Annotated in this window: 103 protein-coding genes, 1 tRNA gene, 1 other RNA gene, 1 pseudogene and 3 riboswitches (1 of these 109 running past the window's edge); of the genes and pseudogenes, 20 read left to right on the forward strand and 86 right to left on the reverse strand. The window is 42.7% G+C overall.

The annotated features are described in order from the left end of the window. A partial coding sequence (locus tag ACFVSH_RS00005; RefSeq protein WP_483878297.1) for a metal ABC transporter solute-binding protein, Zn/Mn family occupies nucleotides 1–193 on the reverse strand: 193 nt, incomplete at its 3' end. Between the two features lie 667 nt (nucleotides 194–860). Between ACFVSH_RS00005 and ACFVSH_RS00010 the strand changes: the two genes are divergently transcribed. Beyond that, complete coding sequence (locus tag ACFVSH_RS00010) at nucleotides 861–1,823, forward strand: LacI family DNA-binding transcriptional regulator (protein WP_387604067.1); 963 nt, start codon at nucleotides 861–863, stop codon at nucleotides 1,821–1,823. A gap of 255 nt (nucleotides 1,824–2,078) precedes the next feature. Then, a riboswitch (Lysine riboswitch) is annotated at nucleotides 2,079–2,264 on the forward strand. 95 nt (nucleotides 2,265–2,359) lie between these two features. After that, nucleotides 2,360–3,811, forward strand: coding sequence for an amino acid permease (locus ACFVSH_RS00015; RefSeq protein ID WP_387704262.1), 1,452 nt, complete (start codon nucleotides 2,360–2,362; stop codon nucleotides 3,809–3,811). Nucleotides 3,812–3,850: 39 nt separating this feature from the next. Here the strand turns inward: ACFVSH_RS00015 and ACFVSH_RS00020 are convergent, their stop codons facing one another. The 7 genes from ACFVSH_RS00020 to ACFVSH_RS00050 all read right to left on the reverse strand — a co-directional run bounded on the left by ACFVSH_RS00020 (nucleotide 3,851) and on the right by ACFVSH_RS00050 (nucleotide 10,936). Continuing rightward, nucleotides 3,851–5,530: a glycoside hydrolase family 13 protein gene (locus ACFVSH_RS00020; protein ID WP_387704264.1), complete on the reverse strand. Its 1,680-nt coding sequence runs from the start codon at nucleotides 5,528–5,530 to the stop codon at nucleotides 3,851–3,853. An 85-nt stretch (nucleotides 5,531–5,615) separates the two neighbouring features. Next, nucleotides 5,616–6,698 (reverse strand): Ger(x)C family spore germination protein, encoded by a 1,083-nt coding sequence (locus ACFVSH_RS00025; protein ID WP_387704266.1) that lies wholly within the window; start codon nucleotides 6,696–6,698, stop codon nucleotides 5,616–5,618. Further along, nucleotides 6,695–7,795: a GerAB/ArcD/ProY family transporter gene (locus ACFVSH_RS00030; RefSeq protein WP_387604075.1), complete on the reverse strand. Its 1,101-nt coding sequence runs from the start codon at nucleotides 7,793–7,795 to the stop codon at nucleotides 6,695–6,697. Before ACFVSH_RS00030 ends, ACFVSH_RS00025 begins: the two co-directional genes overlap by 4 nt. 23 nt (nucleotides 7,796–7,818) lie before the next feature. Next, nucleotides 7,819–9,330: a spore germination protein gene (locus ACFVSH_RS00035; RefSeq protein WP_387604077.1), complete on the reverse strand. Its 1,512-nt coding sequence runs from the start codon at nucleotides 9,328–9,330 to the stop codon at nucleotides 7,819–7,821. Nucleotides 9,331–9,490: 160 nt separating this feature from the next. Beyond that, entirely contained in the window at nucleotides 9,491–10,045 is a 555-nt protein-coding gene (locus ACFVSH_RS00040) for a YhcN/YlaJ family sporulation lipoprotein (protein ID WP_387704268.1), read from the reverse strand. 53 nt (nucleotides 10,046–10,098) lie between these two features. Next, nucleotides 10,099–10,419, reverse strand: a complete 321-nt coding sequence (gene sugE, locus ACFVSH_RS00045; RefSeq protein WP_260286250.1) for a quaternary ammonium compound efflux SMR transporter SugE — start codon at nucleotides 10,417–10,419, stop codon at nucleotides 10,099–10,101. A gap of 48 nt (nucleotides 10,420–10,467) precedes the next feature. Beyond that, nucleotides 10,468–10,566: riboswitch (guanidine-I (ykkC/yxkD leader) on the reverse strand. Nucleotides 10,567–10,606: 40 nt separating this feature from the next. Beyond that, complete coding sequence (locus tag ACFVSH_RS00050) at nucleotides 10,607–10,936, reverse strand: DUF948 domain-containing protein (RefSeq protein ID WP_098371506.1); 330 nt, start codon at nucleotides 10,934–10,936, stop codon at nucleotides 10,607–10,609. A 118-nt stretch (nucleotides 10,937–11,054) separates the two neighbouring features. Between ACFVSH_RS00050 and ACFVSH_RS00055 the strand changes: the two genes are divergently transcribed. Beyond that, on the forward strand, nucleotides 11,055–11,234 hold the full coding sequence (locus ACFVSH_RS00055; RefSeq protein ID WP_387604082.1) for a hypothetical protein: 180 nt from the start codon (nucleotides 11,055–11,057) through the stop codon (nucleotides 11,232–11,234). A gap of 475 nt (nucleotides 11,235–11,709) precedes the next feature. Further along, nucleotides 11,710–12,330, forward strand: coding sequence for an RraA family protein (locus ACFVSH_RS00060; protein ID WP_387604084.1), 621 nt, complete (start codon nucleotides 11,710–11,712; stop codon nucleotides 12,328–12,330). A 60-nt stretch (nucleotides 12,331–12,390) separates the two neighbouring features. Here ACFVSH_RS00060 and ltaS read toward each other — a convergent pair whose 3' ends face one another. The 5 genes from ltaS to ACFVSH_RS00085 all read right to left on the reverse strand — a co-directional run bounded on the left by ltaS (nucleotide 12,391) and on the right by ACFVSH_RS00085 (nucleotide 19,228). Continuing rightward, nucleotides 12,391–14,364, reverse strand: a complete 1,974-nt coding sequence (ltaS, locus tag ACFVSH_RS00065) for a lipoteichoic acid synthase (RefSeq protein WP_387704270.1) — start codon at nucleotides 14,362–14,364, stop codon at nucleotides 12,391–12,393. A gap of 1,066 nt (nucleotides 14,365–15,430) precedes the next feature. Beyond that, nucleotides 15,431–16,375, reverse strand: coding sequence for a siderophore ABC transporter substrate-binding protein (locus tag ACFVSH_RS00070; RefSeq protein WP_483878277.1), 945 nt, complete (start codon nucleotides 16,373–16,375; stop codon nucleotides 15,431–15,433). A 210-nt stretch (nucleotides 16,376–16,585) separates the two neighbouring features. Beyond that, complete coding sequence (locus ACFVSH_RS00075; protein WP_387604090.1) at nucleotides 16,586–17,344, reverse strand: iron ABC transporter ATP-binding protein; 759 nt, start codon at nucleotides 17,342–17,344, stop codon at nucleotides 16,586–16,588. Further along, the gene (locus ACFVSH_RS00080) at nucleotides 17,338–18,285 is read right to left on the reverse strand and encodes an iron chelate uptake ABC transporter family permease subunit (protein ID WP_387604092.1); all 948 of its coding nucleotides are present in this window, start codon (nucleotides 18,283–18,285) and stop codon (nucleotides 17,338–17,340) included. The genes ACFVSH_RS00075 and ACFVSH_RS00080 overlap by 7 nt, the downstream gene beginning before the upstream one ends. Further along, nucleotides 18,278–19,228, reverse strand: coding sequence for an ABC transporter permease (locus ACFVSH_RS00085; RefSeq protein WP_387604094.1), 951 nt, complete (start codon nucleotides 19,226–19,228; stop codon nucleotides 18,278–18,280). The genes ACFVSH_RS00080 and ACFVSH_RS00085 overlap by 8 nt, the downstream gene beginning before the upstream one ends. 265 nt (nucleotides 19,229–19,493) lie before the next feature. Between ACFVSH_RS00085 and ACFVSH_RS00090 the strand changes: the two genes are divergently transcribed. The 3 genes from ACFVSH_RS00090 to shc (ACFVSH_RS00100) all read left to right on the forward strand — a co-directional run bounded on the left by ACFVSH_RS00090 (nucleotide 19,494) and on the right by shc (ACFVSH_RS00100) (nucleotide 23,768). Further along, nucleotides 19,494–19,835, forward strand: coding sequence for a DUF1450 domain-containing protein (locus ACFVSH_RS00090; protein ID WP_387604096.1), 342 nt, complete (start codon nucleotides 19,494–19,496; stop codon nucleotides 19,833–19,835). A gap of 219 nt (nucleotides 19,836–20,054) precedes the next feature. Continuing rightward, nucleotides 20,055–21,704, forward strand: a complete 1,650-nt coding sequence (locus ACFVSH_RS00095) for a M14 family metallopeptidase (RefSeq protein WP_387704274.1) — start codon at nucleotides 20,055–20,057, stop codon at nucleotides 21,702–21,704. Between the two features lie 168 nt (nucleotides 21,705–21,872). Beyond that, entirely contained in the window at nucleotides 21,873–23,768 is a 1,896-nt protein-coding gene (gene shc, locus ACFVSH_RS00100) for a squalene--hopene cyclase (protein ID WP_387704276.1), read from the forward strand. Nucleotides 23,769–23,993: 225 nt separating this feature from the next. Here the strand turns inward: shc (ACFVSH_RS00100) and ACFVSH_RS00105 are convergent, their stop codons facing one another. The 16 genes and pseudogenes from ACFVSH_RS00105 to ACFVSH_RS00180 form a co-directional block, all read right to left on the reverse strand. Then, complete coding sequence (locus tag ACFVSH_RS00105) at nucleotides 23,994–24,476, reverse strand: tetratricopeptide repeat protein (protein WP_387704278.1); 483 nt, start codon at nucleotides 24,474–24,476, stop codon at nucleotides 23,994–23,996. Between the two features lie 251 nt (nucleotides 24,477–24,727). Beyond that, entirely contained in the window at nucleotides 24,728–25,276 is a 549-nt protein-coding gene (locus ACFVSH_RS00110; protein WP_387704280.1) for a PepSY domain-containing protein, read from the reverse strand. 65 nt (nucleotides 25,277–25,341) lie between these two features. Next, the gene (locus ACFVSH_RS00115) at nucleotides 25,342–26,697 is read right to left on the reverse strand and encodes a sensor histidine kinase (protein ID WP_387704282.1); all 1,356 of its coding nucleotides are present in this window, start codon (nucleotides 26,695–26,697) and stop codon (nucleotides 25,342–25,344) included. Next, nucleotides 26,694–27,389: a response regulator transcription factor gene (locus ACFVSH_RS00120; protein ID WP_387604108.1), complete on the reverse strand. Its 696-nt coding sequence runs from the start codon at nucleotides 27,387–27,389 to the stop codon at nucleotides 26,694–26,696. Before ACFVSH_RS00120 ends, ACFVSH_RS00115 begins: the two co-directional genes overlap by 4 nt. 136 nt (nucleotides 27,390–27,525) lie before the next feature. After that, nucleotides 27,526–28,047 (reverse strand): peptide-methionine (S)-S-oxide reductase MsrA, encoded by a 522-nt coding sequence (gene msrA / locus ACFVSH_RS00125; protein WP_387604110.1) that lies wholly within the window; start codon nucleotides 28,045–28,047, stop codon nucleotides 27,526–27,528. Between the two features lie 119 nt (nucleotides 28,048–28,166). After that, entirely contained in the window at nucleotides 28,167–28,775 is a 609-nt protein-coding gene (locus tag ACFVSH_RS00130) for a response regulator (protein WP_387604112.1), read from the reverse strand. Nucleotides 28,776–28,787: 12 nt separating this feature from the next. Next, complete coding sequence (locus ACFVSH_RS00135; RefSeq protein ID WP_387604114.1) at nucleotides 28,788–29,909, reverse strand: sensor histidine kinase; 1,122 nt, start codon at nucleotides 29,907–29,909, stop codon at nucleotides 28,788–28,790. A 260-nt stretch (nucleotides 29,910–30,169) separates the two neighbouring features. Next, nucleotides 30,170–30,877 (reverse strand): response regulator, encoded by a 708-nt coding sequence (locus tag ACFVSH_RS00140; RefSeq protein WP_260286267.1) that lies wholly within the window; start codon nucleotides 30,875–30,877, stop codon nucleotides 30,170–30,172. Continuing rightward, nucleotides 30,877–32,466, reverse strand: a complete 1,590-nt coding sequence (locus tag ACFVSH_RS00145) for an ATP-binding protein (protein ID WP_387604117.1) — start codon at nucleotides 32,464–32,466, stop codon at nucleotides 30,877–30,879. Before ACFVSH_RS00145 ends, ACFVSH_RS00140 begins: the two co-directional genes overlap by 1 nt. 79 nt (nucleotides 32,467–32,545) lie before the next feature. Further along, complete coding sequence (locus ACFVSH_RS00150; protein ID WP_387604119.1) at nucleotides 32,546–34,072, reverse strand: tripartite tricarboxylate transporter permease; 1,527 nt, start codon at nucleotides 34,070–34,072, stop codon at nucleotides 32,546–32,548. An 18-nt stretch (nucleotides 34,073–34,090) separates the two neighbouring features. After that, complete coding sequence (locus tag ACFVSH_RS00155; RefSeq protein ID WP_387604121.1) at nucleotides 34,091–34,546, reverse strand: tripartite tricarboxylate transporter TctB family protein; 456 nt, start codon at nucleotides 34,544–34,546, stop codon at nucleotides 34,091–34,093. A 56-nt stretch (nucleotides 34,547–34,602) separates the two neighbouring features. Next, nucleotides 34,603–35,625, reverse strand: a complete 1,023-nt coding sequence (locus ACFVSH_RS00160) for a Bug family tripartite tricarboxylate transporter substrate binding protein (RefSeq protein ID WP_387704285.1) — start codon at nucleotides 35,623–35,625, stop codon at nucleotides 34,603–34,605. Nucleotides 35,626–35,784: 159 nt separating this feature from the next. Further along, complete coding sequence (locus ACFVSH_RS00165) at nucleotides 35,785–36,711, reverse strand: AEC family transporter (protein WP_387704286.1); 927 nt, start codon at nucleotides 36,709–36,711, stop codon at nucleotides 35,785–35,787. 155 nt (nucleotides 36,712–36,866) lie between these two features. Next, a pseudogene (locus ACFVSH_RS00170) lies at nucleotides 36,867–37,732 on the reverse strand (LysR family transcriptional regulator). Nucleotides 37,733–37,877: 145 nt separating this feature from the next. Beyond that, a complete protein-coding gene (gene fdhD, locus ACFVSH_RS00175; protein ID WP_260286273.1) occupies nucleotides 37,878–38,675 on the reverse strand; it encodes a formate dehydrogenase accessory sulfurtransferase FdhD in 798 nt (265 codons plus the stop codon). A 55-nt stretch (nucleotides 38,676–38,730) separates the two neighbouring features. Next, on the reverse strand, nucleotides 38,731–39,093 hold the full coding sequence (locus ACFVSH_RS00180) for a Na-translocating system protein MpsC family protein (protein WP_076368224.1): 363 nt from the start codon (nucleotides 39,091–39,093) through the stop codon (nucleotides 38,731–38,733). A 333-nt stretch (nucleotides 39,094–39,426) separates the two neighbouring features. On the opposite strand from ACFVSH_RS00180, the gene fdhF reads away from it, so the two are divergent. Both fdhF and ACFVSH_RS00190 read left to right on the forward strand, forming a co-directional pair. Further along, a complete protein-coding gene (fdhF, locus tag ACFVSH_RS00185; protein ID WP_260286275.1) occupies nucleotides 39,427–42,366 on the forward strand; it encodes a formate dehydrogenase subunit alpha in 2,940 nt (979 codons plus the stop codon). An 18-nt stretch (nucleotides 42,367–42,384) separates the two neighbouring features. Next, the gene (locus ACFVSH_RS00190; protein WP_387604130.1) at nucleotides 42,385–42,861 is read left to right on the forward strand and encodes a helical membrane plugin domain-containing protein; all 477 of its coding nucleotides are present in this window, start codon (nucleotides 42,385–42,387) and stop codon (nucleotides 42,859–42,861) included. Nucleotides 42,862–42,980: 119 nt separating this feature from the next. Here ACFVSH_RS00190 and ACFVSH_RS00195 read toward each other — a convergent pair whose 3' ends face one another. The 4 genes from ACFVSH_RS00195 to shc (ACFVSH_RS00210) form a co-directional block, all read right to left on the reverse strand. Beyond that, a complete protein-coding gene (locus ACFVSH_RS00195; RefSeq protein ID WP_387704359.1) occupies nucleotides 42,981–43,166 on the reverse strand; it encodes a nuclease-related domain-containing protein in 186 nt (61 codons plus the stop codon). Nucleotides 43,167–43,722: 556 nt separating this feature from the next. Continuing rightward, nucleotides 43,723–44,625 carry a TIGR01777 family oxidoreductase gene (locus ACFVSH_RS00200; RefSeq protein WP_387604133.1) on the reverse strand — a complete coding sequence of 301 codons (903 nt, stop codon included), beginning with the start codon at nucleotides 44,623–44,625 and terminating at the stop codon, nucleotides 43,723–43,725. Between the two features lie 36 nt (nucleotides 44,626–44,661). Beyond that, nucleotides 44,662–45,207 (reverse strand): HXXEE domain-containing protein, encoded by a 546-nt coding sequence (locus ACFVSH_RS00205; protein ID WP_387604135.1) that lies wholly within the window; start codon nucleotides 45,205–45,207, stop codon nucleotides 44,662–44,664. Between the two features lie 101 nt (nucleotides 45,208–45,308). Then, complete coding sequence (gene shc, locus ACFVSH_RS00210) at nucleotides 45,309–47,177, reverse strand: squalene--hopene cyclase (protein WP_387604137.1); 1,869 nt, start codon at nucleotides 47,175–47,177, stop codon at nucleotides 45,309–45,311. A gap of 99 nt (nucleotides 47,178–47,276) precedes the next feature. On the opposite strand from shc (ACFVSH_RS00210), the gene ACFVSH_RS00215 reads away from it, so the two are divergent. After that, nucleotides 47,277–48,431, forward strand: a complete 1,155-nt coding sequence (locus ACFVSH_RS00215) for a DUF2515 family protein (protein ID WP_387704288.1) — start codon at nucleotides 47,277–47,279, stop codon at nucleotides 48,429–48,431. A 220-nt stretch (nucleotides 48,432–48,651) separates the two neighbouring features. Here ACFVSH_RS00215 and ssrA read toward each other — a convergent pair. The 5 genes from ssrA to secG form a co-directional block, all read right to left on the reverse strand. Continuing rightward, nucleotides 48,652–49,013: a transfer-messenger RNA gene (gene ssrA / locus ACFVSH_RS00220) on the reverse strand. Nucleotides 49,014–49,136: 123 nt separating this feature from the next. Next, the gene (gene smpB / locus ACFVSH_RS00225) at nucleotides 49,137–49,604 is read right to left on the reverse strand and encodes an SsrA-binding protein SmpB (RefSeq protein WP_387604141.1); all 468 of its coding nucleotides are present in this window, start codon (nucleotides 49,602–49,604) and stop codon (nucleotides 49,137–49,139) included. 66 nt (nucleotides 49,605–49,670) lie between these two features. Then, on the reverse strand, nucleotides 49,671–52,028 hold the full coding sequence (rnr, locus tag ACFVSH_RS00230; RefSeq protein ID WP_387704290.1) for a ribonuclease R: 2,358 nt from the start codon (nucleotides 52,026–52,028) through the stop codon (nucleotides 49,671–49,673). A gap of 33 nt (nucleotides 52,029–52,061) precedes the next feature. Further along, complete coding sequence (locus ACFVSH_RS00235; protein ID WP_387704292.1) at nucleotides 52,062–52,808, reverse strand: alpha/beta hydrolase; 747 nt, start codon at nucleotides 52,806–52,808, stop codon at nucleotides 52,062–52,064. A gap of 140 nt (nucleotides 52,809–52,948) precedes the next feature. Continuing rightward, nucleotides 52,949–53,182: a preprotein translocase subunit SecG gene (secG, locus tag ACFVSH_RS00240; RefSeq protein WP_057912046.1), complete on the reverse strand. Its 234-nt coding sequence runs from the start codon at nucleotides 53,180–53,182 to the stop codon at nucleotides 52,949–52,951. Nucleotides 53,183–53,357: 175 nt separating this feature from the next. On the opposite strand from secG, the gene ACFVSH_RS00245 reads away from it, so the two are divergent. Together ACFVSH_RS00245 and ACFVSH_RS00250 are read left to right on the forward strand one after the other, a co-directional pair. Next, nucleotides 53,358–53,900, forward strand: coding sequence for a hypothetical protein (locus tag ACFVSH_RS00245; RefSeq protein ID WP_387604147.1), 543 nt, complete (start codon nucleotides 53,358–53,360; stop codon nucleotides 53,898–53,900). A 55-nt stretch (nucleotides 53,901–53,955) separates the two neighbouring features. Beyond that, complete coding sequence (locus ACFVSH_RS00250; RefSeq protein ID WP_260286285.1) at nucleotides 53,956–54,780, forward strand: M15 family metallopeptidase; 825 nt, start codon at nucleotides 53,956–53,958, stop codon at nucleotides 54,778–54,780. A 219-nt stretch (nucleotides 54,781–54,999) separates the two neighbouring features. On the opposite strand, the gene eno is transcribed toward ACFVSH_RS00250, so the two are convergent. From eno to ACFVSH_RS00295, 9 genes are all read right to left on the reverse strand, one after another. Further along, complete coding sequence (eno, locus tag ACFVSH_RS00255; protein WP_063574712.1) at nucleotides 55,000–56,295, reverse strand: phosphopyruvate hydratase; 1,296 nt, start codon at nucleotides 56,293–56,295, stop codon at nucleotides 55,000–55,002. Nucleotides 56,296–56,325: 30 nt separating this feature from the next. Beyond that, nucleotides 56,326–57,861, reverse strand: coding sequence for a 2,3-bisphosphoglycerate-independent phosphoglycerate mutase (gpmI, locus tag ACFVSH_RS00260; RefSeq protein WP_349728748.1), 1,536 nt, complete (start codon nucleotides 57,859–57,861; stop codon nucleotides 56,326–56,328). After that, nucleotides 57,854–58,615 (reverse strand): triose-phosphate isomerase, encoded by a 762-nt coding sequence (gene tpiA, locus ACFVSH_RS00265; protein ID WP_106027029.1) that lies wholly within the window; start codon nucleotides 58,613–58,615, stop codon nucleotides 57,854–57,856. Before tpiA ends, gpmI begins: the two co-directional genes overlap by 8 nt. 46 nt (nucleotides 58,616–58,661) lie before the next feature. Then, entirely contained in the window at nucleotides 58,662–59,846 is a 1,185-nt protein-coding gene (locus ACFVSH_RS00270) for a phosphoglycerate kinase (protein ID WP_192207076.1), read from the reverse strand. A gap of 247 nt (nucleotides 59,847–60,093) precedes the next feature. Beyond that, on the reverse strand, nucleotides 60,094–61,101 hold the full coding sequence (gap, locus tag ACFVSH_RS00275) for a type I glyceraldehyde-3-phosphate dehydrogenase (RefSeq protein WP_076368241.1): 1,008 nt from the start codon (nucleotides 61,099–61,101) through the stop codon (nucleotides 60,094–60,096). A 32-nt stretch (nucleotides 61,102–61,133) separates the two neighbouring features. Continuing rightward, a complete protein-coding gene (locus tag ACFVSH_RS00280) occupies nucleotides 61,134–62,168 on the reverse strand; it encodes a sugar-binding transcriptional regulator (RefSeq protein WP_387704294.1) in 1,035 nt (344 codons plus the stop codon). A 139-nt stretch (nucleotides 62,169–62,307) separates the two neighbouring features. Further along, complete coding sequence (locus ACFVSH_RS00285; RefSeq protein ID WP_387704296.1) at nucleotides 62,308–62,559, reverse strand: glutaredoxin family protein; 252 nt, start codon at nucleotides 62,557–62,559, stop codon at nucleotides 62,308–62,310. A gap of 5 nt (nucleotides 62,560–62,564) precedes the next feature. Continuing rightward, nucleotides 62,565–63,902 carry an RNA polymerase factor sigma-54 gene (rpoN, locus tag ACFVSH_RS00290; RefSeq protein WP_311202557.1) on the reverse strand — a complete coding sequence of 446 codons (1,338 nt, stop codon included), beginning with the start codon at nucleotides 63,900–63,902 and terminating at the stop codon, nucleotides 62,565–62,567. A gap of 316 nt (nucleotides 63,903–64,218) precedes the next feature. Continuing rightward, nucleotides 64,219–64,290: transfer RNA gene (locus ACFVSH_RS00295), tRNA-Arg, on the reverse strand. A 289-nt stretch (nucleotides 64,291–64,579) separates the two neighbouring features. Between ACFVSH_RS00295 and clpP the strand changes: the two genes are divergently transcribed. Then, nucleotides 64,580–65,188: an ATP-dependent Clp endopeptidase proteolytic subunit ClpP gene (clpP, locus tag ACFVSH_RS00300; protein ID WP_063233960.1), complete on the forward strand. Its 609-nt coding sequence runs from the start codon at nucleotides 64,580–64,582 to the stop codon at nucleotides 65,186–65,188. A 96-nt stretch (nucleotides 65,189–65,284) separates the two neighbouring features. Here the strand turns inward: clpP and ACFVSH_RS00305 are convergent, their stop codons facing one another. The 15 genes from ACFVSH_RS00305 to ACFVSH_RS00375 form a co-directional block, all read right to left on the reverse strand. Next, nucleotides 65,285–65,542, reverse strand: coding sequence for an HPr family phosphocarrier protein (locus ACFVSH_RS00305; protein WP_048688029.1), 258 nt, complete (start codon nucleotides 65,540–65,542; stop codon nucleotides 65,285–65,287). Nucleotides 65,543–65,562: 20 nt separating this feature from the next. Further along, nucleotides 65,563–66,516, reverse strand: a complete 954-nt coding sequence (whiA, locus tag ACFVSH_RS00310; RefSeq protein WP_387601062.1) for a DNA-binding protein WhiA — start codon at nucleotides 66,514–66,516, stop codon at nucleotides 65,563–65,565. Between the two features lie 67 nt (nucleotides 66,517–66,583). Next, nucleotides 66,584–67,570 (reverse strand): gluconeogenesis factor YvcK family protein, encoded by a 987-nt coding sequence (locus ACFVSH_RS00315; protein ID WP_387704298.1) that lies wholly within the window; start codon nucleotides 67,568–67,570, stop codon nucleotides 66,584–66,586. Next, complete coding sequence (gene rapZ / locus ACFVSH_RS00320; RefSeq protein WP_141992821.1) at nucleotides 67,560–68,459, reverse strand: RNase adapter RapZ; 900 nt, start codon at nucleotides 68,457–68,459, stop codon at nucleotides 67,560–67,562. The genes ACFVSH_RS00315 and rapZ overlap by 11 nt, the downstream gene beginning before the upstream one ends. A gap of 42 nt (nucleotides 68,460–68,501) precedes the next feature. Next, nucleotides 68,502–68,960 (reverse strand): NUDIX hydrolase, encoded by a 459-nt coding sequence (locus ACFVSH_RS00325; RefSeq protein WP_063233957.1) that lies wholly within the window; start codon nucleotides 68,958–68,960, stop codon nucleotides 68,502–68,504. A 540-nt stretch (nucleotides 68,961–69,500) separates the two neighbouring features. Then, nucleotides 69,501–70,448: a thioredoxin-disulfide reductase gene (gene trxB / locus ACFVSH_RS00330; protein WP_387704300.1), complete on the reverse strand. Its 948-nt coding sequence runs from the start codon at nucleotides 70,446–70,448 to the stop codon at nucleotides 69,501–69,503. Between the two features lie 104 nt (nucleotides 70,449–70,552). After that, a complete protein-coding gene (locus ACFVSH_RS00335) occupies nucleotides 70,553–72,055 on the reverse strand; it encodes a tetratricopeptide repeat protein (RefSeq protein WP_387601069.1) in 1,503 nt (500 codons plus the stop codon). A 448-nt stretch (nucleotides 72,056–72,503) separates the two neighbouring features. Beyond that, nucleotides 72,504–73,160 carry a bifunctional phosphoribosyl-AMP cyclohydrolase/phosphoribosyl-ATP diphosphatase HisIE gene (gene hisIE / locus ACFVSH_RS00340; protein ID WP_387601072.1) on the reverse strand — a complete coding sequence of 219 codons (657 nt, stop codon included), beginning with the start codon at nucleotides 73,158–73,160 and terminating at the stop codon, nucleotides 72,504–72,506. Next, on the reverse strand, nucleotides 73,157–73,915 hold the full coding sequence (gene hisF, locus ACFVSH_RS00345; RefSeq protein WP_387704302.1) for an imidazole glycerol phosphate synthase subunit HisF: 759 nt from the start codon (nucleotides 73,913–73,915) through the stop codon (nucleotides 73,157–73,159). The genes hisIE and hisF overlap by 4 nt, the downstream gene beginning before the upstream one ends. After that, on the reverse strand, nucleotides 73,916–74,650 hold the full coding sequence (gene hisA / locus ACFVSH_RS00350; protein WP_260286296.1) for a 1-(5-phosphoribosyl)-5-[(5-phosphoribosylamino)methylideneamino]imidazole-4-carboxamide isomerase: 735 nt from the start codon (nucleotides 74,648–74,650) through the stop codon (nucleotides 73,916–73,918). Beyond that, the gene (gene hisH, locus ACFVSH_RS00355) at nucleotides 74,647–75,279 is read right to left on the reverse strand and encodes an imidazole glycerol phosphate synthase subunit HisH (protein ID WP_387704304.1); all 633 of its coding nucleotides are present in this window, start codon (nucleotides 75,277–75,279) and stop codon (nucleotides 74,647–74,649) included. Before hisH ends, hisA begins: the two co-directional genes overlap by 4 nt. Beyond that, entirely contained in the window at nucleotides 75,280–75,867 is a 588-nt protein-coding gene (gene hisB, locus ACFVSH_RS00360) for an imidazoleglycerol-phosphate dehydratase HisB (protein WP_063233950.1), read from the reverse strand. A gap of 78 nt (nucleotides 75,868–75,945) precedes the next feature. After that, nucleotides 75,946–77,232, reverse strand: coding sequence for a histidinol dehydrogenase (hisD, locus tag ACFVSH_RS00365; protein WP_387704306.1), 1,287 nt, complete (start codon nucleotides 77,230–77,232; stop codon nucleotides 75,946–75,948). Between the two features lie 26 nt (nucleotides 77,233–77,258). Further along, entirely contained in the window at nucleotides 77,259–77,888 is a 630-nt protein-coding gene (hisG, locus tag ACFVSH_RS00370) for an ATP phosphoribosyltransferase (RefSeq protein WP_034311625.1), read from the reverse strand. Further along, a complete protein-coding gene (locus tag ACFVSH_RS00375; protein WP_387601084.1) occupies nucleotides 77,881–79,065 on the reverse strand; it encodes an ATP phosphoribosyltransferase regulatory subunit in 1,185 nt (394 codons plus the stop codon). Before ACFVSH_RS00375 ends, hisG begins: the two co-directional genes overlap by 8 nt. Before the next feature lie 492 nt (nucleotides 79,066–79,557). Here ACFVSH_RS00375 and ACFVSH_RS00380 point away from each other — a divergent pair, with 492 nt between their 5' ends. From ACFVSH_RS00380 to ACFVSH_RS00390, 3 genes are all read left to right on the forward strand, one after another. Beyond that, a complete protein-coding gene (locus ACFVSH_RS00380) occupies nucleotides 79,558–80,616 on the forward strand; it encodes a processed acidic surface protein (protein WP_387704308.1) in 1,059 nt (352 codons plus the stop codon). Nucleotide 80,617: 1 nt separating this feature from the next. Beyond that, a complete protein-coding gene (locus tag ACFVSH_RS00385; RefSeq protein WP_387601090.1) occupies nucleotides 80,618–81,259 on the forward strand; it encodes a class D sortase in 642 nt (213 codons plus the stop codon). Between the two features lie 70 nt (nucleotides 81,260–81,329). Continuing rightward, nucleotides 81,330–81,464 carry a YwzD family small protein gene (locus tag ACFVSH_RS00390; protein WP_387601093.1) on the forward strand — a complete coding sequence of 45 codons (135 nt, stop codon included), beginning with the start codon at nucleotides 81,330–81,332 and terminating at the stop codon, nucleotides 81,462–81,464. A 45-nt stretch (nucleotides 81,465–81,509) separates the two neighbouring features. On the opposite strand, the gene ACFVSH_RS00395 is transcribed toward ACFVSH_RS00390, so the two are convergent. The 10 genes from ACFVSH_RS00395 to ACFVSH_RS00440 all read right to left on the reverse strand — a co-directional run bounded on the left by ACFVSH_RS00395 (nucleotide 81,510) and on the right by ACFVSH_RS00440 (nucleotide 94,402). Then, nucleotides 81,510–82,028 carry an acyltransferase gene (locus ACFVSH_RS00395; RefSeq protein WP_387704309.1) on the reverse strand — a complete coding sequence of 173 codons (519 nt, stop codon included), beginning with the start codon at nucleotides 82,026–82,028 and terminating at the stop codon, nucleotides 81,510–81,512. Beyond that, nucleotides 82,025–82,693, reverse strand: coding sequence for a pyrophosphatase PpaX (ppaX, locus tag ACFVSH_RS00400; protein WP_387601097.1), 669 nt, complete (start codon nucleotides 82,691–82,693; stop codon nucleotides 82,025–82,027). Before ppaX ends, ACFVSH_RS00395 begins: the two co-directional genes overlap by 4 nt. Further along, complete coding sequence (locus ACFVSH_RS00405; protein WP_387601099.1) at nucleotides 82,690–83,628, reverse strand: nucleoside recognition domain-containing protein; 939 nt, start codon at nucleotides 83,626–83,628, stop codon at nucleotides 82,690–82,692. The genes ppaX and ACFVSH_RS00405 overlap by 4 nt, the downstream gene beginning before the upstream one ends. Before the next feature lie 27 nt (nucleotides 83,629–83,655). Continuing rightward, nucleotides 83,656–84,468 carry a prolipoprotein diacylglyceryl transferase gene (gene lgt, locus ACFVSH_RS00410; protein WP_387601102.1) on the reverse strand — a complete coding sequence of 271 codons (813 nt, stop codon included), beginning with the start codon at nucleotides 84,466–84,468 and terminating at the stop codon, nucleotides 83,656–83,658. Nucleotides 84,469–84,494: 26 nt separating this feature from the next. After that, complete coding sequence (hprK, locus tag ACFVSH_RS00415; RefSeq protein ID WP_076368260.1) at nucleotides 84,495–85,430, reverse strand: HPr(Ser) kinase/phosphatase; 936 nt, start codon at nucleotides 85,428–85,430, stop codon at nucleotides 84,495–84,497. Between the two features lie 522 nt (nucleotides 85,431–85,952). Further along, nucleotides 85,953–87,053, reverse strand: a complete 1,101-nt coding sequence (locus ACFVSH_RS00420) for a DUF4097 family beta strand repeat-containing protein (protein WP_387704311.1) — start codon at nucleotides 87,051–87,053, stop codon at nucleotides 85,953–85,955. 230 nt (nucleotides 87,054–87,283) lie between these two features. Next, entirely contained in the window at nucleotides 87,284–90,163 is a 2,880-nt protein-coding gene (gene uvrA / locus ACFVSH_RS00425) for an excinuclease ABC subunit UvrA (protein WP_387601109.1), read from the reverse strand. Nucleotides 90,164–90,169: 6 nt separating this feature from the next. Further along, nucleotides 90,170–92,155, reverse strand: coding sequence for an excinuclease ABC subunit UvrB (gene uvrB / locus ACFVSH_RS00430; RefSeq protein WP_387601112.1), 1,986 nt, complete (start codon nucleotides 92,153–92,155; stop codon nucleotides 90,170–90,172). Nucleotides 92,156–92,375: 220 nt separating this feature from the next. Beyond that, a complete protein-coding gene (locus tag ACFVSH_RS00435) occupies nucleotides 92,376–92,606 on the reverse strand; it encodes a CsbA family protein (RefSeq protein WP_192207123.1) in 231 nt (76 codons plus the stop codon). A gap of 188 nt (nucleotides 92,607–92,794) precedes the next feature. Beyond that, the gene (locus ACFVSH_RS00440) at nucleotides 92,795–94,402 is read right to left on the reverse strand and encodes a catalase (RefSeq protein WP_387704313.1); all 1,608 of its coding nucleotides are present in this window, start codon (nucleotides 94,400–94,402) and stop codon (nucleotides 92,795–92,797) included. Between the two features lie 258 nt (nucleotides 94,403–94,660). Here ACFVSH_RS00440 and ACFVSH_RS00445 point away from each other — a divergent pair, with 258 nt between their 5' ends. Together ACFVSH_RS00445 and ACFVSH_RS00450 are read left to right on the forward strand one after the other, a co-directional pair. Beyond that, nucleotides 94,661–96,886 carry an MMPL family transporter gene (locus ACFVSH_RS00445; protein WP_387704315.1) on the forward strand — a complete coding sequence of 742 codons (2,226 nt, stop codon included), beginning with the start codon at nucleotides 94,661–94,663 and terminating at the stop codon, nucleotides 96,884–96,886. A 192-nt stretch (nucleotides 96,887–97,078) separates the two neighbouring features. Beyond that, entirely contained in the window at nucleotides 97,079–97,612 is a 534-nt protein-coding gene (locus tag ACFVSH_RS00450) for a YceI family protein (RefSeq protein WP_260286313.1), read from the forward strand. 181 nt (nucleotides 97,613–97,793) lie between these two features. Here ACFVSH_RS00450 and ACFVSH_RS00455 read toward each other — a convergent pair whose 3' ends face one another. Both ACFVSH_RS00455 and ACFVSH_RS00460 read right to left on the reverse strand, forming a co-directional pair. Beyond that, nucleotides 97,794–98,849 carry a FecCD family ABC transporter permease gene (locus tag ACFVSH_RS00455; RefSeq protein WP_387704317.1) on the reverse strand — a complete coding sequence of 352 codons (1,056 nt, stop codon included), beginning with the start codon at nucleotides 98,847–98,849 and terminating at the stop codon, nucleotides 97,794–97,796. Continuing rightward, the gene (locus tag ACFVSH_RS00460) at nucleotides 98,846–99,850 is read right to left on the reverse strand and encodes a FecCD family ABC transporter permease (RefSeq protein ID WP_387704319.1); all 1,005 of its coding nucleotides are present in this window, start codon (nucleotides 99,848–99,850) and stop codon (nucleotides 98,846–98,848) included. The genes ACFVSH_RS00455 and ACFVSH_RS00460 overlap by 4 nt, the downstream gene beginning before the upstream one ends. 180 nt (nucleotides 99,851–100,030) lie before the next feature. On the opposite strand from ACFVSH_RS00460, the gene ACFVSH_RS00465 reads away from it, so the two are divergent. Continuing rightward, nucleotides 100,031–101,020 carry an ABC transporter substrate-binding protein gene (locus tag ACFVSH_RS00465; protein ID WP_387601130.1) on the forward strand — a complete coding sequence of 330 codons (990 nt, stop codon included), beginning with the start codon at nucleotides 100,031–100,033 and terminating at the stop codon, nucleotides 101,018–101,020. A 66-nt stretch (nucleotides 101,021–101,086) separates the two neighbouring features. Here the strand turns inward: ACFVSH_RS00465 and ACFVSH_RS00470 are convergent, their stop codons facing one another. From ACFVSH_RS00470 to secA, 9 genes are all read right to left on the reverse strand, one after another. Next, complete coding sequence (locus ACFVSH_RS00470; RefSeq protein ID WP_387601133.1) at nucleotides 101,087–102,310, reverse strand: PDZ domain-containing protein; 1,224 nt, start codon at nucleotides 102,308–102,310, stop codon at nucleotides 101,087–101,089. Nucleotides 102,311–102,493: 183 nt separating this feature from the next. Beyond that, nucleotides 102,494–103,918, reverse strand: a complete 1,425-nt coding sequence (locus ACFVSH_RS00475) for a S41 family peptidase (RefSeq protein WP_387601136.1) — start codon at nucleotides 103,916–103,918, stop codon at nucleotides 102,494–102,496. 141 nt (nucleotides 103,919–104,059) lie between these two features. Beyond that, nucleotides 104,060–105,454, reverse strand: coding sequence for a murein hydrolase activator EnvC family protein (locus tag ACFVSH_RS00480; protein ID WP_387704321.1), 1,395 nt, complete (start codon nucleotides 105,452–105,454; stop codon nucleotides 104,060–104,062). 95 nt (nucleotides 105,455–105,549) lie between these two features. Further along, the gene (ftsX, locus tag ACFVSH_RS00485) at nucleotides 105,550–106,443 is read right to left on the reverse strand and encodes a permease-like cell division protein FtsX (protein ID WP_260286319.1); all 894 of its coding nucleotides are present in this window, start codon (nucleotides 106,441–106,443) and stop codon (nucleotides 105,550–105,552) included. Next, nucleotides 106,433–107,119 carry a cell division ATP-binding protein FtsE gene (gene ftsE, locus ACFVSH_RS00490; RefSeq protein WP_089361962.1) on the reverse strand — a complete coding sequence of 229 codons (687 nt, stop codon included), beginning with the start codon at nucleotides 107,117–107,119 and terminating at the stop codon, nucleotides 106,433–106,435. Before ftsE ends, ftsX begins: the two co-directional genes overlap by 11 nt. 294 nt (nucleotides 107,120–107,413) lie before the next feature. Then, the gene (gene cccB, locus ACFVSH_RS00495; RefSeq protein WP_387601144.1) at nucleotides 107,414–107,755 is read right to left on the reverse strand and encodes a cytochrome c551; all 342 of its coding nucleotides are present in this window, start codon (nucleotides 107,753–107,755) and stop codon (nucleotides 107,414–107,416) included. Between the two features lie 49 nt (nucleotides 107,756–107,804). Further along, a complete protein-coding gene (locus ACFVSH_RS00500) occupies nucleotides 107,805–108,668 on the reverse strand; it encodes a YitT family protein (protein WP_387704323.1) in 864 nt (287 codons plus the stop codon). 155 nt (nucleotides 108,669–108,823) lie between these two features. Beyond that, nucleotides 108,824–109,922 (reverse strand): peptide chain release factor 2 gene (gene prfB, locus ACFVSH_RS00505; protein ID WP_228467568.1). Its coding sequence is split into 2 segments (ribosomal slippage): nucleotides 108,824–109,858 and nucleotides 109,860–109,922, totalling 1,098 coding nucleotides; the frame shifts between segments, so codons are not numbered across the junction. A gap of 170 nt (nucleotides 109,923–110,092) precedes the next feature. Further along, nucleotides 110,093–112,606, reverse strand: coding sequence for a preprotein translocase subunit SecA (secA, locus tag ACFVSH_RS00510; protein WP_387601151.1), 2,514 nt, complete (start codon nucleotides 112,604–112,606; stop codon nucleotides 110,093–110,095). Nucleotides 112,607–113,025: 419 nt separating this feature from the next. On the opposite strand from secA, the gene ACFVSH_RS00515 reads away from it, so the two are divergent. Beyond that, nucleotides 113,026–113,349, forward strand: a complete 324-nt coding sequence (locus tag ACFVSH_RS00515; RefSeq protein ID WP_061141195.1) for a helix-turn-helix domain-containing protein — start codon at nucleotides 113,026–113,028, stop codon at nucleotides 113,347–113,349. Nucleotides 113,350–113,498: 149 nt separating this feature from the next. Here the strand turns inward: ACFVSH_RS00515 and ACFVSH_RS00520 are convergent, their stop codons facing one another. The 3 genes from ACFVSH_RS00520 to fliT all read right to left on the reverse strand — a co-directional run. Further along, nucleotides 113,499–113,639: an anti-repressor SinI family protein gene (locus ACFVSH_RS00520; protein WP_260286323.1), complete on the reverse strand. Its 141-nt coding sequence runs from the start codon at nucleotides 113,637–113,639 to the stop codon at nucleotides 113,499–113,501. A 30-nt stretch (nucleotides 113,640–113,669) separates the two neighbouring features. Next, nucleotides 113,670–113,755, reverse strand: a riboswitch (cyclic di-GMP riboswitch). Nucleotides 113,756–114,395: 640 nt separating this feature from the next. After that, on the reverse strand, nucleotides 114,396–114,953 hold the full coding sequence (hpf, locus tag ACFVSH_RS00525) for a ribosome hibernation-promoting factor, HPF/YfiA family (RefSeq protein WP_098371577.1): 558 nt from the start codon (nucleotides 114,951–114,953) through the stop codon (nucleotides 114,396–114,398). Between the two features lie 254 nt (nucleotides 114,954–115,207). After that, nucleotides 115,208–115,343, reverse strand: the final stretch of a protein-coding gene (gene fliT, locus ACFVSH_RS00530; protein ID WP_387704324.1) for a flagellar protein FliT. The gene runs 209 nt beyond the window's last position; 136 of the gene's 345 nt are visible here — the last part of the coding sequence; its start codon lies beyond the right edge, outside the window; it ends in the stop codon at nucleotides 115,208–115,210.

Below are 115,343 nucleotides of genomic sequence, written 5' to 3' on the forward strand. Positions count from 1 at the left end.
CTCCCGGACCCATTAAACTGGTGACCTCGACATGTTTACCGCCGATATTCTCAACCAAATCTCCAATCATTCCCGTTGTTGCAACGATATTCAGCTTACCATTGCCTTTATCACTTTCAACCGTATCATTGCCACACCCCGTTAAAATCAGCAATGCAGCAATCACGCTCCAAATGGATTTCAGAAAGCCCATCCATACTCCCTCCCTTTTTCCTCTTTCTAAAATAGTTTGCCATGCGCAAAAATAAGTGTAAAAATTTTTACATTGTCGTAAATGCTAAAAAGTTTCCTCTATACAACTTATTTCATACTATACACAAATATACAAAAAAAGTGCAACTATTTTTTCAAACATTTCAAAAAGGACAATGAATTTCGCACACGTAAAAAACTGTCAGGAAGCTCCACTGGGGAGCTTCCTGACAGTCGGTCATGCCGTACATGAAACGAACTCTGAAGTTATATTTATATTGTGGGGTTCTAATGGTGAATATAAACTATGGGGGCTATTTCGAACATTGTGAAATTCACGGGTAATAGCGCTGATTTTACGAGTAAAGTGCCAAAATTCACGAGTAAACGCGGGATTTTACGCATTCCATGTGCATTGCCACTCATTTTTTCAAGGAAATTGCCAAGTACGCAAATCCCAATTCAATTCCGCAAAGCACAAAAAGGGTGATTAGGGTTTGAAACATCATGGTCTCCTCCTCCTCTAAGACTTAAAACAATCTTAAAGGATGAAACCCATACCAGAACAAGACCTTATTTGAAGAAATCTTCAGCAGCCCCACACTGTTCTCTTGCCCTGAAATGGGTTTCATACTGTACAATATAAAAAAAGAAAAAACGGTGATACCATGACAAATATTAAAGAAATAGCTCAATGTGCCGGTGTATCTGTCTCAACAGTGTCCCGTGTATTGAATGATCATCCATATGTAAGCCCAGATAAAAGAAAGAGCGTCTTGGAGGCCATCGATCGTTTGAATTATACGAGAAACATAAATGCCATTCATCTTTCAAAAGGTAAAACCAATCTTATCGGCATCATCATCCCCTTCAACAATCACCCATATTACGGGGCAATCGTTAACGGAATCACTAAACAGGCTAATGCAATTGGCTGTCATATCGTCATCTTTCAAACAAATTATGACAGAGAGAAGGAAATCGAGGCTTTTAATATGCTGCAAATGAAGCAGCTCGATGGCATTATCGTTTGTTCAAGGATTTCGGAAATGAAAATCCTTTTGGAATATCAAAAATACGGACCGATCATTTTATGTGAAGATACGGCCCAGGCTGAATTCTCATCCATCAGCATTGATCATTATGCAGCTTTCTCCTGTGCCCTTGAGTACGTGATTGCTAAAGGATATAAGAAAATCGGATACAGCCTCGGCCGTAAAAAGAGCAGAAATAGTTCCCATCGTACAAAGGCCTTTACCGATATCATGAGTAAACATCAACTGATAAACAATAAGGAATGGCTGTTTGAAGGCAGTTATCACATCAAAGACGGTGAACAATTGTTTCAGGAATGGAATTCGATGATGGATAAACCTGAAGCCATCATCATCACGAATGATGACACGGCGGCTGGCTTCATTCTTACCGCTAAGAAATCAGGTATAAGGGTCCCGGAGGATGTGGCCATTCTCGGTTTCAATAATGATAGCCTGGGTGAAATGCTCGACATCACGACCATTTCCCTGCCGTTGGAATGGATTGGGAAAATGGCGGTGGACCTATTTGAGAATCCTGAGCTGGTCAAACATGTAAAACTGGACTACGCCCTTATAAAAAGAAGGACCGTTTAATGATCTCCATGCTTTATTTTGGTATATCGCCATTTGAATTCTTCCTTGCCGCCATCATTCATTAACTAGGAAAAAATAACCACATAAAATAATCATTGCGATATTCATGAGATTATTTTATAATTTTGATATAGTAAAGTTTACTCAATTACTAGCAATCTATTAGCGATTGCATGAATTTCATGAGAACTATCGTCTGACGTCACTTACAAGCTGGCGCAACGATTTTAGAAAATTGAATACTTCCTCATTTACCGATGAGTTAGAGGCTGCAGCTTATAAAAGTAAAACGGACGAGATTCTGGAAAATTCAAGACTCCGTTTGAAAGGATAAATTGCCGAAGTAAGGGTATATTCCATGTATATTCTTGCTGGCGGTGTTACCGAACAGGAACACCACTGTCACGCTTTTTCAAAAAAGCGTGGGGAGCTATCTTCGGAAGGATAAACGGGTTTATTATAAACAGCCGTCGATCTTTTTCGACTGCTGTTTTTTATTTTTCGTTCCCTTCCAATAAAAAGGAGTGTAACATCAATTGTCAAATTCACAATCAGCATCAAGCCCTACTGAACTGAAAAGGAGCCTGAAAGCGCGTCATTTAATGATGATTTCATTAGGTGGAACGATTGGAACAGGTTTATTTTTAGCAAGTGGCGGTGCCATTCATTCAGCCGGTCCCGGCGGTGCCTTGGTGGCATACGCAGTCATCGGCATCATGGTTTATTACTTAATGACAAGTCTTGCAGAAATGGCAGCGTTCATGCCAGTGGCCGGTTCATTCCGTGTCTATGCATCCAAATTCGTCGATCCGTCTTTCGGTTTTGCGATTGGTTGGAACTACTGGTATAACTGGGCAATCACCATTGCCGCTGAATTGGCAGCCGTTGTCTTAATTATGAAGTTCTGGTTCCCGGATAGCCCTTCAATTATCTGGAGTGCCATTGCATTAATCACTATGTTTCTTATCAATTATATGTCAGTAAAAGGTTTCGGGGAGGCAGAATTCTGGTTTGCCATGATCAAAGTCGTGACAGTCGTCATTTTCTTGATCACGGGTGTCCTGATCATTCTCGGGATCATGGGTGGGAAAGACCCAATTGGATTTTCAAATTTCACAATGGGTGAAGGTCCCTTTAACGGTGGGTTCTTTACGATCCTGGGCGTATTCATGGCTGCCGGCTTTTCATTCCAAGGAACGGAATTGCTTGGAGTGACTGCTGGTGAAAGTGAGGATCCAGAAAAAAATATCCCAAAAGCGATCAGATCCGTTTTCTGGCGCATCATCTTATTCTATATCCTTGCCATTTTTGTAATTGGCATGATCATTCCGTTTACCGATTCACGATTATTGAGTGAAGATGTTGCCGTAAGTCCATTCACGCTTGTATTCGAACGGGCAGGCCTTGCATTTGCTGCATCCATCATGAACGCGATCATTCTATCATCCGTACTCTCTGCCGGTAACTCTGGCATGTACGCTTCAACCCGTATGCTATGGGACTTGGCACGTGATGGGAAAGCACCGAAATTCCTAGGCAAGTTAGATAAAAGAGGAGTACCCGTGAATGCACTTATCGTGACTTCTTTAGTAGGCTGCGTTGCATTCTTAGCTTCATTTTTCGGTGACGGCGTCGTTTATATCTGGTTATTGAACGCTTCAGGCATGGCAGGATTCGTCACCTGGGTCGGGATCGCGATTGCCCATTATCGGTTCCGCAAAGCTTACGCAGCTCAAGGCCTTGATATGAATGCTTTACCATTCCGGGCAAAAGGCTTCCCATTCGGGCCTATATTCGCACTTGTCCTTTGCCTTATCATTATCATCGGACAAGGCTATCAAGCTTTCAGCAGCAATGGGATCGACTGGAATTCAATGTTTGTTTCCTACATTGGCTTAGTTTTATTTTTCGCCCTATGGCTCGGCTATAAAATCAAGCATAAAACGAAAATCATTCCCCTGAAGGAATGTGACCTTAAATCAAAATAATGCGCAAAGGACCTGTTCTATGGAGAACAGGTCCTTTTTTCATTTCAAATGATAAACACGGCATTCATATGGACGCAGAGGTTTGCTGGAGATTCCTTCTTCTTCCTGATCATAATTGCCTATCAGCCTTGTGGCTGAATATGCATGCAGTTCTTCAGGCAAAGTATAGGAGGCCTCCTCTTCTTTAAAGTTACATAGCACCAGCAGCTTTTCTTCTTCAAACGATCTCGTGTAGGCAAATATTCGTTCATCATCCGGCCATAGCAGTTCAAAACGGCCATAAACGACGATTTCATGTTTCTTTCGTAATTGGATAAGTTTTTTATAAAAATGAAAAATGGAATTCGGATCATTATAGGCTTTTTCTGCATTAATCTCTGGAAAATTGGGATTAACCTTAATCCAAGGCGTCCCTTTCGTGAATCCTGCGTTCCGGGAGTCATTCCACTGAATCGGTGTCCTCGCATTATCCCTGCTTCGGGCGTGGATGGCTGACATCATCCTCTCTTTTGACCAGCCATGCGAATCGACGAGTTCTTCATATGAATTCAATGTTTCGATATCCCGGTAATCATCGATGCCCTCAAATGCAACATTGGTCATGCCCAGCTCTTCCCCTTGATATATATAGGGTGTCCCTTGAAGCATATGAAGGCAAGCTGCAAGCATCTTTGCGCTTTCAATCCGATACTTTCCATCATCACCAAACCTTGAGACAATCCGGGGCTGATCATGGTTGTTCCAGTATAAACTGTTCCAGCCATCCCCCTCCAAACCAGTCTGCCACTTGGAGAGAATTCGCTTTAAATCGGTAAGCTTCCACTTGTCATTACTCCATTTCCCTGCCGGCCCGCTCCCCAAATCCATATGTTCGAATTGAAAGACCATATGTAGCTCACCACGATCTTTACCTGTGAACAATTGCGCCTCCTCCGGTGTGACGCCTGGCATCTCCCCAACCGTGATCACGTCATGTCCAGAAAGTGCCCGTTGATTGATTTCCTGCAAAAACTCATGTATGCGCGGGCCGTTCAAGAAAAAGGGGCTTCCATCGCCATACTGTTTCCCATGATGAACGGATCCATCTGAATAGCTTTGATCTTTTGAAAGGAAATTGATGACATCCATCCGAAAGCCATCGACACCCTTATCCAGCCACCAAGTCATGATGCTATAGATCTCTTCACGGAGCTTAGGATTCTCCCAGTTTAAATCCGGTTGTTTCCTGCTGAATAAATGTAAATAATATTCATCGGTCCCTTCATCATATCCCCATGCTGAACCTTTAAAAATGGACTCCCAATTATTCGGTTCTTTTCCATTCTTTCCAGGTTTCCAAATATAATAATCTCGCTTCGGATTATCTTTTGAGGATCGGGATTCCTTGAACCACGGATGTTCATCAGAAGAATGGTTGATCACCAGGTCCATCATGATCTTCATTCCACGTTCATGAACCGCCTTCAACAACCTATCGAAATCAGCCATGGTCCCGAATTCAGTCATGATCGATTTATAATCACTGATATCGTACCCATTGTCATCATTGGGAGATTGATAAACAGGGGATAGCCATATCACGTTCACGCCCAGCTCTTGTAAATAATCGAGTTTCATCAAAATCCCGTTTATATCCCCTATCCCATCTCCATCACTATCCATAAAACTCCTTGGATACACTTGATACACAACTGCCTCTTTCCACCATGCTTTGTCCATGTCTTTCCCCCTCTTTGGCCGCATTGATATGATCATTACACCAATACCCCTATTATAAAGGGAAAAACTTCAGAATATTCTCCTTTTATTCAGCTATTCCCGTTTGAATCATTTCAATATCCAGATCTACCTCGATTGGAATATAAGGATATGCCTTCTCCCAATGTTCCTGATTGAAATTTCTTGTTTTACTTTTAGCATGATTACCGATTGCAATCGGATCGATATTGTTCTCCTGAAGCATGGTTACCATCTCATTTAATTTTTTTCCAATGACATGCTCGGCCCTGGCCTCTATTTTATTCAGGTCGACCGCTTTGCCCAAGTCATAGCCTTGGACCTCCAGCAGACTCGCTTTTAATTTCACTTCAATCCTGACCTTGGGGTCTTGATTTGCATCCGAAATATGATAATGGACACGTGACTCCACGTTATTGATATCTGTAAAAACATTTTCCTTCCACTTAATTTCATAACTCCCCATCTTAAAGTTTTCAGTAAGGACTTTAAATAAAAATCCGTCCTCATAAGGAATATATTTGCCAATATAACGATCCTTTTTAAACAAGGCGATCCCTTTTACCCGTATTTGATCCCCTGCCGTTTCCAATAAGGGCAAGACCGGGTCGATTCCTTTACCATGACATGCATATAAATACCTGTGAAGATCCACATTAGGCAAATTAGTCTTTATATTCTGTTCGATCAGCTCTTTCGCTTGAACCCCTGGAGTTTTAATCAACTTCGGCTCCATTTTAACTACATCCTCCGCTTTGCCATGAACGATCGCTAAATACAAGTTCCTTCCCACCATGGGGTCACGCCTATATGTATCGACATAATCATTCAATCCATTTCCTGCCAATTTTTCACCATAGAGAATGACCGTCAGTCTACCACCGACAATCGGGAATGGCGTTTTTGCATTTTTCTGCTGGCGGGTTGCCTTTATATCATGGGAGACCGCTTCATATACTTCTTTACCTAGATTTGCTTGCTCCCCATGCTGAGGCACGCTGACAACGACCGTAGCTTTGATTTTTTTGCTTTCGGCATCATCATAACCTACGACTTCAGCAATTAAAATATCTTCTAATATTTGTTTTTCCACGCCGCAGGACGTCATCAAGAAACCTGCCAATATTATCAAGATAAGTCGGATTTTCACGATTTATGCCCCCTGACTTTATAGACAATCGACTGCCATATGAATAAGAGAGGAAGATACAAATAAACGATATAAAAACCAATTTCCGAACTTATCGTGTTAAACTTATCGATTCTATAGCGGTTATCCATGAAAGTGCAGGAAACTAAAATGATCAGCAGAATGAAGATCAACATCTTTCTTTGCCTTAGTCCAAATACTCTTTTTGCTGCCCTGCTCGCTGCCCAAACCCCTATGCAAACATTCGGCAGCACCATGAACAGCCAAACGGAAATCCCTATGTATTCGAACCTTTCAATGAATGGAAGGTCAACAATTTTCCATAACGTCAAGGTTGCCCATATTACATCTTTCAGTTGATCTTGATGATAGTAGGCTAATGAAACGATGATGGATACTAAATATATCGCCATAGTAAACACTGCCCCTAAATGGGCCCACTTTTGAGATTTTTCGGGGTCTTTAATGAAAGGGTAATAAATAAGGAGTAATTCAAAACCAAGGTAATTCAGGGTCATTTTCTTACAGGCCTTCATGATTTCCAAAAAGGAATGATCAAGAAAAGGACCCAAATTTTCAAAGTGGGCGTACTTCAATGGGAAATAATTCAAAAGGAATAATGGCGATCCGATAATAAGCCCGATTATGCAAAAACCGGTGATGACCCTGAACCCTCCCTCCACAAAACTATAGACGAGAATAAGAATGATGGTTATTAGCATCAGGATATTGACACCAGGGAACATCCAAACCTGAATGACTTCTAAATAAGTCCTGATAAGAATGACGGAAATCATTATAAAGTAGAGGATGAATAAAACATTGAAAGCACTTCCGACCCATTTACCGAACAAATCCTTGTGGATGGCGACCAAATCAAGGGTTTGGGGACCCCTGCCTAAAAGCTTGAAACACATCCAAAGCAGAACATTTACGATCAACCCTGATATGAGTACAGATAACCATGCGTCTTGACCAGCCTCTTTCGCTATGACCCGTTCAAACCCCAATATCCCTACCCCAATCTGCATGCCGGGCATGAGGAAAAAAACAAAAAATGGAGATATTAGTTTAGTTTCATTTGGTTTGACTTCCATACCTTCTCACCGCTTTCTACACCTTATTCATCAATATCACTATGGGAGTTTCGCTCTTCCGTCTCCTTCCTTATCCTTAGTGGATTTTCCGTCCGCAGAAATTGCGGGCGTTTTTTCTGCTTTGAAAAAGGGAGACGAATGAGACTGTCTTTAAAGTCATGAATTCTTAATGGGTAAAGCGGGTCTAAATAAGGGCTGCCAAGCGAAGTCAATTTCAATAAATGGCTTAAAATGAATGCACTGCATAAAGCCATTCCAAACAAACCGTATAACTGGGCTGCAATTAGAAAAGGAAAGCGGATAAGGCGGATGGTATTACTGATTTGGTAAATCGGCACCGTAAATGAAGCCAAGGCAGCCAAGGCGACAAGCATCAGTAAGACATTACTGACAAATCCAGCTTCCACAGCGGCTGTACCGATGACTATACCGCCAACAATACCAATGGTGGAACCAACTTTAGCAGGCAGCCTGACCGCTGCTTCCCTCAGCAATTCAATTGTCCCTTCCAGCAAGATGGCTTCCAAGATCGGAGGAAACGGGATCACTCCCCTGGATGAAATTAAGATTGGCAGCAAATCCGTTGGAATCACTTGATAATGATAGGTTAAAACGGCAACATACAGAGGTGAAGATAAAACGGAAAACAGCACTGCGAAAAGCCGAATCAAACGGAATGAGGTGCCGAGATTCCAAATTTGAAAATAATCTTCAAATGATGAAAAGAACGAAATGATGGTGTTTGGACCAACTAATGCATGTGGAGATCCGTCCAGCATGATTCCGATTTTCCCTTCCGATAAAACACTGGCCAGATGATCAGGCCGCTCCGTATCAATCAGTTGCGGAAACATCGAATTTCGATTATCCGTGATCATCTGGCTTACAAACGAAATATCGACGATCGTATCATAATCTATATCATCTATCCTCTGTATGACTGTATTAACGATCTGTTGATTTACTACCCCATCTATGTAGAGTACCGCTAACCTTGTTTGCGAGATGCTGCCGACCCTTAATTCCTTGGACTGCAAATCAGGAGTGGGCAACCGGTTACGAATCAGATTCAAATTCGAATCAAGCGATTCAACAAATGCCTCCTTGGACCCAACGACCGTATACTCCGACTCTGGTGTGGAAATTTGCCTTTTCACACTATGAACACATGGAATCAACAAACACATTTCATCATCTTGCTTGTATTGAACCATGATTGTTCCTGCCAAAACCAACCTTTGAATGTCTTTTAGATCAGCCGTCAATTTCATATCTTCAATCGGAATATCACCTTTTAATTGCTTAAGATCCTTCTTTGGTTGATTCGACATGACAGCCAATACTTGTTCATGAAGCTGTTGTACACTAACCAGTGAATTGAAGTAGGAAATAGTGTAGCCATCATCATTCGGGAATTGGAAGGTAAGAAAATCATTAGATGCTTTAAACTTTTTAAGGAGTTCCTGAAAATCCTTGGAAGTAACCTGAAAGGATGCTGCATCCATTTTCCTCCCGCCCTTAAAAAACCTCACCATCCCACCCCCATTTCCATCTTAAAGTTTTTCGTTCATTCGATTATTGTAACCACCCTATTTAAAGTTAGTCATGATCCGCCGATATCTTTAAAATTGGAAAAGACCTATCCGGAATCCACCGGATAAGCCTTTACGTTTTAATTCTTTTACTGAATACCAATTACCTTGGACTTGGAAAAATGCGTGTTACTAGATCACGGAACTCATCAGCGAATCCTGCAACGGGTTTTCCATTCTGAATATCATTCGCATACCCTTTTATCCTTTGAACAAAGTCCGGGTTTGTCGACACATAGACTTGGTCCACGGATGGATCTGCTCCCCTTACTGCATCAGCAATCCTATCTTTAAGGTCATTTGAGATATCCTTATCCCCGCCGTCTTTCAATACTGCCCCTACATAGGCATTATTTTCAGTAACGATGACACTTGCGTTACTTACTTCCTTCAAGGCTTCGACCCGGTTTGAGATATCCTCGGAGACCCTCATATCGTTTATGCCATTATCATTGTTGTCATTATTATCATTAACGTTATCATTAACGTTATCATTAACGTTTTGCCTTGTGTCGCTTACATTCATCGGATTATCCAAATTATCTTGATGGGTACGATTCAGGCCAAGATTTTCACTGGCACCTTCTTTATTATTAGCTGAACAACCTGTAATCACTAAAGCCATCATCACACTTGATACTAACGCTTTATAATTCATGATCTTCACTCCTCTAAATCGTTTAACATTACTATTTACGAGGAGAGGATGGATTATTCAGAAGAAGTGATTTTCAAGCCGATAATCCCAACCAAAATAAAACCGACGAATACCAAACGCATCGCATCCTTAGGCTCGTTAAAAACGATAATGCCAACCAGAACAGCCCCAAGAGCCCCTATTCCGGTCCAAATTGCATACGCTGTTCCCATAGGCAGGGTTTTTATCGCCGATGATAAAAAATAAAAACTAATGACCATACCGGCAATCGTTATGATAGAAGGCAATAATTTCGTAAAACCCTCAGTATACTTTAAACTTGTCGCCCATACCACTTCAAATAATCCGGCAATCACCAATTGAAGCCAAGCCATCTTTTTTCCCTCCAATTACAGAAAAAGCCCGAAAGGTCATAATTCATAACCTCCCGGGCTTTTTTCCCTCCGTGTACGCAGATTCCTGCGCGTTTCTCTTGGACCATTCCGGTAAAATTCAACCGAGGAACCCTAGAAACTCATTATTTCCATACTATATCATGTACATTTCAAATCGGTCAAACACTTATGCATCGCTTCTGTTTCTTAGCTTCCACTTGTCACCTTTTATTGAAAACCAAATATTTTTAAATGGTTCAGGTATTTCTTTAGCCGCATCAACCGTATATTGTACGGCCTCTTTTTTATATTGAACATCTTCAGTGATTTCTTGCTGTGTCATGGCGAGTTGGTCCGTCTCCGATTTAATTTGGTCCGTTTTGGCCTGGATACGCGTAACGGTTTCAGTCACATTTTCAATTGTCGGTTTGGAATCCTTAAATGTTTTAAAAGCAAAAAACGCTAAATAGATAATCGAGCCGATAAAGAGGGCAAGACTAATATATACAATGATCACCTAGATTCCTCCTTTTATTTTACCTTTACTATACCCGTAATAATTGGGCAGAAAACGAATCCCCATGTATTTTCTTTTATGCCTGGTCATATTATTGATAGAAAAAGGAGGAATGAAAATGAATCAAATGCCTCTGCTTAAAGCCTGTTTTAAAGCTGGAATACACTACATTAGACATCTGACCATACAGCAGGCTGCCACTATTGCAGGAATCATTTTTTTAATCATTCATCCAGAAGTTTTCAGCCCCCTTTGGCTTACATTGGCAACCTCAGTCCTTGTATTGATCCTGCTTTGAAGAATATTAGTGACCTCCCGCACACTGGTTGAGTTATCTATTTCTTCGCTAACATCCCCAATCAGGAGAACACGAAGGATATGCAACTACATTCCTCTCTTGATCTTAGAAGAACGTTCCTGCACGAATCAAGCTGCCATGGAGATTCGAAAAATAGAACTGCTTCTATTCATACTATCATATGGAAGTATATACAGTGGAAAACACTATTTCCGCTCTTCTGAAATTACGGCATTGAATTAAAAATCTGCACACTTAAATTCAAACTCTTCATAATCATGGACTTTAAGTTTAATCAATCGATTGATTAAAAAGGAATTTGGCTTGAACCCTCTTGTGACATCAGCACTTCCCTCCCCTTTATCCATTGAATACACTACATTCACCATTTTATCAAATGGAAAACTATTAGAAAATTAGAAAATTTGTGTATAATTAGGTTATATTCATTAACTCTTAAGGAGGAATCATAGTCATGGATACTCTCATTCAACAGTTCAGGAATTTGCCCACCACGGCGATTTCCGATGCAATGGAAGGGCTGAGCAATCTGGAATCAGCGATTAAACCCTTAAAGGAAGAATTTCATATGGCCGGACGAGCTTTGACTGTACAGATGCCCGTCGGTGATAATTCAGCCGTGTTAAAAGCAATCGGCCAAGCGAGGCCTGGGGATATAATTGTCGTTGACAGCAAAGGTGATACATACCGGGCTATAGCAGGAGACTTCGTAGTCGGCATGATGCAGACCATGGAAATTGGCGGCCTCGTAGTAGATGGAGTCATTCGCGATCTTGAAGCCATTAAAGAGTTGAATTTTCCTGTTTTCAGCAAAGGGACGACGGTTGCCTCAAGCGGCAAAGCAGGTGTAGGCGAAATCAATATCCCCATTTCCTGTGGGGGTGTCACCGTATTTCCAGGGGACCTTATCATAGGGGACATAGATGGAGTCGTGGTCGTGCCACAAGCCATGGGTGAAGAAATCCTTACCAAAGCAAAGGATAAAATCATGAAAGATGAACAGCGTGCTGAAAAATATGCAGGGAAGCCTGATGAAATAAGAAAGTATATTGCCATGATGACCAATAAAGCATGATCTGACGCATAAAAGAACAGGCAGGAAGCGATGGCTTCCTGCCTGTTCTTTTCATTAGCCTTATTTCTCGGTCTTGTCGTCTTCCTTTGAACCTTCTTCATCATATGTGTAATCATAATCATTAGGATTTATCGGTTTGAACTCATTTGGAGTATAGAAACGGAGTAAGTCACCGTTCACTACTTGGTCGGATAAATTGAGCATCGTTTCAGCTCTCTTTTTATAATTGAGGATATCATCATTTTCCTCGACCAATTCCCCTGTTTTAGTATCGTAGTATTTACCTTTAATGGAAGTGACATCAGGTGTAACAAAATCACCATTCCTGAAAGGTACCACTTCATTATGATCTTTTGACAATAAATCCGAACCGAATTGTACATAATCTTTAGATTCGATTCCTAACAGATGCAATAGAGTCGGGAGAAGGTCGATTTGTCCTCCGTATTGGTGCATTTCCCCGCCTTCAACACCCGGAACATGAATCAATAATGGTACACGTTGCAATTGGGCATTCTCAAATGCGCCAACATCCTTGCCAAGCACTTTTGACATGGCTTCTTTATGGTTTTCGGAAATACCATAGTGATCACCATACATAACGATTACCGAGTTATCATATAGACCGGATTCCTTCAGATAATCGAAAAACTCTTTAAGCGCCTCATCGGCATAGCGTGCAGTCTGGAAGTAATTATCTACGGAAGCATCGCCTGTCGTATGCTTACCGATTGTTGCTTTTTCCTGGTCCATCGAATATGGGAAATGATGAGATACCGTTATGAATTTTGTATAGAAAGGCTGTTTAAGCGTTTCTAACATTGGAATCGATTCCTTGAAGAAAGGCTTATCCATTAATCCATAACTTAGTACTTCCTCTTTATTTTCCATATTATAATGGTTTGCATCGAAGAACTGATTAAAACCAAGAGACTTATACATATTATCCCGGTTCCAGAAAGATTTATAATTACCATGGAACACAGCCGATGTGTATCCTTGTTGTCCTAAAATCGCTGGTGCTGCTTGATACGTATTTTGGGAACGGTTTGTGAATGCTGCCCCCTGTGGTAAACCGAACAGGGAGTTTTCAAGCATGAATTCAGCATCCGCCGTTTTACCTTGGCCCACTTGATGGAAGAAATTATCAAAGCGCATGAAATCTGACTTATCATGTGCAAGTGAGTTCAAGAATGGAGTTACTTCCTCCCCATTCAACTTATAATCGATCAGGAAATTCTGCATCGATTCCAAATGCAGGTAGATAACATTCTTACCTTTGGCTGCACCAAAATATTTAGGGTTCGGTTCAGCGCTTGTTGCCTTCGTATAGTTGACGACTTCTGCGATATCCGTGCTGTTTGCAGTCGCACGCTGAGCGTATGTTTTAGTATTCTGAACGGCATCATAAACCGTATAGTTGAACATGCCCAAATATTTGACGATATAGTTCCGGTCGAATGTTCTTGATAGTAATTGCGGGCGATCCTTTTCAGCAAGTCCCAAATTGATTGCGAAAATTGCAAGTCCCGCTAGGTAAACCATTCCAACTGTACGGCGTTTGACTTTGAAGTCTTCCACTTTAAAGTCTTTGAATCTGTACAACACGATCAAAAGAACCGTATCAAGGAAATAAAGTACATCATGGGGTTTAAATAATTCTAAAATACTCGGCCCCAAATCCCCTGCATTATTTTGCACTTGCGTCAAGGTTGGCAATGTAATGAAATCGGTAAATGAACGGTAGTATACAATATTGCAGAATAGCCATAAGGACATCAATAGGTTCAACCTGATGATCCATTTAAACGATTTCTTGCCTCTAGCCAATAGTGCCAAGCCAAAGAATAAAATGGCTGAACTAATTGGGTTTATGAACAGTAAGAACTGCTGCAGGCCATTTTCAATACCTAAGTTAAATTCAACTCGATATCCAATATAAGTTTTTATCCAAAACAAGACTACCGCAATAAAGAAAAAGCCTAGTATGTTATCTGCAAATAAATGCCGGCTTTTTTTTAGAAAATTATTCATGCTTTCACCTCTATTAATCTAGTGGTTTATTTATATAAATTTTTACAAACTTACAAAAGACGGAAAATCGGAAACCCTATAATAGCATTCTTTCACTTGGATAGTCAAGATTGTGATAACCACCTTTTGTCACATCCATTACTCTTCTATCCAGAACACTTCTTTAGCTTATGAACAAGCCTTTGAAAAAATAACAGAGTTTCGCCCGTCTCGAATGTTCAGCGCACCTATAACAAATATAAAGGAACTCCATGTCTTAATCCAATAAATATCACCGTAACTTTTTGTGATGAATGCGGATGACAGTCGCTAAATAGTTTCACGTCCTTCAGGCTTTTACCATTATAAACGACTCTTTATAAAAAAACCAGTACATTACAAAATATGTAAAGATATAAATCTTCAATTGTTTAAAGCCATGGATAGATCCAGGATTTCTTTCCCGATGATTCGACAGTTAAAAATGGATGGCCGGTTACATGGATGCATCTCTCCTCCGCACTTTTGATACCCCATCCAAAATCCACTCCTTCAAAAGTTTGACTAGTTTATTATTGGGTCCTGCACCCTTTGAATTCCATAAAGCAACAATATAGTTTCGCGTAATATCGACATTATTCCCCTTCGGCATATTTAATTAGCTTTTTCAAATAATTTTTCCTGAAAGTGATGATCATATTGTGTTTATATTTTTACTTTCCAGGATAATTTATCATCCACAAAAGATTCAATTTACCAAATTTCACTTAATTTACTATTTTAAAACCCCTCCTGGAAACAGAAAGGATGCAAATGACATTATAATAGGAAGAAACTGAATTTTCCCATATCGGCTGGAGGGTTATTTTCTTTCGATAGCAGCCCATATGACCATAGCCAGCGGTAAGAGGCTTGAATATAGGTCTTGTCTTTTCCATTCCCTTAATGGTGGTTGTGGCGCCTTATAAGCTTACCTGTGTTTTGCAGGAAATCTTTTCGTCCCTTTGTTAGTATATTTGTTTCATCCAGCTTTATTATAAAAAATAAAAATCCTGCCCTCGATCGAGGACAGGATTCCTTATTTATATTACTTGATGCCTTCAGAAATTTCTTTAACCATAGCGTCAACAGATTCTAAACCGCCGCCTGATAGGTACCAGTAGTTAGGGTCTAGATAAATGATGTTACCTTCTTTAAATGCTTTTGTATTTTTCACAATGTCATTTTCAATAGTTTCTTTTGCTGCAGCTCCATCACCGGCAACCGCATCCCTATCCACAACGAATAGGTAGTCAGGATTCTTTTCAGCGATGTATTCGAAAGAAATACTTTGACCATGTGTCGATACTTCCAATTTATCATCTACTGCAGGCACTCCGAATACATCATGGATGATACCGAATCTTGAATCCGGTCCGTAAGCACTTACTTTTCCGCCGCTTGAAAGAACGATTAAACCAGTTTTGTCAGTTGGGGCTTTTTCTTTCAAAGCATTAATGTTTTCTTCAACACTTGCCAATTCTTTAGCTGCTTCGTCTTTTTTATCGAAGATTTTACCTAAAAGTGTTACGTTTTCTTCAAAGGATTCCATATACTTTGTTGTATCCACACCCACAAAAACAGTAGGAGCAATTTTGCTTAATTCTTCATATGCTTCAGATTGACGGCCAGAAATAAGGATTAAGTCAGGAGCAATTTCGTTGATTTTTTCGAAGTCAGGCTCTTTTAATCCGCCGGCATTTTCAGTTGTACCTTCATATTTAGAAAGGTATTCTGGAAGGCCATCATGAGGAACAGCTGCTACGTCCACACCCAATTTATCAAGAGTATCAAGAGCACCCATATCGAATACAACGACTTTTTCAGGGTTTGTTTTCACTTTCGTTTCGCCTAGTTGGTGCTTAACCGTGATTTCTTCGCTTTTAGCATTTTCTTTTTTCGCACTTGATTCTTCTTTTTCCTTATCTGATCCACAAGCTACAGCCACTACAGCCAGCATTGCAACCAAAAGCAGTAAGGATAATTTCTTAATCATTATGGTCACCTCGAAAATTTTTTTATTTAAAATTACATGTTGAATCCTCACCTTCACAGAGTTCACCTTCATCACTTTCCCTGCCGTATGAACAGGAGGCGGCTAAAGTCTTGGGCGCCCGCCAACTCTTAACTGCCTAAGAAGCGTATGAGGTGATTCCGGGAAGGCTACGAATACTGAAGTAATTTAAAACCAAATGGAATGTTCTTACGTGAAGTACACACAGATCTTATTGTCATTGATGCTTTGGATTTCAATATCCATATCATAGATTTCCTTTAATACATTGGAATTGATGACTTGCTCGGTAGGTCCATTATGAACAACCTTGCCATCCTTCAATGCAACAATATAGTCGGAATAGCAGGATGCAAAATTAATGTCATGAATGACGATGATGACCGTTTTCCCTAATTCATCGGCCAATCGCCTCAATACTTTCATGATTTGGACCGAATGCTTCATATCAAGATTGTTCAGGGGTTCATCAAGTAGTACATATTCCGTGTCCTGAGCAATAACCATGGCAATGAAGGCCCTCTGTTGCTGCCCGCCGCTAAGCTGGTCAAGAAACTTATCCTGCATGTCGGCAAGTTCCATATATTCAATCGCTTCATCGACGTGTTTCCAATCCTCTTTGGTCAGCTTTCCTTGTGAATAAGGAAAACGGCCAAAGGCGACGAGTTCACGAATCGTTAAACGGATATTGATGTGGTTAGCCTGCTTTAAGATGGCAATCTTTTTAGCAAGTTCATTGCTATTGAATTTCGCCATATCCTTACCATCGATCAAGACTTCTCCCGAATCCCGGGTAATGAGACGGCTGATCATCGAAAGGACTGTACTTTTCCCCGCTCCATTGGGACCGATGAAGGATGTGATTTTCCCTTTCACTATTTCAATGGAAACATCCTCGACAACCGTTTTACTATTATATTTTTTGAATAACTTTTTCACTTCTACCATGATTTATTCTCCTTTAATAGAAGATAGATGAAATAGACACCGCCGACAAAGTTGATGATGACACTTAGAGTGGTGGTGAACGTAAAGATCCTCTCGACAATGAATTGGCCGCCGACCAGGGCAATCACACTGATCAGCATGGCACCCGGGATGATATGTTTATGCTGATAGGACTTAATGAATTGATAGGCCACATTTGCAACAAGTAATCCGAGGAACGTGATCGGACCGATCAGGGCAGTCGAAATGGAGATCAAAACAGTAACGACGATTAAAACCCGCTTGGTGACAAAATCATAATCCACACCCAAGTTTATGGCTTGGTCCCTCCCAAGGGACATGACATCTAAATATTTCAAAAATCTCATGAAATATACCATTGCCGCTATCATGAGGATAATAGCTAACGTTAACAGGTCCGTGTTGACATTATTGAAGCTGGCGAACATTTTATTTTGAATGATTTGAAACTCATTCGGGTCAATCAATACCTGCATGAATGAAGACATGCTGCCGAATAAGGTTCCGAAGATGATACCGATCAGCAATAAGAAGTAAATATTGCGGTTTTTCTTGAACATGAACTTGAACAGCAGGCTGGAAAAAATAAGCATGGCCGCAAGTGTAATCAGGAAATTGAGATTTTTATTCATGATCATGATATGCGTTGAACCGAAGATGAAAATCACTCCCGTTTGGATCAGCATATACATGGAGTCCAACCCTAAAATGCTCGGTGTCAGGATTTTATTATTCGTGACCGTCTGGAAAATCACCGTTGAAAAAGCTATTGCACAGCCAACCACGATGATGGCGATGATTTTAATAACCCTTCTCGGCAGTGCATAATCCCAATTCGGGCCAAGATCCCAAAAGATATAACCTGCCGTTAAAGCTGCTGCAAGAACAGCCAATATAATGATCCTACTTTTATTATTCATATGCCTTTCTCCTCATTATCAGATAGATAAATACGGCGCTTCCTATCACACCAACCACGAGTCCGATCGGGATTTCAAATGGATATATGAGGATCCTGCCCAGAATATCGCAGAACAATAGGAATACGGCCCCTAGCAATGCTGTATGAGAAAGACTCTTTTTCAAATTGTCACCAAGGTAAAGGGATACAATATTCGGTACGATCAATCCTATGAAAGGAATCGTTCCCACCGTTAACAAAACGACAGTGGAGGATAATGCCACGATGATCAACCCAAAATTGACTATAAACTTATAATTGATTCCTAGATTGATGGCAAACTCTTCACCCATCCCTGCAACAGTGAATTTATTGGCAAAGAAGTATGCGAGAATAACTAGAGGGATACTTACATAAATAAGTTCGTACCTTCCCGACATGATCATCGAGAAATCTCCATTCATCCATGTGTTGAGGCTTTGAATCAAATCATATTTATAAGCAAAGAAAGTCGAGATGGATCCGACGATATTCCCAAACATCAAACCAACCAATGGAATGAAAATCGTATCCTTATATTTCACTTGATCAAGAATTTTCATAAACAAGAATGTACCTGCCAAAGCGAATATGAAAGCGAATGCCATTTTCTCAATAAGTGCTGCCGATGGAAAAATGATAATGGCAAGAAGAAGTCCAAGCCGTGCAGAATCCATGGTTCCGGCAGTCGTCGGGGAAACAAATTTATTGCGGCTCAATTGCTGCATGATCAGACCGCTTATGCTCATCACGATACCGGCAATGACTATGGTCACCATTCTAGGGAAACGGCTTTGCAGCATGATTTGCACTTTATCATCACTTAAATCCAATAAATCCAGGGGAGTAATATCTTTTACTCCAATGAATAATGACGTAAATGATAAAACAATTAACGCCATGACTAAATATCTTATCTTCATCTACATTTCCTACTCTTCCTATCTCATTTAATACAGCGATAATATTTTCAATTAAATATATTTGAATGAAGACTATCACAAAGTCACCTATTAAAGTGGAAATCATGAAGTCGCAATAGTTACAAGGTCTTCCCAATCATGATAATGAGATTCATTATCATTAACTCTTATTCTATCATTTCTCGGACATGTGTCAATATATACAAAGGAATTACTTTGATATTCTCACAATAGTCATATTGTAATGAATTTGGGTGAACCAATCATGCATTTCGTTACAGGAAGTGATAAAATCGAAATAACAAATATTTACTCTTCCAATGAAAGAAGCGATATGATGAAAAACTTGCTATCCAAAGTGTTCTCAAAAAAGGCGAAAATCCAGGTTGAATTTTGCCAAAATAATCTTGACCGCTTCCTTAATGAAAAAACAGTTGCTGATTATGGTAAGTTCTTGGCGAATCCAATGATTCAATATAAGGAGTATGAATGTTTGAGTGAGTGTAAACTTTGTAAGAAAACCCCCTATGCGAAAGTGAACGGCCACGTAATGAGCGGCGAAGATTCACAGGATCTTTTAAATAAGCTGCATGATGAATTGAAATGATACGGGCCAAGCAAATTGCTTGATCCGTATCATTTTGACTTTCCACCTGTAATTATACAGAATACAGGTGATGAACATCTATTAAAAGGAATTCCGAATCATGGCATGGAATCATTCATCTAGTCGTTAATTCCTGTTTTTCACTATTTCCTACGTTTTCACTGTATAAATAGCTTAATATATGATAATTTATGGAAAAAGATAGACAGGAGGACGTCCATGAAAAAAATCATTCCTACCATCGTATCAGCCGTAACACTAAGTCTTGTCACTGGTTTGCCTGGCCCCATAGCCGAAGCAGAAGAATTCACCCCTTATTATGGAAATGGTCCAAGCTACATTCAACCAGATAACCTCTCCCACCTTTTCCCTGAACCTAATGTATCTTTTAACACCCCTGCCTTTAAACAAAACAAGATCGCCTTTACGAGCCAGGAAGAAATGTTGGATCATATCAAGTCCCTTTCCCATAAATACAAGTACATCCAGTTCAAGACGATAGGCAAATCCACAGAAGGACGCGACATCCCGATGCTTCTTTTCAGTAAGGATTCACAAAGACCGAATAAGGATTCACATAAACCATTGATTTGGATTCAAGGTCAGATCCATGGCAATGAACCCGCTTCAGGTGAATCAACATTAGTCCTTGCACAATGGCTGGCTGAAGGCAAGCTTGGTGATGTTCTCGATAAAGTGAATGTTGCCATCGTTCCTCGCGTCAATCCTGATGGCTCTTATTATTTCAAACGATATACCGCAAATGACATGGATGCTAATAGGGACTACTTAAAGGTGGAATATCCAGAAGTACAGACGATTCATCAATCAATCGATGATTATGAACCGGAAGTCATTCTGGATGTACATGAATATACAGTGAATCCCGCTCCCCTGAAAAAAGTGGGAGCAAATGGATCGATCGCTTCCTATGATTTACTCATCTCCTCAGCCAAGAATTTAAATATTCCCAAACAGCTTCGAAAAGCTTCCGATGAACTGCTTTTACCTAATGTTTTTAAAGCATTGGAAAAAGAAAAGCTTTCGTACCACGATTACTATACACTGGCCACTTCTGATGATGGAGTCCTTACCGCCACGGAAGGAAGCACAGAAGCCCGGATTGGCCGAAACGCCCTCGGTTTGAAAAATACAATGACCTATTTAATTGAAACGAGGGGAATCAACATCGGCCGTACGGATTTTAAACGACGTGTTTTTGCTCAAGCTACAGCTCAGGCAGCCTTCATCAAAACGACAGCCGAACAGGCCGGTAAAGTTAAAAAGGCCGTTAAACAGGCCGAAACTGAAATCGTCCAAAAAGGGCGAAAAGCAAATGATCATGATAAAATTGTCATCACAAGTGAAAATAAATTGGTTAAGGATCAAAAATTGACAGTAGTCGATTTAGCAACAGCTAAAATGGCCGATGCCTCCATCGATTGGCTGGATTCTACCGATGCCTACCCTACCCTTGTTAGAGATCGTCCGACAGCCTATATCCTTCCACCGGAATATAAAAATATCGCCAAGAAACTTCAGCTATTAGGGGTAGAAGTTAAACAATTAAAAAAACCTATGAAAATAGCTGTAGAAAGCTATAGTGTCAAGGATTTAAACGTTTCCGCTGAACTGGAAAACGGACATTCCACAAGGGAAATCACGACCACCGTCACTTCAACAACCCGGGATTTCCCAAAAGGAAGCTATGTTTTCGACATGGCCCAGCCTGATGCCAACTTCATCCCCCTTGCCCTCGAACCTGAAGGCATTGACAGCTATGTGACATTCAATTTCATCCCGGCTGAAAAAGGAAAAGAACTGCCGATTTACCGCTATATGCAGCCATCTTCCTTACCAATTAAATGATGCATAGTATCTAAATGACGCATTGGCAGCTTTCATTGCCAATGCGTTTTTTAGTTTCCCCCTCCTTTATTCATGTGGGGCGACGCGCCTGACATGATTTCTTGAATGCGATGACAAGTTTTGAATATACATATAAACGGAAAATGTGTTTTTAGAGGAGGAAAATCATTGAACCAACATGTACAATTGGAAATCAATCGCCTTGTTCATCGCCTGAAACAAGACCAATCCGCTGATGGTTCGTGGAATTATCCCTTTGACACCGGGATAACGGCAGATGCCTATATGATCATATTATTGAAAATTTTAGATATGGAAGATGCTGCCCTTATAGAGGCTTTAGTAAAAAGAATTGAAAGCAAGCAAACGGAGAACGGTTCATGGAAACTATTCCAAGATGAGAAAGACGGCAATGTTACGGTTACGATCGAGGCTTATTATGGCCTTCTTTATAGCGGACTCCGCAATAAGAACGATCCCCATATGAGGAAAGCCCAACAATTCATTCTTTCCAAGGGTGGCATCAAACAGGCCAAAATGTTAACGAAAATGATGCTTACTGTCACCGGACAATATCCATGGCCGCGCCTGTTCCCCATTCCTCTCGAAGTGGTCTTGCTTCCTCCCACCTTTTTCGTCAGCATTTATGATCTTTCCGTATATGGGCGGGTCAACATGATTCCATTGCTATTGCTAGGACATAAAAGGTTTCAGATCAAAACCCCGGACACGCCAAGTTTAAAAGAATTATTTCAAACAAGGGAGGACCTTTCCGAAGAGCATGTGTGGGAAGAGTATCGTACAGAAGAATATCGTTCCTTCTTCTCCAAACTTCAAACAGGCGTCAAAACTTTGATTGGTTATCCCGATTATTTACATTCCCTAGCCTTGGATTCAACGAAGAGGTTCATGCTCGACAGGCTGGAACCAGACGGGACACTGTACAATTATTTCGGTTCAACCTTTTTCATGATCTTTGCCCTCCTTTCAATTGGATATTCGAAAAAGGATCCAGTGATTCTAAAGGCCATTGCCGGTCTGAAGGGGATGGCCTGCTCCATTGAGGGACACACACATATCCAGCTCACGACGCCCCATGTTTGGAATACTTCCTTAATAAGCTACGCCCTTCAAGAAGCTGGCATTCCTTCCAAAGACCCAACGGTCAAGGCCGCCAATCAGTACTTACTGTCACGCCAGCATTATATGTATGGCGATTGGCTGATCCATAATCCTAACGCGATTCCAGGCGGCTGGGGGTTCTCGGATTTCAATACCATGAATCCGGATGTTGATGATACGACCGCCTCACTGCGGGCGCTGGCTAAGCAACTGCAAGCAAAACCTGATAATCGGGACAGTTGGGAGCGCGGTGTCTCCTTCACGATATCCATGCAAAATGATGATGGCGGATTTCCAGCCTTCGAAAGGAATAACGATCATAAATGGCTGCATCTTCTTCCTATTGAGGGTTCGAAATATCTCCTGACTGACCCTTCTACCGCTGATTTGACAGGAAGAACGCTGGAATTCCTAGGGAACTATATAAATATGAAGATACCGGAAGAGGTCAGTAAAAGAGCGGTGGATTGGCTATTGGAAGACCAGAAGCGTGACGGCTCCTGGTATGGGCGCTGGGGCATCTGCTATCTATATGGCACATGGTCTGCACTGACCGGCATGAAGGCAGCAGGGCAAGCCACTGGACATCCATCCATCCAAAAAGCCTTAACTTGGTTGAAGAAAATTCAAAATGAAGATGGTGGCTGGGGTGAATCTTGTTACAGTGATATTAAGCAACGATACATCCCCCTCGGAGAAAGTACACTGACACATACAGCTTGGGCTGTGGATGCGTTAATATCGGCATCCGAAAAGCCGACAGCCGAAATGGAAAAAGGCATTGCCTATCTCATCCGTGCAGGCCAACAGGACAGCTGGACCAATGATTATCCTGCAGGCCAGGGAATGGCCGATTTTTTGTATATGCATTATCATAGCTATCGCTATATTTATCCCCTTTTAGCCTTAAGCCATTACAATAAAAAATACCTGAAGACTTAATTGACAGTTTTTTTATCATATAAAGGTGAATATGTGGATTACCTGTGGAAAAGTGGTGAATAACACCGGAAAGTTATCCACAATCCGAGGTTATCCACATTCATTTATCCGTAAATGTGTTAAAAGCAAGAAATTCCCCGTCATATTTGTTGATTAATTCATTTCAGATATGTAAGAATGACTTGTTTTATCCAAGCTTTGTGGATAGTTTGGGGATGATCACTATTATGTGAAGACTTTATCCAGTTTATCACTATAAAATTCTATGGCCTTAGCATAAGATTGTATGTCTCGATCCTTAGAGGTTTCGGCAATTATCTTCAATAAAGATTCCATTGCAAGATCGTGTTGGCTCAAATTATAAAAAGCCATGGCCCTGAATACCAATAAAGCCTTATGTTCAGGAAACTTCGCCAGCCCCGTTTCCAATGTCTGTTTTGATTTTTCATATTCCCCTATGGTGCGATATGTGCTTCCCAATCCTAGGTAGGCCCCTTTTGCATCCTCCTCCGGCAAACCCAATTTGAGTGCCTCTTCATAATAGGGCACCGCCATTGCCTCAAGTCCGAGAATATCCAAACTCCAGGCACACTGATACTGTATGACTGCATCGACGGGATTTTGCTTTGCCAGATCCATCAATAATAGATTGGATTTTTTGAACTCTTTCTTTCCTCGTAATGACAGTGCCATTTCCAAATTCCCCATTTACATTCCTCCATTATATAAGATTCCTTATTACCCCTATTCGCGATTCCTTTTTTAACTCCTTCATGACCGCGAATATTTTCAGAGGTCATCAGCTATTCTCCCCCCACCCGCCTCTTCATCTAAAAGTTTCTTCTTTTCCCCTAATTTCGCTTGAGAACCGTAATGGCATAAAAAAAGGATCTGCCATTCGGCAAATCCTTTCATGCACTTCAGTTCATGATCATTCTTAGATCACAGATTACCATCGATTAATCATCCAATTGGTTTTTCAATACTTTTCCCGTAGTGGCATCCACCACTACATCATATTCCTTTTGTCCTTGTTTTATTTCCAGCTCGTACACAAGGGTGCCATTCTCCGAATCAAGCTCCATGTCCGTTACTTGACCATCCACCGCTTCCAAGGCAATCTTTTCGGCTTGATCACTGCTGACTTTTACAGTTTCCGCCGCTTGTTGTTTGCTCAGATCGTCATCGTCACTGTCTTCCATTTCCTGAGAAAGTATCTCTCCCTTTTCAGCATCAACGTCAACTTCTTGATAGCCTTCTTTCGTTTTAACGGTCATCTCATAGGTCATCGGCTGGTCCCAATCCTTTTCAAATTGAGTGACTTCCCCGCCTAGTTTTTCTGAAATCATTTTGACAGCCTCATCCTCGGATAGGTTACCCTTATTGACTGCATATACCGCCGTTCCAGCAGCACCGCCGAAAAGTAAAACGGAGGCCATTGACACCGTCATGATCACCTTTTTCCTTTGAATGATACCTTCTTTAATCGTACTCCACTGTTTTTTCATGAATGAATTCCTCCTTTAAGTTATTACCTTAATAATAAGCATCCTTCATGAAATGAACATGAGCGTTAGATTAGAATTTGATGAGAAAGAGTAATCGTCACCAACGTTCCCTTTCCCACTTCGCTTTGGATCTCCAATTTACCGTCGAATGACTCGACAAGCGACCGGGCAATGGAAAGCCCGAGTCCATTGCCTCCCGTTTTCCTTGCCCTCGATGAATCCACGCGATAAAAACGTTCAAATACATGCGGGAGATGTTCTGGTGATATCCCTGCGCCGCGATCTTTCACACAGATGATAATTTCATCGGCCTGCCGTTTTATCATGACCTGTATACTTGAGTCACTGTATTTCATAGCATTGTCCAATAGGATGACAATCACCTGTTCAAGCTTACTGGAAATAGTCATTGCATATATTTCCTTAAACTCTGATTCTATCGTTATTTCACGATTCCCCGTCCTTCTGAATGTTTGGGCAATCGCTTCACAAAACGAAATAAGTTCTATTTTCCCTTCCACATCTGCTGAAGGTTCCGTCTGGGAGGCAGACTGCAGAAGATGTTCCGTCAGCTTTTTCATCCGCACGGCTTCATGATGGATTGCCTCCACCGCCTCTTCCTGAATCGCCTCATCCTTCATTCCCCAGCGTTTCAATAGGGAAGAGTAGCTTTCTATGACCGTAATCGGTGTTTTTAATTCATGTGAAGCATCTGAAAGGAATTGCTGCTGTTGGTTATAATTCCGCTCAAGCCTTTCCATCATCTTGTTGAATGCCAATCCCATCACCTGCAGCTCATCCTTTGATTGGTCCGATAGCGGTATCCGTTTGAAGTCCCCGCTTTTCTCAATATCCTTCATCGTTCCGCTCATGATCGATATCGGTTTGAGGATCAGGTTGGCCAGCCATTTACCTGCAAGAATGGATAAAAGAATGACAAAAAGCGATGCACCGCCTAAAACGAGGGCAAGCACCGATAAATTATCAAGGAGGGTATCTTGCGGCTGTGTGACCTCGATCATCCCTAGCTTCTTCCCTTCATCAGGATAAGGATAACGGTAGGTCATGACATATTCCCCGTCAGCTTTGGTAAAATCATAACCTTTCTCGTTAATGGCTTTAACCGCAAGCCCCTCAAGGTCCTCTTCATCGGTAAATGATTTTATCAACCTTCCATCAGTATCGAATATCCGCACCATTCCATCGTCAGGGATATACGGCTCCATTAAAGCGGGATCACCGGAGATCAAATCTTTCGCCAAGATATTTTCTTCAATTAATGAAGCTTGATTTTCAAGCAGGTCCCGTTCCCTTTCTACTGATATCCAAAGGAAGGCGATTAAAACGATGATACTCAACAATATAAGCATGACACTTAAAAAAAGACTGGAATACGTTTGGATCTTCGTCCGGATCTTCATACTGGCTCCTTCAAGCTGTAACCTACACCGCGGTAAGTATGAATGAGCTGCAGGTCAAAGGGATAATCTATTTTTTTGCGTAAATAACGGATATACACATCAACCACATTCGTATCCCCTGCAAAATCATATCCCCATACATGTGTCAGGATTTGCTCTCTAGAAAGTACTTGATTTTTATTTTGCAAAAGATAAACCAGCAAATCGAACTCGCGGGAAGTCAGCTCAATCCTTTTGCCTTGCCTGTGAATGTCCCTTGTACCAAGGTTCAACTTCAGATCATGAATCTTTAGTTCATCCACTTCCACTTCTGGTTGGCGCTCCCGTACATTGGTACGGAAACAAGCACGGATCCGTGCGAGCAGCTCTTCGATTTCAAACGGTTTCGTTACATAATCATTTGCACCATGGTCAAGGCCATTCACCTTGTCTGGCACAGCATCCCTTGCGGTTAGAAGGATGACCGGTGTTGATCCATTCTTTTTCCGGTAACGCCTAAGTACTTCTATGCCATTCAGCTCGGGCAGCATCACATCCAATAAGATTAAATCCCACTCCTCGGCTTCTGCCCTTTCCAGACCTGCCTTTCCGGTAAATGCCGATTCTGTTTGATAACCCTCATGATTAAGTTCCAGCTGGAGAACCCTCGCAATTTTTTCTTCATCTTCTATAATTAAAATTCTTTTATTCATGATCATCACCACCTACCCCTTAGTGTACTGAAGAAATATGAAAATATCATGAGAAATTGAACTCTATGACTTTAATTTTTGCGCCTTTAAAAAAGGTCAAAAAAAGAATCGGGTGTGAAAACACACCCGATCCTTTTCATTCACCGTTCCAATGCTGGTTAATGAATTCATCGCGGCCCGATTTCGCACGGTCCGCTTTATAGTCATCTTTGTTTTTTTTATGATAGCCTTGATGGTATTCTTCGGCAGGATAAAAGGGTTGGGCCGGAAGGATTTCCGTTACGATGGGTTTCTGGAACCTCCCGCTGGCTGCTACCTTTTCTTTCGATTCAAGAGCCAGTTTCTCTTGAGCTTCATCATGATAGAAGATGGCCGTCCGATATTGGCTTCCTCTGTCATGGAATTGACCGCCATCGTCGGTAGGATCAATTTGCTGCCAATATAGTTCCAGCAATCTTTCATAAGGAAATAACTGAGGATCGAAAGTGATTTCCACGACTTCATAATGTCCCGTAGTTCCCGTCTTCAATTCCTCGTAAGTCGGGTTTTCAATATGTCCTCCCGAATAACCGGATACGATTCCCCCAATCCCCGGTAGTTCATCAAATGGTGTCACCATGCACCAAAAACAGCCTCCAGCAAATGTAGCCTTTTGCATAATGGCCAGCCCCTTTCCTGTATGTAATAAAAATTAATATACCATATTCCAATCCTGACACTGTGCTTTTTTGATTTGAGAAGCCGCCATTAAATGCGCCAAAACTGATTTACCTTTGATCAATCTTTTGACCAGCCCTTTTCCTTGAATCTTACAATCGCTTCAACGCGGTTGCTTACATCCAATTTATCAAGGATGACCGATATATAATTACGAACCGTTCCGTTAGTCAAATAAAGCTGGCTTGCGATTTCTTTTGTTGTCTTACCATCCGCAATCAATTTGAGCACTTGGCACTCTCGTTCAGTCAAAGGGTTTTCTTCTTCGAAAGCCATATCCACCAGCTCAGGGGCATAAACGCGCCGCCCGTCCATGATGACACGGATCGAATTCGCCAACTCATCACTTGGGCTATCCTTCAGCAGATATCCACCTACTTCTGCCTTTCTGGCTCTTTCAAAATACCCAGGACGTGCAAAAGTGGTCAAAATGATGACTTTGCATTGATGGCCCTGATCCTTGATCTCCTCGGCTACATCGAGCCCGGTTTTAACTGGCATTTCAATATCGGTTATGCAGATATCCGGCTTTAATTGATTGACGAGATTCATTGCTTCTTCCCCATTGCTCGCTTTTCCTACAACTTCCATGTCACTTTCCAAATCAAGGATGGAACCTAGCGCGCCAAGCAGCAACCGCTGATCTTCGGCAATTACGATTCGAATCAATGTCAATCTCTCCTATCCATTATTTTTTATCGCATTCGGAACCCTTATATAAAGCGTCGTTCCATCTGTCGTTTGAATATCCAGGCTGCCATTAACGAATTCAAGCCTTTCTTTCATTCCATGAAGCCCATTGCCTTTAAAAAACTCTGATCTATGTGAAAGCCCCACTCCATTATCCTGTACTGTGATCGTCACCCCTGTTTGTAATTCTTCAATGACGATATGACAGCAGTCGGCTCCGCTATGTTTGACGATATTGGTCACAGCTTCTTTCAAGCACATGCTTAAAACCGTTTCAACAAGCAATGGGGTATCTTTCAATTCCGTGGTGCCTTCCAAATTGAATTCTATCCCTGCCGCTTTCAATATTTGCTTGACCCGGATGATTTCATCGCTAAGCTTGGCCCCACGCATTTCCGACACCATTTCACGGACTTCCTTGAGTGCCGTCCTCGCCGTTTGACGGATATCCTTGATTTCCTTCTTGGCCGACTCCGGATTCAAATCGATCAATTTCCCTGCAAGGTCACTTTTCAAGCCAATCAAAGACAGCTTTTGTCCAAGTGTATCATGTAAGTCACGGGCAATCCGCTGGCGTTCTTCAATTTTGCCAAGCTCTGATATTCTTTTATGTGCGTCCTCCAATTGTTCTTCCAGCCTGCCCCGTTTATTTCGATTATATGTGTTGAATGGGAGCAGGATCACGCCTACCACACAAATGAGCATAAAGGGAAATTGCGAAAAGAATGTAGGGTCCTTCATGATGAATCCAATATTGACCGACACGATGGTAGCCAATAGCTGGATCGAATATAATACGAAAAAACCAACCTTATTTTGAACATTCCCAATAAAGAATGCTAAAAACAGCGAAAAGTAAATGTAGCTGAAAAATATGGTCATGGATATGGATATGACTATTTGTATCGCCGTCCATACGTATACGGGCCATCCCTTCGAAACGAATGAGAGACCATATGATATGAAAAACAAAATGATCATGACGATTCCAAAGACTATCTCCAACATCGAAGAGGATTTGAAGATGAAATAAAAAGGAAGGATACAAAAAATGATCCAGACATAAGGGCTCAGCCCTGTGTTTTTCGGAAAGATATGATACCAACTTTGCATGGCGCCGCCTCTATTTCTTTTTATCCTAGTATATACTAAGGAGTTTCATCAAAAAACCATCCAATGGGAATTGTATGGTTTTTTGATGAACAGTTTATTGAAACCTGGACGTTCATTATTGATTTTGTTTTCTTTAAAACGACAGGCGTCTTGTTTTTGCCATTAAGCCTTCCGTAACATTTTGGTACGCAAGGACTAAGATTGTACGTGGTGAAAACCATCATATAGCCAAAAAAAGATCCGCCGTTTGGCGAACCCATTTATAACTTGATGGCATACACCCGTTCAGGGCGTCCTACCGTACCATATGTTAAATCGGCATCAATTTTTTCCTCTGACATCAAGTGCTCCAGATAACGCCTTGCCGTTGTCCTGCTCACCCCGATTTCCTTTGCCACTATTTCGGCCGTTAAGCCAGGGGAGGATTTCCCCAACACAGCCATCACCTTCTCCAAAGTCATCCGATCGATCCCTTTTGGCAGTGAAGACTGTTCCCTCTCATTTTCCTTCACTTCTTTTCGCAAAAGCTTATCAACCTGTTGCTGTGTTACTGGAAAATTGCCCTTTTCCAATTCCGACAGTTTAATGTGATACTCTTGATATCTGTGTAAAGACTGCTTGAAACGTTCAAATGCGACAGGCTTGATAATATAATCAAATATGCCGATTTTGATGGCTTCCTGGACTTTTTCTATTTCTTTAGCCGCCGTTATCATAATGACATCCATTTGTTTGCTTTGCTGCTTGATTTCTTTCAGGATATCGAGCCCATTCATATCCGGAAAATACATGTCGAGAAGCAATAGATCCGGCTGCATGATTTCAATGAAGCTTTTAGCTTCATCATAGCTTGAGGCGATCCCTATCGTTTGAAAACCCTCAAGCTTTTCGATGAATAGCTTTTGTATCTCGGCAATCCGCAGGTCATCTTCTACGATTAAGACTTCTATATCGCGATTGGCCATCATCAAATCACCCCTCTGTTTTTTGGCAGTGCTACAGTAAAAATCGTATATTCCCCTTCTTTTGTCGAAAAAGTGATATACCCCCCTAATCCATCTATCGCTTCCTGAACAAGTCTCAAACCTATACCTGAATTGGTTTGAAGGCTTTTCGTCGTAAAACCGTTCTGGAAAATCAGTTCGGTAACATCTGGATTCATCCCTTTTCCATTATCTTCAACCTCTATGATCAACTCTTTACCCAAGTCCGTGACGAACAACGATACCCTTTTTTCCTCCCTATCGTTTTCCCGTACAGCTTCGAAGGCATTATTGATGAGGTTGCCGATGATCGTCACCAATAAATCCCGATCTATTTCGGGCGGAATATCCTTAAAACTGCTCTCTCTATCAATTGTAAAATCAATTTTCAGCTCGCTCGCCAAACTCACCTTCCCTAAGATGAACCCAGCAATAATCGGATCAGGTATTTCCTTCATTAGAAAGTGAATGAAGCCTTGGGTGACATCGACTTCCTTCGATATGAAATCCATCGCTTCTTTATATGAACCAAGTTGAATCAGGCCTAGCAAAGTATAGAGCCGATTCGAATATTCATGTGTCTGGGCCCTCAGCCCTTCTGCATATGCCTTTACATGTGACAGTTCCTGAAGGAGATTGGATAGTTCCGATTTATTTCTCAAACTTGCAACGGCACCGATGATTTCACCCTGTCCATTCAAAATGGGAATCCGGCTTGCCAAAAAAACTTCACCGTCAATCATGAATTCCTGATCATACTCGGCCCGTGCCGTGCTGACTACATCCAGCAAATGTGTATGCGTTATGACTTCTTCGATTTTTTGCCCGCGAAGCATGACGTCTTTAGGGATATGAAGGATTTTATGCGCCGTTTCATTGACGACCGTGATTTTCCCATGAACATCAATGGCAATGATGCCTTCATGAATGGATTCCAAAATGGCATGCTTCTCTTGGAACATCCAGGCAATCTCTTTCGGCTCCAGACCCAATATCGCCTTTTTTATATTGAATGAAATGAAAAAGGCGATCAATAAACCGCCGATTAATATAAAAGAAATGATCCAGACAATCTTTCTTTGTATACTGGACACTTCTTTTTCAATATCATCCTGAAGGTAGCCAACAGAGACGACTCCGATGACTTTTTCATTTGCGATTATTGGGGCTTTCCCCCTTATGGAAGGACCCAATGTCCCAATGGACTCCGTGATGATGGATTTCCCATCCCACACCTCGGCGTTATCTCCCCCTACCATTTTCCTCCCGATCATGTCGGGATTTGGATGGGACAGTCGTGTTTCATTCTTATCGCCTATTACTATGAATTCCGCATCGATCTGCCTGCGAACCCTTTCCGCGATGGGCTGGATGATTACAGAGGGATTATCCGTTCGAAAAGCTTGTTTAATTTCAGGCAGCAAAGAAATGGTCTGGGCAACCGACAATGCTTTTTCCCCTGTTTCCTGCTTCAGGTTATTTTCCAGGATATTTATAAAAATAACTTCAAAGATTCCGCCCATTAAGATGATTAACGTACAGATCCCCAGCATCAACTTGGTGTGTAAACGCATTCAATCACCTCTACTTACATCATATAAAAAAAAACCCCTTTAAAAAAGGAGTTTTTTCACAACATTCGGAAAATATGAGTTAACCTTCAATATTGATGACAACATCCTTCCCTCTCTTTTTAAGCAAAACCGGAATGAGCAGCCATAATGCCGTTATGATCAGGAATGTCAGGGAAAGCGGCCTGGTAAAAAACAAACTGTAATCCCCATCGGATATCGTCAGGGCCCTGCGCATATTATTTTCTATCATCGGTCCTAAAACCAGCCCTAATACCAATGGGGCGATTGGATAATCATTTTTACTTAAGAAATATCCCAAGACCCCGCACCCTAATAATAGCAATAAATCATAAGTCGATACTTGTACCGCATAAACGCCAAAAATGGAAATCGCGATAATGAGCGGAATCAAATATTTCTTTGGCGTTTCAATGATTTTCGCAAAAACCCTAACGAGCGGGAGATTAAGGATCAGCAGCATCAGATTCCCGATGAACATACTGGCGATAAGCCCCCAAGCTACCTGAGGATGGTCCTCGAATAATAATGGACCTGGCTGAACATTGTACATCATGAGCGCACCCATTAAAATCGCCGTTGTACCGGAACCCGGAATTCCCAGCGTCAATAATGGAATCATCGCTCCGCCAGATGCCGCATTATTGGCCGTTTCAGGTCCAGCCACCCCAGCGATCGCGCCTGTGCCAAATCTCCAGGGTTTTTTTGAAATCCTTTTTTCCATAAGATATGAGAAGAACGAAGCAAGAGTAGCCCCTGCACCCGGCAAGATCCCTACAAAGAAGCCTAAGAGCGACCCCCTCGCAATCGGACCGGCGGATTCCTTGAATTCTTCTTTGGAAGGAATCAAATTTTTGATCTTAGCAATGTCCCCATCATCCTCTTCTTTTTCCAAGATTGTCTTGAATACCTCTCCAAGTGCGAATAGACCCACTGCGATCGTCAGGAACTCGACCCCTTGATAAAGCCAAGGTATGCCGAATGTAAAACGGGCGATCCCGGATACATTATCGATGCCTATCGTCCCGATCAGCAAACCGCAAACCGTCATGATCAGTGCCTTGGTTACGGATTTTCCCGCGAGGCCGCTGACGGCCGCCAACCCTAGAAGCATGAGTGAAAAATACTCCGCCGGACCGAATTTAATGGCAATCGTCGATAATGGCTGTGCCAAGGCAATCATGGCGATAAGGGTGACTATCCCTCCGACGAAGGAGCCGATTGCCGAAATGGATAAAGCACTCCCGGCCCTTCCCTTTTTCGCCATTTGGTAACCATCCAATGTGGTGACGACAGAAGAGGATTCGCCAGGTGTATTCAATAGGATTGAAGTTGTCGATCCTCCATACATCGCTCCATAATAAACACCTGCAAGTAAAATGATGGCGCTTGTTGCCGCTTGCTCTGGTGGAAGTCCCCCTGTAATCGAAGCGGTTACCGGAATCAAAAGAGCCACTCCGCTCATCGGCCCGATCCCCGGCAAAACGCCGACAGCCGTACCGATCAATACTCCGACAAATGCAAAAAGGATGTTATACCAAGTTAGTGCCGTTTCAAAACCATGCAATAAATAATCAAAAGTGCCCACTTCACATCCCCCTTCCTTTTATGAAAACCAGATTGGCCAACCCGGCAGTGTTCCCTTTAAAACATTCACGAATAAATAATAGATGATTCCGGAAAATCCTGCGGAAATGAGGAGCGATGTCATCCACTTATTCCGTTCCATCGTTTGAAAGCAAACAAACAAAAAGAGGAAGGTCGTAATGACATATCCTATCGTTTCCAATGTCAAAATATAAATCAGGGTGGAGAGCAGAATGATGATAAAGGGTTTATATTCCAGCTTTCCTTTACCCGATTCCTGCACCTTGCCCCGAAATGCCTCATAGAACAGGCGAATACTTAAAACAGCGAGAACGAGCCCCAATACAAAAGGGAAAATGTCCGGTCCTACCGAACTTCCATAAGAAGAACTGGCCAGTTTCCTGCTTCCTATCATGAACAGCACCCCGACAGCCAGAAAGGCTACAGATGCAAAGCGATCAAATTTCACGTCCATCTTAATCCCTCCATTTCAGAAAACAAGAAGAAGGTGAAGCACCTCCTTCTCCCCGATTATTTTTCCATGCCTAACGCTTCTAATAATTGCTGCACCTGTTTTTCCTGTTCTTCTAAAAACTTGCTGAATTCTTCACTATTTTTATATTCCCGTTCCCATCCTTGAACTTCCACTTCCTTCTTCCATTCAGAAGTTTCAACTAGCTTCGCAATGGTTCCGTCCCAAAAGGTTTTCGCTTCACCAGACATATTCTGAGGTCCAAAAACCCCTCTCCAAATCGTGAATTCAGCATCAACACCCTGTTCCTTTGCCGTCGGTATGTCTTTAAGATCGCCACCCAAACGTTCAGTCGAGGTTACGGCCAACACTCTAATCTTCCCTGCTTTTAAAAATTCCCTGACACTGGATGCATCCGTTCCGATCACATCCGCATTACCGCCAAGCAAGGCCGTAATCGCTTCCCCGCCCCCGTCATACGAAACGTATTTAAGTTCTGTTGGATTCAAGCCATATTCATAGGCTGGAAGAATGGAAATCAAATGATCCATGGATCCCGGAGCCGATCCTCCTGCAAACGTCAGCTTACGCGGATCTTTCTTCACCGCTTCCAGCACTGATTTCAAATCCTTGAATTCGGAATCCGCCTTTACCACTATCGCCCCATAATCCTTTGTCAGCTGCGCCAAAGGGGTCGTATTTTTATACCCATAAGGGCTGTTGCCTTCTTTTTTAAGGTTATTGATGATGACAGGCGGTGAATTCACGAACAGCATGTCATTATTATCCGCTTGCTGTGTTGCATAATCCGCCATGAATACAGCGCCCCCGCCACCGGGTTTGTTTTCGACGGTCAATGGCTGGTTCACCAGTTTGGTCTCACTCAAGACCTTTGTAAATGAACGGGCGGTTAAATCCCATCCCCCGCCTGCGCCCGATGGAGCAACGACCGATATGGATTTTTTCGGATAGCCTGTACTTTCTTTCTTTTCTCCTGATGTATCCGAACTGCTGCATGCACCTAAACTTAAAGCTAACGAACCTGCCAAAATGACCGCTGAAATCTTTTTACGAGAAAACATAATAATCCTCCTTTTGAAAGCGTTTTCTTGATTCTACAAAAATATCTTCCTTTTCTTTGATTATTAACCTAAGATGCATAAATTCCATAACCTCTATATTGTTCATAAAGTTTTATCGGGAGACATGGGAAAAAGGCCCGCCCATTAAGAGCAGCCCTGCTAGAATAGTATTTTTGATAGATAGACGGCCATCGTTACCGTTATACTGCTGAATAAAGTCGACATCAAGACTGCTTGTGCCGCATACTCCGGATGGTTGTCATATTCCAAAGCGAATAATGCGCTGTTTCTCGATGTTGGAAATGAACTTGCGATAAATAATCCCTGAGCGACAGTCCCTTCCAAGCCCAGCAGGAGGATGATAAGGAATGCGATGGATGGCGAGAGTATTAACCGGCCAATCAAGCTAAGGATAAGCGGAAGCGGGAATTGCGTAATTTTCAAATAGGCACTCTGTGCACCCAATGTGATCAAGGCAATGGCTATGAAAGCACTCGCGATATTTTCAATCGGGGTCCATAAGAACAGCGGAATGTCGAAAGAAGCGGAGTGTAATAGAAAACCGAGTAATAAAGCATAAATGACGGGGTTCTTCAAGAACTCGCGAATGGCGCCCTTCGCACTTTTTGTATGGACGGAAACGGAATTCATCAATCCATAGGTATAGGTCAACAGGTTTTGAAAAATGATCACGATGACTTGGATCGACAGGCCAAGAGGATTCCCATTAAAAACCATCTGGCTTACGGGTAACCCGAAATTGGCTGAGTTATTCAGGACTACACTATTTTTAAACGTGGCAGAAAGACTTTGATCAAACCTGGCAAGTTTAGCAATCACTGTACTCACGATGATAAGGCTTACTGCTTGAAGGGCAAGGAAGCTGAATATCTGGACGATCATCCCCCCGCCCATTTTACTTTGATAGATATTGACAAAGCTAATGGCCGGCATGAGCAGGAAATGATTCAATTTAGATAGCGTATTCATATCCAACTTGAATTTACGATGCAGGATGGCCCCAGCCCCTATTAGGAAAAAGACGGGCACAATGACATTCAGTACGATCAGAAACAGGACACTCACATGACTTCCTCTCCATTCCTAAGGCAAATTCATGATGATTTACATCTCCCATCTATCATAATCCCGGGATAACCATAGTTAAAATACCAATAAATTATCGTTATCCATTCATAAAAGGAATGACAAAAAAAGCACAGAGATATCTGCGCTTCCAGTTAAATATCACTCATGAAATCGACGTCTTTGACAAATTCGACAAACGCTTTGACCAGTTTTAATTCCAGTGACTTTTCATGATATAGCATCCACGTATTCCTGATAAGGGGATTACCCTGCTTATCCCTAAGGTCCATCTGACTTAGACTTTGGTCCTTCTCCAATAAAACACTGGGAAGGATGCCATATCCCAGGCCATTCCTGACCATTTCTTTGCATGTATCACCTTTGTCCACTTCCATCCCAACCAAAGGCGGTCCTGAAAAATTATCTCTCCACCAATTATCGATCATTAAAGGGCGTCCGTCCCATAATCGATCCTCGGCAAGAAAGGCAGGTCCCGGACTTCGATTTCTTCCTTGGAAGCAATGCAAATCGTTTCCTCAAAAAGATGGTGCCTTGACCCTGCCCATTGATAGTCCCCCCGAACGATCCCTACATGCACTTCTTCCTTGTAAATGAGGTTCAGCACTTCTTTACTCCAACCAGTCGTCACATTGAAATCCACTTTAGGATATCGCTCACGAAATAATCTCAACAGGCCAGGCAATTTATGCAGCGTGATATAATTGGAAACACCCAGCCGTAATGTCCCACTGATCTCCTGACCCATATTGAACGCTGTCTCTTTTATCTGCCGGAGCCTGATCAGCATCTCATCTGCACAGTTGGCCAAATATTCCCCTTGAGGGGTGAACTGGACTCCCCTTGTTCCCCGCTCCACAATCTTTAGATTGAATTCCTTCTCTATTTGCTGAATTCGTTTCGTTAAAGAAGGTTGCGATATATATAAACTTTGCGCCGTTTTAGTAATATTCTTATGCTCATGCAACACCTTTAAAATATGCCAATCCCTTTCATTCATAACCCTTCCCCCGATACCGCCTTTTCCTTGAATGTCCTATCGAAACTGTATCACATAAGGCTTGTTGGATATATCCAAGCCATGCCGGCAAGGACTTTCCCAAAGCGCATTCTCCAGCCCGCCTTAGGAGCGGCATCTTTCACGCTCAGTCATTCAATTGTATTCTTTCAGGGCATGTATAGATATTCAGTGAATCATTACGAATGAACCCGACCGTGGTGATTCCCAATCCTTCAGCCAATTCCAAAGCCAATTCAGTTGGAGCGGACTTCGAAAGGATCAGTTCACAGCCGATTTTCGCCACCTTCAAGAGAATTTCCGATGAAATCCGGCCGCTGAACACGATAGCTTTCCCTTCTATCGAAATACCATTTTTCAAGCAATGGCCGTATATTTTGTCCAAGGCATTATGTCGGCCGATGTCCATCCTGCTTAATACGAGGCCATCGACATCACATAAAGCGGCATTGTGGACCCCTCCTGTGTTCTGGAAGGTGACAGCGGAATTTTGTAAATCCTTCATCAAGCGGAAGCAGTCATCGGGAGTCAGTTTCACCGAAACATTATCCATTTTCTTGGCAGTCAAAGCATCATTCACAAAGACGAACCCTTGTCTGCTCATTCCGCAGCATGATGTAATATACCGTTTATTTTGAAAGTCCTGGAAGTAGGGATTCACTTTATCTGTCTTCACATGAACAAAGCCTTCTTTTTCCTGGACCCAGATTTCTTTTATCTCATCATATTTTTTGATGATGCCTTCCGAAGCCAAATAGCCAATCACCATATCCTCGATGTATTCAGGTGTACAAACCATCGTGACGAATTCCTGGCCATTTATTTTGACAGTGACGGGATACTCCGTTACGATCGTATCTTCCGTCCGCCCGATGTTGCCTTTGGTTATCCGGATGATGTCCCTCTTGCTTTCAATCGCTTTCATGTTCCCACTCCTTTTACTATCCAGGAGCCAATTGACCACTATGTAAGGAACGTGGTCAATGCCCGTTGAGTTTGTCCGCTATATCCTTATCAAATACGAATACGGAAATCGCTATGTTCTCCTTGATTTTGATATCTGAAAACAAATGGACCAGTTTAGCCCCAACCAGTTCCTCCATTCCATCAGGAGGACTCTCCGAATACACATCCTGAACCATTTTGGTACGTGCAGAATGGACCATGTCCCTTCCTTCCTCCGATCTTGATATAAACATTTCCGTAGGAGTCAAATTCCCATATAACGTAGAAACGGCCATATTCTCCACGAAAACCGTGTGTATGCGTTCTGGTCCTTTACCGAATAATTCCTTGCGCAGCTTACGAATCATATCATTGAATTCATGGATAACCTTTGACACCGTTACGTCACTCCAATTCAAGAAAATTAAGTTCTCAATTTTCTAATCATAAATCAACGCGAAGAAAAACGAAAGGAATTTGGGAATGATAGCCTCTTTCCAGGATTGTTTCTTGCTAAAATTAAAGGTATACTATCAAAGAGGAAAGTTGGGAGCATAATAGTGTACTGTTGTGTCCTATCTTTTTTAAAAATCATCCATTATGGTATGGATTGGTATATTGGCAAGCTTTGCTATTAAACTATTCCACCATGACCTACATTTCCGTTCAGAGCCGGAGGTGTGATCATGGTGGTTTTTTTCGTGTTTTTGGCTATAAAAGGGGGAAATATAATGAGCGATTCAAACATCACCATCAAAATCAATGGGAAGGATTATACCGCTAATGAAGGAGCGACAATACTGGAGGTCATCAACCAAAATGAGATAGCTCATCCACAGATTTGTTACGTTCCTGAAGTGGATCCGATCCAAACATGCGACACATGCATCGTCGAAGTTAATGGGGAACTCGTCCGATCATGTTCGACAAAAGCAGCGGGCGGCATGGATATAGCCTTGGATTCAAACAAGGCAAAAGAGGCCCAAACCGAAGCCATGGACCGGATCCTGGAAAACCATTCTTTATACTGTACTGTATGTGATAATAATAACGGAAATTGCAAACTGCATAACACAGCGGAATTAATGGAAATCGAACACCAAAAATATCCTTACACACCGAAAGTGGAATTGGGTGCCGTCGATATGTCCCATCCATTTTACCGCTATGATGCCAATCAATGCATCGCATGCGGCCAATGTGTCGAAGTCTGCCAAAACCTTCAGGTCAACGAGACGCTGTCCATCGACTGGGAAGCGGAACGCCCCCGGGTAATCTGGGATGAAGGAACGGAAATCAATAACTCATCCTGTGTAGGCTGCGGACAGTGTGTAACCATTTGTCCATGTAATGCATTAATGGAAAAATCGATGCTGGGTGAGGCTGGCTTCATGTCAGGTTTGAAAAACGATATGCTTGAACCAATGATTGACCTTGTCAAAGAAGTGGAACCTGGATACAGCGGGATTTTTGCCATTTCAGAGATTGAAGCGGCAATGCGTGATACACGGACGAAGAAGACAAAAACGGTCTGTACGTTCTGTGGGGTAGGATGCACATTCGAAGTCTGGACAAAAGGCCGTAAAATCCTTAAAGTCCAACCTACCCATGAAGCACCCGTCAATGCGATATCCACATGTGTCAAAGGGAAATTCGGCTGGGACTTCGTAAACTCGGAAAAACGTTTAACCAAGCCCCTGATTCGGAAAAATGGGAGATTCGTAGAATCAAGCTGGGATGAAGCACTTGATTTGGTTGCATCCAGACTTGGTTCGATCAAACAGCAATACGGCGGAAATTCAGTAGGCTTCATTTCCTCATCAAAGATCACGAATGAAGAAAACTATGTGATTCAAAAACTGGCACGTCAAATGTTCGAAACGAATAACGTCGATAATTGCTCGCGTTACTGTCAATCCCCGGCAACAGACGGACTGTTCCGTACGGTCGGCATGGGCGGAGATGCTGGTACGATTAAAGATATCGCCGCAGCAGGTCTTGTCATCATCGTTGGCGCTAACCCTGCAGAAGGCCATCCCGTATTGGCGACACGCGTAAAACGGGCACACAAGCTTCACGGACAAAAACTGATCGTAGCTGACATCCGCAAAAACGAAATGGCCGAACGCTCCGACATCCATATCAGTCCAAAACAAGGAACAGACCAGGTTTGGTTGATGGCGGTTACAAAATATATGATCGATCAAGGCTGGCATGATCAAGAATTCATCAATGAAAATGTTAACTTCTTCGACGATTATCAAGAAGTACTTGAAAAATACACCCTGGAATATGCCGAAACACACACAGGCATTTCAAGAGAAACATTGATCCAAATAGCTGAGACCATTCGCGATGCAGACGGAACATGCATCCTCTGGGGAATGGGCGTTACACAAAACACCGGTGCTTCCGATACTTCAGCGGCAATTTCCAACTTGCTATTGGCTACGGGCAACTACCGTCGTCCAGGAGCGGGAGCTTATCCGCTTCGCGGCCATAACAATGTACAAGGCGCTTGCGATATGGGTACCCTGCCAACATGGCTTCCAGGATATCAGCATGTTACCGATGACGTGGCACGTGCTAAGTTCGAAAAAGCTTATGGAGTGAAAATCGATGGCAAACCAGGCTTGAACAATATTGAAATGCTTAAAGCGATAGAAAAAGGCGACATGAAGGCCATGTATCTCGTCGGAGAAGATATGGCACTTGTCGATGCGGATGCAAACCATGTTGATAAAGTGTTATCCGGATTGGATTTCTTTGTTGTCCAGGATATTTTCCTTTCAAGGACAGCCCAATATGCCGACGTGGTATTGCCAGGGGCCCCATCTCTTGAAAAAGACGGAACGTTCACCAATACAGAGCGCCGTGTACAGCGTTTATATAAAGCCCTTCCCACCATGGGGGATTCTAAAGCGGACTGGGAAATCACTCAAGAGATCGCCAACCGCTTAGGTGCAAATTGGAACTACACTCACCCTAGTGAAATCTATGAAGAAATGGCAAGCCTGTCACCGATATTCAGCCAAGCGAATTACGAGGTGCTGGAGGGGTGGAACAGCTTCCTCTGGGGGAGTCATGATGGATCAAACACACCGCTTCTTTATGTGGATGGCTTCAACTTCCCTGATAAAAAAGCGCGCTTTGCACTGGCTGACTGGGTGGAACCTCATAAATTCCCGGAAGAATATGACCTTCATATCAATAATGGACGCATGCTGGAGCATTTCCATGAAGGTAATATGACGAACAAATCCAATGGAATCCAATCGAAAGTACCTGATATTTTCGTTGAGGTATCACCGGAACTTGCCAAAGAACGTAAAGTAGGCGATGGCGGACTCGTTCGCTTAGTGTCTCCATTCGGGGCCGTTAAATTAAAAGCCCTGATTACAGACCGTGTAAAAAATAATGAGCTATTTTTACCGATGAACTCAGTCGATAAAGACTCTGCCATCAACTTCCTGACTGGTCCCATCTATGATCAACGCACAAGCACGCCTGCTTACAAACAGACGATGGTCCGCATGGAAGTATTAAGCGCAAGCGGAGACATCCCATTACCGGGTACCAATCCACGGAACAAAAAACGTCATCCTCAAAATGGTGTCGAGGTTGAACGTAAGTGGGCCCGTCCAGGGTATGTTCACTTAACGGATAAATAAACAGGGAGGGTGAAGATCATGGCAGCTCCTATTACGGAAATCCATAATCCCATTACTGAGGAAGAAATTAAGCTACAAAAACTCGAAGAACTGAAAACACTGATTACCCATAATGAAGAGGCATTGAACAATATGTTTAAAATCGTCAATGAACTGAATGACTCGGGAGTATTCGAAGCCGCGACCTCCATGCTGCAAGGAAAAGAACAAATCGCGAAAATCGCTCTTCAACAAATCACAAGGCAACCTGTCACAAACCTGATCAATACCCTAATGGGGGCAACAGGAGCCTTGATGAACGCCGATGCCGCACAATCCACGAAACTGCTAAACAGCGCACTTGCAGGAATCGATGAAGGAAACAAATTCCTTCAGGCCGATAAGAAGATCGGAGTTTTGGATTTAATGAAAACACTGAATGATCCAGACATAAACCGGGCTATCGGCTTTGGCGTCCACTTCCTAAAGGGAATGGGCAAGGAATTAAAAGAATAGAATCGGAACAAAGACTCAAGAGAAGCTTCTTTTGAGTCTTTTTTATCATGTTTGACGATATTGATGCAAAATTAAGGAATCTGGGGGATTTCCAAAATGTTGATGTACGTAGGGCCAAATCATTTCTTCACTTCAATAATAAGCGCATATTTCTTGGAGATCAATAAGGTATCCAGTTGAAAAAATCGTGATTGATCCTGCAGCCTTAAATCGTGGAAAATGTAATAGCCTTTCGGTTCAAGAAAGCTTAATGGAAAATCAATGGAACATTCCCCTTTATGGCCCGCTTCACTTTTTTTTGAGATCGTTCATGATTAAGGGGAGTTTGGGTTGATTCGGAGGAAGCCTGTACGCTAATGCACGTAATTTGCGGATGGCAAGAGGAACTTTTCGCTTTTTTACAATCAATTAAATCGCTCCAATCTTGGTTTCTCCCAAATGATTCTACAGCAGAAGGGAATATTCCTTTAAATGATGACGATTGTACAATTTATCTGCGAATTTGGGAATATATCTTCGAAAATGGAGATATATCTGCGAAAACTCCTGATTTATCTGCGAATTATGCAATTTATCGATTTTTCGACAAAAACAACTAAAAAAACAAATTGCTATATTGTCATCATAAATTCGTAATCGATACCATAACAGATTTTGAAGATATCTCACCTGTACCTAATCCTAATAGGGGTACCGCCAACAATCCGCTTTTGTCGGACGGTACCCCAAATGCCAGTCAGTGTTTTCTACGAACAGCTGATTTAGGACACAGCGTGCTATTCATCGCAGGGAGGGCCTGCCGTACTGTCATGACAAAAGCTTAATAATAATTTCCCTTCTTCATACCGGCGCAATGTATCTTTAGCCTAGAATATCAGAAAGTGCACTTTGTACGTTTGGAAATTGAAAGGAGTAATTGTGGTAAAGTGCTTTTTGAGGGAGTACCCGCTGCCCTTTTAATACCAACTGACTCATTTCACCAAGTACTACTTTTACTACAACCCCAGGAACATGAAGCCAATATGGGCGGTGAAGGACGTCTGCAATGGACTGTCCGTATGATGACATGCGTATTGGATGAGGCGAGGTCACATTCAACGGTCCATCTACTTCAGAATTAATTATGGCGAAGTAAACCATCTCAACCGCATCTTGAATGTGCACCCAGGAAATCCATTGCATCCCACTGCCGATTGTCCCCCCAATACCTAATTTATACGGTAGCACTATTCGCGGAAAGGCACCCTCTTGACCCAGAATGATGCCGAAACGCGCGAAGACCGTTCGAACGCCTAATTCTTTCGCCATTGCCCCTTCTTTCTCCCAACTCTTTACAACACTGGCCAAAAAATCATTTGCATCACTTTCGGAGGACTCATTAAACGTTTTGAAGTCTGACATCCCGTAGTAACTTACACCTGAAGCGTTAACAAGAACTTTTGGCCTTGGATGAAGATGTCTCAAAATTCGAATGACCTCTTTTGTGGCTGAAAGACGGCTATTCAAAATAGCCTCCTTTTTACTTTGGATCCACCGTCCGCTATTAATTGATTCCCCGGCTAAATTGACCATCGCATCGACATCCTTAAGTTCGTTTTCAGGTTGATGATCTGCAGAAAGCCAATCAACATAATGAACGAATTCACTTGTTCTTTTATGATCAGGAAGACGCGTTAATATGGTTACTCGATGGCCTTTTTGAGTCAACAGGTGTGTCAAGGCTTGACCTACAAACCCGCTTCCTCCCGTTATAACAACATGCAATTTCCTCACCGCCTTCTTCAGCTGCTTTCTTATAAGTTAGTGAATAACATAACGGCCTAAAAGATTGCCAACAAGAAAAATCGGGATCATGAGCAGGCTGACCGGGAGACTTGCAAAAAGTAAATGCCCGTCTATCAGACCGTGTTCGAACAAACTGTCATAGGCAATAAGACAGTAAGGGATGAGAAGGAATAGTGCCGTTATGATGCCAGGTGTGTAGCCTTTGAAAAAGATGGACTGAACAATATGCATGATCGCTTGCAGAATAAATAAATTGAGAATAGCTGTATATAAAAGAAAGCCCCCTCCGTTTAATGTGAGATGGGCAGTCACCACTGTAGTGAATGAAATAATCAACAAAATCCAAGTAGCCGAAACAGAAAGCTGGGCAGCGGTCGAACCTAGTTTTTCCCTCATATTTAATATTAGTTGGACGAAAGAAGATTTTTGAAACCTATTTTCACTTGCCTTCATGGAAGATTCAATGGTTATGATCTCTTCTAAGTCATGGAAAATAAAAATGATTGGGCACAACCAAATAATTGTATGAAGATCGAAAAATTGGCGGAAAGTTTCAAGCATCTTTTGCCTCCTGCTTGTTGTAGTTTTGTTCATTGAATTGGACAAACTTTAAAAATATGCAAATAGTCACTTGGAAGCTATTTGAATCCACAGATCCCTGTTTAGCTCCCTTCAGCTAATTTTTGATAATGGGCCAAGGCCAATAACGGAAAAACGTATTCGTAACAATGATAATTGATATAAAAGGCTCCCGCCATTCCCCTTCCTTTCGGGTAGGCCTTTGCCCAATCTTTTTCTTTTCCATCTACTAAAAAAGCTGCGCCGCGTTTAATGTCAGGTGTGACTTCAGCCGCGGCTGAGATAAGTGTATCAAGGGCCCATGCTGTATGGGTGCGGGTACTTTCGCCCAACGGCACATAACAATTTTCGATATCACTTTTACAGGATTCCCCCCACCCTCCGTCTTGATTTTGAATGGCTTTTAACCAGTTTACAGCCTTCTGAATGGCAGGATGCTTCGGGGAAATCCCAACCGCAACCATTCCCGTTACAGCCGCCCATGCGCCATAAATATAGACGCCCCAGCGCCCTACCCAAGAACCATCCGACTCTTGATTCTTTAACAGCCAACGAATCCCGCGTTTCACCATAGGATGATGAAAATCCAAATGGGTATAGTTCCCGAAAAACTCTAATGTCCTTCCCGTTAAATCAACTGTCGACGGATCGATCAACAAATCTTTTCCGCCCTCGATCGGTAACAGGTTCAATATTTTCTTATTTACATTCTTTTCGAATGCCGCCCATCCACCGTCATTGTTTTGCATGGAAATGAGCCAGCTGATTCCTCGATCCCATGCCTGTCGACAATCCACCCTTTCGATGGCTAACGTTCGAATCGCTCTTAGTGCTGCCGTTGTGTCGTCAATATCCGGATGGATTGTATTCATGTCCTCAAAGCCCCAGCCTCCCGGCAACAGGTCTGGTTCATGAATGACCCAATCCCCGTATTTGACATGTTGCCGGGAGAGGATATATCGGTTTGCCTTCTGGACGGTATTCGATGAATAAGGGATTCCGGATTCTTGCAGAGCGTAGCTGATTAACGTCGTGTTCCAGACCGTAGCCGTCGCATATTGGCAGTGGAGTTCTCCATCAATCCGGCAGGTCATCGCATTTAATCCTTGCAAGGCACGGGTAATCACCGGATGTGTATTCGAATATCCCCTCGCCAATAAGGCAAAAATCATCATAGAAGTTGAACCGAAATAATTACATAAGGTTCCATCCGGTTCTATTCTATCTAGCATATATTGTTCGGCGCGATTTAAAGCTAACTCGCGAAGATTTCCGGGGTAGTCTTTCAGGCCTTTTATCCCTTTTTGAATCGAATCGATAACCGAGCGGAATTCCGGATCTTCTGTAAAAAAACGATTTTCTTTTTTGAGATACAAATCAGAGAGATCAGGAGACCGCTGCGTTCTCCTGCTAAAACCCAAATTGGCCAGAATCAGTAACGGGATGATGTTCGTTCTGCCAAACATGGAGAAGTCAAAAAGATTTATTGGAAAGGAGTCCGGTATAAGCAGCACTTCAATCTTAATGGGGAAAGGCGGCCACTCGCACTGTCCGGTTAAAGCCAACAGGACTTTAAAAAACATATGGACTTCTGTAGCCCCTCCGTTGGCAAGGATAAACCGCCTGGCTGCCTGGATATCCGGGTCATCCCGATCCCGGTAACCGGAGTAAAGAAGGGCATAATAAGCTTCCACAGTGGACGTAAGGTTCCCTTTTCCTTCATCATAAAACAAACCCCATGAACCATCTTTCTGCTGTTTCCCTGCAATACGCTCCACCAGTTCTTTTATGAACGCCTCATCATTTATCTCCAATGTCCGCAATAAGATAATCATGTGACAGTCTGTTCCGATGCCGGTCTCAAAAGGATATTGCCAGGACCCGTCATCTGATTGGTCCCTAATGAACTGATCGACGATTCGGTTCATTTCCTCATTTACCCGATGTCCCATGTTACCCCCCTCTTTCGAATACTCACGTTGTATTCATATTCCTCTAGCAATATGAATATGCATTTCTTTAATGGGAGAATCGAACGCAGTTAAAATGAAATGTTGATAAGGGATGATGTATTTTTGCTTGATTCCTATTCGGATGTAAAGAAGGATTTGAAAAAAAAATTAAAAAGTAAATCTTCCGGCCTCCTGCCCTTTTTATCCGAAAACGATAAACAACGCATTCACTATATAAGAGAACAGACAAAACAACATAATCAAAACAATGTTACACGGACTCGGGCTTATTATAATTTTTATCTCGAGCATCCAGAAATCCATTGGGCCCTCCTTGGACATATGGTATCGAGGAACGTTGGCTGGAACATGACCGATTTAAAAGGGGATTTGCTGACAAAACTTCTGCCAGAAAGAGATCAGAAGGCGATTTATTCTTTTTTGGAACGCGGTAGCTGGTTGATTTTTCAGGATGTGTATCCCCAGTGTTTGATTTATGACCTAAGTGTGAAAGCCAACCAGGAAATGTTCCACCTTTTACACTTTTTTCACATTTCCACCTTTATGGAAACGATGTGGCGTTATTTTTGGAACAGCGGGGATTCCTACACTCTTGCGATTGCGACTGTGATAAATGAACAAAGTTATTTGGAAAAAAGAGTGATCCAAAATGATCATTTTAAAAAAACCGTAACCGGTACGGCCAGCTTCAAGTTGTATGATTTTTTGCGTTTCAATCACATTCTTTTTCCATACTGTGCAGAGGGAAATAGGCACCGAGTCTTACTAGCCGGCGCTACTTCGCGCCATTTCACTTCGCTTCACGAACGAATTTTATTCGGAAAAAGATTGTATGCCCTCCTTTTTCAGCGTACAAATATTTCAGCGGGCATTTTGAAATGGGCGAACGAACATCCCCATACGGGTTCACGAAAAGATTATTGGCCAGATTTGTTTAACGATGTAAACGAATTTTTCCCCCGTTCCCTTTATAAACCTCGGGTCAAGAATTGTAAGTTGAGAAAAGGCGCCGCCGACCGGTTGTACAGTCCACTGTTAAAATACGCCTGGCCGAATACTTCTCATGAAGATGCGGAAGGTGGTGACTGGTTTGAGGATTGGCATGTTCTGGACTATATTCATAAGGAAGTCGATGTGAATGGAGATATATTCGGGAATTATTGCAAAACGCTTGAAATAATTGAGCTTGCGGTCATGGGAAAGGAAGCCCTTCTGTTTCGGGAAGAGGAATAACCATCAACCTGCGGAGATTTTGACAGCAGTTCAAATTAGATAAATGAAACAACATTCTTGTAGACTTCAGAGCCCCCGGCAACTCCAATAGAAGTTGTCGGGGGCTCTGTGTAATATTGGACTAGATCTACATTATAAACGAATTTATAAAGCATAAAGATGTTATGATGACAATTTTATGCTTCAGTCACACAAAATAAAAAACCACCAATATATGTATTGGTGGAGACGGTGGGAGTCGAACCCACGTCCAGACATAACGGCACTTAAGCTTCTACGAGTGTAGTCGATATATTCGCATTTCGCGAACTCATTAGCCTATCGACAGGCGGCAGAGCAGCTAGTCTGATTGGTCTCTTCCTTCATCCTCAGACGGTGGATTCCGGCGTATCCCACTTAGAGTGAGTCCCTTACCCTACCACGTGGGCCATGGAGGGAGGAACAGCTATCGACTGTTATTAAGCAGCGAAAGCTAGGTTGTTGTTTTGTTTGCCAGTTATAGGCGTTGACGTTTTAACGAGGCCGATCCCCTCGACTCGCAACTTAAGCTCGAACTATCCCTGTCGAATCCGTAACGTCCCCATGATAGAAATGGAGCGTACGAGAAAAGAATAGTCAGCAAGTTGGCTGATATTCAATTGTCATCGGTACAGGATTAATTATAACAGATTGGTTCAAAAAATCAATTGTAAGGTCTTGGCAGTTCTACATCTTCTGCCGCTCACGGAAAGCACGTTCGATATCACGTTTCGCTTCCTTCTTCTTCAGGTCTTCACGCTTGTCATATTGTTTCTTCCCTTTACCCAGACCGATTAAAACCTTGGCAAAGCCATTTTTCAAATACATTTTCAATGGCACGATCGTGTAACCCGTTTCTTTCGTTTCGCCAATCAGCTTATTGATTTCCTTTTTATGCAGAAGGAGTTTACGTGTCCGCAAAGGGTCATGGTTAAACTGGTTTCCCTGCTCATATGGACTGACATGCATATTATGAAGATAGATTTCGCCATTTTCTATTTTAGCAAAGGCATCCTTCAAATTCACTCGGGCCGCACGGATTGACTTTATTTCCGTTCCTTTCAAAACGATACCCGCTTCAAACGTTTGTTCAATAAAGAAATCATGATAAGCTTTTTTATTTTGTGCTAGTTGTTTACCTGAGCCTTTTGGCATCTAACTCTCCCCTTTTTACATCCAATCACGGCGAGAGGATGTAATGATCATCCCCCCGCCCAATCTTTATCTCTTTTTTGGTTTTCTCTTGCGCTTGGCAGCTGGCGCATTTTCGAAGAATTTTTTCTTCTTTTTCGATTTTCTTCCAGAAGAAGGCGAATCTCCATTACGGCCGCCGCCTTTTCCTTCCTTACGCCCTCCATTGCCGCCTCGGCCGCGTTTGCGTTCGCCTGAATTGGCTTTGAATATTTTCTTCTCGCCAGATGGACGCGGACGGCTTACCTTCATGCCGATGATTTCAAAATCGATGGCGCGTTCCTCTTTATTGACGTTGGAAACACGTACGTCGATCTCATCGCCAATCCGGAACACATTACCGGTACGCTCCCCGATCATTGCAAGCTGACGCTCATCGAAGCGGTAATAATCATCCGTCATGAAGCTGACATGGACAAGTCCTTCAATGGTGTTCGGCAACTCGACGAACATCCCGAAATTCGTAACCGAACCAATGATCCCGGTATATTCTTCGCCGATCTTATCCAGCATATATTCCGCTTTCTTCAGATCATCCGTTTCCCGTTCAGCATCTACTGAGCGACGTTCACGTTTCGATGTGTGATCGGCAATCTCAGGTAAATTGGCATTCCATTTCTCCTTCGTGGCTTCATCCATTTTACCTTCCACCAAGTAGGTCCTGATCAACCTGTGCACGATCAAATCCGGGTAACGGCGAATCGGCGATGTGAAATGTGTATAAAACTCAGCAGATAAACCAAAGTGACCTAAGCTCTCCGGATCATATTTCGCCTGTTGCATGGAACGAAGCATGACGGTGGAAATGACCGTTTCTTCCGGTTTACCGGCAACTGCCTCAATGATTTCCTGTAACGCCTTAGGATGGACGTCATTGGCCGATCCCCGTACAATATATCCGAAATTCGTAATGAATTCGAAGAAACGCTGCAGTTTTTCCGGCTTTGGATCTTCATGAATACGGTAGATGAACGGAACGTCAAGACGGTGGAAATGCTCTGCAACGGTTTCATTTGCCGCAAGCATGAACTCTTCAATCAGCTTTTCCGCAACTGACCTTTCACGTAAAACTACATCAGTCGGATGGCCATCTTCATCAACGATGACTCTCGCTTCATTGAAATCAAAGTCGATCGCACCGCGGTTCATCCGGTTTTTACGAAGGATGGCCGCTAACTTCTCCATGTCCTGGAACATTGGCACCAATGCTTCATAGCGTTCGAGCTGTTCTTCATCTTTATCCACAAGGATTTTGTTCACATTGCCATATGTCATACGTTCCGTCGTCTTAATGACACTTTCAAAAATGTCATGATTGATGACTTTACCATCTGGCGTGATTTCCATTTCACAAGAGAGTGTAAAACGATCGACTTGTGGGTTCAAGGAACAAATGCCATTCGATAAACGATGCGGGATCATCGGAATGACCCTGTCCACCAAATAAACGCTCGTCCCTCTTTCCAAAGCTTCCTTATCAATTGGAGATCCTTCCTTTACATAATGGCTGACATCCGCAATGTGAACACCCAGCTTGTAATTGCCATTTTCAAGTTTAGAGACAGTGACGGCGTCATCCAGGTCCTTTGCATCCGCTCCATCAATCGTGACCAAAACATCATTGCGCAAATCCCTGCGGTTGCCTATTTCACTTTCTTGAATGGTATCCGAAACGGCATTGGCTTGCTCCATTACGTCTTCCGGGAACTCCATCGGCAAACCATATTTATGGATGACGGAAAGAATATCCACGCCAGGGTCATTTTTATGCCCCAGAATTTCAATGACTTCGCCTTCGGCACTTATGCGTCCTTCAGGGTAGGAAGTAAGCTTGACGACAACCTTATGCCCCTCTACCGCTCCATGTGAAGCGTGCTGCGGGATGAAGATATCGCTTGCGATCTTTTTATCATCAGGTATGACGAAACCAAAACTTTTACTTTCGGAGTATGTACCGACCACTTGTGTAATTCCGCGTTCAAGTATTCTGATGACCGTGCCTTCTTGCCTTGAGCCGGATGTTTCCGAAGATACTCGTACCATGACGACATCTCCATGCATCGCTGTGCCCGTTTCATTTGGCGGAATGAAAATATCATCCATTCCTGGGTTGTCCTCAGGTGTCACAAAGGCGAATCCCTTTGCATGCCCCGTTAATTTACCGCGGAACAAATTCATTTTTTGCGGCAGGCCGTAACGATTGCTTCTTGTTCTGACCACCAATCCCTTTTCTTCCATTTTCACTAAAGCCTTAACGAAGTTCTTGAAATCTGCCGAGTCTTCGATTTTCAAAGCCTCTTCCAGTTCTTGTACCGTTAACGGCTTATACGCTTCATCCGTCATGTATGTCAGAAGCTTATTAATATGTTCTTGAATGTTATCTTCCATGAAAACCCTCCTATTCAGGGTATAATAAATTTGTTATTCGGACCAATCCAGACTTTCTAAAAATTCCAATACATCTTCATGCAACTGGTCTTTTTCTTTATCAAGTGTTAAGACATGGCCGGATTCTTCATACCACTTGATTCGTTTGACCGGTGATTCAATGGAATCAATAATAATATCGGCACTTTTTGGATTGATAACATCATCATGCCGGCCCTGCACGACAAATGTCGGAGCGTAAATAAGGTCGACGTGCTCTCTTACATCCGTTATCAATTCCTGAAGGGCCTTCAATGTATTCATCGGTTTATCGGCAAGGAGGTCCATTTCAAGCTCTATTTGCTCTTGAGTTTTTCCTTCATACTTCTTAAATTCTCTGGCGTACTCCAATACTCCTTTAAACATCATTTCTTCACTTTTAATATGCATAGGCGCACACATCGATACGATACCCTTTATAGGTACAGTGTAACCTAATTTAAGAGAAAATACGCCTCCTAATGAGAGTCCGGCAACAGCAATTTCTTCATGGCCTTTGCTTTTCAGAAAATCATAGGCCATCATGACATCTTTCCACCAATCTTCCGGGCCCGTTTTCACCAGCTCCTCTGGCGGGACGCCATGCCCTTTATAGTGCGGGGCATGGCAGGTGTATCCCTGTTTCTCCAAGTAACGGCCCAGCATCCGTACATCCGCCGAATTCCCCGTAAATCCATGTAAAAGTAAGACCGCCCTTTTTCCGGCTTCAAAAGTAAAGGGCTGCTGCAGCTTGATTTTCATGACTTCAAACTCCTTTATCAGTAAATAGAATGAAAAATATCCCTATCCTATAATTAAGTACTAAAATCACTATATCTATTCATGCAACTATTGTGCAAAGAAAAAAGCCTAGCTAATTAGCTAGACTCATTTTTGATACATTACACATCAAAGAAAGCAACAAGTAAAGTTAAAGCAAAGAATAAAATCGCCAATACTATCGTTGCACGATGTAAAATCAGGTCCAAACCGCGTGCCTTTTGCTTTCCGAATAGCTGCTCGGCACCGCCGGCAATCGCACCAGATAAACCTGCACTCTTACCTGATTGAAGCAATACCGTCACAATGAGGGCGATACTGACAATCACTAAAAGCGTTATGAGAAATGCATGCATGCAATTACACCTCCTGAAGAACCAATAAACAATTACTTTAACTTTACCACACCCAATAAATATCCACAATCTTTGTTATACTATGATGGTAAGAATTCCTAAAACCCATAGTCATTTATTTCTTTTTGAAACAAAGTTTGAGATAATTTGTATAAATAGAGAAAGAGGTGTCAACATGTTTAAGTCCATACTTCGGATTCTTGATCTCCTGACCATCCTATTCTCGGCGGTTGCCGGCTATTCTTTATGGACAGGCGGAAGCAATCTTATCAGTGTCCTATTAATCATCCTATCACCGCTTTTATTGCTGCTGGCAAAGTATCACGGAAATCGATACTTATTATTTGCTGCATATATCACGACAACCGTTTATTTTACTGCTATTATTTATAATGGACTTTCCAATAGCGGTATCGACTTTTTCCAATCAAACTTCCATGTCCTCCTGATCGGGGCAGCAGCTGTCTTGCTGAGCATCATAGCAGCGGTCATCGGGTTTGGGACCAATACCCTTACGATCCTTTGGTTATCGCTGCACGGCCTTGTCACATTCGAGACAATCAGGATGTCATCTGGTTTCCTATCGCACTTTTGGTCTGATCCCGTCGTGCAAACCGCAGTCCGTAATGATTATCCTTTTTTGTTGATGGTGGTCTGGATTGGCTTATTTCTTGATAAATATCAAAGTGAATTAACAAGGGATTACTTATCACGATAATCTTTCAAAACTATTTTTATTGGAAATCTTATATTAAAAGCAAGGGGCCTTTCATATGTTAAAACCTATATTTGCAGCAACTGCTCTATCATCTTTCATTCTGATGGCTGGCTGTTCATTCGACCTGACCAGCGATGATAAAAAAGAGCCAAAAGAAGAACAACCGAGCTCCCAGGATAAGGAGTCAGAAACTGATAAGAATCATGATTCAAATGAATCGGCCCAACGTCAGGTGGAAGTTGATGAAACGGTTAAACCCGCACAGGCTGGCCTTCAGACATTAGCCAACCCGGAAAGCATACCTGTACTTGTCAATAAACAATACAGCCTGCCGGAAGATTACAAACCTGATGACCTTATCTACCCAAAAGTGGATTTCATCTTTCAAGATAAAATTGAAAAAAGAATGATGCGCGAAGAAGCGGGAAAGGCTCTTGAAAAAATGTTCCAGGCTGCCGAAAAAGAAAACATGCACTTTGCCGGTGTTTCCGCGTACCGTTCACATCAAACACAAATCACGGTCTTTAATAACTATGTGGCAAAGGACGGGGAAGAAAAAGCGAAAACCTACAGTGCAATGCCTGGGACAAGCGAGCATGAAACGGGTCTCGCGATTGATGTTACGACCCACGACGGTGCATGTGCTGCCCAAGACTGCTTCGGTGATACGAATGAAGCGACCTGGCTTGCCGAGCATGCCCATGAATATGGATTTATCATCCGCTATCCGGAAGGCAAGGAAAACATCACAGGGTATAAATACGAACCATGGCACATCCGCTATGTAGGTGTCGATGCCGCAACTGAAATTTTCCAAACGAAGAGCACATTGGAAGAATACTATAATGCCGTACCAGTGGAAGCTGTATCGAATAAATAAAAAAAAGGTGCCCGGATGCGGCACCTTTTTTTATTAATCAAACGTTTGATTAACTCCTTTTATCAGCCCTGAACCAAGCTGGAATCAGTGACTGGACGGCTAACGCTATAGGCAAAAAAACCTCCCATTCAATGTGCATTCTCACATTGAATGGGAGGTTAAAAGAAATCATTATAATGAATCCATCCGCTTCTTGCCAGAAGCGGAATCCCAAAATAATTACTTCTTCAAGTTATAGAAAGATTTCAAGCCGCCATATACAGCCAAGTCACCAAGCTGGTCTTCGATGCGAAGTAGTTGGTTGTATTTAGCGATACGGTCTGTACGGGACATGGAACCCGTTTTGATTTGGCCCGCGTTTGTTGCAACGGCGATGTCAGCGATCGTTGCATCTTCCGTTTCACCGGAACGGTGGGAAACGACTGCAGTGTAGCCTGCGCGTTTAGCCATTTCGATTGCATCAAACGTTTCAGTAAGTGTACCAATTTGATTCACTTTGATCAGGATGGAGTTACCAATGCCCTTTTCAATGCCTTCAGCCAATTTTTTCGTGTTCGTTACGAAAAGATCGTCACCCACCAATTGAACTTTAGAACCGATGCGCTCCGTTAAAAGCTTATGGCCATCCCAGTCATTTTCATCCAAGCCGTCTTCGATGGAAAGAATAGGGAACTCATTCACTAGCTCTTCATAGAAAGCAACCATTTCTTCGGATGTAACGCCATTGCGGCCTTCTCCTGCAAGATCATATTTGCCTGTTTCTTTGTTATAGAATTCAGATGAAGCTACGTCCATGCCAAGGTAGATATCTTCGCCTGCTTTGTAGCCAGCTTTTTCGATCGCTTCGATGATGACTTGCAACGCTTCACGGTTTGAACCAAGGTTTGGCGCAAAGCCGCCCTCATCGCCGACTGCCGTATTCAAGCCTTTGGCAGAAAGGACAGATTTCAACGCATGGAATACTTCAGCACCCATACGAACTGCTTCTTTGAAGCTAGGAGCGCCTACAGGAAGGATCATGAATTCCTGGAAGTCTACATTGTTATCGGCATGTGATCCTCCGTTAATGATGTTCATCATTGGAGTTGGAAGTTGTTTCGCATTGAACCCACCAAGGTAACGGTACAATGGTAAACCTGAAAATTCCGCAGCGGCATGGGCAGCAGCCATTGACACGCCAAGGATTGCATTAGCTCCCAGGTTTCCTTTGTTTTCAGTGCCATCCAATTCAATCATAGTAAGGTCAAGGCCTGCTTGGTTCGTTACATCCAAACCGATGACAGCTTCAGCAATGATATCATTTACATTATCGACTGCTTTTTGTACCCCTTTACCCAGGTAACGAGATTTATCTCCGTCACGAAGCTCAACCGCTTCATGTTCCCCTGTTGAAGCACCTGATGGTACGATCGCACGTCCGAAGTATCCGGACTCTGTTTGGATTTCTACTTCTATTGTTGGATTACCACGGGAATCTAGCACTTCGCGTGCATATACATGTTCAATGTACGGCATTATAAATCTCTCCTTTTCCTATTCACAATTTTATTTAGATAATAGGGATTTCCCTGTCATTTCAACAGGTTTTTCGACTCCAAGCAAATCAAGCATCGTTGGAGCTAAATCGCCTAAGATACCACCTGTTCTTAATGTTACCTGATTTTTTGTGATAATGACAGGCACGGGATTCGTAGTATGGGCTGTCATGGGGTCGCCTTCAAGCGTTACGACTTCATCAGCGTTCCCATGGTCAGCTGTAATGATTGCTGTACCGCCTTTTGAGACGATTAAATCGACAATCCTGCCTAGACATTCATCCACTGTTTCAATCGCTTTAATGGTAGGCTCAAGCATCCCTGAATGACCAACCATGTCCGGGTTGGCAAAATTCAAGAGAATGGCATCAAAACGGTCAGCCTCAATCTGTTCCACCAATGCATCCGTCACTTCATAAGCACTCATTTCCGGTTTTAAATCATATGTAGCGACTTTCGGAGAATTAATTAAAATCCTCTCTTCACCAGGAAACTTCTCTTCACGTCCGCCGCTCATGAAAAACGTCACATGCGGATATTTTTCAGTTTCAGCGATACGAAGCTGGGTAAGCTGGTTTTGGGAAAGTACTTCCCCTAATGTATTATCAAGATTTGTCGGATTAAATGCAACATATCCGTCAACTGTTTCTGAAAAATGTGTCAAACAGACAAAATGGAGATGCTTCGGATGTCCAGGACCGCGGTCAAATGAGCGAAAATCCTCATTCGTGAACGTATTGGAAATCTGAATCGCCCGATCTGGACGGAAGTTATAAAAGATTACGGCATCATCATTTTTAATCGTTGCCACCGGTTTACCGTCTTCCGCCGTTATGACCGAAGGTATCACGAACTCGTCAAAAATGCCGTGTTCGTAGGAATCCTCGACACATTCCATCGCAGAAGAGTAAGCAGGGCCATCACCATACACCATCGAACGGTAGGATTTTTCCACACGTTCCCAGCGCTTATCACGGTCCATCGAATAATATCTTCCGGATATGGTCGCAAACTGACCAACACCGATTTCCTTCATTTTCGCTTCCGCTTCCTTAATATAACCCTGCGCCGTTTTCGGTCCCACATCACGGCCATCTAAAAATGCATGTACATATACATTTTTAACTCCTTCTTTTGCGGCCAATTTCAGGAGGGCATACATATGATCAATATGACTGTGCACGCCGCCATCTGAAAGAAGACCGAAAAGATGAAGGTCCGTGCCTTTTTCCTTAGTATGGCTCATGGCATCGACCAAAGTTGGATTTTGTGCAAACTCGCCTTCACGGATAGCCAGATTCACACGGGTCAGACTTTGATAAACGATCCGTCCTGCCCCGATATTCAAATGCCCCACTTCCGAGTTCCCCATTTGACCGGCAGGCAAGCCGACCGCTTCCCCGCTTGCCGTTAAATGGGAATGCGGATACTGTTCCCAATAACGGTCAAAGTTCGGTTTTTTCGCATGATAAACAGCATTTCCCTTTTCTTCGTTACGGCAGCCAAAACCGTCTAAGATAATAAGTGCCACAGGCGACTTACTCATAGTGACCAGCCTCCAGCAATTGTAAAAATGAATCGGATTTCAAACTTGCACCGCCAACCAATGCACCGTCTATATCAGGTTGTGCCATGTACTCTTTAATATTCTCAGGTTTTACACTCCCACCGTACTGAATGCGGATGGCTGCAGCTGCTTCATTTGAAAATTTGTCGGCAACAACTGAACGGATATGTGCACAAACTTCATTTGCATCTTGAGCAGATGACGATTTTCCTGTTCCAATCGCCCAAATCGGCTCATAAGCAATAACAGCTTGTTTCAATTGATCGTCGGATAATCCTGCCAAGCCTTTTTCAATCTGGCTGCCTACGAAATCATTCGTTTCGCCAGCTTCCCTTTGCTCAAGTGTTTCACCGCAGCATACGATCGGTGTCAACTTGTGGGCAAAAGCGGCATGAGCTTTTTTATTAACGGCTTCATCCGTTTCGTTGAACATTTCCCGGCGCTCGGAATGACCAAGTATGACGTAGGATACACCAAGATCAGCCAATGCGATTGGGCTGATTTCTCCTGTGAAAGCACCGCTTTCTTCAAAGTGCATGTTCTGCGCCCCAATTTTCACATCGGTTCCTTTTGCTGCTTGAACCAGCTGATCCAAAAATAAAGCTGGAGCACATACAACCGTATCGATTACATCTTGCTTCGGAATCAAATTGCTCACTTCTTCTAAAAAGGCAGTCGCTTCAGATAGTGTTTTATTCATTTTCCAGTTTCCTGCAATAATCGGTTTACGCATTTGGTTCCTCATCCCTTCTAAAGTTGAAATATGTAACGGATTGATCTTATTTATCGTTCAAGGCCACAACGCCAGGCAACTCTTTGCCTTCCATGAACTCAAGAGATGCACCGCCGCCAGTTGAAATATGGGACATCTTTTCTGCCAAGCCAAACTTTTCTGCAGCTGCGGCTGAATCCCCTCCGCCTACAATGCTGTACGTATCTTTCGCTTCCGCCAATGCTTCAGCAACCGTTCTCGTTCCATTCGCAAATTTATCGAACTCGAATACACCCATTGGTCCATTCCAAATGACAAGCTTAGAACTTTTGATCACATCCGCAAATAAATCACTTGTTTTTGGACCGATATCAAGAGCCATTTTATCATTTGGAATAGCATCGATATCGACATTCTCTGCCTCTGCATCAGGTGAAAATTCAGCCGTTACGACTGCATCGATAGGCAAGTGAAGTTTTACGCCTTTTTCTTTTGCACTTTCGATGAAAGATTTGGCCAATTCTATTTTGTCTTCTTCCAATAAAGAATTACCAATTTCATGGCCTTGCGCTTTAATGAATGTATAACCCAGACCACCACCAATGATCAAGTGATCGACTTTTTCCAAAAGGTTTTCGATAACGCCTATCTTATCCTTTACTTTTGCTCCGCCAATTATAGCTGTAAAAGGACGTTCCGGGTTCGATAGGGCTTTTCCTAGTACAGAAAGCTCTTTTTCCATCAGCAATCCGGCAACAGCTGGAAGATGGTGCGCTATCCCTTCAGTTGAAGCATGTGCACGATGCGCAGCTCCGAATGCATCGTTAACATAAACATCAGCCAGTGCAGCAAATGACTTCGCCAATTCTTGATCGTTCTTCTCTTCTCCTGGATAGAAACGAACGTTTTCCAACAACAGGATCTCGCCATTTTGCATGTTAGCGATGATTGATTGCACGTTCTCTCCATATGCTTCTTCTGCCTTTTGCACGTCTTTGCCACTAAGTTCGCTTAGTCTTTTTGCAACAGGTGCCAGACGCAATTCTTCAACGACTTGTCCTTTAGGACGGCCAAGATGGCTGGCTAGGATGACTTTAGCCCCCTGTTCCGTCAGATAGGAAATCGTCGGCAGTGCTGCTTTGATTCTAGTATCGTCCGAAATCTCCCCGTCCTGCATCGGCACATTGAAATCAACACGGCAAAAGACGCGTTTCCCCTTTAATTCAATATCTTTAATCGACTTTTTATTCATAATCCAAGAACCTCCTTAGATATTGTTATCATATTTTTGATTCTTTTAGTCAAAAAGGGAGAGGGTAAATTTCCCAACTCCCCTTTTCTCTTTTTCATTATAGTCGGTTTCCAGGAAATTATCCAAAAACAAGAAATGTAAACGCTTGACTGATTAATGACTTACTAATAATATCATCTTCTGCCAAGTTTTTTTAGAGGTGTGATAAAAAAAACCTCACCTTGGTGAGGTTTTTTTATTATTCTAATTACAATCCTTTTTTAGCCAAATAGTCGATCAAATCAACAACACGGCTAGAATATCCTGTTTCATTATCATACCAAGATAATACTTTAACCATGTTTCCTTCCATTACCATTGTGGAAAGGGCATCAATTGTAGATGATGATGGGTTACCGTTATAGTCAGTTGATACTAGCGGAAGTTCGCTGTACTCAAGGATTCCTTTTAATTCGCCTTCAGAAGCCTTTTTGAATGCTGCATTAACTTCTTCAACTGTTGTGTCTTTTTCAAGCTCTGCAACAAGGTCGACAACAGACACGTTTGGAGTAGGTACGCGCATTGCCATACCATTCAACTTCCCTTTAAGTTCAGGAAGGACAAGTGCAACAGCTTTTGCTGCCCCAGTTGTTGTAGGAATGATATTCTCGGCAGCTGCACGTGCACGGCGGTAATCTTTATGAGGCAAATCAAGGATTTGCTGATCATTTGTATATGAGTGAACTGTAGTCATCATACCGCGTTTGATTCCGAATTGTTCATGAAGCACTTTAGCAAATGGAGCCAAGCAGTTCGTTGTACAAGAAGCATTAGAGATTACATGGTGGTTTGCTGCATCATATTTGTCTTCATTTACACCCATGACAATCGTGATATCTTCATCAGATGCAGGAGCAGAGATGATTACTTTTTTCGCGCCCGCTTCTAAATGCTTAGCTGCATCTGCCCGTTTTGTGAAACGTCCCGTAGATTCTACAACTACTTCTACTCCTAGTTCACCCCATGCTAATTGTGCAGGATCACGTTCAGCCAATACTTTTACTTTGTGACCATCAACCACAAGGTAATCCCCATCAACTGTTACTTTTTCATTAAGAGATCCATGAATTGTATCGTATTGAAGAAGGTGCGCTAACATATTAGCATCCGTTAAGTCGTTAATAGCAACAATTTCTACCCCAGGATTACTCAATGCTGCACGAAATACATTACGTCCAATACGTCCAAAACCATTAATACCAACTTTTACTGCCATGAAAAATTCCTCCTTTTAAGTTCGCAAATATATTAAGGGGTGTAATTCCCCTGAATTAACTCTTGTGCCGCCGCTTCATCCGTGATCAAAACGGTTGATGAAGGTGCGCCTTTCATGTAGGAGCGGATAGCCTTTGCTTTAGTTTTACCACCTGCCACAGTTATCACTCGCTTTTCAGGGCTAAGATCATCTAACTGAATGCCGACTGTCAAAACTTTATGAACAACTTTGCCGTTTTCATCGTAGTAATAACCGAATGCCTCTCCTACAGCATTTCCATCTAACAGCTTCTTTAACATTTCTGGCGAAGAATTTCTTCTCTCTGCCATCGCCATGGCATCACCGATTCCATGAATGATCATATCGGCAGATTTAATTTGCGAAATCACTTCTTTAATTGCAGGTTCCTTCTGAAACGAAGCATAAACCTCACCGCTTAATTGATCGGGTACATATAACACTCTGTATGAAGCCTGTGCCTTCTGTGCCATTTTTTCGACAATCGTATTGGCCTGATTCTGCACTGCTTCACCGATTCCCCCGCGGGCAGGGACAAATATCAATTTCTTCGACGCATCATCAGGCGACAACGAATTGGCCACTTCGGCCATTGTCGATCCGCCAGTGACCGCAATGATATTCTTTGAGTTCCATTCCCGTTTCATACGGTTTGCACAAGCTTTACCCAATTCTTTTTTCACCCATGGGGTCTCATCACAATTTCCTGAGACGATAATGACCTCATCCACTTGTAACAAATCCTGCAATTGCCGTTCCATTATGTCTATACCCATTACTTCACGCATTATTCCTTCTAACTTATCCAGGATTTCAATCCCTTCATCAGTCAGCGTCATGCCAGAGCTGAATATGTTAACTAGGTTCTGACTTTTCAGAAAATCAACCTCGCCTCTAAGCGTCCGTTCTGTCAAATTAAGGCTCACGGACAGACTGCGCCTTCCAACCGGCTGCATCATTTTGATATAACGCAGGATATCATATCTTTTTTGCATAACCAGAAGGAAATCTGGTAATAATTTTCTTTGTACCTCGAGTAATGTACGCATATTTAAAACTCCTAAAAAGTTAAGTTGGACACTTATTGTCCCGCGTAGTCATTTTTTGTCCCACTTAAAACAAAAAAATATTCCTGCTACATATTTTATTCTAGCAGGAACGGAATGTTTCTTCAAATGATTTGAAAAATTATTTTTCCCAAAGCCTATTTAGAGCTGATTTATCAACATTTCCAAATTGAACGATATCATCTTTCCATTTTACGACAGGAATCATCAGCCCGAATTTCTCTAGCAAATCATCATCGGTATGGATATCTATTTCCTTATAGCCTATGCCCGACTCCGCCTTCACTTCATTAAGTACCTGCTTGGCTTTATCACATAACGGGCATTTATCCCTACTATATAAGACAAACGCATTTGATTCCAAACCACTCATCCTTTTCAATCATATCTTTTTCGTTTAGATGAAGAAGGGATCCCTAATTGTTCCCGGTATTTGGCAACGGTTCGGCGTGCCAGGATAATTCCATGCTCTTCTTTCAACCGTTCTGCCAGATCTTGATCCGAAAGCGGCTTTTGTTTATTTTCCCCATTGATGGCTGCCTGCAGGCTCTTTTTTGCTTGCATGCCCGACATATCCTCATCAAGGCCGACTGATTGTAAAGAAGTGGTGAAAAATATCCGCATCTCTATCGTGCCAAATGGTGTCTGAACGTATTTCCCTTTAACCGCCCGGCTTACTGTGGACTCATGTATACCAAGTTCGTCAGCTATTTCTTTCATCGTCATCGGCTTCAAATAGTTCAGGCCATGATGAAAGCACGCCGGCTGTTTTTCGACGATGCACTGAATGACCTTCAATATAGTTTCCTTTCTTTGTTGGATTCCTCTGGAGATCCATTGGTATTCCTGCCACTTATCCTGGATAAACCGTTGGACTCCCTGATCCTTATGGCTCTTCATTCGGTTTAAATACCCTTTATCCACATTAAGATTGGGTGTGTTACCATCATAATTCCCGACAAGCAGCATGCCATCCCGAACTTCCACGACAACATCCGGCACTATATAAGAAGGCTTTTCCTGAAAAAAGAGTGAAGCCGGACGCGGGTTCAACGTCTGGACATAATCAAAGACTTCTTGAATCTCCTTCATTGTAACACCGATTTTCTTACTTAGGTCTTTCCAGCGCTTTTCAGCAAAATCGAGGAAATGATTTTCTATGATCGATTCCGCCAGCAGGTTCTCCCCTTCTGCTTTCACCTGAAGCAAAAGGCATTCTTGAAGGTTTCTCGCCCCAATGCCATGCGGCTCGAGTTCCTGTAAGAACGAGAGACTCTCTTCCAAAGCGGCCGGAGATATGCCTGGGACGCATATATCATCCAGCTGTGTCCTTAAGTAACCGTTTTCATCAAGGTTATGAATTAATAGCAGCATTGCCTTCTGCTGCTCACCTGAAAACTGCTGGTGATTCACCTGGGACATGATATGCTGTTCAAGCGATAAAGTATCTTCACTGATCTGTTCAATCCAATAATTGGCATCATACGTATTTTTAAGAGTCCGTTTACCCTTTTTCCGGTCAAAAGTTGGCTGAAATAAAGAAGCTGTTGGCTGATCTATTGACAGTAATGGATTCTCCACCATTTTATTTTCTAAAAAAGCCGATAGCTCCTGCGAGGAGTATTGCAGCAATGTAATAGCTTGCATAAGCTCCTGGGTCATTGCCATCTTTAATGTTTGCTGTTGAAAAAGTCCTGCTTTCATATTCATACTCATCGATTCATCCCTCCCCTACTCCATTTTACATTATCAGGAGAAAATTCTACACAAAAACCCATGAAAACGCTTACGATTTTTTTCTGAATAGTTTATTTGTTTTAAATACTATATGTTAGAAATGCAAATTTAACAACTACTTTTATTGAAAAATCACCATTTTTCAATAGTGTGGGCGAATATTTTCAAGACGGGAATGACATTACAGGATTCGATGGAATATTACGGAAAACGAGTGAATTCGCCAAAAATCTTAGGGGACACTTAAAAATGCCCAATAAAAAATCCCCCACTTTATTAAGCAGAAGATTGGTAATGCCCTCGGCAGGAATCGAACCTGCATTTCAAGCTTCGGAGGCTTGCGTTCTATCCGTTGCACTACGAGGGCGTAATAGAAAATATTTTTTTAACAGACTTCATTATATGATAGAATCCCCTTCTTTGCAAGGGTTATCAGGTTTAAAACTTCGGCTTTTGGGTATTATGGGTAATATGGAAATTCATCCCTGTGCGGCATAATAGATAAAGTAATCCATCGGGAAGGAGCCTTAGCCAGAAAATTGTCGAACAAATTATTCATTATAGGGTTTGTTTTGTTTGACCTAAATTGACCAAAAAGTGTATCATACATACATAAAGAATTTAAATGATTCTCTTAATCGAAGGAGGAAATGAACATGAATTTAATTCCTACAGTTATCGAACAAACAAGTCGTGGGGAGCGCGCCTACGATATTTACTCCCGTTTATTAAAAGACCGGATCATTATGCTAGGAAGTGCAATTGACGATAATGTTTCCAACTCTATTGTTGCTCAATTACTATTTTTAGAAGCAGAAAATCCTGAAAAAGATATCACTCTATACATCAACAGCCCTGGCGGGAGCATCACTTCCGGTATGGCCATTTACGATACTATGCAATATATCAAACCAAATGTATCCACAGTATGCATCGGTATGGCCGCTTCCATGGGCGCTTTCCTATTGGCTGCTGGCGAAAAAGGCAAACGTTATGCGTTGCCAAACAGTGAAGTCATGATTCACCAACCGCTTGGAGGAGCTCAAGGTCAAGCTACGGAAATTGAAATTGCGGCCCGCCGTATCCTTCACTTGAAAGATAAACTGAACCAAATCCTGGCAGAACGTACTGGTCAACCTATTGAAGTCCTTCAAAGAGATACGGAGCGTGATAACTTCATGACTTCCGAAAGAGCACTTGAATATGGCTTGATTGACAAAGTCATCACGCGCAGCATCCTTGATGACAAAAAAGACTCTAAATGATTATGCAACAAAAGGCTCCGGAGATCGCCTCAAGCGACTTCCGGAGCCTTTTTACATGATAAAAGAAAAGGATGCACTTTTAGGCATCCTTTTCTTTTAACCCTCTTGCTGAACGAACTCTTCCAATGCCTCTAACGCTTCTTTTTCATCGCGTCCTTCGACGATCAACTTCACGGACACGCCAGAACTGATGGCAAGGCTCATTAACCCCATTATACTTTTTGCATTCACTTTCTTTCCTTCTTTTTCAAGAAAAACATCTGAATGAAAGCGGTTAGCTTCTTGTACAAAAAGAGCCGCCGGCCGCGCTTGCAAACCCGTCTTCAATTTTACCTCAACTTGTTTTTCCACCATCTTGATCTCCCCTGTTAGCTTTATTTTTTCGCAGCAATAGCCTCTCCCCCACGGAGTCTGTCAGCTATTTCATCAATCTTTCGTAATCGGTGATTAATCCCGGACTTACTGATGGTTCCCCCGGATACCATTTCCCCAAGTTCCTTTAAGGTTATATCCTGAAACGCTACCCTAAGCTCCGCAATTTCCCGAAGCTTATCCGGTAATATGCTTAGCCCTACCGTATCCTCGATATAATGGATATTTTCGACCTGGCGCAATGAGGCCCCGATCGTTTTGTTCAAATTGGCTGTTTCACAATTCACAAGCCGATTCACTGAATTACGCATATCACGGACAATCCGTACATCCTCGAACCTTAATAAAGCTGAATGGGCGCCAACTATGCTTAAAAACTCGGCAATTTTTTCGGCTTCTTTCAAATAAATGATGTACCCTTTCTTGCGTTCAAGTGTCTTGGCCTTCAAGCCAAACTTATTCATTAGCTCACATAAGGCATCATTGTGCTCTTTATAAAGTGAGAAAATCTCGAGGTGATAGGAAGACGTTTCCGGATTATTTACCGAACCCCCCGCAAGAAATGCACCTCTCAGATAAGAACGCTTACAGCATTTCTTCCCAACAATTGTATCGGATATATCATGGAGAATTTCAAAGCCATCGCCTAAAATTTCCAAATCGGTTAAAACCCGTTGCCCTCCGGATGACATCCTTACAATATATACATTATTCTTTTTAAGCTTCATCTTTTTACGGACCAACAGCTCGACCTGGACCTCATAACTTTTTTTCAGCAGCGTATAAATCCTTCTGGCAATCGCAGCATTTTCAGTTTGAATATCCACAACAAGCTTCCGATTAGAAAATGAAAGGGATCCGTTCATCCGGATAAGCGCACACAATTCCGCCTTACCGCAGCAATCCTTTCCCTCTAATGTAGTAAGCTCTTTTTTCGTTTCTGAAGCAAAAGACATCCATTTCACCCCCAATCGAACGCAGGTAATCTATTTTTATCAATCAAAAAACCGGCCCCGCTTATATCTACGGTATTATGGGGCTTTTAGTTTCATTTATAAGCATGTTATAAAGCAAATCCGCCACTTTTTTCGTGTCATGGCGTATTACATTCCCCTCATAGCTGAAAATGCGTTCTTGTATGATTTCAAGACCCATCCGTTTTAAACTTTCCACATCATACATGACCGGTTTGGCATATTCAGCCTGATAGCGTTGCTGAATCTCGGTTGGTATTTCTTCATTGTTAACAAGTATCCTGTCAATATATGCATTCCCCATATGGTCATATATCGCTTTTATATGATCGCTCGCACTATAATCCAGCGTCTCGCCGGCTTGTGTCATCAAATTGCAAATGTACACCTTTTTAGCCTTGGAACGGGCAACCTCTTCTCCTAGGCCAGGGACAAGTAAGTTAGGCAGAATGCTAGTATATAGACTTCCTGGACCTATGACAATAAGATCTGCCTGCTTGATTTCCTGGAGAGTTTCACTGAGCGGCTTTATATGATGAGGAGACAGAAAAACTTTTTTTATTTTCTTTCCTGAGAAGGGGATCTTGGATTCTCCTGTAACAATCGTTCCGTCATCCATCTCCGCATGGAGAACCACACTTTGGTTGGCAGCCGGAAGCACTTTACCTCGGACATTAAGGAATTTGCTCATTTCCTGGATCGCATGGACGAAATCGCCTGTCAACGAAGCCATTGCCGCCAGTATCAAATTCCCCAGCGAATGCCCGGACAACTCATTTTTACTCTGAAAGCGATGTTGAAACATTTGTTCAACAAGGGGCTCTACATCCGATAATGCAGCCAGCACGTTACGAATATCACCCGGAGCGGGGATATCCATATCCTCGCGAAGGCGGCCTGAACTGCCACCATCATCAGCTACCGTAACGATTGCCGTAATATCCACTGGATGCTTCTTTAACCCTCTCAGCAAAACGGGCAGGCCGGTTCCCCCTCCAATGATCACAACCTTAGGTTGTTTCTTATTATTTAACATCTGCTTTCCCCTTACTTTTCTCGATATCGCGATGTGATACTTGAACCCTGTAATCTTTTTTGAAGTGGTTTGAAATATACTCCGTCAACGCTACCGAACGGTGCTGACCGCCTGTACAACCAATCGCAACAACAAGCTGTGCCTTCCCTTCACGTTTATAATATGGAAGCATGAATGCAAGCAGATCGGTCACTTTTTCCAAGAACTTTTGCGTCTCGCTCCATTTTAAAACGTAACTCGACACTTCCTGTTCCAAGCCAGTCCTTGGTCTCATATGGTCAATATAATATGGATTGGGCAGGAAACGCACATCAAACACTAGGTCGGCATCTATGGGCAGGCCATGCTTGAACCCGAACGACATGACATTGACTGTAAAGCCGACACTTTTATCGGCAGAAAATTCCGAAGCGATTTTCTCCCTCAATTCGCGCGGTTTCAGTTGGGAAGTATTAAAGATCAATTGAGCCCTTCCCTTCAATTCGTCCAAAAGTTCCCGTTCCATTTTAATGCCTTCCAATGGCCGTCCTAATGGAGCAAGTGGGTGGGTCCTTCTCGTTTCCTTATATCTGCGTACCAGGGAATCATCATCAGCTTCAAGAAAAAGGATTCTTGGTGATACTGCAGCAGTATCCGTTAAATTATCCAGTGCAAGAAATAAGGAATCAAAAAACTCCCTCCCCCTTAAATCCATGACAAGGGCCACTTTATTCATCTTATTCCCGGAGTCCTTCATTAACTCCAAAAACTTTGGCAATAACGTGGGCGGCAAATTATCGACGCAAAAAAAGCCGAGGTCTTCAAAACTTTGAACCGCCACTGTCTTACCCGCTCCGGACATTCCGGTAATGATGACCAATTGCGTTTCACTCATCTGCCCTGTACTCATAGTTTCTCCGCCCCCATGTATATCTTTTTTTATATTTAAAAATTAACCTGGATCCAATCGGTAAGAAAGCAGCTTAAATTCAGGCGTATAGGTAAATGTTCCATAGATGATCCCACTTCCATGAACCATATAGTCAAGGATGTGAAAATCACCTTCGGCCATCATCAGCTTTTTAACATCTTCAACCGGATGCCAGCTAAGCTCCCCTTCTTCACAAACATCCACATTTACACCATCGGAATCCGTTGCAAAGAAAGTGAACATCATCCATTCTGACAAAACTTTATCTCCGTCCTTCATAATGAAGGTGAAAATACCTTTGATGGAAGGGTTTTTTAAATAAACACCCGTTTCTTCGCGATATTCCCTAATGCAAGCATCGCGTACAGATTCCCCAGGTTCCATCTTGCCGCCTGGAGCTACCCACCATCCGCGTCTAGGCTTTTTCAATAAGAGGATTTGATTATCTTTTATCAATACACAGTTTGTGACACGTTGCACGTTCTTCACCTCAATTGGCTCTGCTCGACTATAGAAACTTTCCCCCCCATGTTGGAGAGATTCAGTTTATATCCTTAAACCGCCGCTAGATATCCATTTGGCGATTTACAAATGCTAATAGTTCAAACAAGTTGTATTTTTTCATCTTCTTACCATTATGAAAGATTATGTTTAGTATATCTTATCATTATACTATTTTTGAAATGAGCTAACAATAAAGTAAACTTCCTGCATTGGGGGAATATTCATTCGCAAAGAATCACATAGGTAAGCCTTTATCCTGCTTAACTCCTATTCTTCTCCACTTTCGCTGCCTAAATGCAAAGGGCTAGCTTATTTCACATTAAATACCACCTAAAAATTGGAACCAAGGATATAGTCTCAAAGCAGGAAAACAAAAAAAAGACACAGAAACTCAATCTGTGTCCTTAAACGTTTATAATTAAAGGGGGTCAACTTCTACCCATACTATACCCAATAATTATTTCATGCGTGTTACAACGTCGTTAAAACGGAATTACGATTATATATTCTTGAAAATCAAGCCTTTGGCTGCAATTTTTCTTGAAGCTCCTCAACAAAATGCTGAGCGGATTGAGCCGCAATGCTTCCATCGCCTGTAGCTGTGACGATTTGGCGCAATGTTTTTTCACGAACGTCACCAGCAGCAAAAATACCAGGGACGCGTGTTTCCATCCGATCATTCGTTTCAATATAGCCTGTGGAGTTCAAGATGCCCAAGTCCTCAAATGGTTTAGTTAGCGGAAGCATTCCGATATAAATGAATACACCGTCTGCGTCCATCACTTTCTCTTCTCCGTTTTCAGTGGAAACTAGAGTGACACCGCCGACTTTGCCGCCTTTTTCATTGATTTCCTTCAAAGTATGATTCCAGATGAAGTCAATTTTTTCATTGGCAAATGCACGATCTTGAAGAATCTTTTGAGCACGAAGTTCGTCACGTCTGTGTACGATCGTCACTTTTGAGGCGAAACGGGTTAAGTACACACCCTCTTCAACAGCAGAGTCTCCACCGCCGATAACGAACAGTTCTTTTTGCTTGAAGAAAGCACCATCACAAACTGCACAATACGATACACCGCGGCCGCCCAATTCTTTTTCGCCTGGAACGCCGATTTTCTTGTATTCGGCACCAGATGAAATGATGATTGAACGTGCTTTGAATTCCTTGGAACCGGATTTGATCGTTTTATACTCTTCACCGTCAATGATTTCCTTAACATCCCCATAGGCATACTCCGCACCGAATTTCTTTGCATGGTCAAACATTTTCGTTGAAAGTTCAGGTCCGAGTATCGTGTCGAATCCAGGATAATTTTCCACTTCTTCAGTATTTGCCATTTGCCCGCCCGGTACTCCGCGTTCCAACATCAATGTTGAGAGGTTCGCACGTGATGTATAGACAGCAGCCGTCATCCCTGCAGGACCAGCTCCAATAATAACAACGTCATAAATTTTTTCAGACATGTCTTCACTCCTCCATATTCCATTACAAATGGAACCTTCACTACGAGTTAGTGTTCCCTACCTATTATCCTATATAACAAATAATTTTTCGTCCAAATATTTGCTCATCCCAGTAAGTTTTCCACCAACTTCACGTACTTCGATAAGGTGGACACCGATATGAAATGTTTGTCTGCTATTGCCTGTTTGCTCACCTTCTCATTTTTAAGCTGATTCCACACGTACTCCACAGCAGATGCCCAGCCTGCGGGATTATTTAACTTCTGCTCGGATTTCACCGCTTCGATGAAGACGGAAAACCACATTAAATAGAGCCCGGCTTCATTTAATTGTATCGGTTGGAAATGCCGATATAATAACTCGGCTGTACGATCGGCAAAATCAATCGGTGTTAATTGGCGATCTTTAGCAGGAACTTGAACAAGTTCGGCATAATCACGTTCCAAATCAGTGAAATTCTGATTTAGGTTAAGGACCTGGTTTTTCAATAGCTTCTGTTTATGAACCGAATGTTTCAGAAGGAAAATGGCAAACAGCCTTTCCTCGATGAATTCACTTTCCAGCCTTTTTGTAATAGAAGGAAAGTGATGTTCAAAACCATCTGAAGTTGCATTCATATCTCCCCAAGGCTCCATGCCTTCCTTTTCCGGGTTCATTTCCACGACCTTTTTCCATGCCTTTTTGGCAGACTGTTCATGACCTAAGTGGTAAGCGGAAATGGTAAGCCAATAGTAAAAGGTTCCATCTCCCTCAAATCCTTGCTTTTGGAGTCCTTTCAGCCATTTATATGCAGAAGCATAGTTTCCGATCAAAGCGAAGGTCGCTCCAAGCTTGAAACGATGTTCGGATAGCATCGGCCGAATCTTATCCAGCATCTGTATGAGCTCTTCAACCTTTGCTTCATCCTGTTGATAATGATGAAAAACGACAAGGTTACAAAGCGCATGCAGGTTTCCCGGACTTTTTTCCAATACCTCATCAAGTGTTTCAAACGCTTCATTTACTTGACCAAGATAGAAATAGGCAAGTGCCAGGTTATTATAAGCGGACCAGTAATCCTTGTACTCTGCAATCGTTTCTTTCAGGACTTCGATTGCCTTCGGGAAATTGCCTGATTCCAGGTACTCACGGGCTTGTTCCTGTTTGGTAATGAGCCCATCATGCTTAAAGGGGTTTTCTTCTGATTCATCCGACTCAAAAGTTATCAGTTCAAGCAGATCCTCTGCGTCATCGCTGAACTCCCCGTCTTCTTCTTTATCAAGATAAGCACTGGCGTGACGATAAGCCTCCTTGAACATGCCTAAGTGGGCATAATTATTCGCCAGGAAGTAATGACATTCCGACATATAGGGATCCATCACATCCAAGATGTTCTCCAATAGGTTGTTTGAATAATTATATTCACCGATTTCCGAGCAGGTGATTGCCAATTGACAGGCTATCATCGGTTCAGCAGGTTCAAGTTCCAGCGCACGTTCCAGGTATTTTTTTGATTTAGGTAATTCTCGTCTATGATAAGCTTTTAAACCCTTGGTGAAATAATACTCACCTGTTGGGTGAAAAGTTAGAATTTGTGCCTGTTGGCCAAATTTAGAGTCTTTACTCATGTAATCCTCCATCTACAAGTTGATTAACCATAGTATTATAACATATTGGAGAAAATTTGCCGAACAATTCAAGAAAATGGAAAAAGTTAATTACCATGCTTTCTTTAAGAAAAAATCGGAATTATATCCCCAGCCAAATGGGGATTCTCTTTCATCATAATAATCCCGAACAAAGCAACACCTTCCAATCTCAGGTATGGTTTTCACTAAATTTTGTAGCAGAAGTTGATTGGAGAGGAAGGTGCGAGACTCCTGCGGGAAAGACGCGTCTAGGTGAGACCCCGCAGGCACAGGCCGAGGAGGCTTCCGGACCGCCCGCGGAAAGCGAGTTTCTTGAGTGGAAATCAACGTCCAAATGTACAAGCCATAAAAAAACTGAAGACAAACTTGATTTTCATCGAGTTTGTCTTCAGTCTGAGCCCTTCAATTGACGGAGGGCGATCACCATTCATTCGGTTTCTTTCGGTTCGTCCTTATCGGCATGTCTAGCCTTCAATACATCAAGCACTGCTTGGAAAGGCAACTCCTGCTCCCGAAGAAGAACGAATAAGTGATAGAGGAGATCCGCACTTTCCATCGAAAGTTCCTCTGCATCCCGGTTCTTAGCTGCAATGATCACTTCTGCCGCTTCTTCACCGACTTTTTTCAGGATCTTATCAACGCCCTTATCGAATAAGTAGGTAGTATATGAACCTTCAGGCATTTCCGATTTTCTTTTTTCAATCAATCTTTCCAATTCCGTCAAGAAAGTCACATTCGCCTTCACGTCTTGTCCAGCTTCACTGTTTTGGTAAACCGTTTCACTAAAACAGCTTGTTGCCCCTGTATGGCATGCAGGACCTGCAGGAACGACCCGAACGACCAATGCATCTTGATCGCAGTCATACTTCATCTCGATGATTTTCTGGGTATTGCCGCTGGTCGCCCCTTTATGCCATAATTCATTGCGCGAACGGCTGAAGAAGACCGTTTCACCATTTTCAATCGACAATTGCAGCGATTCTTGGTTCATGTAAGCAAGTGTCAGCACTTCGCCGGTTCCTGCATCTTGAATAATTGCCGGGACCAGGCCTTTTTCGTCGTATTTAATAGTTTCAAGATTCATCGTACAACCACTCCTTGTTGTTTGAGAAACGCTTTGACTTCTTTGACGGATGTTTCTTTATAATGAAAAATCGATGCGGCTAATGCTGCGTCGGCTTTACCTTCTTGGAAGGCTTCCTGGAAGTGCTCGGCGTTACCAGCCCCGCCTGAGGAGATGACCGGCACTGAAACGGCTTCAGATACCGCCTTTGTCAAAGCGATATTAAACCCTTTTTTCTCGCCGTCACAATCCATGCTTGTCAATAAAATTTCACCTGCACCGCGGATTACGGCCTCTTTTGCCCACTTGACCACTTCCCATTCAGTCGGTTTCCGACCGCCGTGGGTATATACGCGCCATGACCCAAGCTCTTCATCATATCGGGCGTCTATGGCGATAACGATACATTGGGAACCAAAATAATCAGCACCTTCATTTATTAAATCAGGGCGCAGGATGGCTGCTGTATTTAAGGATACCTTATCGGCACCTGCTCGTAAGATTTTCTTCATATCCGCCAATGAATTAATGCCGCCGCCCACCGTGAACGGAATTGCCAAGCTGCCCGCTACCGCTTGAACGACGTCGACGATCGTTTCCCTGCCTTCATGTGATGCGGAAATATCCAGGAAGACAAGCTCATCGGCACCTTCCTGGTCGTAAAAGGATGCAAGTTCGACCGGATCTCCAGCATCCCTAAGGGACACAAATTGTATACCTTTGACTACGCGCCCATCCTTTACATCGAGACATGGAATAATTCGTTTAGTGAGCATTTAACCACGCACCTTTTCTAGTGCTTCTTCTACAGTAAAGCGATTGGTATAAAGTGCCTTGCCAATGATTGCCCCTGCAATGCCTTGGGCTTCATACTCTCTGAGGGTGACAAGGTCTTCGAGTGAACTAATGCCTCCCGAAGCGATCACGTTTTTACCAGTTGCCTCCGCCATGGCCAATATGCCTTTCACATTCGGACCTGAAAGCATGCCGTCCGTCGCAATATCCGTCACGATAAAGGTCTCTGCACCAGCATCGGCCAGTAATTTGCCAAGATCTATCGCAAGGGTTCCAGAAGTTTGAAGCCAACCATGAGTGGCAACCTTGCCATCTTTCGCATCGATCCCGATTGCGATGTGGCCACCATATTTCCTAATCATATCTTTAGTGAAATCAGGGTCTGAAACGGCCGTGCTGCCTAAAATGACCCGTTCCACTCCATTATCCAGATAATGGGCTATATCCCGTTCCGTACGGATACCGCCGCCGATTTGAATGCGGGCCCCTAACTCACTTGCAGCCTTTATTACGTATGAATCATTGATGCGCACTCCCTCTTTGGCTCCGTCAAGGTCGACCATATGTATCCAATCGGCTCCTTGATCCGCAAAGCTTTTAGCCATATCGAAGGGGGAATCGCCATAAACGGTTTCCTGATTGTAATCTCCCTGGATTAAGCGGACGCACTTGCCTCCGCGCATATCAATCGCCGGGTAAATAGTAAAGTTGCTCATGCTTCTTCCTTCCCTTCTACTAGTGACAGATAGTTTTTCAAGAGTGACATGCCCATCTTCCCGCTTTTTTCCGGATGGAACTGCATGCCGAAAACATTCCCTTTACCGACGATCGCCGGCACTTCCACATCATACATCGCCGAAGCGGTAACGAATGATTCATCCGTATCGACGTAGTAAGAATGGACGAAATAAACATGTTCCTCTTCCAGTCCCTCATTCACTGGTGACGCCTGTTTAAATTCAAGACGATTCCAGCCCATGTGCGGCACTTTATAAACCTGGTCATCCTCATCCACACCTTTGAAACGAACGACTTTACCTGGGATGAGGGATAATCCTTTTGCAGGTCCATTTTCCTCACTTTCATCAAAGAGAAGCTGCATACCAAGGCAGATGCCTAAAAGATAACCTCCATCGGCTACATATTCCTTCAGGAATTCATCAAGCTTTTGTTTTTCCAAGAGACTCATGGCATCCCTGAAAGAGCCCACGCCGGGAAGAATGATCCCATTCGACTTTGAAAGTTCTTTTGGGTCATCGGAAATGAAAGAATCGGCACCAAGGCGCTCCAACCCTTTACTTACGGAAAATAAATTCCCCATGCCATAATCGACGATCCCGATCATTTACAACATTCCTTTCGTCGAAGGGATGCCCTTGACACGCGGATCGATGGTCGTAGCTTCATCCAACGCTCGTCCAAGCGCTTTGAATATCGCTTCGATCATATGGTGTGTGTTGTGTCCGTAATGAACGACTACATGCAGGTTCATCCTTGCTTCAAGAGCGAATTTCCAAAGAAACTCGTGCACAAGTTCAGTATCGAAAGTACCGACCTTTTGCGAAGGAAACTCAGCCCGGAACTCCAGATGCGGACGATTGCTTAAGTCGATGACAACCTGGGCGAGAGCTTCATCCATAGGTACGAAGGCATTTCCGTAACGCTTTATCCCGCGCTTGTCTCCAAGGGCCTCCAATAACGTCTGCCCTAAGCAAATGCCAATATCCTCAGTTGTATGATGATCATCCACGTCTGTATCTCCGTTTGCATCTACAGTCAAATCAAACTTCCCGTGTTTGGTGAACAAATCCAGCATATGCGTCATGAACGGAACGCCCGTCTTAATGGAGGAATTACCTTCCCCATCCACACCAAACTTCAAGCTTATTTCCGTTTCATTCGTCTTTCGCTCCACACTAGCAAAACGTTCCATTACAACTCCTCCTCAATTCCCAAGATGTAAAAGCAAGTCAATTGTCTTTATATCAGTAATTTCACTTATTTTAATAATTCAGGACTTTTTCCCGGATTCATTCACACCACGTGATTCAATGGCACGGGCGTGAGCCTCGAGTCCTTCCATCCGGGCAAATGCAGCGATTTTTTCTGCATTTTTGCGGAAGGCCGTTTCACTATACATGATGATGCTCGATTTCTTTTGAAAATCATCCACATTCAGCGGGCTGGAAAAACGGGCGGTTCCATTGGTAGGCAACACATGATTGGGGCCTGCAAAGTAATCCCCGACGGGCTCCGAACTAAAGCGGCCAATGAAGATTGCACCGGCATGGCGGATTTTAGCCATGATTTCAAGTGCATCTTTGGCCACAATTTCCAAATGTTCCGGTGCAAGTTCATTAATCGCTTCAACCGCTTCTGCCATATTCCCGCATACGACGATCCGTCCGTAATCCCTTATGGATGCTGCAGCAATATCATGGCGTGGAAGTAACACCACCTGCTTGGTCACTTCAGCTGCCACTTCTTCAGCAAGAGACGTTGACGTCGTCACCAAAACACTGCATGCTCGGGCATCATGCTCCGCCTGTGATAGCAAATCTGCCGCAACTTCTGCAGCAATGGCCGATTCGTCCGCCAATATCGCTATTTCACTTGGACCTGCTATCATATCAATGGCAACATCCCCGAATACTTCGCGCTTCGCTAACGCCACATAAATATTTCCCGGACCCACTATTTTATCCACTTTCTTAATTGTTTCCGTCCCATAAGCGAGAGCAGCTATGGCCTGGGCCCCGCCAACTTTATAGATTTCCTTGACCCCGGCAATTTTGGCAGCTGCCAAAACCGCTGGCGATAATTTCCCGTCTTTTCCTGGAGGGGAAACCATGACGATCCGTTCCACCCCCGCAGCCTTCGCAGGCAACACATTCATCAATACCGACGAAGGATATGCCGCTGTGCCTCCAGGTACATAAACACCTACAGCATCAAGCGGTGTCAATTTTTGTCCTAGCATCGTTCCTGTATCATCAGTCGTAAACCATGAATTCCGAATTTGTTTCTCGTGAAACATTCGAATGTTATTTGCAGCTTCTTGAATAATATCAAGCTGCTCAGCAGTCAAGGTCGCCGTCGCTTCTTCCAATTCCTGTTGCGATACAAGTAATTCCCCTGGACTGACACCATCGAAACGTTCGGTATAGGTATGTAAAGCGTCGTTTCCGCTTTTCCTGACATCATAAATAATATCCTGAACCGCTTTTCTTTGATCGGCAGTACCTGCCTCAACCGAGCGTTTCAGTGAAATCCCTTCAGCAAACCGTTCTATTTTCATACCTTCACCTCATTAGCGATTCTTTACTATTCAATAATTTCTGCTAGCCGTTCCACGATTTCGGTAATCCTTGCTTCTTTAATTCGATAGCTGACAGGATTTGCTACCAGCCTCGAAGTCACATTGGCAATTTTCGCATATTCCACAAGACCGTTTTCCTTCAATGTCCGTCCCGTTGAAACGATATCCACGATTCGTTCAGCTAAACCGATTAACGGTGCTAACTCAATAGACCCATTCAACTTTATAATCTCGACTTGCTCCCCCTGCTCGCGAAAATAACTGGAAGCAACGTTCGGGTATTTACTCGCTATTTTGGGGGCGATGTCACTTATTTTCGTACCAGGCAATCCAGCTACTGCCAAGTAGCAGGCACTGATTTTCAAATCAAGTAACTCATAGACATCACGTTCTTCTTCCAACATGACATCCTTCCCTGCAATTCCAATGTCAGCGACGCCGTGTTCCACATATGTTACGACGTCCATCGGTTTTGCTAAAATGAACCGCAGATTCTCCTCTTCCACTTCAAGGATCAATTTCCGGGAATCATCAAACTCGGGAGGGAGACGAAAACCGGCTCTTCTTAACAGCTCTGCCGCTTCTTCAAATATTCTCCCTTTCGGCATGGCAATCGTTAAAAAGCTATTATTCATCTTTTCCATTCCCCCCATTCCCTACGAATAAATGAACTTCAGAAAATGTCCGTGTAAAAGCATCGACATTTTGGACGACCGTAATATCTTGAATCGTTACCAATTTCCCTTCGAAGCGTTTTTTTCTTGCAAATTGTATTGCTTCCAATCTCCGTTCGGGACTGAATAAAATGCATTCTGGCGCGACAGGCTGGATCGGCTCCCCAAGAGCTTCTGCAAGGCGATCCACCCGGATTGCAAAACCTGTGGCCGAAGCATTCCAACCGAATTTCGCAAGCAGATTATCATACCGGCCGCCATTGCCGATCGGCGAACCCACTTGTCCGGCATACACTTCAAATAAAGTTCCCGTGTAATAACTCATATGACTGACCAATGTTAAGTCGAAGCTAACATATTGTTCAACTTCAAATTCTTTCAGCTGCGCAGACAATTCCTTCAGTTCAGCCAAGGAATCTTGCCCTTTATTATTTTCAACCAACCCTAGCGCCTTGATCAGGGTTCCTTCACTGCCCCTTAATGAGGTAAATTCGATAAGCCGTTGTTTATCAATGGATGAAAGCGGCAGTGATTTAACATGCTCGCGATAACCGACATAATTTTTTTCATACAAAAACTTCCTTAAGATAGAGGCTCTTTCCTCCGTACCTAGAATGCTTAAGAAAAACTCTTGCAAAAATCCGATATGTCCAATGGAAATCTTAAATTCCTGAAGCCCTGCAGCCTTTAAAGCATCCGCAAGCAGGGCAATCATTTCAGCATCGGCACTTATAGACTTATTTCCGATACATTCAATGCCAATCTGTTCGAATTCTGCCGGCCTGCCTCCTTCACGCTGCTGTGCGCGATATACATTCGCGGAATAGGCCAGCCGAAGCGGGATTTGCTGTTTTAACAGTTTGGATGCTGCCACCCGTGCAATGGGAGCTGTCATCTCGGGACGGAGTACGAGTGTATGCCCCTGGGAATCAAGAAGTTTAAACAACTGTTGATCCAAGATTGCCGAAGCATCGCCAATTGTTTCATAATATTCCAAAGCAGGCGTTTCAATAAATTGATAGCCCCACTTCTTGATTTCATCACTCATTTTATTTCTTGCCGACACTTTCGTTTCATACAGTACCGGCAATGTATCTCTCATGCCTAACGGTTTTTCAAACATAAATGGCTTTGTCACGACTGCACATCCTTTTGAAATTTTGATTACTATCTATATCCAATCGGTCCGCCTATAGGCAAAAACCGATGTGCCCATTCCTAATTTTGCTTATCCCTTTATCTTTCCAAGGTTTCACACTTAAATCCAAATTTCGGATAACATATAAAAATAGTATCAAATTAACTGACGTAATAATATAAATAATCACAATAATCTATTAATACACTTTAGTTCGCTAATATGGTAGCAGGTTGAAGTTATTAATAGTTTACCCCTGCCCCCACCTTACGTCAAGGAAAATATGCCTAATCTCATTACTTCAAATACCTTTGCAGTCTTGGTTATTCTTCATGATCGGTTTAGGTCCAAACGGAAGGAGTTGTACCTTTTCGCCCAAATATTTCTTCCTATTTTTAACCTTTCTCTGTTATTAATGTATACCTTTTGGTTTAGCTGTTTTATAATGTTTAGGAGTTTGGTAATATTAGAAATTTTTAGGGGGATTTGGTAATGAAGAAATATTTTTCGTTTATTGTGGCAGTTATCGTTCTTTTTTCACTGGGTTTAAGCGGAACGAAGAGTTTTGCGGCAACTAAGATCAACCAGGATGAACTTAATGCATACCTTACCGAAGTTAGAATGACGCAAGAAGAATTGGAAGAGTATTTATCCTATTACGACTTATCATTGAATGAACTGAAATCAGTAGAAGAGTTGCGTGATACATTAGGACCGACCGTCACTCCTAAGACCATACAGAATCTACTTAAAAAATATGAAATGACAGAAGCAGAACTTACGGAATTATTAATAGAATACGGCGAACTGGAAGAGGGGGATTCGATCATCGATACCTTCCATTTCATTTACGACATTGAGGATATCATCGATTTAGAAATGGATTACGATGAGGAAGAGATGGAATATGATGATGAAGAGATCATCGATTTAATGGATGGTCTCTTTACTGAGATCGGCCTTACAGACGAAGAGCTCGACAGATTCATGAACCACCTTTTGCCTATCGTCGAAGACCCTTCTTTTAAAGCTCGTTTAATGGCGATCTCCGATAGGATGGATCAACTCGAGTATTTTGAAACAATTGATGAATTATCTGCTGAACAAGTGGCAGAATTGCTTTCCATATATAATGATCTTCAAAGCTTGCTGCAAATTCAATCCAAATTCGCCTTAATTCAGGATGGTGTCACGAAAAACCTATCCCTTGAGGCTTTATTCCAACTTAGGGAATTGACGAATGCTAGTTTACTAGTTTCCATTTATGATTTAAACGGCAATTTTTTGTTCGATTTTACATTGACAGGTGAAATGATCGGTTCCGATTTAGTGAAAGAAACCGGTAATGACATTAAACAATCCACTGAGGTCATTTCTAAAGTGGTTGAGGTAAAAAAGGAAAAGAAAAAATCCACAAAACCCAATCATAAAACGGAAAAAGGCGGAGTGCTTCCTAAAACGGCTGGTAATTACTTATTCGGCGCTTTAATCGGTTTAGCGTTGATGGGTATAGCTTTCGGATTAATCAGAAAAGCGAGACTCACTAATTAAGATGAGCAACAATAGGCAATCCAGGCATAAGAAAAAAACGTTACTTATCACTGGTGTTTGCATTTTAACCTTAGGTTTTTATTTTACAACGACAAATGCCTATACGCTGATAAAAGGCTATGCCCTATATAAATGGAATAAATCTGATACAACGGAAGCGACGGCTAAGCTACCCGAACCGAAGTCGAAATCTGATATTCCCGATGGGCTTGAACTATATGAGCAACGACCGGAGACAGGTGATTTGATGGGTGAGCTTTATATTCCAAAAATCAAGGCAACACTTCCAATTTATCACGGAACGGACGAAGATGAACTCGAAAAGGGCGTCGGCCATTATGCGGCGTCCGTCCTCCCCGGCGAAAAGGATAATTCCGTTTTATCCGGACACCGGGATACAATTTTCAGGGATCTAGGTGATGTCGGCGAGGGTGACTTGCTGATTGCCAAGACAGAAGCCGGTACGTTTACATATAAAGTGAGGAAGGTTCGTATCGTCGATGCAGATGACCGTACCGTGATCGTTCCCAAGCCCAAGGCCACACTTACAGTAACAACCTGCTATCCTTTTTCATATATTGGTAGTGCACCGGAACGATACGTATTGGTTGCCGATTTATTGAAATCGGAGATAGGTAAATGAGATTCGGGGCTGAAGTTGTTCTGCCCCCTCTTCATAAATCTTTAATAGATGATAGGAGGACAGGCTCAACATGGATGAACAGGCACGGCAAAGGTTTTTTCAAATTTTAAAAGAAACGTATGAAGCAACGGTGAACCAGGAAAATGTATCAATCAACGAAGTGATAGAGCATCTAAAGAGTGAACTGACTCCGTTATACCCATAATGCCATTAAAAAGGACTTGCCACATATATGGGCAAGTCCTTTTTCTCATAAGGAAGTTTGTCGCTCTCTCTCAAGCATTTCCTCTTTGGTATATATGATTTTCATTGGATTTCCCCCGACGAAAGCTCCCTCCGGAACATCCTTATGTACAAGCGTCCCCGCAGAGACAATCGCCCCATTACCAATTGAAAGTCCTGGAAGAATGGTCGAATTGGCTCCAATCAATACTTCATCACCAATGACAACATCTCCTAAACGATATTCATGAATCAAATATTCATGAGCAAGAATCGTCGTATTATAGCCAATGACAGTATTCATCCCAACCGATATTTTTTCCGGAAACATCACATCCGGCATGACCATCAAGGCAAACGAAGTATGCTTTCCTACTTTCATATGTAAAAAAGTCCTGTATAGCCAATTCTTCATGCCCAGAAAAGGCGTATAACGCGCTAGCTGTATCACCACAAAATTCTTTACGACTTTCCAGAATGGAACGGTCTTATATACATGCCATAGTGAATTAGCCCCTTCAACTGGATAGCGGGACGTGCGTCTCATTTTCTAGCCTCCGTGAGTTTTTCAACCTCAACGATATTCAATAAATCCGCCATCTGCTCAAGCATATAATCTGGGTGATAACTTTCCAAGAATTCACGGCCTTTAATGGACCATGAGACCCCCGCCGTTTTTGTACCTGCATTTTTACCGCCCATAATGTCATGATAATTGTCGCCAATCATGATCGCTTCTTCAGGAACCGAACCTAGTTGATTTAAAGCTTTTACCAAAGGCTCTGGGTCGGGCTTTGCCTTTTCCACTTCATCCAGTGTGACCACCACTTCAAAGAATTGATCCAGTTTGCTTAAACGCAGGCCCTTTTCGACGACATCACGCTTCTTTGTCGTAACAACTGCCAATTTATAACCGCTCTGCTTCAACGTTTGAACGGTTTCGAACACCCCGTCAAATTGTGTGACAAGCAAATCATGGTTCCTCCAATTATGCTCCCGATAGTAAGCGATCATTTCATCCACTCGTTTTGGATCAATGGAAGAGAAAGTATCGACCAAAGTCGGCCCGATAAATGGAATGATATCTTCCCGATTGAACTTTCCAGGACAAAAGTGGTTTAAAGTTTCCGTAAAAGAGGCGATGATCAATTCATTTGTATTGATCAACGTCCCATCAAGATCGAATAATAATGTAGTTATCTTACTGTTCATATTACAGCTTCCTTTCTCTGTACCCTGTCAGTCCGATTCCATATAAACGCAACGGCCATCGTTAAAACAATGGCCGTGAGCAGCCGAATAAGCAACAACGGCAAGACCGGAATCCCCAGCGGAATAAAAATCAGTGTGTCTTCTACAACAGCATGGCAGGCAACTAAAAAGATGAACGCAATCGTCATATCCTTCTTCGAAACATTATCTTCTTTAGCAGCTTGAATCATTACGCCCGCCCCATATGCCAAACCGAGAGTCAGGCCTGTAACGAAAGGCATGGAAGCATTCGGCTTCATCCCCAGGACCTTCATGAAGGGAGCAAGGGCTTTCGAGAAGGCTTCCAGCCATTTTAAATCTTTCATGATTTGAACCGCCACCATGAGCGGAATAACAATGACCGCCAGCTGACCGATGCCTGAAAGGGCCTGGAAAACCCCATGTAAGAGGATTGCACCTGCTCCGTTAATCTCTGCAGCCTCCCCGATAGCCACTCCTTGGGCCATTTCAGATCCGCCCTGCCAGACAAGATTGATGACGATCGCTGATAATAGGGCAAGCCCGATCCGTACTGTTAAGATGATCCACAGCTTGACACCGGTTTTCATCGCCACACCTGACTCGATCAATAAATTATGTGAAAAAGATAGCATCATAGCAATAATAAAAACTTCTTTCACAGTCAGATCAAGTGTTAATATGCCAGCGATCGCCGCGTATAAATTCAGGAAATTCCCTAACACAAGCGGAATTGCCGCGTCCCCTGGAAGACCGATGAGATTCATCAAAGGCGCTATCAAGTTAATGATGAATGGCAATACAGGCGTATATTGAAGCACAGTGACGATCAAAGTGACTGGAAATATCACTTTCCCCAAAGACCAAGTTGTATTCAAGCCTGAAAGAAGTCCCTTTTTAACCGAATTTACTATCACTATGCCCTCTCCCTTTACACATATTCCCTATGCATCTAAATATCTTTTGTTTGCATGCCCGCTGACCCTTCTATAGACCACTAAAGCAATGGCTACAACCACCAACACAATCGAGATCACTTGTGCGATACGCAGTGACTCCGTCAGCATCAAACTATCCGTCCGCAATCCTTCAATGTAAAAACGGCCGATGGAATACCATAATACATATGTTAAAAAGAGTTCTCCCCTGCGCAAGTTCACTTTCCGTAAACTTAAGAGGATAATGACACCGGCGATATTCCAAATCGATTCATACAAAAAGGTCGGATGATAGTACGTCCCGTTTATGTACATTTGATTTATGATGAATTCAGGCAAATGCATATTTTCCAGGAATGACCTGGTTATTTCTCCCCCATGCGCTTCCTGATTCATGAAATTTCCCCAACGGCCAATCGCCTGCCCCAACAATAAGCTCGGTGCAGCAATATCCGCCAGCTTCCAAAATGACACTTTCCTGACCTTGGCAAAAACGATGGCAGTCAGCACCGATCCAATCAACGCACCATGTATGGCAATTCCGCCATTCCATATTTTTATGATATCCCCCGGGTTTTGTGAATAGTACTCCCATTGAAATATCACATAATAAATACGGGCACAAATGATCGCGATCGGGACAGCAAACAAAATCATATCCGTAAATATTTCCTTATCAAGACCTCTCCGCTCAGATTCCCTCAAAGCGATAATAAGACCCAATAACACACCGAAACCGATGATCAGTCCATACCAATGTACCTGGATGGGGCCTAGATCTATCGCGATTGGATTCAGCGGCTGTATTCCTTGTTCCATTTTGTCCCCTCTTTTCCTATAACCTATTAAAATTCATCATGTTCCGGATCTGCAATGGCATGGTTCAAGCGATCTGAAAACTGTTCCGCAGCATTTACTCCCATTCGTTTCAGGCGGTAATTCATGGCTGCCACTTCAATGATAACAGCTAAATTTCGCCCTGGACGGACAGGTACGGTTATTTTCGTCACTTCCGTATCGATGATTTTCATTTTTTCTTCATCAAGACCAACCCGGTCATACTGCTTGTTTTTTTCCCATAGTTCCAGATTGATGACGATTGAGATCTTTTTGTTGCTCCGGACTGCACCAGCTCCAAAAAGTGTCATTACATTAATGATTCCCAACCCTCTTATTTCAAGAAGATGTTCGATTAAATCCGGGGCATTCCCCACTAGCGTATCTTGGTCTTCCTGCCTGATTTCGACGCAGTCATCGGCTACGAGACGATGACCCCGTTTCACCAATTCCAGGGCTGTCTCACTTTTACCGACTCCGCTTTTCCCGGTGATCAACACCCCTAACCCATAGATATCCACCAATACACCATGAACAGCAGTAGTTGGTGCCAACCTGCTTTCAAGGAAATTGGTCAGACGGCTGTATAACCTTGTTGTCTTCATATTAGATCTCATCACAGGAACGGATTCCCGCTCAGAAGCTTCGATCAATTCTATCGGCACTTCCTGACCACGCGTAATGATGATGCCTGGAGTAAAGTCCCTGCACAACTCTTCCATCCGCTGTATTCGCTCCGGTTCATTCAACCGATTAAAAAAGGACATTTCCGTCATACCTAAAAGCTGTACTCGATCCGCGGGATAATAATCAAAAAAACCGGCTATTTCAAGTCCGGGACGAGATAAATCACTCGTGACTATTGGTCGGTTAATTCCTTCTTCCCCACTGATAAGTTCTAGACCGAACGCTTCTACTATATCCTTTGTACGGACTTTTGCCATATATCTTTCCTCCTTTTGGAGCGTTGCTATTTTTCGAGATACTTTTTCTATTTTAGCATTTTTCTGTTAATAACCAAACAAAGCATTATCGATTTATTGTTTTTTTATTCACAGACCCGGATGATGACAGCGGTATGGTCCCCGTAAACTGGAAAGAGATGAGATGAAACTGCAGAATACTAAGAAAGCCCGCCTGTTTAAATTGGCGGGCTCACTTTGCAGACAAAAGGGTTTTAGAAAACGTATCTTTCATCAAATAATGTTCCCGAACCTCCTCCAAGCAACACCCCTTAGATATGATTTCTATCAAAATTTAATAATAAAGTTGATTGAAGCAGGTGTGCGAGACTCCTGCGGGAAAAGCGTATCCAGAAGAGCTCCCCGCAGGCGGAAAGCGAGTGCCGGGAGAAGAAATCAACATCCAAATTGTACAAGCCATAAAAAAATGTAGCCAAGCCCGCTTTTCACCGAGTTTGGCTACATTCTGGGCCCGCCAGTTATATCTGCGGGCTTTCTTTTTCTTCAAGAGACCGTTATCGCTGCTGTCTTGGTTTCTGCAAAAACATGAAGCACAGGAACTTCTTCCTTAACGGTTTTAAACTTAAGGACCTTCTGAACCACATCACTTTTCTCTTCGATGATGGTCATCCCTTCCAAAGTTACATTAAAGCTTCCTAAATTTGATTTCAACTCTCCTTCGATCGCCTTCCCTTGCGGCAGGGTCAACTGGACTTTTCCAGTGATTGACTTAGCATGGATCGAATCGCAATCCATCCCTGAATTCGTACAGATGATTTCCCCATTGAAAGTTTGAACATCCAATTTCTTGAAGTATCCATCGGCATTAATCGCTCCATTCAAGGTCTCGGCTTCCAGGTCATTAAAGTTGGTATCCGAAATGGTGATCATCCCGTTAGCTGTTTCAAGCTCACACGAATCACCGGTACCCTGCATGATATGAATGGCACCATTCGCCGTCTTCGCTTTAAGGTTCTCTGATTTCAATGATTCAGTCGTGATTGCGCCATTGAACATCCTTACATGGATATCCTCATATTCCTTCCTTGGGATGTACATGATCGTATCAACCTTTATGGACTTTTCACGAACCTTGAACCTCAATTTTCCATTTTCAATCGTGAAATCGACTTCTTCCAAAAAGTTCTTCCTGGCTTCTTCTATATCTTCCACACGGTATACTTTAGCTTCGCATTCAACCCGGACATCATCATGGTCCCATGCGGCGATTTTTATTTTCCCATTTGCTATATCCACATCAACTTCATTCAGGAAATCATGATCATGCTGGAAAATATGACTGACCTCCACAGATTTCCCAAAGTTGAAATCAAGGTCCGTTTCTTTGATTTTCTTAAAAGCACTTTCAACGAAATCAATGATCTTTTCTTTCGATGACTGGATATTCTTCTTAAACGTATCCTGAGTGCTTCCCTCGCTTTTCTTATCCACGACTACCGTCGATAATTCATTTTGCAATTTCTGCTCTTTAGCTTCACTTTCCTGACTGGCTTTATCTAATTCTTCCAATAAGCTCATGGCTTCTTCCGCCGATAACTTTCCATCCTGAATCATTTCCAATATTTTTTTTCTTTCCTCCTGCATGAACATTCCTCGCTTTCTTCTTTCATTTTATTCATACATACGCCCAGATATCTAAAAAGTTTCATAAATACCATTTTTCCCATCATTCGACAAAGGGAAATGACAATTTCCGAAAAGGATGATGTATGATTTCCCCGGAAATATCTTGTTTTCCTATTCTTTAATCAAATGATTGATTAAATGCACACCGTCATTTTTCTACAAAAAAACAAGCCGGATGGCTTGTTCTTTTATGCATGTTCATGCTGAGTTTCTTTTTCTTCAATCCAATTTTCCATGCGAATTTGATCACGGGTAAGTACAGGTTTTAAGTATTTACCTGTATATGATTCGGAAACCTCACATATTTTTTCAGGAGTTCCATAAGTGACGATCGTACCGCCCTTATCTCCGCCTTCCGGGCCCAGGTCAATAATATGGTCCGCCGTCTTGATGACATCCAGATTATGCTCGATCACCAAAACTGTATCCCCATTGTCAACCAGCCGCTGCAGAACCTTTAGCAGCCTTGCTATATCATGGACATGAAGTCCGGTAGTTGGTTCATCCAAGATATAAAAGGAGCGCCCAGTGGAACGGCGATGCAATTCAGAAGCAAGTTTCACCCTTTGCGCTTCACCGCCTGATAAAGTGGTAGCAGGCTGCCCAAGCTTGATATAACCCAAACCGACATCATAAATCGTTTGTAGCTTCCGTTTGATTTTCGGGATATTTTCAAAGAAACTAACGCCTTCCTCAACTGTCATATCGAGAATGTCGGAAATGTTTTTCCCTTTATATTTCACTTCAAGAGTTTCCCGGTTATAACGTTTCCCATGACAGATTTCACATGGAACATAGACATCCGGAAGGAAATGCATTTCTATCTTGATAATGCCATCGCCTCGGCACGCTTCACAGCGGCCGCCCTTCACATTGAAACTGAACCTTCCTTTTTTATAACCGCGGATTTTCGCTTCATTAGTTGAGGCAAATACGTCACGAACATCATCGAATACACCCGTATAGGTAGCCGGATTCGATCGTGGGGTTCTGCCGATCGGTGATTGATCGATATCAATGACTTTATCCAAATGCTCAATTCCCTTGATCTCACGGAAATCGCCTGGTCTGGCTTTTGCCCGATTCAGCTTTTGAGCCAACGATTTATGGAGGATCTCATTCACTAATGTACTTTTCCCTGATCCAGAGACTCCTGTAACGGCTGTAAAGACCCCTAGCGGGAATTTCACATTAACGTTTTTCAAATTATTTTCCTTGGCACCTTTTATCTCAATGACACGGCCATCATTTTTCCGGCGTTCCAATGGCAATGGAATGAATTTCTTCCCTGCTAAATATTGGCCCGTTAAGGATTTAGGGTTATTCATGACCTCTTCCGGAGTACCAGCGGCCACTATTTCCCCTCCATGCGCTCCTGCTCCAGGACCAACATCAATCAAATAGTCCGCAGCAATCATCGTATCTTCATCATGCTCGACAACAATCAGGGTGTTCCCGATTTCGCGCATATTCTTCAATGTTTCGATCAATCGATCGTTATCCCTCTGATGCAGCCCTATTGAAGGTTCATCCAAAATATAGAGTACTCCCGTCAATCGTGAACCGATCTGCGTAGCCAATCGTATACGCTGCGCTTCGCCGCCTGATAATGTCCCCGCTGCCCTGCTCAACGTCAAATATTCCAAACCTACATTAGCCAGGAAACCGAGCCGCTCGCGAATTTCACGTAAAATCAATCTCGCAATTGCCGCTTCCTTTTCAGTCAAATCAAGTTTATCGAAAAATACTAACGCATCTTCCACTGATAAAGCTGTCGTTTCACTTATATGTACCCCTTGAATGAGCACGGAAAGACTCTCTTTTTTTAAACGATGTCCCTTACAGGTCGGGCAGTGATGTTCCGACATATATTTTTGCATTTGCTCACGAATATAGTCTGAACTCGTCTCCTTGAAGCGCCTTTCGATGTTTCTTAAAACTCCTTCAAAAGAAATATATCCTTCTTGCACTCTTCCAAAATCATTTTTATAACGGAAATATATCTTATCTTTACCTGAACCAAGCAAGACCTTATCCATCTTCTCTTCCGGTAAATCTTTAACGGGCACATCCATATCTATCCCATAATGGTTGGCTACCGCTTCAAGGAGCTGCGGATAATATTGAGAGCTCGTCGGCTCCCATGGCGCAATCGCATGTTGACGGAGGCTTAATTCGTTATTCGGGATGACCAGATCACGGTCCACCTCAAGCCTCGCCCCCAAGCCATCACAATCCGGGCATGCCCCAAACGGGCTATTGAAGGAGAACATTCTCGGTTCTAACTCTTCAATCGAAAATCCGCAGTATGGACAAGCATGATGTTCACTGAACAGCAGCTCTTCCTCACCCATGACGTCAATGATGACTTTGCCCTCGCCAAGCTGCAAAGCACTTTCCAATGAATCCGCGAGCCGCGCCATGATACCCTCTTTAATGACGATCCGGTCTATGATGACCTCAATTGAATGCTTTTTATTTTTTTCGAGAGTTATCTCCTCACTGAGATCATGCATTTCCCCGTTCACCCGAATGCGGACATATCCTTGTTTCTTGACTTCCTCCAAAACTTTTGCATGTGTCCCTTTTCTGCCTGAGACAAGCGGTGCCAACACCTGAAGCTTGGTCCGCTCAGGGTAATCAAGAATGCGGTCCACCATTTGCTCAATCGTTTGTGAGGTGATTTCAATATTATGGATCGGACAGGTCGGCCTGCCGACCCGTGCAAATAACAGCCTTAAATAATCATAGATCTCCGTAACAGTCCCTACGGTTGAACGAGGATTTCGACTGGTCGTTTTCTGGTCTATGGAAATGGCTGGTGACAAGCCTTCGATCGCATCGACATCCGGTTTATCCACTTGGCCTAAGAATTGACGGGCATAAGCGGACAGTGATTCTACATAACGTCTTTGCCCTTCTGCATAAATCGTATCAAAAGCCAAGGAAGACTTTCCAGATCCGGATAATCCGGTCAGCACAACAAGTTTGTCTCTCGGTATCGTGATATCAATATTCTTTAAATTGTTGGCCCTGGCGCCTTTTATCACAATTTTATCCATTGCCATGTTTCGTCACCCTTCCGCTTTCAACTCTAGTAATAAATCACGCAGCTCGGCAGCTCGCTCGAAATCCAGTGCCTTTGCCGCTTCCTTCATTTCCTTTTCCATGCTCTCCATCACTTTTAAACGCTCTTTTTTAGGGAGCTTCGCGAGGCTTGGTGCAAGGTCTTCTTTATATTCTTCGCCTTCTTCGGCTACATGGGTCGCCCTTATGGAGTCACGGATATCCTTTTGAATGGTTTGAGGCATTATTCCATGCTCTTTATTATAGCTTTCCTGGATTTCACGGCGCCGCCTCGTTTCATTGATGGCAAGTTCCATCGAATTCGTGATGCGATCTGCATACATGATGACATGGCCGTTGGCATTACGGGCTGCACGGCCCATCGTTTGAATAAGCGAACGTTCCGAGCGAAGGAACCCTTCCTTATCGGCATCCAGTATGGTCACCAATGACACTTCCGGTATATCCAGGCCTTCCCTTAAAAGGTTGATTCCAACGAGTACATCATATTTGCCCATTCGAAGTTCCCGGATGATTTCTATCCTTTCCAAGGTCTTCACTTCCGAATGAAGATATTGGACCTTGATGCCGATTTCCTTTAAATAATCAGTTAAATCCTCAGACATCTTTTTCGTCAAGGTCGTAATGAGCACACGCTCGTTCTTTTTGACGCGCTCCTGTATTTCACCGATCAAGTCATCTATCTGCCCTTCAATCGGCCGCACTTCCACCGTCGGATCCAGCAATCCGGTAGGACGGATGATCTGCTGAACCATTTCTGGCGTATGTTCGAGTTCATATGGTCCCGGAGTTGCCGAAACGAATATGGATTGATGTACCTTTTTTTCAAATTCCTCAAATCTTAGCGGGCGGTTATCTTTTGCCGACGGCAGACGGAAGCCATGATCGACGAGCACTTGCTTCCGAGCCTGATCTCCATTGAACATTCCGCGGATTTGCGAAAGGGTTACGTGTGATTCATCCACGACCAATAGGAAGTCCTCTGGAAAGTAATCCATTAAAGTGTATGGTGTCGCACCTGGGGGACGAAGGGTTAAATGGCGGGAATAGTTCTCGATCCCTGAACAAAAGCCCATTTCCCGCATCATTTCCAAATCATAACGGGTCCGCTGCTCCAAGCGCTGTGCTTCAAGGAGTTTTTCATCTTCCCTTAATTCCTTCAATCGCTCTTCCAGTTCCGTTTCGATATTTTGAATGGCTATCCGCATTTTCTCTTCGCGGGTTACGAAGTGGGAAGCCGGGAAAATCGCGATATGTTCCCGTTCACCAGTGATTTCACCAGTCAGGGCATCGACTTCACGGATACGGTCAATCTCATCCCCGAAAAACTCGACCCGTACGCAATGCTCATCACGTGAAGCTGGGAAAATTTCGACTACGTCACCGCGAACGCGGAAGGTCCCCCGTTGGAAAGCAATATCATTCCTCTCATATTGAATATCCACGAGTCTGTGCAGCAAGGCATTCCGGTCTATTTCCATGCCTGTCCGGAGGGAAACGACCATCTCCCGGTACTCTTCAGGGGAACCGAGCCCATATATGCACGAAACACTGGCAATGATGATGACATCTTTCCTTTCGAACAAAGAAGAGGTTGCCGAGTGTCGCAGTTTATCGATTTCATCATTGATGCTTGCATCTTTTTCGATGAATGTATCCGTGGATGGAACATAAGCCTCTGGCTGGTAGTAATCATAATAGCTAACGAAGTATTCTACGGCATTATTAGGGAAGAACTCTTTGAACTCACTGTAAAGCTGCCCCGCCAACGTTTTATTGTGGGCAATGACAAGAGTCGGTTTGTTGATTCTTTGAATCACATTGGAAACGGTGAACGTTTTCCCTGTCCCCGTCGCCCCCAATAACGTCTGCATTTCCTTGCCTTCCTTAATCCCTTCGACTAGCATGTCAATCGCTGCCGGTTGATCTCCTTGAGGAGAGTATTTTGAGACTAACTCAAACTTATCCTTCACCAAGCATAGCCTCCTATTGAAATATTTTTATATGAAAACGGGACATGCCTGTATCCCTTCTATTTATTCCGATTTAATAAAGCATATATACACATTCTACCACAATAGCCTTAAAACAAACCAGAAATAAGCGAACATCCATTCTATTTTTTTGTTCTAAGGACTTCATGATGTGTTGAAGCGAATGGCATCTTTGAGTACAAAAAAAGCACCTTTGGTGTCAGGCGCTCTTGGATGTACGTTTCATCATTCTTTTTGATAACCAAAATCCCACTGTCAGGGATAAGGCATCCACGATGATCAATAAGTTTGTATGCGTATAACCTTTATATGCGGAAGCTGTAATCAAGGCAACAGTTAAAACAAGACCCACGACATTGTTATAGGTGACTCTTGAAAATAGCATGACAAGTAGACAAGGAAGGAAAAGGGCAGAAAGAAGTTTAATCATTTTTTCATCTCCTTTATAAGAGAAAAATAGAGTAGTTTCAGTTTAAATGATTATTAAGTTTTTTGCCAATCAATTTCCTTCTTGATTTTCAAGCATCATCAGAAGAGCATTCCATACATCCTCCAATTATGCCCATAAAAAAAAGAGGCAAACCCCTTTAAAGGGAAGTTTGCTTCTTTTCAGCCCAATCAATATGGATCCGCTTCATGTCCTTTTTTAACGGCGTCCTCAGGGTTATCCGTCCCGCCCAGAGGTTTTGAAGAGTTTGTATGTTCAGAAGCCGCGGCCAGTCCCTCTTTCAATCTGCGGCCATACTCTTCATCGGCCTCTTCGGCAAGAGCTATCATTTTTTCCTGAATGCGCTTGTCGGCAGGAGCCAATGCCGCCACTAAATTGGAAATTAAATCGTCTTTTTCCCAATCCTCGAATTCACGGAATGTTTCACCAGCCTGTTTCGTATTGTTTTGGCGATCGATTGTCTCACGAACAAGTTTCCCTTCCACCATCGGTGTATACTCCTTGCCCGTCTGCTTAGCTTCCTTCAAGCCGCCGACAGTTGATGGTTCGTAGTTGATATGGGGGCTTTGGCTGCCTCTGCCAACTTCATATTGCATCTGTCCGCCAGTCTGATTCGTGGCTGTCGGTTTCTTCGGAGCATTAATCGGCAATTGCAGATAATTCGCACCAACACGGTGACGCTGTGTATCGGAATAAGAGAATGTACGTCCCTGTAACATCTTGTCATCAGAAAAGTCCAGTCCATCCACCAGGACACCGGTGCCGAATGCAGCTTGTTCGACTTCAGTGAAATAGTCTTCAGGGTTTTTATTCAATACCATCGTACCGACATGCAGCCATGGGAACTCATCTTTCGGCCAGATTTTCGTATCATCCAGCGGATCAAAATCCAATTCAGGATGATCATCATCACTCATGATCTGTACGTTGAGATTCCATTCCGGATAGTCTCCGCGTTCGATCGCTTCATATAGATCCTGTGTGGCATGATTGAAATTCGTAGCTTGAATTTCATTTGCCTCTTGCTGTGTCAGGTTCTTGATCCCTTGTTTCGGTTCCCAGTGATACTTGACAAGCACCGCTTTCCCTTCCTCATTCACCCATTTATAAGTATTGACCCCTGACCCTTGCATCATGCGGTAGTTAGCCGGAATGCCCCATGGGGAAAATACAAAGGTGATCATATGGAATGTTTCAGGTGAGCTCGAGCAAAAATCGAAGATCCTCCTGCCGTCCTGAATGTTCGTGACCGGATCGGGTTTGAAGGCATGAATCAAATCCGGGAATTTCATGGCATCACGGATAAAGAAAATTTTCAGGTTATTTCCTACAAGATCCCAGTTTCCATCCTCCGTATAAAATTTAACCGCAAATCCCCTGGGATCACGTAACGTTTCCGGGGACGTCCCTCCATGAATAACAGATGAAAATCTCACGAATACCGGGGTTTTTTTACCCTCTTCCTGAAAAACCTTCGCTCTCGTATATTTTGAAATCGGCTCGTCCCCCGCTTTACCGGTCGGAACGAAATAACCATGTGCACCTGCACCACGGGCGTGCACCACCCGTTCAGGGATACGCTCCCTATCGAAATGGCTGATCTTTTCCAGGAAATCATAGTTCTCAAGTGTACTAGGTCCTCTGTTTCCTACAGTTCTAAGACTCTGGTTATTCGTTACCGGGTGACCTTGCCTGTTCGTTAATGTTTCTTGCGATTCATCATTTGGTTTTTTGGATTTATCGGACAAAAATATCCCTCCCCTGTTAATAAAAGCCATAATACTATTATACTTTCCCCTATTCCCTATATTTCACTCTTCAATCTTCAAATTTAATTGAAAATATTTGAAACTCCCCTATATACGGCTGACCATATGTTTATGCCATTAACAACCGGTGTAAATCATATAATGATATGAAAGCTTTGAAGCATTCAGTAAAAAACATGGAGGAAGCATACCCATTTTTGTTTATGACAACAGCGCTCCATTATAATGAACTAAGGATAAAAAATTTCAAAAAACGGGGTGCCTTCATTGGACGAATCAATATTAGGAAGACTTGGCAGGATGATGTCTGGAAAAACCGGTCGTTGGGTTGTCATTGCTGTATGGATAATTGCAGCAATCGTATTAACCTTCACATTGCCTGCCGTTAATGATCGAACAGCAAATAATGCTGCAGACTTGCCCGAAGACTCACCTTCTGTCGTGGCTGATGAACTTATTAAAGAAGAGTTTCCAACATCCTCTGGATTACCTGCCCTCCTTACATGGCATCGGGAAAGTGGACTGACGGAGGCCGACTTGGCTGAAATCCAGTACCTTTCCAAAGAACTGACAGATAACCCATTGACACAGCAATCCTTTTTACCGCCGCTTCATGAAATTCCGTTGCCTGCTCTTCAAGGATCGGTTTCAGAAGATGGAACGACTTTTGTACAGCCGCTTTTCTTTAAAGAAAAGACCGAGACCGAAATTCTCGAAAAAAATCTTGAAAGCATTAATGAAGCTGTATCGGAACGCATTGGATCGGACCCATTCAAGGTCCCGACAGATTCAGGTGAATTATCCCTTCGAGTGACAGGCCCTGTAGGGATATCCGTCGATGCAACGGGTTTATTTTCAGGTGCTGATTTCAAATTGCTGTTAGCGACAGTAATACTTGTACTTGTCGTGTTATTACTCATTTACCGCTCTCCTCTTTTAGCCATCATTCCTCTAATCGGAGTGGGCTTCGCCTATCTTGTCACGAGCCCGATTCTAGGATTCATGGCAGATCATGGTTGGATTACAGTCGATTCACAGGCGATTTCAATCATGACCGTATTATTATTCGGGGCCGGAACGGATTATTGTCTATTTTTAATTTCTCACTACAGAAGTGAATTAAGGAATCATGAAAGCAAACGGAAAGCCATGATCGCCGCATTTAAAGATTCATCAGGCGCCATCGCGATGAGCGGCCTTACGATCGTCATCTCCCTGATAACATTGCTTGTAGCCAAATACGGAGCCTACCACCGTTTCGCTGTACCATTCAGCTTGTCCATTTTTATCATGATGCTGGCAGCTTTAACACTTGTGCCGGCATTACTTTCTGTATTCGGAAGGGCTTCCTTCTTCCCGATCGTTCCGCGTACACCCGAAATGGAAGAAGCACGGGCTAAGAAAAAGGGAAAAGCCGTCAATAAGCATAAAGAAGGCCGCATCGGTAAATGGATCGGTCATATCGTCACGACCAGGCCATGGACTGTCATTCTTACATGCCTGATCATCTTCAGTGTTTTAGCTGGATATTCTTCACAAATAAAATATTCATATGATATTCTCTCTTCCTTCCCTGAAGATATGAACTCCCGTGAAGGCTATTCTGTCATTTCCGACTCGTATTCACCGGGCGAACTTGCACCAGCCACAGTGGTTATCGATACCGATGGTGAAGATGTCGATTTAGCGCCGGCATTAGAAGGGATGAATATTGTTGAAAGTGTTGCCGATCCAGTCACAAGTAAATCCAATAAAGATCTGCAATCCTATGAGGTCACATTCAACTTGAACCCATATGCTTTCGAGGCCATTGATTCCATTCCGGAAATCCGCAAAATGGCGGAGAGAGAATTGAAGGCCGCCAATATATCTTCCGTTGATGAAAAGGTTTGGATTGGCGGGCAAACTGCGACGCAATTCGATAAAAGGGACACCGTAAAATCCGATGAATTCATGATCATCCCGATCATCATCGTCCTGATTTCCTTGCTCCTCTTAGCCTACTTGCGATCTGTGACAGCCATGGTGTATTTAATGGGAACAGTCATTCTCTCATTCTTTGCAGCAATGGGCTTAGGCTGGATAATCCTGCACCATTTCATGGGTGTCGATGCCATAGAGGGTACCATTCCACTTTATTCTTTCGTATTCCTGGTTGCACTTGGCGAGGATTATAACATTTTCATGGTTTCAAGCATTTGGCGTAAGAAAGAAACGATGCCAATCAAGCAGGCCATCAGAAAAGGCGTTGCCGAAACTAGTGGTGTCATCACTTCCGCCGGAATAATCTTGGCAGCCACTTTTTCCGTTCTAGCCACACTTCCGATTCAAGTATTGGTTCAATTCGGTCTCATTACTGCACTTGGTGTGTTAATGGACACATTCATTGTGCGCCCGTTCCTTGTTCCTGCAATCACCGCCCTACTTGGCCGACTTGCTTTTTGGCCGAGTAAAGTGACCACTCAAGAAGAGAAAGAACATGCCAATCACTAAAGGTGCCAGCTTTACTCTCCTTGGATAAGCAAAAACCCTGTGCCCGATAAATGCACAGGGTTTTTCATGTTTTCAAAATTAAGGAAAACTTTCAGTTGACACTATTGATTTCACCTCTTATAATTACATTAAGTTAAGATATCTCAAATTAAAGATATATAAATTCAAGATTAATAATCAGGAGGAATAAACATGACAAATACAAAATGGACCATCGATCCGACTCACAGTGCTATTGAATTTTCCGTAAAACATATGATGATCGCTAAAGTAAAAGGTAGTTTTAATAAGTTTGAAGCTAGCATCCTAGCAAACCCATTGGATCTAACAACTGCAGAAATTGATTTTACCGTTGATGTGGCCAGTATCGACACACGCAATGCAGACCGGGATAATCACCTGCGTTCCGCTGACTTCTTTGATGTAGAAAACAATCCTACTTTAACATTCAAATCAACAAAAATCGTGAAAACGAATGAAGATGAATATGATGTAACTGGAAATGTGACTCTTAATGGAATCACACAAGAAGAAACTTTCAGCATCACCTTCGAAGGCCAAGGGAAAGATCCATGGGGGAATGAAAAAGCAGGATTCAGCGGAAAAGGGAAAGTCAAACGCAGTGATTATGGTCTAACCTATAACGCGGCGTTAGAAACAGGCGGAGTACTGATCGGCGATCAAATCACGCTTACCATCGAAATCGAAGCAGCTAAAGAAGCTTAATGAAAAGAAAGCGAGCTTGCCTACAGTTCTTTTAAGTGTAGACGTTGATTTCCACTTCAGGCACTCGCTTTCCGCGGGCGGTTCGGGAGCCTCACGGCGCCCTTGCGCCAAACCCCTTTTGTCTACAAACAGAAGCAGCAGCCATCACTAGGATGACTGCTGCTTTCTACATTTAGCGGATTTACGAATTCCTCGTTTTATATAGTAAATAAATGAAGTATGGTGCCCCGATGCTCGCTGTGAAGACACCAGCAGGTATTTCCAAAGGTGAGAATAAGGTCCTCCCAATTAAATCCGCCACCATAACCAGGATGCCACCAAGCAAAGCTGAAGTGGGCAGTAACACTCCAAAACTCGAACCAACCAGCCTTCTGGCCATGTGGGGTGCCATTAATCCCACAAACCCTATTCCGCCGGCAAATGCCGTGGAACCACCAATCAAGGCCGTACTGATCATCAATAATGCAAACCGCTGTTTTTGGACATGGCCCCCAAGCCCCGTTGCAAGGTCATCGCCTAGCTCCTGTAAATTAATATTCCTGGCATACAGGAAGGCGATTAACAGGAATAGTATCGTCCATGGTGCCAGTACAGCGATATTATTCCAGGTAGAGTTAGACACTGACCCCGTGATCCAAAGGTTGGCCTGGCTCGCTTGATAGACTGGGCCAAGAATCATCATCATCGTAGTGAGTGCCTTCATTAAAGCCATCACCCCAATCCCGATCAACACAAGCCTTATCGGGGGAACTCCATTTTTCCAGGCTAATGAATAAACAAGAAAGGCCACGACCGTCGCCCCAATGAATGCGGCTAACGGCAGCCAATTGATGCTCACCGTTAAAGAATGATTCTTATCGCTAAAAATGGCCAGGAATCCAACGACCGCTACTGTCGCTCCTCCTGTTATCCCCAAGATATCCGGCGAAGCAAGTGGATTTCGAATCATCCCTTGAAGGATCCCTCCAGCTACAGCAAGGCCCATCCCTACCAGCAGGGCAACAATTATTCTAGGCAGCCGGAAAGATTGGATAATAAGCCGATCGCTCTCCGTCCCCCCTCCGATAAAGACCTGGAGGACACTTAACGGATTTATATTCATTTCACCCACTCCAGTACTGATCACAAAGACTAGTGAAGTGATTAAAAATAATATGAAAATCACGATCATAGCTTTTTTATCCATCAAGAATGATATTTTTTCATTAAATAAACGAAAGCTCTTATATGACTTCATCGGCCGCTGAACCCCTTTCTAGCAATATAAATAAAGAATGGGGTCCCGATTATGGCTGTCATGACTCCAACCGGAACTTCTCGAGGCATCAGGATATACCTGGATATGACATCGGCCGCAATCAAAAGCACCGCCCCGAAAAGCCCAGAGAAGGGAATCACCCACCGATGATCAATACCTACTATAGAACGGGTAAGATGCGGAACGACGATTCCAATAAAGCCAATCGGACCCGCAACCGCCACCGATCCGCCAGCAAGCAGGATGATTGCCAGCCCCAGCACCAGTTTAAGGAAAACTATATTCAGTCCAAGACCTTTCGCAACATCTTCACCCATTGATAACACATTCATTTTACCGGACATGATCAAGGCAAGGCCCCATCCTACGACAAGATAAGGCAGGACGGCAATTAAATTGTCTAGACTTCTACCGGAAACGGATCCGGCAAGCCAGAATAGGACTTGATCTAAAAGAGCCTCATTAGAAACAAGAAGACCTTGTGTAAGTGAAGCTACCATGGCCGTCATGGCTGCACCAGCCAATGTCAGCTTCATCGGTGTCAAGCCGCCGCGCCCCATGCTTCCAATCATATATATGCTTATCGCGGCTATGGCCGCCCCTATGAATGAGAGCCATGTGAATACTTGAAGATTGCTTATCCCAAACACGGTGACCCCAGTGACAACTGCCAATCCCGCCCCGGCGTTAACCCCGAAGATATCTGGAGAAGCCAGGGGGTTTTTAGTTAGCGTTTGCATCAAAACCCCCGAGATGGCTAAACTTGCACCAATTGCAGAAGCAATCAGGGCACGCGGAAGTCTTACTGATTGAATGACAATGTGTTCATTCGTCCCATTGAAATGGGTAAAAGCATCGATGGCCATTTTCCATGTTGTATCTGTATAACCGTATACAATGCTTGAGCACAGTAAAAACAGCAGCAAAAGAATGGTAATGAACAGCCCCATCCATTTCTGCCATGTATATTTTAATAACATATCCAGTTACCTTTCCAATCATGTTTGTATAGTAATATTTTACTGGTGGTACTGGGAATATGTCAATGAATATGAGAATCATTTTCATTTATATATTGACAGAAAAGTATATTCATTTTATGATGATGCTGTTAAGTGCGAATGATTATCATTTGCTGAAAAATTGGGAGGGGTACATAGATGTTTAGATTCAAGTCATTATTAACGATTTTTACAATATTTGCAGTCTTTCTTCTAGCAGCTTGCGGGAATTCGGATGATAAAGCCGATGGAAATAAAGCTGAAGACAAGAAAGAAGATACAAGCTACACAATTAAGCATGCCATGGGCACTGCCGAGTTGAAAGAAACGCCTAAAAGAGTGGTCGTTTTAACAAATGAAGGTACTGAGGCATTGCTTGCTTTAGGAATTAAACCTGTTGGTGCCGTTCAATCATGGCTTGGTGACCCTTGGTACGACCATATTAAAGATGATATGGATGGGGTCGAAGTTGTTGGTGTTGAACATGAAGTTAACTTAGAAAAAATCGCATCACTAAAGCCTGACTTGATTATCGGAAGCAAGATTCGCCAAGAAGCTGTTTATGATAAATTAAGTGCAATCGCCCCTACCGTTTTCTCGGAAACGCTTAGAGGAGATTGGAAAGAAAACTTTAAACTATATGCAAAAGCCGTTAACCTTGAAGATAAAGGGAACGACGTTATTGCTGAATTCGATAAACACACAGAAGATCTTAAAGCTAAATTGGGTGATAAAGTAAATCAAGAAGTTTCCGTTGTTCGTTTCATGGCTGGAACTACCCGTATTTATTACACGGATTCATTCTCCGGAGTGATTTTCGATCAATTAGGATTTAAACGTGCAGAGCAACAGAAGGAACTGTTCACTGCAGATAATAAATTAGGTAACCTTGCCATCGAGGTAGGTAAAGAAGTCATCCCTAAAATGGATGGAGATCTTCTCTTCTACTTCACTTACGCTCCTGAAGGCGACAAACAAGCCCTAAGCACAGCAAAAGAATGGACGAATGATCCACTTTGGAAAAATCTTGATGCAGTTAAAAATGGAAAAGCTTATGAGGTTAGCGACGCTACTTGGAATACATCTGGCGGCGTAATTGCAGCTAATAAAATGCTGGACGATATAGAAAAGATCATGCTTGAAAAGTAATATTTTAAAAAAGGCCTTTCCCGATATAATTCGAGAAAGGCCTTTTTATTTTATAATAATGTATCATTAACCCACTTGTCCGCTTTCCTTTAATTGATCATCTACGAACAAGATGCCCAATTCGTAATGCTCCCCGTCAAAAAGGGCCCTTTGCACAAAGCGGATCTGTTCATTGTTATCGATGACCTCGAGCTTGCAATGTGCCCGGTTTATTTGGAGCGCCCTGTATAACTCTTCTTCTTCCCTGACGACGACCCCATTTATTTTCGAAATGACCTCGCCTTTTTGCAGCCCCATTTTATCTGCCGGAGATTGAGGGATAACGCCTAAAATCTGGACACCCAGCTTACTTTTCGAAAAATAAAAAGGAAGCTTTTGATCCATTGCCTTTTGGGTATAGTGCAGGAATTCACGACCAAGGATGGCTAAAACAGCCGTTATGATTGCCAATGGTGGGTACCAGTAACCAACTGCCGCCAATAGCGTAATCAAAATTCCCAATGCCCCTACCTTTTTGCCTTGCGCCCTAATGGCCAGTTCCGGAAGCGTCCCATGAACTTTTTGCTTAAAGCCGATTAAAATGGGCAGTACGATCGGCGATAGTGACATGTCCCCGATTGAAAAAACCGGATACCATTCGAAAGGCACTGGAAGTTGTCCTCCAGGAATCATGACGAACATGGGAATTAGCCAGATTCGCTGTGAAACATACACACCTATCGGCTGCCCCCTCTTGGATACCTCCAACTGAGGAGAGACCTTTTCACTTCCATTGCCAGCAATCAAAAACCCTTCAGCAATCAGTAATAATCCTATCAAAATAACCAGTGTCGGATATACGGACCGATCCAGCTGATTAAAGGCATCCTGAAATAAAGGCAGCTGGATGTCACTATCATATAAAAAGAAAAGGATAAAGAAGGTGAGCCCCACTGTATAAACGGGGGAAACAAACCTCTTTTTCATGGATAGCATGGATAAAACCGTAACCACTGCCATGATGAACAGAGCCGCCAAAGGAATCGCTAGTCCAGTAGCCAGCGTGAGGAAGGAAAGGATCAATCCCCATATCCATCCTTGAGGTAACATGGAACGCAGCTCCATGGAAGTACTGTAAATCTTCGTATTGAAATCATGGCGTTCCCGTTTAACGCGAAGATAGCCGATGAATAAACAATAGGCAATCGAAACATAAAGCAAAGGATGAAGGAAGAGTTTTCCTAATCCCATTAAGCATGCAATCAGCCAATCCGTTGTCAATTTCTTTGCACCATCCTCAACAGTAATCAAAATTTTGTCAAACTTCGTTCTGGTCAGTTACCTCCTATTCTATCAAATATGTAACCTTCATGCCTATTAAGATGCAGAAAAAGTAGTTTATCTTAAGTTTCTCCTAAACTGCCCTCATGATTGCAGGCGGGGTTCGATCAAATGCGAAAGAGGCACCATTCCAAGGGGAACGGTGCCATCAATTTATTTCACTAAATAATTCAAAGCCGTGCGTAACTGAATATCATTATCTTCATCCCGGATCTTATCCAGAATGGCGGATTCCAGATGTGCTGCGGTTTTAGCGTCCAGCTTACCAGTCACCTCAAGGCCAAATTGTTTTTGGAATGCCTTTACTGCAATCTCTGTACTCCAATCATAATATCCATCCTCACGACCCGGTTCAAATCCGAGTCCTTTCAGAATGTTTTGCGCATACTGGATTTGTTCATCATTCATATCCCGCTGCAACACCTTCTCAATAGCCAGCTGATGTGCATCAAAATACTCCGGTTGTTTCACTTCGATTGCCGGTTCGATCCCTTTTTTATGGATCCATTTCCCTGATGGCGTAAGCCACTTATATAACGTAAGTTTAATCTTACTGCCATCTCCCATTGGTACAGCTTGCTGTACAGTGCCTTTCCCGAAGGTCTTCTCACCGACCAATGGATAGCCCCCCGCCTCTTGCATCGCGCCAGCCAGGATTTCCGAGGCTGAGGCGCTGCCTTTATCCGTCAAGACAGCGACGGGATAAGCTTTCGCTTTCTTAAGGCTTGTAAAAAACGATTGTGTTTCTCCCGTTCTTTCCGCAATTTGCAAATAGGGTTTGTCTTTTGTGATAAACTCGCCAAGAATCGTTTCCACACTGGAAAGAAGGCCGCCCGGATTGCCGCGTACATCTATGACCAAGCCCTTGATTCCCTTCTTTTCCAGCCTCTTTAACTGCTTTTTGAAATCAGTCGCAGTATTTTCCGAGAATGAGGTCAACTCGATATAACCAATTTGTTCTCCCGCGACTTCCTTAATTGATGAAAATACGGTATCCAATGGGATTTCGGCACGCACCATATTGAATTCTAGAGGATTGTCCACCCCGGCCCGCTTTATTTCCATTTTGACGGGTGATCCTTTTTCGCCACGGATTTTCAGGCGTGTCTCATACAGATCCAAACCTTCTACACTCTCGCCATTCACCTTAAGGATTTGATCTTTCGGCTTTAATCCCGCTTTTTCAGCAGGTGAATCTTTGTACGGAGAAACAATGATGACCTTACCATCTTCCATTCCGATTTCAGTCCCAATCCCTTCAAAAGAGGAGTCCAGGGTTTCATTGAATTGTTTGGCGGTCTCCTTGTCCATATATACGGAATAAGGATCTTTCAACGCTGACAGCATGCCTTGAATGGCACCCGCGACCAGTTTGGAACCGTCCACCTGTTCTACATACTGACTTACGATCAAACCGTAAGCTTGTTCAACTTTTGCCCATTCCTTATCCTTCGATATTGCTTGGCTTTCATCCTTTACTTCATTCTTGGCCGAGAAGCTTGTCCAATATATGCCCCCCACTGCTCCAATGGCTAGTGACATGATGATTGCTAGAGGAAGTACCCATTTTTTGACCATATTTATCCCCATTTCTGACCTGATATGTATTTCACTATATGAGGGGAATGGAAAGAATATGCTTAAAGAAAATGGTGACACCACACAAAAAAAACAGACAAGGAATTTACCTGGTCTGTTTTTTCGTTGATATATTGGGTATTAATTAGGTATATAGTTTAATGGATTAACAGCATTTGACTTGCTATAATTCCATGGGCCTTTATGTAGCTCAAAGTGTAAATGCTGACCGAAGGAATGTCCTGTGTTACCCATGATGCCAACTTGTTGGCCTTTGGCAACTACAGCACCTTCGCCTACTTGCCTAGAACTTAAGTGTGCATACACAGTAGTCCATTGCTGACCGCCGATTGAATGGGTAACGAAGACGACGTTACCGTATGTACTTGAGAAGTAAGAACGGCTTACGACTCCGTCGGCTGCCGCTACAACTGGAACCGTTCCGCCAGCAGCTATATCGATGCCGGCATGCTGTTTATTCCAACGTTCGCCCATTGTTGAAGATACATATCCTGCACTTGGTCTAGTGAATGTACCAGATGATACAGCTGGCGCTTGACTTACATTAGACGAAGATTGTGAAGATGATGATGATGAGCTGTTGCTTTTTGCACTATATCCTGAAGAAGTGGATTGTTTTTTAGTTTCGGATGCTTGTGATGCTTGAGAAGCCGCTTGTGCTGCCGCTTGCGCAGCTTCTTGCTCTGCACGTTTTTTCGCTTCGGCTGCCGCTTTTTTACGGGCTGCTTCCAATTCTGCAAGACGTTGATGCTCTAAGCTGATGGCAGATTTGATCGCTTTTTCTTGAGCGGCAAGATTCGCTTTCTCTTCCTCTAGACCCATCTTCTCATCTTCATGCTTTTTAGTTTGTTGCTTTAATTTCTTAACCAAAGCATCCTTTTCTTGCTTCTGCTGTTTTTGCTGCTTTTGAATTTCCAATAGTTCAGCTTTTGCCACTTCTAAACTGGCTAGCTTCGTTTCTACGGCTTTTTGCTTTTCTTCCAGATCCTTTTTATCTATTTCATGCTGCTTTAAAATATCGCGGTCGGCTTCTGCGATTGTCGCTACAGCTCCGACACGGTCAACTAAATCCCCAAAACTGGATGATCCGAATAATACTTCAAGGTAGTTCACGTCCCCGCCAGTCTCCTGGAAGGAAAGGGCCCTTTCCTTCAATACTTCATTACGCTTGGCGATCCGCTCTTTTAATACTTTAATCTCGTCTTTCAATGCCTCGATTTCTTTTTTCGTTTGAGTAATTTCAGCATTTTTTGCATCGATCTTTTTTGCGGACTCGGCAATTTTCGCTTCAATGGCAGCGATTTGATCTTCTGCTGTCATTTGCTTATCCTGCAGGTTATCGATTTTCTTTTCCGTTTCGGAAATATTCGATTCAACACCCGAACGTTTATCCTGGATGGATTCTTTCTGTTTTTCTAAATTCGAAATCGACTCAGCATAAACCGAAGGTGCCGCTAGAATGCTTCCCAACCCGATCATGATGGAGGCATTCATGGCAATGATATTTTTTTTCAACGTTTCATTTCCCCTTTCAACCCGTTACATCCATGCCTTGTAACGTCTCTCTATTTATGTCTGGCTTCTTTTGGCTTTCGAGTAAAACTACACTTTTATACTTTCAAGAACTTCCTGACGGACATCAAGCTGCCCCATATCCCGATAACGGCACCAATTACGATGAGGATGGCCGAGACTTGATAAATAAATGGATTTGCAGGCAGGAAATCTATGAATTTGAACGTGATCTGCGGTGCAGCATATTTATATAGATTGTAGTAGAGTGCAGAGACCAGACCTATCGGAATGATGGAACCGAGCACTCCCAGCCAGAGACCTTCCAAGAAGAATGGCCAACGGATGAACGTATTCGTCGCCCCTACCAACCTCATGATCTCAATTTCTTTTCTTCTGGCTACAATGGTAATTTTAATCGTATTCGAAATCAGGAACATTGCAGTAAATAGTAAACCTACAATAAGAACGATTCCTATGTTTCTAGCAATATTAACAAAGCTGAATAGTTTCTCGACATAGCCTTGTCCATATTTAACGCTTTGGATATACTCCAAACCTTCGATCTTTTTTGCCACCTTGATGACATCTTGCGGGGATTTGGTTTTTATAACATAAACGTCCCTTAATGGGTTATCTTGTTCAAATGGTTTAAAAGCATCACCATTATCCCCTAAATCATCTATTAAATTAGTAAGCTCTTCATCTTTTGGAGAGAAAATCACTGATTCAATGCCGTTCATCTCCGTAATTTGCTTACCGATAGCTTTTATATCGTCATCATTCGCCGCATTATCAATATGTGCCCGAACTTCGACATCTTTCTCCACATTTCCCGCGATATGATTTAAATTCATCATGAGCACTAAAAAGACGCCAACCAATGTTAGAGTGACCGTTACTGCACTGACTGAAGCAAACGTCATCCATCCATTACGGCCAATATTTTTAAAACTTTCACGGAAGTGACGGAGCAATGTTCTAAATTTCATATCCGTAATCACCTCGATGTTCATCGCGTACTATTTTTCCACTTTCAATGGCAATGACACGTCGTTTAATATTGTTGACGATGTCCCTATTATGAGTGGCCATGACAAGCGTAGTTCCGCGTTTATTAATTTCTTCAAATATGTTCATGATTTCCCATGATGTTTCGGGATCAAGATTACCTGTAGGTTCGTCGGCTATGACTACCTTAGGATCATTGACGATCGAACGGGCTATTGCAACCCTTTGCTGCTCCCCACCGGATAACTCGGAAGGCAGCATCCTCGCTTTATGTTTAATGCCAACCAGATCGAGGACTTCCATAACTCTCTTTTTGATTTCTTCTGGTTCCTTTTCAATAACTTCCATGGCAAAAGCAACATTTTCATATGCAGTGAATGTTTGAAGGAGTTTAAAATCTTGGAATACCATACCGATATTACGGCGGAATAGAGGAACTTTCGAATTGCGGATACTTGGCAGGCTAATGCCATTGACCAAAATATTACCGCTTGTAGGCTTTTCTTCCCTATACATCATTTTGATGAAGGTCGATTTTCCGGCACCGCTCGGACCCACTACATAAACGAACTCGCCTGGCTTTATTTTCACATTGATTCCATTAATGGCAATTACGCCATTTGGATATGTCTTTTTCACATCTATCATTTCTATCATTCTAAAACCACCTAATTTGCTTGGATTATCACTATGTACCAACAGCTTTTTCGACAATTTTCACTGAAATCTGACAGGAATCTCTCTTACTTGAGCACAGAAACATTATAACATCATATTTTGTCAAATTAAGCATAAAAAATATTACAGTTTCATTTCAGTTAGTCATATATCAACATCTATGTAATAATTCCAGGATTTGATTGCTTGATAAAGGATTAATTGTGAGTTGTTTCGAGGTTTGAAAGGAGGATAAATGAAACGCCCTGCTAAAGCAGGACGTTTCGTCGATCATTATTTATGTCCGGCAAGCCATTCAGCGACCATGCTCGCTTCCTTGCCCTGGATTATACCTTTTGGCATCCCACCTTGGCCATTCGCAATGACTTTTTCGATGTCTTCTTTCGAAAGCCTAGAACCGACCTTCGTTAAATTCGGTCCCACGCCGCCTTCAAGGTTCACGGCATGACAACTTGAACATTTGTTTTCATAAATTTTAGCGGCATCACCTGCACCCGCCGTAGTCGTTTCATTATTTTCATTTGCAGGCTCTTTATCTGTAGCATCATCGTTCCCGCCGCATGCAGCCAAGGCCAAACTAGTACCCAAAACTAAGGCCAACCATTTCAGTTTCATTGAATTTACCCCCTCTGATTTATACCAGCACAAGAACATTATACCAATTTCAATCCAGTTTAAAACCCTCCCCGAGTACCTCCGATGCGTCCATGACAATTACAAACGCTTTAGGGTCAACGAGTTTCACCAATTGTTTCAATTTGGTGAATTCCGACTGGTCTACTACGCACATCAAAATTGGACGAGTATCATCCGTATAGCCACCATACCCGGATATGCCTGTTACACCCCGGTCCAGCTCATGTATGATAGCATCCCTTACTTCCGTTTCTTTATTCGTGATAATTAATGACATCTTCGAATGGTTCAATCCAATTTGGACGAGGTCGATCGTCTTGCTTGTCACATATAAACCTATTAATGCATACAGCCCTTTTTCAATATCAAAAACGATGGCAGCGCTTAAAACGATGATTCCATCAATGACAGCCACACAGGTCCCCAATGACAGATGGGTATATTTATGGAAAATCTGTGCCGCCAAATCGGTCCCCCCTGTGGAACCCTTTCCGCGAAAGACGATCCCCAGCCCAAGCCCGACCATCATCCCCCCGCAAACCGAACCAAGCAATGCATCGTTCGTCCATGCATCCCAATCCTTTGTCAGAAATACCACTAAAGGCAGAAACAAGGTTCCAATCAGGGTTTTGGCTCCGAAATGTCTTCCAAGGATAATAAGCCCCGAAATGAACAAAGGAATATTAAACCCCCAAAGTACATAAGCCGGCTCCCAACCGAGAGTTGAATCGAGAATCGTGCTAATCCCGCTGACCCCGCCGGATGCAACCTGGTTAGGCAGTAAGAATACATTAAAACCAATGGCAATTATGGCCGAACCGACAATCACCAATCCATACTCCATTAACTTTTGAATTAAAGGGTGCTTCTGCCCCCTATACCTTTTCTTCATTCTGCATAAGTCTCCTCGAACCATCATTATTATCTAGTATTGGCCGAACGAGGCAGGGCATCCCTTTTCCATCCTGTAAATGTCAGCCAGATGATTCGTTATAAAGGAAATCATAAAAAAAGCCGGACCGGGGAAACCGGTCCGACTGGTTGATCTTATAATTTTGAACGCAAGTACGCATCAATGAACATATCAATATCCCCATCCATGACTGCTCCCAAGTTTCCAGTCTCCGCACTGGTACGGTGATCTTTAACCATGGAATACGGGTGGAAAACATATGAACGAATTTGGCTGCCCCAGCCAATTTCCTTTTGCTCACCACGGATTTCATCCAATTCCGCCTGTTGCTGTTCAATTTCACGTTGATACAATTTGGCTTTCAGCATATTCATGGCCTGGGCCTTGTTTTTGATTTGAGATCTCTCGTTTTGGCACGTTACCACGGTGTTCGTAGGTATATGGGTGATCCGGACTGCGGAGTCCGTTGTATTGATATGCTGACCACCTGCACCACTTGCCCGATACGTATCGATTTTCAAATCTTCCGTGCGTACTTCTATATTGATCGTCTCATCGAATTCCGGCATGACTTCACATGAAACGAATGAAGTATGGCGTCTCCCTGAGGAATCGAAAGGGGAAATCCGGACAAGACGGTGGACCCCTTTTTCCGCTTTTAAATAACCATAGGCATTATGGCCTTTGAAAATTAAAGTGACACTCTTGATTCCAGCTTCATCACCTGGAAGGTAATCAAGGGTTTCCACTTTAAAGCCTCTTTTTTCACCCCATCTTGTATACATGCGAAGCAGCATGGAACCCCAATCTTGGGACTCCGTTCCGCCCGCACCAGGATGCAGTTCAAGAATGGCATTTTTCGAGTCATATTCTTCACTTAGTAAAAGTTGAAGTTCAAAATCATTCATCTTTTGTGAAAGAATCGTAATTTCTTCTTCCAGCTCAGCCAAAAGTTCTTGATCATTCTCCTCTTTCACTAATTCATATGTCAAATCCAGATTTTCATATGATTCATTCAGTTCGGACAATTGATTGACCTGTTCTTTCAAAGCATTCGTTTCATTAATGACAATTTGTGCTTTTTGCTGATCATTCCAAAAATCGGGATGTGTCATCTCATTTTCAAGCTGTGCGATTCGTGCCTCTTTTTCATCTAAGTCAAAGAGACCCCCTAAAGTCCGTTAATCGTTGCGCTGTCCGTTCAAGTTCATTTCTTATTTCTGCTAATTCCATTTCTCTTCACCTCATTAAGTATGTTAAAAAAAATCCCAGAAGAGGGATTCGCTTCATTACAAATAAACCTCTTCAAACTATATGCAAGTATATTGCTTTATGCAAACTAAACATGAAAAGAGGCGGCAAGCCTTACACTTAACCGTCCCATATTCATTATACACCTAACTTTAGCCTAAATTGCCATGGCAATTCTTATATTTTTTACCGCTGCCGCATGGGCATAACGCGTTTCGGCCAACGTCTTCCTTTTTACGGGCAGGGGCTTTTTTCACTTTACCCCCATCTTCTTCCTTCGGATTGACCGCTTGTCCTTTTATGACTTCCTTACGCTCCAAATTGTTGCGGATTTCAGCCTTCATGATGTATTTGGCAACTTCATCCTCCATTGAAGCAATCATGGCTTCGAACATTGCGAAACCTTCAGATTGATATTCACGTAACGGATCGATCTGGCCATAGGCACGAAGGTGGATCCCTTGGCGCAATTGCTCCATTGCATCAATATGGTCCATCCACTTACTATCGACTGCACGAAGAACGATTACTTTTTCGAACTCACGCATTTGTTCTTCAGATAGCTCTTCTTCTTTTTGGTCATAGCCTTCTTTCACTTTTGCTAAAATGAACTCAACCAATTCCGATTCATTTTTCCCATCCAAATCAGCTACAGTGATTGAACCTTCATTAAATAGGTTACCATTCAGGTAATCCACAAGGCCTTGTAAATTCCAGCCTTCCTCATCACCCATTGGTGCAAACGCGACAACATTCCGCTCGATGGATCCCGTAATCATCGTTTCGACGATTTCACGTAAATTTTCACTTTCCATGACATCGAAACGCTGTTTATAAATAATTTCCCGTTGTTGACGGAGAACATCATCATACTGCAGTAATTGCTTCCGTGAATCGAAGTTATTGCCTTCGACCCGTTTCTGTGCGGATTCAACGGCCCTTGTCACCATTTTACTTTGAATTGGCTGGGAATCATCCATTCCAAGGCGTGCCATCATGTTTTTCATATTATCCGAACCGAAGCGGCGCATCAATTCATCTTCCATTGATAAATAGAATTGAGTGACCCCTGGGTCTCCTTGACGGCCTGACCGACCACGCAGCTGGTTATCTATACGCCTGCTTTCATGACGTTCCGTACCGATGACAGCAAGGCCTCCAAGCTCCTTGACACCTTCACCAAGCTTGATATCCGTACCGCGTCCCGCCATGTTCGTAGCGATCGTAACTGAGCCTTGATTACCTGCATTCGCAATGATTTCCGCTTCACGCTCATGGTTCTTGGCATTCAAAACATCGTGAGGGATTCCTTTTTTGGATAAATAGGCAGATATGACTTCAGATGTTTCGATGGCAACCGTACCGACAAGCACAGGCTGACCCTTTTTATAACGCTCGCCGATGTCTTCCACAACAGCCTTGAACTTCCCATCAGTTGTCGCGTATATAAGATCCGCCCTGTCATCCCTGATGATATTCCTGTTTGTCGGGATCGCAATGACATTCATATTATAAATATTGCGGAATTCCTCTTCTTCCGTTTTAGCTGTCCCGGTCATACCTGAAAGTTTTTCATACATCCTGAAATAGTTCTGGAATGTAATTGTCGCAAGAGTCATGCTTTCATTTTGAATTTCAAGTCCTTCTTTCGCTTCAATCGCCTGATGGAGACCTTCACTGTAACGGCGGCCTTTCATCAAACGGCCAGTGAATTGGTCAACGATGACTATCTCGCCTTCCTGGACCACATAATCCACATCCAAATGCATGGAAACATGCGCCTTTAACGCCTGATTGATATGATGGTTCAAAGTAACATGATTAATATCGAACAAATTATCGATATTAAACGCTTTTTCAGCTCGATTCATCCCATCTTCCGTCAGCTGAACACCTTTTGTCTTTTCATCATATGTGTAGTCCGTTTCTTTTTTTAAGGTTCTTACAAACGCATTGGCCTGGATATAAAGTTGAGCCGATTTCTGTGCGGAACCGGAAATGATCAATGGCGTTCTCGCCTCATCGATCAAAATCGAATCGACCTCATCAATGACAGCAAAGTGCAGCGGGCGCTGTACCATTTGTTCTTTATATAACACCATGTTGTCACGAAGGTAATCAAAACCTAACTCATTATTCGTACTGTACGTAATATCCGCATTGTACGCTCCCTGCTTTTCTTCTTTAGAATGACTGTTCAAATTCAATCCGACGGTCAAACCAAGGAAATCATACAATACACCCATCTCGGTGGCATCACGGTGTGCCAGGTATTCATTGACAGTAACGACATGTACACCTTTACCGGTAAGCGCGTTTAAATAAACAGGCATGGTGGATGTTAAGGTTTTACCTTCCCCAGTTTTCATCTCGGAGATATTTCCATCATGAAGGGATGCCCCACCCATGATTTGAACACGGTAAGGATATAAGCCCAGAGCACGCTTTGCACCTTCACGCGCAACCGCAAACGCCTCGACAAGCAAATCATCAACGGTCTCCCCATTTTGATAACGCTCTTTAAACTCATCCGTTTTGGCACGCAACTGTTCATCCGATAGTGCAGCCGTCTCATCAGCCAGTGCTTCCACCTGATCGGCGATTTTTTCTAATCGTTTGATTTCTCGCTTATTCGGATCAAAAACTTTATTTAATATATTAAGCATTCAATAACGCTCCTCTATTATGGTAATGATCGTTCAATGACTAAATTCATATAAGTAAGAAGAAACACAACTTCTATTATTACTAATGCACGCTTAATTTTACCACTTCTATTCTAGAGGTACAACTTCATGTCACTTCCCTGGTATAGACCTGAATTCAATTCTTGCGAAAAACAATGGATAAATGAGGAGGAAAACTGTTAAAATAGGAGGAAGTATAAAAAATATGTTGCAAACTCCCCACTATTCCATATGCAAATGAGAATTATCCATAACCTTCCATCACTAGATGCTATGTCCTCTATAGCGATAGCATGTCAAGGTAATCCAGCCTTACAGGCGTCATGTTTTGAATGATAAGGTGGGCTACTGAAACTTAATAGCGGAAGATAAATAGAACATGTTTCGAGGTGGTATTGATGATTGGTGAACGTGTAAAAAAACTGCGAGAAGAAAAGAAAATGTCAATGACTGAACTTGCCGATAAAGCGGGTGTGGCAAAGTCTTATTTAAGTTCGCTCGAGCGGAACTTACAAACGAATCCTTCTATTCAATTTCTTGAAAAAATCTCCGCCGTACTTAACATTCCTGTCGATGCCCTGCTTTATGATGCTCCAAATAAGGAAACCTTGGACAATGACTGGATGAAAATCGTTGAGGAAGCCATGAATTCAGGTGTTTCAAAACAACAATTCAGGGAATTCATCGAGTTTAATAAATGGAGAAAAGATAAAGAAGAGTAGAGTAGTAGTGCACTAGTTTACCTACATAATCCAATAAAATATAGTTTGGATAAGCTAGACTCACCAGAATCTCAAGGAGACATCCCCCCTATAAACAGCTAATGAATCGAACCACTGTTTATAGGGATGTTCTCAATCTTGTTCGGAACCTATTTTCCATCGTTCTCCTCAAAAGTTACCTCAACGCTTTCCCTTTTCAAAAAAGCACTGATTTCCTCTTTTTTGAAACCCAAACTCCTTGCTTCTGAAATCAACTTCACCCATTCTTGATCCATTGCCACGTTAGCCACCTCTTCTACCTCCTAAAATACTCTTGTATTTCAGGCAGACCAGCCATCATAGTCACAAGGACCTTAGACCTGTGCCTTTGCGCCCTAATCTTTCAATCAGTTTGCCTTTGTCATGGTATTTATTACCAAATACAGTGCTTATAATCATATTATAACGGAAACACACTCCATATATTGCTATTTTATGTCGGTAATCCACATAAATGCAAAAACTTTCATCCGACAAAATATTACAATATTAAGAAAATTCACAGTTCAGGCAATTTAACATAGGCCAATTCAATTTCTTTTGTTTGAATAATAGTGAATATTGCTCTTCTTACTATTCCATTGGGGTGTATTGATTCTTTCAATTATAAGTGCATCAAGGGCTTTTTGCGCAGTTAAATCCTCACCGCAGGTCGGACAAAGCCACTTTCCATATTCCGCACTGCTAAAAGAAGCCCTATGGCATGTATGGCAATTCTTTCGATACAAGTTTTCCAACCCCTCTGCATCTTATTCAAATTGTTTTTTTATAAATAACCAATTGTTCTTTTTAAAGAACTAACAACTTGAGTATAGTGCAAAAGTTAGAGGTGTTTAAATAGGTAAAATTAATCATTTTTCTTAATAAAGAACATTATTCGTTCTTTCAAATGAACTTTTGGGCTTTTTAGAGAACAAGTCTTTTTATAGTAAATCAAACAGCCAACGCATTCTATCAAAAAAGCACAACCCAGAGGCTGGGCTGTGCTTTTGATCTAAGATTAATAGTTAACTAGGTTCAATCAATCCATAGCGTCCATCTTTTCGGCGGTACACTACGTTTGTTGTATTAGTATCCGCATTCGTGTAAACGAAGAAACTGTGACCAAGCATATTCATTTGTAAAATCGCCTCTTCACTGTCCATTGGCTTTAAATCAAAGCGCTTATTGCGGACCACTTCAATATCATTATCGTCTTCGAATTCATCCACCACTTCGTCAACATCCGTATTGAAGGCGAATGCATCGGGTGTCGTAGATAGATTGTTGCGGAACTTACGATTGACCTTCGTTTTATGTTTACGAATTTGGCGTTCAAGCTTATCATTGATCAAGTCAATGGCAGCATACATATCCGCATTTTCCTCTTCAGCGCGAAGAACCAAATTCTGCATGGGAATCGTCACTTCGACTTTAGATGTATTATTGTTCACTTTTAAATTCACTAACACATTCGCATCTGGTGTATTGTTAAAATATCGTTCTAACTTGCCAATTTTCTTTTCGACGTATTCTCGAATTGCTGGAGTTACCTCAATGTTTTCACCGCGTACGTTGTAATTCATAAAGTGAGTCCTCCTTAAATTAAGACTATACAGTTAGATTCTACAATACCCCTCCGGTTTCCTTTAGAAACACACATCATGAAACATGTCGAAATCATGAAACAATTGTCGGAAGGTTTGGAAAGGGTTGATGTCTGCCCTAGCTTCATTATATCAAATGCTATGCTATAAAGAAAAAATTAAGCCTAATTTATTTACAGAAAATTTAAAAATACTTAACATAATAAACGTTTGGCATCCAAACGGCAGGGTAATCAATTTCTTTTATCATAAAACACGCCATCCACTGATAGACTTTCATACGGATTCGTGTATTTATTGGATGATCGTTTCTTCTTATTTATTTCCTGGATATCCCGCTGTATCTCCTGCTTTTGGAGCTTCAGCAAG

It is taken from the genome of Peribacillus sp. NPDC058002, assembly GCF_042886655.1.
In the GTDB taxonomy this organism is placed as follows: domain Bacteria; phylum Bacillota; class Bacilli; order Bacillales; family DSM-1321; genus Peribacillus; species Peribacillus aracenensis.

Coding starts and splice junctions, on each gene's coding strand:
- ACFVSH_RS00515 (WP_061141195.1), top strand. CDS start 113,026: ATGATTGGTGAACGTGTAAAAAAACTGCGAGAAGAAAAGAAAATGTCA.
- clpP (WP_063233960.1), top strand. CDS start 64,580: ATGAATTTAATTCCTACAGTTATCGAACAAACAAGTCGTGGGGAGCGC.
- ACFVSH_RS00455 (WP_387704317.1), bottom strand. CDS start 98,849: ATGAAGTCATATAAGAGCTTTCGTTTATTTAATGAAAAAATATCATTC.
- hprK (WP_076368260.1), bottom strand. CDS start 85,430: ATGGCAAAAGTCCGTACAAAGGATATAGTAGAAGCGTTCGGTCTAGAA.
- ACFVSH_RS00385 (WP_387601090.1), top strand. CDS start 80,618: ATGAGCAACAATAGGCAATCCAGGCATAAGAAAAAAACGTTACTTATC.
- hisB (WP_063233950.1), bottom strand. CDS start 75,867: ATGGAACGTTTTGCTAGTGTGGAGCGAAAGACGAATGAAACGGAAATA.
- fdhD (WP_260286273.1), bottom strand. CDS start 38,675: ATGAAAGCGATTGAAAGCAAGAGGGACATCATCCGGATAACCAAAGGC.
- ACFVSH_RS00155 (WP_387604121.1), bottom strand. CDS start 34,546: ATGGACGTGAAATTTGATCGCTTTGCATCTGTAGCCTTTCTGGCTGTC.
- ACFVSH_RS00190 (WP_387604130.1), top strand. CDS start 42,385: ATGGCAGCTCCTATTACGGAAATCCATAATCCCATTACTGAGGAAGAA.
- shc (WP_387604137.1), bottom strand. CDS start 47,177: ATGGGACATCGGGTAAATGAGGAAATGAACCGAATCGTCGATCAGTTC.
- cccB (WP_387601144.1), bottom strand. CDS start 107,755: ATGAAACTGAAATGGTTGGCCTTAGTTTTGGGTACTAGTTTGGCCTTG.
- ACFVSH_RS00440 (WP_387704313.1), bottom strand. CDS start 94,402: ATGGCTTTTATTAACAGGGGAGGGATATTTTTGTCCGATAAATCCAAA.
- ACFVSH_RS00270 (WP_192207076.1), bottom strand. CDS start 59,846: ATGAATAAAAAGTCGATTAAAGATATTGAATTAAAGGGGAAACGCGTC.
- ACFVSH_RS00335 (WP_387601069.1), bottom strand. CDS start 72,055: ATGAGTAAAGACTCTAAATTTGGCCAACAGGCACAAATTCTAACTTTT.
- ACFVSH_RS00140 (WP_260286267.1), bottom strand. CDS start 30,877: ATGATGGCCAATCGCGATATAGAAGTCTTAATCGTAGAAGATGACCTG.
- ACFVSH_RS00460 (WP_387704319.1), bottom strand. CDS start 99,850: ATGTTATTAAAATATACATGGCAGAAATGGATGGGGCTGTTCATTACC.
- tpiA (WP_106027029.1), bottom strand. CDS start 58,615: ATGCGTAAACCGATTATTGCAGGAAACTGGAAAATGAATAAAACACTA.
- ACFVSH_RS00040 (WP_387704268.1), bottom strand. CDS start 10,045: ATGAATTATAAAGCGTTAGTATCAAGTGTGATGATGGCTTTAGTGATT.
- ACFVSH_RS00305 (WP_048688029.1), bottom strand. CDS start 65,542: ATGGTGGAAAAACAAGTTGAGGTAAAATTGAAGACGGGTTTGCAAGCG.
- secG (WP_057912046.1), bottom strand. CDS start 53,182: ATGCATGCATTTCTCATAACGCTTTTAGTGATTGTCAGTATCGCCCTC.
- hisH (WP_387704304.1), bottom strand. CDS start 75,279: ATGATCGGGATCGTCGATTATGGCATGGGGAATTTATTTTCCGTAAGT.
- ACFVSH_RS00205 (WP_387604135.1), bottom strand. CDS start 45,207: ATGCTTGAAACTTTCCGCCAATTTTTCGATCTTCATACAATTATTTGG.
- msrA (WP_387604110.1), bottom strand. CDS start 28,047: ATGCAAAAGGCTACATTTGCTGGAGGCTGTTTTTGGTGCATGGTGACA.
- ACFVSH_RS00020 (WP_387704264.1), bottom strand. CDS start 5,530: ATGGACAAAGCATGGTGGAAAGAGGCAGTTGTGTATCAAGTGTATCCA.
- ACFVSH_RS00215 (WP_387704288.1), top strand. CDS start 47,277: ATGTTGATAAGGGATGATGTATTTTTGCTTGATTCCTATTCGGATGTA.
- hisD (WP_387704306.1), bottom strand. CDS start 77,232: ATGAAAATAGAACGGTTTGCTGAAGGGATTTCACTGAAACGCTCGGTT.
- ltaS (WP_387704270.1), bottom strand. CDS start 14,364: ATGAATAATTTTCTAAAAAAAAGCCGGCATTTATTTGCAGATAACATA.
- lgt (WP_387601102.1), bottom strand. CDS start 84,468: ATGGAACAAGGAATACAGCCGCTGAATCCAATCGCGATAGATCTAGGC.
- ACFVSH_RS00420 (WP_387704311.1), bottom strand. CDS start 87,053: ATGCAGGAGGAAAGAAAAAAAATATTGGAAATGATTCAGGATGGAAAG.
- ppaX (WP_387601097.1), bottom strand. CDS start 82,693: ATGAACAGTAAGATAACTACATTATTATTCGATCTTGATGGGACGTTG.
- ACFVSH_RS00475 (WP_387601136.1), bottom strand. CDS start 103,918: ATGGTCAAAAAATGGGTACTTCCTCTAGCAATCATCATGTCACTAGCC.
- ACFVSH_RS00315 (WP_387704298.1), bottom strand. CDS start 67,570: ATGTTAAATAATAAGAAACAACCTAAGGTTGTGATCATTGGAGGGGGA.
- hisA (WP_260286296.1), bottom strand. CDS start 74,650: ATGAGCAACTTTACTATTTACCCGGCGATTGATATGCGCGGAGGCAAG.
- gpmI (WP_349728748.1), bottom strand. CDS start 57,861: ATGAGTAAGTCGCCTGTGGCACTTATTATCTTAGACGGTTTTGGCTGC.
- ACFVSH_RS00085 (WP_387604094.1), bottom strand. CDS start 19,228: ATGAAGATAAGATATTTAGTCATGGCGTTAATTGTTTTATCATTTACG.
- ACFVSH_RS00245 (WP_387604147.1), top strand. CDS start 53,358: ATGTTTAAGTCCATACTTCGGATTCTTGATCTCCTGACCATCCTATTC.
- ACFVSH_RS00035 (WP_387604077.1), bottom strand. CDS start 9,330: ATGGTGAGGTTTTTTAAGGGCGGGAGGAAAATGGATGCAGCATCCTTT.
- hpf (WP_098371577.1), bottom strand. CDS start 114,953: ATGAATTACAACGTACGCGGTGAAAACATTGAGGTAACTCCAGCAATT.
- hisIE (WP_387601072.1), bottom strand. CDS start 73,160: ATGAATCTTGAAACTATTAAATACGACGAAAAAGGCCTGGTCCCGGCA.
- ACFVSH_RS00075 (WP_387604090.1), bottom strand. CDS start 17,344: ATGGTAGAAGTGAAAAAGTTATTCAAAAAATATAATAGTAAAACGGTT.
- ACFVSH_RS00250 (WP_260286285.1), top strand. CDS start 53,956: ATGTTAAAACCTATATTTGCAGCAACTGCTCTATCATCTTTCATTCTG.
- ACFVSH_RS00285 (WP_387704296.1), bottom strand. CDS start 62,559: ATGAGTGGTTTGGAATCAAATGCGTTTGTCTTATATAGTAGGGATAAA.
- ACFVSH_RS00135 (WP_387604114.1), bottom strand. CDS start 29,909: ATGCAAAGTTGGTATCATATCTTTCCGAAAAACACAGGGCTGAGCCCT.
- trxB (WP_387704300.1), bottom strand. CDS start 70,448: ATGTCTGAAAAAATTTATGACGTTGTTATTATTGGAGCTGGTCCTGCA.
- ACFVSH_RS00145 (WP_387604117.1), bottom strand. CDS start 32,466: ATGCGTTTACACACCAAGTTGATGCTGGGGATCTGTACGTTAATCATC.
- ACFVSH_RS00450 (WP_260286313.1), top strand. CDS start 97,079: ATGACAAATACAAAATGGACCATCGATCCGACTCACAGTGCTATTGAA.
- ACFVSH_RS00120 (WP_387604108.1), bottom strand. CDS start 27,389: ATGAATAAAAGAATTTTAATTATAGAAGATGAAGAAAAAATTGCGAGG.
- rapZ (WP_141992821.1), bottom strand. CDS start 68,459: ATGAGTACAGGGCAGATGAGTGAAACGCAATTGGTCATCATTACCGGA.
- ftsX (WP_260286319.1), bottom strand. CDS start 106,443: ATGAAATTTAGAACATTGCTCCGTCACTTCCGTGAAAGTTTTAAAAAT.
- ACFVSH_RS00080 (WP_387604092.1), bottom strand. CDS start 18,285: ATGAATAATAAAAGTAGGATCATTATATTGGCTGTTCTTGCAGCAGCT.
- ACFVSH_RS00235 (WP_387704292.1), bottom strand. CDS start 52,808: ATGAAAATCAAGCTGCAGCAGCCCTTTACTTTTGAAGCCGGAAAAAGG.
- ACFVSH_RS00500 (WP_387704323.1), bottom strand. CDS start 108,668: ATGAAGAAAAGGTATAGGGGGCAGAAGCACCCTTTAATTCAAAAGTTA.
- ACFVSH_RS00095 (WP_387704274.1), top strand. CDS start 20,055: ATGAAAAAAATCATTCCTACCATCGTATCAGCCGTAACACTAAGTCTT.
- ACFVSH_RS00090 (WP_387604096.1), top strand. CDS start 19,494: ATGCATTTCGTTACAGGAAGTGATAAAATCGAAATAACAAATATTTAC.
- fdhF (WP_260286275.1), top strand. CDS start 39,427: ATGAGCGATTCAAACATCACCATCAAAATCAATGGGAAGGATTATACC.
- ACFVSH_RS00105 (WP_387704278.1), bottom strand. CDS start 24,476: ATGGGGAATTTGGAAATGGCACTGTCATTACGAGGAAAGAAAGAGTTC.
- gap (WP_076368241.1), bottom strand. CDS start 61,101: ATGGCAGTAAAAGTTGGTATTAATGGTTTTGGACGTATTGGACGTAAT.
- uvrA (WP_387601109.1), bottom strand. CDS start 90,163: ATGGCAATGGATAAAATTGTGATAAAAGGCGCCAGGGCCAACAATTTA.
- eno (WP_063574712.1), bottom strand. CDS start 56,295: ATGCCGTACATTGAACATGTATATGCACGCGAAGTGCTAGATTCCCGT.
- hisG (WP_034311625.1), bottom strand. CDS start 77,888: ATGAATAATAGCTTTTTAACGATTGCCATGCCGAAAGGGAGAATATTT.
- sugE (WP_260286250.1), bottom strand. CDS start 10,419: ATGGCTTGGCTTCAATTGGTGATTGCCGGATTATTTGAAGTGGTATGG.
- ACFVSH_RS00055 (WP_387604082.1), top strand. CDS start 11,055: ATGAATCAAATGCCTCTGCTTAAAGCCTGTTTTAAAGCTGGAATACAC.
- ACFVSH_RS00110 (WP_387704280.1), bottom strand. CDS start 25,276: ATGAAAAAACAGTGGAGTACGATTAAAGAAGGTATCATTCAAAGGAAA.
- ACFVSH_RS00390 (WP_387601093.1), top strand. CDS start 81,330: ATGGATGAACAGGCACGGCAAAGGTTTTTTCAAATTTTAAAAGAAACG.
- whiA (WP_387601062.1), bottom strand. CDS start 66,516: ATGTCTTTTGCTTCAGAAACGAAAAAAGAGCTTACTACATTAGAGGGA.
- ACFVSH_RS00030 (WP_387604075.1), bottom strand. CDS start 7,795: ATGGAAGTCAAACCAAATGAAACTAAACTAATATCTCCATTTTTTGTT.
- smpB (WP_387604141.1), bottom strand. CDS start 49,604: ATGCCAAAAGGCTCAGGTAAACAACTAGCACAAAATAAAAAAGCTTAT.
- ACFVSH_RS00010 (WP_387604067.1), top strand. CDS start 861: ATGACAAATATTAAAGAAATAGCTCAATGTGCCGGTGTATCTGTCTCA.
- hisF (WP_387704302.1), bottom strand. CDS start 73,915: ATGCTCACTAAACGAATTATTCCATGTCTCGATGTAAAGGATGGGCGC.
- ftsE (WP_089361962.1), bottom strand. CDS start 107,119: ATGATAGAAATGATAGATGTGAAAAAGACATATCCAAATGGCGTAATT.
- ACFVSH_RS00280 (WP_387704294.1), bottom strand. CDS start 62,168: ATGCGTACATTACTCGAGGTACAAAGAAAATTATTACCAGATTTCCTT.
- ACFVSH_RS00435 (WP_192207123.1), bottom strand. CDS start 92,606: ATGATTAAACTTCTTTCTGCCCTTTTCCTTCCTTGTCTACTTGTCATG.
- rpoN (WP_311202557.1), bottom strand. CDS start 63,902: ATGAGTATGAATATGAAAGCAGGACTTTTTCAACAGCAAACATTAAAG.
- ACFVSH_RS00115 (WP_387704282.1), bottom strand. CDS start 26,697: ATGAAGATCCGGACGAAGATCCAAACGTATTCCAGTCTTTTTTTAAGT.
- ACFVSH_RS00465 (WP_387601130.1), top strand. CDS start 100,031: ATGTTTAGATTCAAGTCATTATTAACGATTTTTACAATATTTGCAGTC.
- ACFVSH_RS00380 (WP_387704308.1), top strand. CDS start 79,558: ATGAAGAAATATTTTTCGTTTATTGTGGCAGTTATCGTTCTTTTTTCA.
- ACFVSH_RS00060 (WP_387604084.1), top strand. CDS start 11,710: ATGGATACTCTCATTCAACAGTTCAGGAATTTGCCCACCACGGCGATT.
- rnr (WP_387704290.1), bottom strand. CDS start 52,028: ATGGAAGATAACATTCAAGAACATATTAATAAGCTTCTGACATACATG.
- secA (WP_387601151.1), bottom strand. CDS start 112,606: ATGCTTAATATATTAAATAAAGTTTTTGATCCGAATAAGCGAGAAATC.
- ACFVSH_RS00395 (WP_387704309.1), bottom strand. CDS start 82,028: ATGAGACGCACGTCCCGCTATCCAGTTGAAGGGGCTAATTCACTATGG.
- ACFVSH_RS00160 (WP_387704285.1), bottom strand. CDS start 35,625: ATGTTTTCTCGTAAAAAGATTTCAGCGGTCATTTTGGCAGGTTCGTTA.